Here is a 114,685-nt window from a genome sequence, read left to right on the forward strand (position 1 = left end):
CATGTCCGACCCCAAGGGGGGCAAGCTGCCCTTCATCATGGTCAAGGACGGGCATGCCCAGTTCTACGGCCCCGGTCCCGCCGACGGGCCCTTCCCCGAGCACTACGAACCTGCTGAAACGCCCCTGGCGAGCCATCCGTTCTCCAAGCAGCTCAGCAGTCCCGTGTACAAGTACCACAAGTCGCCTCTGGACCAGATCGCGCCTCCGGCCGATCCGCGCTTCCCCATTGTGCTGACTACCTATAGCCTCACCGAGCATTGGTGCGGCGGCGGCGAAACTCGCAATGTGCCCAACCTGCTTGAAGCCGAACCCCAGCTCTATGTGGAAATGAGCCACGAGCTGGCCAAGGAAAAGGGCATCAAGAACGGCGACGGCGTGTTGCTGGAAAGCGCGCGCGGCAAGTGCGAGGCCATCGCCATGGTGACCGTGCGCATACGGCCCTTCACGGTTATGGGCAAGACAGTCCACCTTGTGGGCATGCCCTTCGCCTTCGGCTGGACAACGCCAAAATGTGGCGACTCCACCAACAGGCTGACCGTGGGCGCGTATGACCCCAATACCACCATTCCTGAGTCCAAGGCCTGCTGCGTGAACCTGCGCAAGGCCGACAAGCTGACCGAAATAGGCTAACGAGCAAGGCGCGTCCCCCTCGCGGGGGCGCGCCCCACAAGGAGCATACTATGCCGAAAACATTCTTAGTTGACACCACGCGGTGCACGGCATGTCGTGGCTGCCAGTTGGCCTGTAAGGAATGGCACGATCTGCCCGCCAATCACACCAAGCAGCTCGGCACGCACCAGAATCCGCCGGACCTGAACCCGAACAACCTCAAAATTGTCCGGTTTCACGAATATGTGAACGATGAAGGCAACGTGGTCTGGAACTTTTTTCCCGACCAGTGCCGCCATTGCCAGACGCCCCCCTGCATGGACGTGGCCGATATGAGCGTGCCCGGGGCCATTATTCAGGACAAGAAAACCGGCGCCGTGCTGGCCACGGACAAATCCGCCAAGCTCAGTGAAGAAGACGCCCAGGCCGTGCAGGAAGCCTGCCCCTACAACATACCGAGGCGCGACCCCAAAAGCGGCCGCCTGACCAAGTGCGATATGTGCATTGACCGTGTTTCTGCGGGTATGCAGCCTATCTGCGTCAAAACCTGCCCCACGGGGGCCATGGTTTTCGGTGAGCGTGAAGAGATACTGCCTGTGGCCCAAAAGCGTCTTGAAACAGCCAAAAAGCGCTGGCCCAAGGCCTTTCTTGCCGACATGGAAGACGTGAGCGTCATCTATCTTCTGGCTGACACCAAGGACAAGTATTACGAGTTCGCAGCGTTTATGTAGAGTGCCTCAGTCAGGTTTCAGTTTGGCATTGCCATAATTGTAAACTGAAATTATGCTGACTTACAGCAATGTAGCCATGGCCGTATTGGCGTTCGGGGCGGACAGCCGCGAATGCCAGTACGGCCGGGTGAGGCGCTTGAATACGCCCGGTGAAAGCCATTTTCCCCGGAAGCTGGCCTGCCGCCCCGGTGGTGAGGCGCAGTTTTGTATCAAGTGTGGCGCGCGGGGTTTCCTGTGCGCCGCTGTCACCTTTCGATCGGAGGTCGCGGCCTCCGGGTTTTGGAGCATCAATGGCCTTATCCCGCCAAAGCGTGGCAAAAACCCTGGAGGACGTGGCGGCGCGCCGTCCCGTTCTGGAACCCGTATTGCGGGCTTTCGAGCCCTTGCTGACCGCCCAGGCCCAACTGACTGAAGACCTGGCCGAAAGCGTTCGCGCCACAGGGCTGCGTCTGCCCGAGCTTCAACCCGAAGCCATACAAGAAGGGCTTTCGTTGCTGGCTGGCATGCCCCTGAATGGCCTTGCCGCGCCCCTGCGCAGCAGCGCCGAAAAGCTGTTGCCCCTGCTGGCCGGGCTTGAGGCCATGGCCCCGCATATGGCCGCGCTGGAAGCCCTGCTGCTTGCGCCGGTGAAAAAGGCCTCCAAGAAGAAAACCACGGCCACGGCAGCGCCCGACCCGCGTGAATCACTGGCCGAGGCCGTGCTTTCGGGCAACAGTGAGCAAGAGACGCGCCTTGCGGAGCAGTATAACCTTGATCCTTCGGTGCTGCTGTTCGCCTTTGGCTTTGTGCTTGCGCCTGTGCTGCGCGCCCTTGTGGCGCAGAGCCTGCCTGAAGAGGGGGAGGCCCCCTGGGACGCGGGCAGCCAGTGGAAGCAGGGCTACTGCCCCGTGTGCGGCAGTTTTGCCAGCATAGGCTGGCTGGACAAGCCGCTTGTGGATGAGAAAAATGCGTATCTTGCGGGCGGCGGCGGTAAAAAGCATCTGCACTGCAGCCTGTGCGGCGCTAACTGGAAGTTTATGCGTCGCGTCTGTCCTTCATGCGGCAAGGATGGGTCGGGCGTGATGGAAATGTTGCGCGAAAGCGAGGCGGCTCAGGGAGAGCGGCTGGACTGGTGCACCCAGTGCAAGAGCTATTGTCCCACTGTGGATTTGCGTGAACGGGAGGGAAACCCTGACCTTGACGCGCTGGCCCTTGGCATGATGCATCTGGATATGGTGGCGGCCCGCAAAAAGCTGCGCCCGCTCAAACCTTCGTTCTGGAATACGTTTTAGGGAAACGCTGATGTATTCCGTTTGGCATCGTTGCTTCACTTTTTTTGAAACAGACGAGGACGGAAGAGTCCACTCCTGCTTCAAAAAAAGATCGCGCCTTCCAAGCGAAATACCAGCGCGTTTTCAGGAGGCTCTTTAATCAGTGCTTCCCTAAAAAGTCCTTCCTGGCCGGAGAACGAAATTTTCTTGCGTCATATGTTCTGAAAAGACCGAAAGCATGCCGAACCGGGTAACCGGGAGGGAACGCGTCCAACGCCATGGGGCTGCGGACGAGACCCGGCGGCCGCCCGGCAAGGGCGCTCCGCATGCGCCAAGACATGAAGGTCTACTACCTCAGGAGGAGCTTGTTCATGAAAACCTTGGTCATCACTCTTTTTGCCCTGACCCTTTTGTGTGCCGGCGGAGCGCAGGCCCGCAGCGTCAAGGAGATGGCGGACACCATCAAAAAACCCATTGAGATTGAAGCTTCCGGCTCCAAGCGCATGAATGTCATGTTCCCGCATACGGCGCACAAGGGCATCTCCTGTTTTCACTGTCACCACGAAGAAGGTGGTGACGGACGCTATGTTGCCTGCACCGAATGCCATGCCACGCCCGGCGCGCGCGAGCGTGACCCCATGAGCATGTTCATGGCCTTCCATTCCAAGAACGGCGACCGCTCCTGCCTTGGCTGCCACAAGAAGCTCGCGGCTGAAAATCCCGGCAAGTTCCCGCAGTTCAAGGGCTGCCGTCCCTGCCACATGAGCCCCGCCGCGCGTGAAGCCGCAGCGGCCGAAAAAACCGCCAAACCGTAATCTTCAATACCGCTCTGCGGTAGTTGCGCCAATGTTCGGATGCCGGGCAGCGAAAGCTGTCCGGCATCTGTGCGTTGGGGCCTGCGCATTGGTTCTGCACATGGTGACGCTACCTGTGGCCGTCGTGAAAACGTCTGTGCGGCGAGGAGCGAGCGGGTATTACCATGCTCACGCCAAGATGTCAGACACGCCATGCAACAGCCGCCAGCACATATGCGTCACGGTGACACACTATAAGAATTTTAGGGGGAGGGGGCGTGGGGGAGGAGACCCTTTTGCAAAAGGGTCCCTCCCCCACAAAGCGCTTTAATGCGCCTTCAGAGATGCGCGGCGATTCGCATTCGTCGTCCCTCCCCCACAAAATATTCCAACATGCATTCTCAAGCTCACCCATTGCTGCGCAGTTTTTCCACAAGGTTTTCCACTGTTTCTGCCTGCTGCGACAGGTGGATCACGGCCTGGGCGGCCTCGGCCATGGTTTGCGCGCTTTCTCTGGCCGCCAGGCTGACATTGCTGATGGTGCAGGTTACCTCCTGACTGGCGGCGGACTGCTCTTCGCTGGCGGCGGCAATGGCGCGCACCTGTCCCGCCGTGGCATCGGCCATGCTGACGATGGCTTCAAGGGCAGAGCCGGATTTGTCGGCGCTGGCTGTGGCCAGCTTGACCTGGGCCACGGCTTCGTCCAGGGAGGTCATACTGTGGGCCGTGCTTTTTTGCATGGCGGTGATGGCGGTTCCCACATCCTGAGTGGACGTCACCGTCTTTTCCGCCAGCTTGCGCACCTCGTCGGCCACCACGGCAAAGCCGCGTCCGGCGTCCCCGGCACGGGCCGCTTCTATGGCTGCGTTGAGGGCCAGCAAGTTTGTCTGGTCCGCAATATCGGAGATGAAGCCCATGATGCGGCTGATGTCGTGGGCGCGCGCGTTGAGATCATCCATGTTGGCCTTGAGCCGCTCTGAAACCTCGTTGACCCTGTTGATGCTGTCCAGGGCCTGCCGTACGACCCGCGCGCCTTCTTCGGCGCTGGCCCGCGTTCCGGCTGATGCCTGCGCGGCCTGTCCGGCATTGTCGGCCACCTCGCGTACCGTGGCGTTCATCTGCTCCATGGCGGTGGCGGCGCTGTCCAGATTTTCCGCCGTGGCCGTGGCCCCCTGGCTGGATTGCTCGATCTGCCGCGTCAATTGGCCGGATGCGGACGTCAGGTTATGTGCGACGCCCTCAAGTTGCGCGGCCGCGTGCAGGAGGGTTTCTGTTCTGCCCTGGGCCTGCGCCCGCGCGTCCTCGGCTTCACGCAGGGCAGCCTCGGCCCGTTGCGACTGGCTCAGGGCCATCTGCGACTGGGCGTCGGCATTGCTGATGTGCTCCTGTAACGAAGCCACCATGGACAGGATGGAGGCATAAACCCCGCGACGTTTTTTGGGGCCGCCGTCGGCGTCCGTCTGGTAGTCCCCCCTGGCCACCCGCTGGGCAAGGATGTTGAGCTGGCCGGGATCTATGCCCAGCTGGCGTTTGACGGAAAAAATCAGCAGGCAGGTAACGCAAACGCTGAACAGCAGCGCCGCCCCGGTCAGGCCCTCGGCTATGTTTCGTGACTGCTCGGCAATATGGCGCGCGGCTTCGGCGGCCTGACGGCTGCGGGCCGTGTCCCGTTCCAGCACCTGTTCGTAAAACCGCGCCAGCCGCAGGAAGTTGGCCCTGCTGCGGTCAAAGAGGGCCACGGCCTCATCTGTTTCGCCTTCCTTGGCGTGATCGATAATCTGCTGACGGTTCCGGGCGTCTTCCTGCGTGGCGGCGGCAATGTGCTCCAGCAGTTCCGGCAGGCTCGCGGCCTGCTTTTCGCCGTCCTGGCTGTCATGGCCGTCCTGGCCGGACGTGCCGGCGGCGTCTGGCGGGGCGCATTCTTCGGGCACGGGTCGGGCCGCCAGTTGCGCGTAGTTTTTCTCGTGTTCGGCCAGGGCGCGCAGGGCGCGATTGATGCGTGAGGTGTATTCGGTGATGCTCACCTTGTCTGTGCGGGTGCTTACGGCGGCCAGATCCGAGCGTATGGAATAGAGCAGGGCATTCATGGATTGAACCGCCACCACCGAAGGAATGACCGTTTCGGTGATGTGATCGACGGTGGCGGTGATTTTTTGGCTGTTGCGCATATAGACCGCAAAAAGGAGCAGCATAAATAGAATGATGCTGCAAAACGAAAGAACCAGTTTCGCGCTCAGCTTCATTGGCATCTTCAGTCCTTATGGTGGTTAACGCCCCTATCCGTCCATGACCCATCAATGGCGGCATTCTCCCGCCATCGGGCCTGCGTACGGTAGCGGCTGTTATTCCGTGCTGGTTTCGGCTGCGGGGGCATCTTCGCAGTCGTCAAACATGTAGTTGTTGCCCGGCATCTGCTTGCAGCGTTTTTTCAGGCTGGCCGCGGCCCGTGCCAGGTCAAAGCTGCTCTGAAAGCTGGTGGCGCTAACGCCCACAATGGTCAGGGACATGAGGGGAAAGCGCTCTTCCTGCTGGTTGCGGTTTTTGCCCTCAATGTAGCCGTTCTGGAAATCTTCGGCGTTATAGTAGGCGGACACGCCCTGGGCAAAGGCGCTGATGATGTCCTGGCAGACCTTTTCAGCTTTGAAGCGGTCAGTGACGGCTATGAAGTCGTCGCCGCCGATGTGCCCCACAAAGTCCCCCTTTGGCGTGCTTTCGGAGATAATGGACGCAAGGCGCTTGAGGACGCGGTCGCCGTTTTTGAAGCCGTATTTGTCGTTGTACGCCTTGAAGTTGTCGATATCGAAGTAGAGGACGCTCTTGTCCAGGCAGAGCCGCACGAGGCGTTCCAGCTCGATATCTATGAGGGCGTTGCCCGGCAGTTCGGAGAGGGGGTTGAGCTGGCGCGCGTTGGCCACCTCAAGCTCGATGCTTTTTTCAAGCAGTTCGCGCACGGTGACGATGCCCACGTATTTGTTGTCGCGGGTGACGGTGACAAAGTCATATATCTGGTTGTTCTCGCGGCGCATGGCATGGCGGGAGACGACGTCAATGGTGGTCTGGTGATCGACGCTCAAAAATCCCCTGTCCATGACAGAGGCGACGGTTTTTCCGGCAAAGAGCGAAAAGCCGAAGCGTCCGCTCAACTGGCGGTGCAGGCGGTGGCGCATGATGGTGCCCACAGGCTTGCCCTCATCCACCACGCACAGGCCTTGCAGATTGTCGTCATGCTCAAAGCGCTCGGCGGCCTCGATTACCGGCAGGGATGGGGGAATGGTGAAGCCGGGCCGGATGATGTGCCGCACGTGGAACTTGTGCACGCGCGCGCCGAAAAAGCGGTTCTTTATCTTGTTTTCGCGGTGGATGAAGCGCACCACATGTTCCATAATGGGCTGCGGATGCAGTGCGGGACGCTGGATGAAGTAGCCCTGACCATAGGGCACGTCGAAGCTGATCAGGGTCGCCATCTCTTCTTCGGTTTCAATGCCCTCGGCAATGATGCGCGTATTGGTCAGGGAGGCGAATTCCTGCATGCTCTTGATAAGCGCCTGACGGGTGAGGTCTTTGTCCACCCCGCGGATGAGGCGCATGTCCAGCTTGATGAAGTGCGGCTGCACGTCTGAAATGAGGTTGAGGCCGGAATATCCGGCCCCTGCGTCGTCAATGCTTATCTGATAGTTCTGGGCCTTGTAGTGCTCGATGATTTTTTTAAAGCCGCGCAGGTTGTCCACGGATTCGCGTTCCGTGATTTCAAAAACCATGTCTTCGGCGCTGAGGGCAAAGCGGGTGAGGTATTCCTTGGTGAATCCCACGCCGAAATGCGGGTCCTGTATAATGTTGGGGTTGACGTTGAGGAACAGGCGTATGCCCGTGGCGATCTGCCGTGCAGCCCTGAGGGCGCTGTAGCGGAACAAATGTTCCAGCTCAAGCATGCGTCCGTGGCGCAGGGCCGCGTTAATGAGGGCTTCGGGGCCTTCAAGGGGACTGCCCGCAGGGCCGCGCCCCAGCGCTTCAAAGCCAAAAATGGAGCCGTCCCGCAGGGAGATTATGGGTTGCAGCACACTGTGGATGCTTTTGTTGTGCAGGATATCCCACAGGGCCTGTCGTTCCTCCGCTGCCAGCGCGGTTGCGCGAGCGGCGGCGCGTGCGGCGGCCCGCATGGCGGCAAGAGGTTTTTCCAGAGGGCGCGGGCCCGGGCACAGGACCAGCGGTTCATTGCCGGAAGCAGGTGGGTTTGGCACTAACGGCGTTGGCATATAGGCAGTCTCCGGTAGGATAATGGATTGCCCAAAGAAGTAGCGCTCAAGTATGACAATTGGGTGACGGTATGACAGGTTTTTGCGCATAGTGGCGGTGAGGGCGTGTTGCGGGGTGCTATTCGTAATTATTTACAATATAAATGATTGTTGTACTGAGCGCAGCGTGCCGCGCTGGCAATTGTTACGTTCTGGCGCGGCGGGCAATGGGCGCGCGCAGTAATGACACAAAGCGCGGACTGCCACTGCGAGATACCATTGCGCGATTTCAGAAGAATTTTGTTTTATGAACAACGCAGTGGCGTTTCTGGGACAACACGCCCCAGCGGCGCACGCAGGGTTTGCCCCGAACGTTGCCGATCTGCCGCGCATGCAGGGCAGGCACGGCACACAGAAGAGGGTCGGTGGGCAAGGCAGGCATGCAGGGCGGCATGACGCACAGAAGAGGGCAGGCGGGCAGGGCAGGCGAGCAGGGCAGGCGTGCAAGCCCGCCACGGATGCGGACAAAGACAGCGCCGCCGCTAATTTGCGCTGCTAATTTGCGCCGATTATATGCGCTGGCAAGCGCTGAAGCGGGCGCGTCTTACCCTTTGAGAATGCATATTATCAAAGGCAATTGGAGCCAAAAGCGTGTGGGGCGCGGGGTGCCGGACGTCGCAATAAAAGTGCGCCCCTGAAAGACTTCGGGGGCGCACATGGTTGTCGCGTATTGAAGGGCACGCTGCCCAGCCAGAGGCATTGGGGGCCGGGCCCGTATTGTTGAAAGGATGCTATTGAAAGAATGCCTTGAAAAAATGCTCCTTGCGGGCACAAGCCCCCTTCCGGCTTGCCGGGGCATCCTTATTTCCGCTGTTTCGCTCTTGCCTTTCTGCGTTCGTCTTCTTCAAGCTGGGCACGCCGCTTGTCGAAGGGCACTCAGCCACAATTCATGCGGTCTATGGGCAGCCAGCCTTTTTTGAGGGCAAGCAGGTAAAAAACCGCAATGCCGCCAAAGACCAGCAATAAAATCAGTATGTCTGCCATCGTGTCTCCTGCTGGATCAAATCACCTTTGAAATGCTTTGCATTTCAATTTGTCATTCTGCTCAAAATCGCATTTTCAACTGAATCCACGCCACGTTGTGGCGCGCTGTACTCTCGCGCAACAACAGAACATGCGCCCTTTTCAGGGCAAAACGCTCTACCGCGCCGGAATGCACATTCTCGACATCGTCCTACTGTAAAATAGTGCAGAACAGTGGAAAGTACAGTGATTCAGGTTTGCGCGTGCAGGGGCGTTATCCATACCCCAGAACTATGGTTGAGGCAATGCAGGGTTGCGGCGCGTCGCAGGGATGAAGCCTTGGCAAATCCTGCCAGCCGGAGAGCCCTTGCGCCGGAGAGCCCTTGCGCCGGCGGGTCACAGGGCAGGTCGGTGGAAGGATGATGGCAAACAGCCAGCAGTATTCCGGGTTGTCGGGGGCAGGAGCCGCACGGCGAGGTACAGGCAGAAAGGTCTCAGCCCAGGGAGGATACTATGCCGCCCCGGTTGCGCAATAAAGGATCCGTTTCATCGGGCAGCGCGTTTTTTGCCGCGCGGGCAAGTATTTCGGCCTGCTCAATCATAAAGTTTTTTTCACTTGTATAGGACGTTGCCAGCGACGTGTAATTTGCATTGAGGCTGTCGGCGATATTGCCGTAGCCTGTCAGAGAATTCGTGAGCGCCGTCAAATCCGCAGGCGAGATGGTGCTCAAATCCACCGAGGTCAATCCCTTCAGTCCTGACAGACTATACAGGGAAAATGTTGAGGTTCCATAGCCCAGCTGGATCGGCACTGTGGCCATGGCGCCGTCGGCGCTGACGGTCAGGCGTTTGTCCGTGCCCCAGGCGTCGCTGTCCAAAAGGGATATGCCGTTGTATTGCGCGCCGGATACCGTGGCGGCAAGTGTTGTGGCCAGGGCTTTAAACGCGGGGCTTGCCGTGGCGCTCTGGCTGGGGTCTGCCTGCACTTTTTGCGCAAGGGCAAGCATTTCGCTCAATGTGGCGCTCAGGGAGGCGGCGGCGTTTGCGATGCTGCCCGACATGGAGGCAGCCTCGGAAGCATTATTTGCGCCTTGCCGGAGCATGGCGGCGTTGCTCCTGATTTTTCCTGTGAGCGCCTCGGCCATGATCTGCCTGCCCGACTTGCCGCGCGGCGCGGTTGTATGCTGGGGCATGTTGTTGAGCAAAAGCTCCAGGCTGCCGCTTTTCAGGAATGAATACGCCATGATCTGATCAAAAAAATCCATGCTACGCCCCTACTGCTTTTATGGGTCAAACGTCAGGCACTTACCCTGAGTATCGGCAATTTCCCATAAAATGTTAGCCATGCACGACAAAGGCGCATCTGGCGCGGGCGTGGACAAAGGCCGTTCATGCTCTTGCCGCTCTTCTTTCTGTTTCGCGCCTCCGCTTCATGCCGAAACGGAGGCGCGTGACGTGCTACTTGCTTTCGTCAGCCATCACAGGAATCCATATCTGCTTCATAAGCTCTTCGGTATCCTTGTCTTTTTTGATAAGTCCGAACGTCTTGTAGTCGTCTATGGTGCTGCGCAGCGTGGCTGCGGTAAGATCGTCGCTGATCATGAAGTTGTAGGTCTTGAAGATTTCCAGCACCAGCTTGGGGTCGCCGGAAGCCCACTTGTTTTCCTGAAGGATCTTCACCGCTTCTTCGGGGTTTTCCGTCATCCATTTGCTGGCGGCTTCATGAGCGCGCGTGAGTTTTTTCACGGTAATGGGATTGGCTTCGTAAAAGTCAGCCCCCACGGCATGGATGCAGCAGGCTTCTTTTTTGAAATCGTCGTCAAAGGTCAGGGAGCGCACAATGCGCAGCGTGCCGTCGTCCAGAAACTTTTTGGCGAACTGGTCGCCGAGGACGGCCCCCTGGAGTTCACCATTCTGCATGGCCAGAACGGCCACGCCAGCTTCCACGGGCTTGAACTTGACTGTGCGCGGGTCAATTTTGTCATGGTTGAAGAAGCGCATGGCGATATTGTGGTCAGAACCGCCTATGCCGTCGGGGATGGCCACCGTCTTGCCCACCAGATCCTTGGTGGACTTGATGTCGGATTTACCCAGCACATAGAGGGACTTGCAGCCGGTGTGGATGCCGGTGGTGAACTTGACCCGCACGCCGTTGACCGTGGGCACCAGCATGGTGGCGATATGGTCGCCGGAAACGTCCACCTTGCCTGTGCCGAGGGCGTTGGTCTGACCGCTGCTGTCGCCAGCCATGCGCACCACTTCCGTTTTCAACCCTTCGGCGGCATAGAAGCCCTTGAGCTGGGCAATGCCAAAGGTTCCCAGGCACAAGCCGCCATTATAGCCGATCTTCAAGGTTTTGCCGTAGGCGGGCTCCTTTTTCCACGCCGCGTCTTCAGCGGCTTTGGCGGCGGCCTCGTCAGCGTTCTTGTCGCCAGCCACGGCCGCTGCGCCAAGAGCAAGGCTGACAGCCATGCACAGAATCAACAGTTTTGCCTTCATTGCGTTCTCCAGAGGTTAAAGATGTTCTTTGCAGCTCAAAGCGTGCGTCTCACGCTTCGGCCCAGCCAAAATCGAGCATTTCCATAACGTGCGAGCGGTATTCCAGAAATTTTTTGCTGGTACGGTTGCGGGGATAGGGCATGTCTATGCTGATGTCCTCGCGGATGCGTCCGGGGCGGGGGGCCATGACCAGCACCCGCATGCCCATATAGATGGCCTCGTCAATGTCGTGCGTAACCATGAGCATCATGCGTTTGCGCTGTGCCCACATGTTCAGCAGTTCGTCCTGCATGTGCATTCGGGTAAAGGCGTCCAGCGCGCCCAGGGGTTCGTCCAGCAAAAACACTTCGGGATCGTTGATCATGGTGCGTATGAGCGCCACGCGCTGCGCCATGCCGCCGGAAAGCTGGTGCGGATAGGACTGACGGAACTCCTCCAGCCCCACCGTGCGTATGAGCGCGTCCACGTCCTCCGAGCGTCCCTGAAACTTGTGCTGCATGCGCAGGCTGAAGGACACATTGTCCGCCACCGAAAGCCAGGGAAACAGGGTGGGCTTCTGAAACACCATGCCCCTGTTGGGATCAGTCCCCTGAATGCCCGCGCCGCCCAGGGTTATGGAGCCGGTGGTGGGCGCAATGAGCCCGGCGATGAGCCGCAGGATGGTGGACTTGCCGCAGCCGCTGGGCCCCACGATGCTGACGAATTCGCCGGGGCTGAAGGTGATGTTGATGTCCTCAAGGGCGTTGGTCACTTCCGCCGTGTCCGCGCGGACGAAACTCTTGGATACATGCTGTAAGCGTAAATAGTTGTTTGTGCTCATGACTTACTCCTGCACCATGCCCACCTGCCAGCGCAGGACGCGTTTTTTGATAAGGGCCAGGGCCAGATTGACCAGAACGAAAATGATGCAGATCAGCACAATGGCCGCGTACAGCTTGCCGTAGAAGGCCCAGCTTTTTTGCCAGGTGATGTACCAGCCGAGGCCGGATTCCACGCCGATCATTTCCGCAACAAGCAGGGCCGTGCAGGCCGAACTCATGCCCTGCGTGAGTCCCTGAAAGATACTGGGCAGGGCAAAGGGCAAGGCCACACGGAATACCAGCTGGCGACCTCTGGCCCCCAGCGTGCGCGCGGCCTCAAAATAGGATTTGTCGATATTTGTGATGCCCGTGAGCGTGGCGATGGTCACCGAATACCAGACCCCCAGCGCGATGATGAACACGCTGCCCTTGAACAGCGACGCTGCCAGCACCATGACCACCGGAAGCCACGTGGCCGAGGGAATGGCTCCCAGCAATTTTATGAAGGGGGCAATCCAGTAATTGATGCGGCGGTTGTAGCCACAGGCAATGCCTGTGGCCAGTCCCAGCCCCGCGCCGGTGAAATAGCCCGTGCCGAGCAGGATGAGCGAGTTCAGCGAACACTCCAGCAAATACTGCCAGTCTTCCAGCATGGCGCACAGCACCTGATCCACCCATGGGAAAAAGGGCAGCATGAGCGAGCCTGTCTTGAGGGTGAGGTAGTCGTACCCGGCAAGCAGGATGAACACGAAACTGTAAAACGGCGCTTTATAGCGCAGAGCGTCAAAAACGCTCCGCCGGAAAAGGGCCGCGATAAAGGCCGCGCCCAGAGCCGTCATGAGCAGGCCGATGAAAACAACGTATGTCCCGGTGGACGTATTGCCTTTCAGGTTGGGGATATACAGATATTCGGCAAGGGCCAGCGCGCCCATGAGCAATGGACTGGCGCAGATGACGTAATCCAGAACCACTTGCCGGGGCGTGCGCGGGGCGCGCTCAAGTTCCAGCAGTTGTTCTCTGGTGAGCGGCATGGGCGCCTGGGCGCTTTCCTTTGGCGTGGAGATGCTCATTGAAAACTTCCTTAACAGTATTTTTCAGACATGTGGCGCGGGGTGGCCTCCCACGTCGTGCCCTGACCCCTGTGGCGCAGAGAGCGGGCAAAAGCAGTGCCAGATCGGCCGCCTGATGCCATTTCGCGACAAAAAGCGGCGGCAGCCGCCGGAAAACCGGCATATTGCGCAGTGGGGCATGTTTCGCATGCGCTGCTGGCGTGCCCCTCTTCTTGCCGCCACGACAAGCACGAAAAAACTCCCGATGCCGAAAGGCAAAGGGAGCGATGTGATACGGGTGCGCTGTATAAAAAGTGAAAGTACAGAGTCCTTCACGCCCATATGGGGCTTGAAGGGCTACTGTCGGGTATCTGTCAGCCGATGCGCGGGAAGGTCTCCAGCCTGGAGACCGTGGGGCAGTCATGCTCCCCCTCCCGCCAACAGATAGGGGACATGTTGGACGGACTGGTATGCAAACATGGAATTTCCGCTGTTAGTTTTCGCAGGGAATACATGGCAATGCACAATTATGGCTGCAAGTAATGGTATAACATTGCCACATGCCAACGTAATTGTCCACTGCCCGCCACATTGCATACGGGAGTACTTTGTTTTTACGGGAAAAACACGCCCGGCTGGCGCGCTTTAGTATGCAGATTGGATTTGAGCACGCTTCACTTGAGAAATTTTTCGGATTATTCGTGGGGTGCGACATAAAGGACATGGGGGCGTAATAGTGTAATGCCCCCTCATGGATCAAGCGGTCATTAAGGGAGAATTCTCCCGGTTGTTACCAGGCTGCTGCACGCATTGTGGGGGGCCAGTCAAGCGGCGAGTGCAGGTCCGTGGTGGTAATGAGTTCTATCCAGTCAGAAAGCGTGTGGGCCAGGGGCTCAAGGCTTACGGCCATTCGCGTAGCCAAAAGAGTTCTTCCTTCATGTCGTTTTTATGCCGGAGAGCAGCCCGCACGCGGCGTAGCCCCAAAACGGCTGCTCCATTTTAGAGCAATTTAACTTTTACATTGCGCTGACGGCTGCGTGAGCAGACGTTCGTTACGGAGGCGTAAGCGCAGTTTGTCTGCGCGGTTAACGCCAGAGTGAGCGTGCCTTAAACTTTGAGAATGTATATTTTCAAAGTTTATCTGCTCTAGAGCAATTTCAGAGTAAAACTGTCCTATTATGAAATCATTTTCTTGCTAATGTTGACCCTGATTACTGCCAATAGTCATTTGCCATGCAGCGGAGGTCTGCCACATAAAAATGCGGCTCAAATTTGAAACAGTCTTAAAAATGAAAAGACTTTTAAATAAAAAGATATGTTATTTAAGCGTGTTAACTATGGAATGGTTTTTGTACTTCGTGGGTAACCCTATTCACCTTTTATCAGAGGGAGAACCCATGAAAAAAACAACTCTGCTCAAGAAACTGCTCAAGGACAAAGAAATCTTGCTCGCTCCGGGCGCATACGATGTGCTCAGCGGAAAAATTATTGAAAAGTCCGGATTTAAGGCCGTGTACATGACAGGATACGGAACTTCGGCCAGCGTATTGGGGCAACCCGATGTGGGGTTGCTGACCATGAGCGAAATGGTGGAACGCGCCCGCAACCTGGCTGAAGCTGTGGACGTTCCAGTGTTGGCCGACGGCGATACCGGCTATGGCAATCCACTTAATGTCATCCGTACTGTGCGGGAATATGAGAAGGCTGGCGTCTGCGCCATTCAGCTTGAAGATCAGGTGTTCCCCAAGCGTTGCGGGCATATGCTCGGCCGCAAGGTTATTCCCAAGGACGAGATGGTGCAGAAAATCAAGGCGGCCGTTGATACTCGCCGGGATGATGACTTTGTAATAATTGCCCGTACAGACGCTCGCACCGATCACGGGCTTGAAGAAGCGCTGGAACGCGGCAAGGCTTACGAGGAGGCCGGAGCGGATCTGCTGTTCATTGAATCACCTGAAAGTATTGAAGAAATGCGTCTCATCAATAAGGCTTTTCCAAATACGCCCACGCTCGCAAACATGCTGGAAGGTGGACGCACCCCCATTCCTCCCGCCCACGAACTGGAGGCGATGGGGTTCGGCATCGCCATTTACTGCACTGGCCCGCTTTATGCGGCGGCCCTGGCCGTGCGGCAGTATATGGATCATCTCAAGAGCCAAAAGACCACATCCGATTTCATGGATCATCTGATTGCGTTCCCCGAGTTCAACTCATTCATCGGACTTGATGAATACAACGCTCGCGGCAAGAAATACGACGTTAAATAACGCCTGTAGCCAGAGGCTTCCGGGCGTTTGCGGGTCTGGAAGCCTCTGGCGCAGTTGGAGGATCTTCATATGAAAATTGAAGTAAAGCCGGGCATGAGCAGATATCGTTGGGTAGTCATGACGCTGATATTCGTCGTTTACACGGTGGCCCATGCGGACCGTGCCAACATTGGCTTTGCCCTGCCCTATATTCAGGAAGAATTCCATATCAATAACACAATGGCCGGGCTCCTGGTGAGCCTGTTTTTTGGCGGCTATGCTGTTGCTCAGATTCCAGCGGGCTATCTTACCGGAAAGATCGGCGTTCGCAGGGCCTATACTATGGGCATGCTTTTTACCTCGCTCTGCACCGGCCTGATGGGGGTAGTGGATTCCATAATCCACCTGAAAATCCTGCGTACGCTGGTGGGCGTGAGCGAAGCGCCCGTCGTCATCGGCTCCACGGTAACCATCAACAACTGGTTTCCCGCCAAGGAAAAGGGAACGGCCACAGGCCTGTTTTTGGCGGCTTCCAAGTGCGGGCCGCTTGTGGTGCCCCCCATTTGTGCCTGGATCATCCTGAATTACGATTGGCGGCACATTTTTTTGTTTTTTGCCCTTCCGGGAGCCGTACTGGCCATCCTCTGGTACATCATGGTTCCCAACCATCCGGAGCAGAGCAGCCATGTGCGGCAGGGGGAGCTGGACTACATCAACGAAACCTCCACGGCTGCTTCGGAGAAGAAGCAAGCCAGACGGCCTTTCCGCTATTGCTGGGCGGACAAGCTGCTACGCACAAAAAAAGTGGAGGAACTGCACTCATCCAAAGAGGTTTTTCGTTGCTGGGATATTTATGGAGCGGCTTTCGGGTATTTCTTTAATGTGGGCACGGTGGGCGTGCTTATGTCGTGGCTGCCCAAATATCTTTTGCAGGAACGCCACATGGCCATCATGAGCTCGGCCATTGTGGCCATGGCGCCGTTTGCCGGGACGGTGGCCGGAAATGTCATCGGCGGCTGGATTTCAGACAGATTTTTTGCGGAACGGCGCAAGCCCTTCATGATCATAAGCGCAGTGTGCACCATCATCACCATGTCTTTGCTGGTGCATGCGCCTGAAGACTTGACGCTGCTGTCTGCGCTGTTCTTTATCATGGGCCTGCTTCTTGCGCTGGGCTATTCATGCTATTCGGTCTATGCCATGGGTCGGGCGGACAAAGCCACCTACCCCATCGCCTACAGTGTCATCAACATGGGCGGACAGCTTGGCGGCATGGTCATGCCGCTTGTGGTAGGCATTATTCTGGATTTCGGAAGCTGGAATGCGGTGTTCGCCTCGCTGGCTGGCGGCGCGCTTCTCTGCCTGCTTTTTGTGCTCACCATCGTGGAGCCTCTGCCAAGAGGGGCCTCAATGGAATAGGGCCGCCTGACAAAAAAGCCCTTTGTACGGGGCCGCCCCGGCTACCAGGCCGGTTTGGGCGGCTCCGGACAGAACTGGCTGTCGTGTTTACTTTTTCTTGACGTTATTGAATGGGATGATGAATGTAAGCAGTATCTCCAACGCATATAACCCGCCCCAGGGTGCTGGAAACTCATGGCTTACTCAAAAGAAAAACATATCAGTCTTTGTGGCGACGACCCAAGGGAACCATACCGCATAGGTCTTGTGGCTCCCTATGGCAATCTCACCCCGATTTTCAAGCGCGTGTCCTCGACGCTGCCTGTACGGCTCAATATCCGTATGGGCGTCGCTCTGGAGGAAGCAGTAAGCGCGGCGGAAGAACTGTTTGCCACCACGCCAAAGGAAAATCAGCCGGAAGTTTTATGCAGTCGGGGCGGCACCGCCGACTATCTGCGCCTGCGCCTTGGGGTTCCCGTTGTTTCCATCGACACCACGGCCCTTGATCTCTTGCGCACACTGTTGCCCTTTGCGGGCAAGATACGCCGTGTGGCTTTTTTTCACTACCAATGCCCCATGCCTGAAGTGCAGACCGTTGCCACCGCGTTGGGGATGGAAATCCGCGAGTATTTCTTCACCACGCGCACGGAGCACGAGGCGCGCATGCTTGAAGCTACGGTGGCGGGAGCGGAACTGGCGGTGGGTGGCATTTTGGTGTCCGAGATGCGCAGCCGTCACAACGTGGACAGCATTGTGCTTGAAGCGGGTGAAGACGCCATATCCCGCAGCCTTGAAGCGGCCATGACGCTTGTACAGGTGCGCCGTGAAGAATTGCAGCGCCACGCGCGTTCAATGACCATCCTGAACACCATTACGGAAGGCATCATGGTGACGGATGGGGAAAACAGACTTGAAGTGATCAATCCCATGGCCGCCTCGCTGTTAAGGCTGAACCCCGAAAAAGTGATTGGTCGTGACTCCCGCGATGTGGTGCCCAATACCCGCACCTGGGAGGTGCTGCAAAGCGGGCAGCCCGAACTGAACGAAGTTCAGGACATCGGCGGGCTGAACATCGTGACCAGTCGCGTTCCCATTCGTGTGAATGGGCACACGGTGGGGGTGGTTTGCACCTTCGCCGCCGAAGACCGCATTCGGCAGGCCGAGCAGCGGCTGCGCAAACGTGGCGGAAAAGGGTTTTGCGCCCGGTATGCGCTGGATGACATCCTTACCGAAAACCAGAGTCTCCGGCTGCTCAAGCAACTGGCGGCTGAATATGCAGGAACGGACGCTTCGGTTCTCATTCAGGGGGAATCCGGCACGGGCAAGGAACTGTTCGCTCAGGGAATCCACAATGCCAGCGGCCGGGGCAACGGGCCTTTTGTGGCCATCAATTGCGCCGCCATAGCGCCGAGCCTGCTGGAAAGCGAACTGTTCGGCTACGCGGAAGGCGCGTTCACCAGCGCCCAGCGCAAAGGCAAACCTGGGGTTTTTGAACTGGCGCACAGGGGGACCCTGTTTCTGGACGAGATAAGCGAGATTCCGTTTTCGCTTCAGGCAAAGCTTCTGCGGGTGTTGCAGGAGCGCGAGGTCGTTCGGGTCGGAGGGATTTCTGTCATTCCCGTTGATGTGCGCGTGGTGTGCGCCACCAACAAACCCTTGTTGCAGCACGTGCGTTCCGGGCAGTTCAGGGCGGATCTTTACTACCGCTGCAATGTGCTGCCCCTGAGCGTTCCGCCGCTCCGGGAACGGGGAAGGGACGTGTATCTGCTGTTCTGCGCCATGCTCCGCAAGCACGGCGGCAGGTTTGGCGACCTTGCGCCAAAGGATTTGCAACAGATGGACGGCGGGCTTCTGGCCAGCTACCCCTGGCCCGGCAACGTGCGCGAGCTGATCAACATTGTGAACAGATTCATGCTTGCAGCGGGGCTTTTCCCTGACAGAACAGGGGAACAGCTTATCCAGGACGTTTTTGTTCGGGAGGAGTGGGCTGACATGGCCTGGGAAGAACGGCGGCATGGGCATGGCCTGCTCAAAGACAGGGTGCGCATGTTTGAGGCGGACACCATACGTCATGAAATGGCGCTTTGCGACAACGACCCCGCCAGGGTCATCAACCGGTTGGGCATTTCCAAGGCAAGTTTGTGGCGCAAATTGCGGTGCCGGGACGCCACATTGCCGGAGCAGGGAGAGTAGTTCGCCCGTCGCGCTGTTAGAGAGATGGCTCCGGGCATTTCACTGATATGCGGGGGCGAATTTCCTCCATGACCGGAGGAAAACAACCTTAACAAGGCCGTTTTGTTAATGGGGCAATATATGCTTGATGCAGGAGCTGACACCCTATTTCAGGCACGAGGCCATGAGCGTAATGCCAAACGCGCCAGTGCTCGCGCTGGGCGTTAGAGCATTTTACCTTTGAAAAAGTGTAAATGCTCTAACGCTGTACGAAAGTACAGCGCGCCACAACGTGGCGTGGATTCAGCCGAGCTTGAGCCGTTGCGACGAAGGAAGCCCCGGATGCTGAACCCCCGGATGCTGAATCCAGTGGTGCAAAAGCGCGCCGAAGCTTTGGATCGTTCAGGCGGCGGCTGGGTCAGACGGGCTGCGTTTATGCTGTCTGGCCGGGCAGCCGCAGCATGCCCTCGCGGATGATAAAGGCGATCACAGCCTCAATGCCGGCCCCGGAAAGCATTTCGGTCAGCACATAGGGGCGTTCGCCGCGCATGCGGCGGGTGTCCCGCTCCATCACGTCCAGCGAGGCATGCACCATGGGCGCGAGGTCTACCTTGTTGATAACGAGCAGGTCGGACTTGGTGATGCCGGGGCCCCCCTTGCGCGGGATTTTATCGCCGCCGCTTACGTCAATGACATAGATGGTAAGGTCGGCCAGTTCCGGGCTGAACGTCGCTGACAGGTTGTCCCCGCCGCTTTCCACCAGCACCAGTTCAAGGCCGGGATGACGCTCCTGAAGCTCCTCAATGGCCTGAATGTTCATTGAGGCGTCTTCGCGGATGGCGGTGTGCGGGCAGCCGCCCGTTTCAACGCCGATGATGCGGTCGGCTTCAAGGGCGTTGTGGCGCAGCAGAAATTCCGCATCTTCGCGGGTGTATATGTCATTGGTGACAACGGCCATATTGTAGTGCTTGCGAAGGCGCAGGCACAGGTGGCGCAAGAGGGCCGTTTTGCCGGAACCCACAGGGCCGCCAACGCCCACTCGCAGGCAGGGTCTATTGGTCATGACGTTCAACTCCTGAAAAGTCGGGTATATTGTCGTTCGTGTCCGGCGCTGCACAGGGCAAGGCCGGGGAGGCTGGAGCCGATGTCCGCATCGGGCAGGGCCGCTGCCTGAGCCACCAGTTGCGGCACGGCAGGCATGAACTCCAGCAACAGTTTTTGCGCGGTGGTCTGGCCCAGGGGCACGGTTTTGCAGGCCACTGCCACCTGATTTTGCAGCCAGCTCCACACATAGGCGCAGGCCGCGTCCAACCCGGCGCGCTGCTGCGCGGCAGCATCACAACACGGTTCCATGCGGCGCGCGTGCCGGTCGAGCATGACGGCGGCAACCGCAAAACAGGCCGTGTACCCCGCAGCGTCAGGCAGCGGCCAGGCAGGCAGCATGTTCTGATCGTGCAAAATACGGCGCAGGGCGCGCCCCATCTGGATTTCTTCCTGCCACAGTTCGCGGCTTTCGCGCCCGGCAAGCATAAGGGCGTTCCAGCGGGCCAGCGCATCGGCATCCGCACGGCACGCTGCCGCGTGCATACGCAGCAGAAGAGGCAGATCGTTGCGCGCAAAGCCCAGCTGCAGCACGCCCCAAAGCCAGCGGCGCACGCCTTCCGCAGTGCCTGCATGCCCTTGCTCCACGGCGGCGGCAAGGCCCTGCGACCAGGCAAAACCGCCAACAGGCAGGGACTGCCCCGCCAGATAGAGCAGGGCTGTCAGACCAAGGTGCGGCCCGTGCCCTGCCGTGGGGGTACAGCCCCGGCCATCATGCGGCCCGGCCTGGCCTGAGAAATCTTCCGCCTGCTCCTGTCCCTGCCCCTGCGTTGCGCACTGTTGCACAGGGCAGGTTCCGCTTGCCAACGCCCTTGCAGGAAGCGGCGGATCGGAGGCCAGATCCGTCACAAGTCCAGCCGCCAGTTCAGCCATGACTGTGCCCGTGCCCGCCATAGGCGCCGCCTTCGGGCACAAAGGGCAGATTTTCGCGGCGCAGACGCAGTCCCAGATTTTCCGCCAGTTCTTCAAGCACGTGGTCGGGCATAAAGCGCAGCCACTTGTGCCCAAGCTGCATGGCGGCGTGGCGGTTGCCAAGGTGATAGCAGGCGCGGGCCAGAGTTTCCCAGTTGGGGGCAATGCCGGTCACCACAGGTTCCGCGCGATTGCGCACAATTGCCAGCACATCCCCGGCGCGCAGAATATCGCCCTCGCGCAGAACCTGCCCGCGCGTGAGAAACAGGCCTGCGTCTTCGCCGCTGTCCAGCCGCAGCCGCTGACGGCATTTGCCGCGCTGCTCCCAGGTCAGTGTGAGCGTGGCCGTAGGCTCCAGATTAATGCGCTGCCCCATGTTTTCGGTAAATTCCAGCATGGCCGCTCCTTCAAATTGCATCTATTTACAAGAGTTGAACCAGCCCAGGGCTTCTTTGAACGTTATAGCTAGAGCATTTTAACTTTGAAAAAGTGTAAATGCTCTAACGCGGTACGAAAGTACAGCGCGCCACAACGTGGCGTGGATTCAGCCGCAAAGCGCATTTTTCGGCTGAATGAAAACTTTGAAATGTGAAACATTTCAAAGTTAATCTGCTCTAGAACAAAAAATACCGTTGCGCCAGCGGCAGCACTTCCGCCGGAGCGCAGGTGAGTATTTCGCCGTCAGCGCGGACTTCATACGTTTGCGGGTTCACGAAAATGGCCGGAGTGGCGCTGTTGAGCAAAAGGTCGCTCTTGCACAGGGTGCGCGTACCCCGGCATGAGGAAAGCCCGCGCAGCACCCCCAGTTCCCGCAGCCGCCCTTCGCCGCCGTTTTCCATAAAGGCGCGCGAAACAAAGCTCAGGCTGGAGGCAGCCGCAGCCTGACCCAATGCGCCGAACATGGGCCGGTAGTGCATGGGCTGCGGCGTGGGGATGGAGGCGTTGGCATCGCCCATGGGTGCGGCGGCAATCTGCCCGCCCTTGATGACCAGCGAGGGCTTGACCCCAAAGAAGGCGGGTTTCCACAACACGAGGTCGGCCAGAAGGCCGGGGGCCACAGCGCCGATGGCGTGGGAAAGGCCGTGGGTCACAGCGGGATTGCAGGTGTACTTGGCCAGATACCGGCGTACGCGGAAGTTGTCGTTGCCGCGCCCGTGGTCTTCGGGCAGGGGGCCGCGCTGCACCTTCATCTTGTGGGCGGTCTGCCATGCGCGGGTGATGACCTCGCCCACGCGGCCCATGGCCTGCGAGTCGGAAGAAATCATGGAAATCACGCCCATATCCTGCAGGATATCCTCTGCGGCAATGGTCTCGCGCCGGATGCGCGAATCGGCAAAGGCCGCGTCTTCCGGCAGGGAGGGGTTGAGATGGTGGCAAACCATGAGCATGTCCAGATGTTCGTCCACGGTATTCACCGTGTAGGGCCGGGTGGGATTGGTGGACGAAGGCAGCACGTTGGGCAGGGAGCAGGCACGCAGGATGTCGGGCGCGTGACCGCCACCCGCGCCTTCCGTGTGGTAGGTGTGGATGGTGCGGCCACAGAACGCGGCCAGCGTGTCTTCCACAAAGCCCGCCTCATTGAGCGTGTCGGTATGGATGGCGACCTGCACATCGTATTCGTCAGCCACGGTAAGGCAGGTGTCGATGGCGGCCGGGGTGGTGCCCCAGTCTTCGTGCAGTTTCAGGCCGCAAGCGCCCGCCTCGAGCTGCTCGCGCAGGGCTTCGGGCATGGCGGCATTGCCCTTGCCCAGAAAGCCAAAATTCATGGGCAGCGCGTCTGTGGCGGCCAGCATGCGCTCCAGATGCCAGGGGCCGGGAGTGCAGGTGGTGGCGTTGGTGCCCGTGGCCGGGCCTGTGCCTCCCCCAAGCATGGTGGTGATGCCGCTGGCAAGGGCTTCTTCCACCTGCTGCGGGCAGATAAAATGGATGTGCGAATCCATGCCGCCAGCGGTGAGCAGGCAGCCTTCACCAGCGATAACCTCCGTGCCGGGGCCGATGATCACGTCCACATGGGGCTGCACATCGGGGTTGCCCGCCTTGCCGATGGCGGCGATGCGGCCATGGCGTATGCCAAGATCGGCCTTGATGATGCCGAGAGCCGCATCCATGATGACGGCATTGGTGATGACGGTGTCCATAGCGCCGTCAGCATTGCTGATCTGGCTCTGGCCCATGCCGTCGCGAATGACCTTGCCGCCGCCAAAGCAGACTTCATCGCCATAAACGGTGTGGTCGCGCTCAATTTCGATCCACAGTTCCGTGTCCGCAAGGCGGATTCGGTCGCCCGTGGTGGGGCCGTACAGTTCGGCATACTGGCTTCTGGGGATGCGGATCATGCTTTTTCCTCCCTGGGGGCTTCGGCATCAAGCGCCCCCATGATCTGGGCGCGAAAGCCAAACACGCGGCGGGCTCCGGCGTAAGGCACAAGACGGACTTCGCGTTTCTGCCCCGGCTCAAAGCGCACGGCTGTTCCGGCGGGTATGTCGAGCCGCATGCCGCGCGCGGATTCGCGGGCAAAGGTCAGGGCCGGGTTTACTTCAAAGAAATGGTAGTGCGAACCCACCTGAATGGGCCTGTCGCCGGTATTGGAAACTTCCAGCACCACCTCGTGCCCTTTTGAAAGTGCGTTGAGGGTTATGTCGCCCTCTGCCATATGAATTTCACCGGGAATCATGCGCCCCCCTTGCGTGTTCATGCGGGTTGCCGTGGCAGCCCTGATTACAAAATGGGATCGTGCACGGTCACAAGCTTGGTGCCGTCAGGAAAGGTGGCCTCCACCTGCACTTCGTGGATCATCTCGGGCACGCCGTCCATGACGTCCTCACGCGTGAGCAGGTTGCGGCACGAACCCATGAGTTCGGCCACGCTTTGCCCGTCGCGCGCACCCTCAAGCACGGCCAGGCTGATGTAGGCCACGGCCTCGGGGTAATTGAGCCTGAGGCCGCGAGCCCTGCGCCTTTCCGCCAGCAGCCCGGCAGTGAAAAGCAGCAGCTTGTCTTTTTCTCTGGGCAAAAGTTCCATGATGCCTCCAGTGTACGCGGCACGCCGCACTAATTTCGTCAAACAGTAAAACAGTGTGCTCGCAGCTTGGCTGCAAAGTCCTCCAGACCGGATTACTTTTGAAATGCTTCACATTTCAATTTGTCATTCTGTCGAAAAATCGCATTTTCGGCAGAATCCAAGCCACGTTGTGGCGCGCTGCACGTGAGTGCAGCGTTAGGGCATTTTAACGTATTTCAAAAGCAAAATGCCCTAAAAAGCTCCGTGCCAGATGCGCGGCATGTGCGGCGGGCACCCGGTCAGCGCGGGCCGCAGCATATTCCAGGCCGTCAGCAGCAGGTTGCGCGCTTCTTCCATATCCGGCCCCAGATAACGCACCACAAGCGCCTCGCCGCGCACGGTGGCTCCGGCCCGTTCCCTCATGTGGGCGGACAGGGGAGCGGGCATGGCCTGAACGGAACTGTCGCCAACGGCATGGCTTTGCCCGCGAGGCGCAGCACCAGGAGTGCCATCTGGAGTGCCGCCAGGAGTGTCATCAGGCGCGGCATCAAAATCGCGGCAGGGCGAGATCCTGTCTTGCAGGGCGGCGCAGCATGCTTCCAGCGCGGCGAGGTCTTGCCCGTCATCCGCTCCGCGTCCCACGGCAAAGAGGGTGGCGGAAACCGCCTGACCTCGCAGACCGCAGGCACATTCTTGCAGGGCGCCGCCGCCTTCAAAGCGCAGCACCTCATGCAGCAGGGGCAGACCTTCGCGGGTGAGGATGAGGCTCTGGCGCACGCTGCCGTGGGTAAAACGTTCATTGGCGGCAGGGCGGCCAAGGCAGATCATTTCCCAGCCAATGCAGGCGCTGGCATTGTCCAGCTCCACCGATGTGCGCATTTCGGCCCGCGCGCCGTCATAGATGATGGTTTCACGCGGCAGCCATTCCAGCATGCCGCCGGTAACGGCAAGGTCTGAGGTCTGGCGTTGGGGCACGTTGTGCGTATCCGCCGCGTAGAATTTGGAGGCCGAGGGCGCGGTGATCAGTGCGTGCGCGCCTTGCTCCAGCCGCACGGCAAGGCTCAGGTCGTCGCCGCTCACAAGGCCGCCAGGCGGATGCAGCAGGCAGCAGTGGCAGGGTCGGGAAGCCTGCGCCCGGCCCGGCGCATTCGTGGGTGCCGCTTCGGGATAGAATGGCTGCTGCACACGCAAAGGCCCGCTGAACTGCATTTTTGCCAGCGTGGTACGCCCCTGCCGCACCGCAAAATCCAGCTCCATGCGTGCGCTCCAGCGCCGGTCAGGCGTAAAGCAGTGACCGTGGAGATTGTCGGCAGGGTTTGCGGTGGCGGCAGACATGCAGTTACTCCTGGATTCCCCAGTGAGAATCAGACGCTCAGAAAGGCTTTGACAGTGGCATCGTCCAGGCCGCGCATGTCGCCCTGGGAAACGATGTGGCCGCGATCCATAATCATGTAGGTATCCGCCATGCGGCGGGCAAAAGGCACTTTTTGTTCCACCAGCAGCACGGTGAGGCCCATTTCTTCGTTGAGTCTGCCAATGGTTGTGGCGATGTCGCGCACAATATTGGGCTGGATGCCCTCGGTTGGTTCGTCCAGAATGAGCAGGCGCGGCTCCAGCGCAAGTGCCCGTGCAATGGCAAGTTGCTGCTGCTGGCCGCCGGAAAGATCGCCGCCTCTCCTATGCATCATTTCGCCCAGCACGGGGAAAAAGTCAAAGATGAACGGAGGAATGGCCCTGGCCTTATCCTTGCGCATGGGCAACGAGAGCTCCATATTTTCGCGCACGGTCAGCAAGGGGAAGATTTGGCGGCCCTGCGGCACATAACCGATGCCCAGGGCTGCCCGTTGCTCCACAGGCAGAGGAAGCAAGTCCGTTCCTTCAAGGAAAATATGGCCGGAGCGTGCGGGCAGCACGCCCATGATGCACTGGAGCAGCGTGGTTTTGCCCACGCCGTTACGCCCCATGAGGCAGGCGCACGAACCGGCCTTCAACGTAAGGTTGACGTCGCGCAGGATGTGGCTTTCGCCATAAAACTGGTTAAGATCTGTGATATGCAGCATTACGCTCCTCCTGGAGCATGGGGCTCGAAAATTGGCTGTTTGCAGCGGCTGTCCACCCAGGATTGGCCGGCGGCTGACCAGGGGGCCAGACAGAGCAACCTGCTGGAAATCTGCATCTAGGCAGCACCCAGCGGTTCACCCAGATAGGCCTCCACCACGGCGGGGTGGTTCTGCATCTCGTCCATGGTGCCCTCGGCCAGCACGCTGCCCTGATGCAGCACCGTGACCCTGTGGGCAATGGCCCGCACAAATTCCATGTCGTGCTCCACCACCATGATGCTCTGTTCGCCTTCAAGGTCGTGCAGCAGATCGATGGTGCGGTCCATTTCTTCAGGCGTCATGCCCGCAACGGGTTCGTCCAGCAGCAGAAGCTGCGGTTTCTGCATGAGCAGCATGCCGATTTCAAGCCACTGCTTCTGCCCGTGCGAGAGCTTGCCTGCCTGCAAACGGGCCAGTTCCGTCAGACGGATGCGGTGCAGCACTTCTTCAATAAAGACTTTGTCGTCGGCAGAGAGCCGCGCGCGGAACGTGGGCCATACCCTTTTGTCGCCAGCCAGGGCCAGTTCCAGATTTTGCAGCACGCTCAGGGCCTCGAACACCGAGGGCTTCTGGAACTTGCGGCCAATGCCGGCCTGGGCGATGGCGACCTCATCCATCTGCAGCAGGTTGCAGGTGCGGCCAAACCATGCGGAGCCGGCGTCAGGCCGGGTTTTTCCGGTGATCACGTCCATCATGGTGGTCTTGCCCGCGCCGTTGGGGCCGATAACGCAGCGCAGCTCGCCCTTGTCCACATAGAAGGTCAGGTCATTGAGCGCCTTGAAGCCGTCAAAGCTCACGCTGATTTTTTCCATGTACAGCGCGATGTCCGGCTTGGACATCATGTGGCGCGGGGGCCGGGCGCGCAGCTTCAGGGGGCGCTTGTCAAAGGGGGGGTGCGTTTCTTCGTAGACGCGGGCAGCTTCGGCCACGTCATCGAGGCTGCGCCCGTGCAAAATATCCTGCTGGGTCTTCATGCTGCGGCTCCTTCTTTGGCGGAATCGGCGGGGGAACCTGGCGTTGCGCGGTTGCGCCACTGCTCGGGCAAACCCGCCAGACCCTGGGGCAGGAAGACAGTCACCAGCACAAACATGCCGCCAAGGGCAAACAGCCATGCTTCGGGCATGACCGCCGTAAACCACGTTTTGAAGGCATTGACGGCAAAAGCGCCAAGCACCGCGCCATAGAGTCGCCCACGGCCCCCCAGCGCCACCCAGACCACAATTTCAATGGAATTGAGGGGAGAAAATTCGCCGGGGTTGATGATGCCCACCTGCGGCACATACAGAGCGCCGCCAATGCCCGCCAAAACGGCGGAAAGCGTGAACACCGCCACCTGATACCGCTCCACCCTGTAGCCGATAAAACGCACGCGGCTTTCCGCATCACGCACGGCCACGCACACGCGCCCAAGGCGCGATGCCGTGACAGCCCTGCACAGGAAGTAGCCAGCCATGAGCGCCACGGCGGAGCAGGCGAACAGGGTTGTGCGCATGCCGTCTGTCTGCAATCCGAAGCCCAGCAAGGTCTTGAAGTCCGTAAGGCCGTTGTTGCCGCCAAAGCCCATTTCGTTGCGAAAAAAGGCCAGCAGAAGGGCATAGGTCATGGCCTGGCTCATGATGGAAAAATAGACGCCCGAAACCCGCGATCCAAAGGCCAGCCTGCCAAACACATAGGCCAGTATGCCGGGCAGCAGCACCACCAGCAGCAGCGCCACCACAAAGTATTCGCTGCCCTGCCAGAACCAGGGCAGCTCCTTCCAGTTCAGAAAAACCATGAAGTCCGGCAGATTGGCATTGCCGTATACGCCGCGCGCGCCTATCTGCCGCATGAGGTACATGCCGAAGCCGTAGCCCCCAAGAGCGAAAAACGCGCCGTGCCCGAGGCTGAGCACACCCATGAAACCCCAGACTAGATCGACGGAAAGGGCCAGCAGGGAGTAGGTCAGATATTTGCCCAGCAGGGTGACCATGTAGCCCGGCACGTGCAAGGCGCTGCCTGCGGGCAGCAGGCTGCCCACGACCACAGCCAGCGACAGCACGGCGGTGACAGCCAGAAAATTGCGGGTAGGCGTGTTGAGCAGCCTTTCGCGTTCAAAGATGTCTGTCGCCATTTACGCCTCCACCGCACGGCCCTTTTGCGGGAACAGTCCGCGCGGGCGCTTCTGGATGAACAGGATAAGGCAGACCAGAATGATGATCTTGGAGAGCATGGCCCCGCTGGCAGGCTCCAGAAACTTGTTGGCAATGCCCAGGGCCAGTCCGCCTGTCAGCGTGCCCCAAAGGTTGCCCACGCCGCCAAACACCACAACCATGAAGGAATCCACAATGTAGGTCTGACCCAGGTTGGGGCCAACGTTGGAAACCTGGCTCAAGGCCACGCCAGCCATGCCAGCCACGCCGGAGCCAAGGCCAAAGGTCAGCGCGTCCACGCGCGAGGCGCGTATGCCCATGCAGCGGGCAATGGCCCTGTTTTGCGATACCGCGCGCACCTCAAGCCCCAGCCGGGTGCGGTGCATGGCCATATGGATGAGGGCAAACACGCCAAGACAGAAAATGATGATGTACACGCGGTTGCATGTCAGGCTGAAATGCTGGGTTATCTGCCACACGCCGCTCATGAAATCCGGATTTTGCACGGCCCGGTTCAGGGGCGAAAAAACGGTGCGCACGGCTTGCTGCAGCACAAGGCTGATGCCGAATGTCGCCAGAAGCGTCTCCAGCGGGCGACCATAAAGAAAGCGGATAATGGTTTTTTCAAGAAGCACGCCCATGCCGCCGCTCACCAGAAAGGCGGCGGGAACAGCCAGAATGAGGGCAAGGCCGGGCTGGCCCGGCAGGATCTGCTGCATGCCCCAGGCTGTGTAGGCCCCGAGCATGATCAGCTCGCCGTGGGCCATGTTGATGACCCCCATGACGCCAAAGGTGATGGCAAGGCCAATGGCGGCCAGCACGAGAATGGACCCCAGACTCGTGCCAAAAAAGAGCATTTCAAAAAATTGCGCCCACTCGGCGGAAATACGCTGGAAATACAGGGCATCGGCCGCCGTTTTGGCCACAGCCGTGTCGGATGAAGCGGCAAGAGTGCGCAGGGCGTTAAGCGCGGCGGGGCTGCCGTTGCTGTCCAGAGCCTTGACGGCGGCAAGCTGATCGGAGCGCACGGAGCCCGGGTCAGCCGCCACGTATAGGGCAAGGGCCGCGCTGAGGTTGCCGCGCACGGCTTCGTCCTTCTCTCCAGCCAGCAGTTTGTGCAGGGCCTCCGCATCGAGGGGCGGGGTGGCGCTCTCCATAAGGGCCGCCGAGGCCTGACGGCGCTTGGCCGTGTCTGTGGAGGTAAGGGCCTGCGCGTTAAGGATATCCGTAATGCGCTGGCGCTGGCGGTTGCTTGTGCCCACCTTGCGCAGACTGTCGGCAGACTGGGCCGCGCCAAGTTCGCCCCTGGCGTCGAGGGGCCGCGCCTGACCTGCATCGTCGCTCACAAAAAGCGCTCCGGCATCGGCATCGGCCAACAGGGTGTTGCGCAGCAGCGCTTCCAGCAGTTTTTCGCGCAGTGGCGCGGCAAGTGTGTTGTCATCCTTTTCCAGCGCGGCAATGGCCGCATCCCTGTCCGCCACTTTGGGACTCACGAGAGTCTTGAGCAGATCGGCTGGAAGAATGGATGGCGAAGTTTGCACCGGGGACGCGGAAGGAGTCGAAACCGCGCCCCCGGCATTGCCGTCCGGTTCCGGTCCGGACGCCAGCACTGCGTGCGGCAGACTGAAAATTATGAGACAGCAGAGCAAGAGCGCCGTGCGCATGGGGATATCCTTTAGTCTGGTCCGTCGGGACAGCGCTGCGCTGGCCCCGGCCGACGTGCCGTGGGGGGATCGCGGGGGCCGCCGGGGCCCCCGCAGCAGGTTTCAGACGGTTGCTTTCTCTATTTTGAAGCGCCGCCGCATTTCTTGGTCTTGGTATTGTAGTTGCCGCAGTTGATGGGGTCGGTCCAGTCGCCGATCAGGTCCTTGGATTCGGGCAGATAGTGCGACCACGCTTCGCCGGGAACCACGGAAGGGGTTTCCCAGACAACCTGGAACTGGCCGTCGGCCTGAATTTCGCCGATCAGCACAGGCTTGGTGATGTGGTGGTTGGGCAGAACCTTGGCCACGCCGCCGGTGAGGTTGGGGGTCTCAAGGCCCACAATGGCTTTCAGAACCTTGTCCACATCGGTGCTCTGGGCCTTTTCAACAGCCTTCACCCACAGGTTGAAGCCGATGTAATGGGCTTCCATGGGGTCGTTGGTCACGCGCTTGGGGTTCTTGGTGAAGTCGTGCCACTTTTTGATGAAGGCCTTGTTGGCGGGATTATCCACGCTCATGAAATAGTTCCAGGCGGCCAGGTGGCCCACCAGAGGCTTGGTGTCTATGCCGGAGAGTTCTTCTTCACCCACGGAGAAAGCCATGACGGGAATGTCGGCGGCAGTGATGCCCTGGTTGGCGAGTTCCTTGTAGAAAGGCACGTTGGCGTCGCCGTTGAGGGTGGAAACCACGGCGGTCTTTTTGCCCGCGTTGCCGAACTTTTTGATTTCAGCAACGATGGACTGCCAGTCGGAATGGCCGAAGGGCGTGTAGTTGATGAGGATGTCTTCTTTTTTCACGCCCTTGGAGATCAGGTAGGCTTCGATGATCTTGTTGGCGGTGCGGGGGAACACGTAGTCCGTACCGGCCAGCACCCAGCGCTTAACGCCGAGGTCGTTCATCAGGTAGTCCACAGCGGGGATGGCCTGCTGATTCGGGGCTGCGCCGGTGTAGATGACGTTGCGCGAGGATTCTTCACCTTCGTACTGCACGGGGTAGAACAGGAGGCCGTTGAGTTCTTCAAACACGGGCAATACGGACTTGCGCGAAACCGAGGTCCAACAGCCGAAAACAGCGGCGACCTTGTCCTTGCTCAGCAGTTCGCGAGCCTTTTCTGCAAACAGGGGCCAGTTGGAGGCGGGATCGACCACCACGGCCTCCAGCTTTTTGCCCAGCAGGCCGCCTTTTTTGTTCTGCTCGTCAATGAGCATGAGCATAACGTCTTTCAGCGTTGTTTCGCTGATGGCCATGGTGCCGGAGAGCGAATGCAGAATGCCTACCTTGATGGTGTCGTCCGCGGCCTTCGCGTTCAGCGAACCGCACAGGGTGACGAGCATAAGAGCCAACGTCGCCAACGTTTTCTTGAACATGTGGAGCCTCCTTGGAACTGTCTGTATGGCTGTACGTGACGCGACGCACCCCCATGGTTGCCGCGCTGCTTGCTACTGCACATGGTTAAGCAAGAGGCGTTCCAGCGGCATTTTTCATGTAGTAGGGTGTAATTTATTGATATTTTTTTGAGATGGGTGTGGGTTTTAAGCCATTTTTGTAAAATCACCGGGATGTTAAAACAATTTTGTATATGCCATGGAGCGGTACGGCCTGCCGCTGCCAACTGCGAAGAATGACCGCGTAAAAAAAGACGCCCGGCCCGGCGGACGTGCAGTCTGCCGGGCGCGAAGCGTTGCATTGCCTGCGCCGCTTTGTGGCGTCATGAGTTTTTGGAGGGCGTTTTTTTGAGATTTGGGAAAGAAGAAGGCAAGCCAAAAGGAAGGCGGTAAAGTAAACCCGGAATACTGCTTGAGATGCCCCAGAAGATAAGTGTGTCGAGTTTTATGGGATACTTAAGGTAACCCATTCTCGAAGAGTCTTTTTATCCTTGATTCCCGATTCTTCACAACGTTGCCGATAGCCACATCCACCCTTAAGAAAAAGCTTTACGGCTTTTTCCTTGAACAAGAGTGAATATGTCGTCTTCTTACCGTCGGCCATAAAAGATTCCCATCATGTTTTCAAAGTTTAAGCCTGGCGGGGCTTTTTTGCTTTGTCTGCCTGATGGGGGTCATAGCAGGTGCAGACCAATGCCGGGGGATATTTATTATGTCAGTTTTAGTATCATTGCCCCGAACGCCACCAGAACCACGGCTATTCCCCGCCAGAAGGTAAACTTTTCGTGCAGCAGAACCACGGCCAGCAGCATGCCGAAAATAACCGAGGTTTCACGCAGGGCAGCCACCATGGCAATGGGGGCGATTGTCATGGCCCAGATGGCAATGCCGTATGAGCCCAGACCGGCCAGGCCGCCGAAAAATCCGATGGCGGCCCGCTTGCGCACATACCGGGCGTAGCTCAGGCCATGCCGCCAGAAAATAAAGGTGTTCAGAGGAATGATGTTGAGCACGAAAATCCAGCAGGCGTAGCTCACGGCGTTGCCACTGTGCCGTGCGCCCAGGCCGTCTGCCAGCGTATAGCCCATGATGACAAAGGATGTGCGCAGGGAAAGCAATATGGCGCTTCTGTCCGCGCCGCGCCGCGCGTTGTCCCCGGCAAGACAGAAAATGCCGCAGCACAGCAGCAGTATGCCACACCACGCGCCCAGGCTCAGCGACACATTGAAAAAGAGCATAGCCAGTGATGTCAGTAGCGGTGCGCACCCGCGCATGATGGTGTAGCTGAAAGAAAGATCTGATTTCTTGTAAGCTTCAGCAATACAAATATAGTATGTAAAATGGCAAATGCAGGACATGCCAAGATACGGCCATGCCTCAGGGGAAACTGGAGGCAGAAATGGCACAATACATGCCGCACCAAGCCCAGCGCCCAGCGCATTAAGGCCAGTTTCAAAGAGCTTGTTTTCGCCGCCCTTAACAATAATATTCCACAGGGCATGTAAAAGGGCGGCAAATAGTACTGTAAGCACTATATAAGATGGCATAAAAATTCCACTACGCGCATACCGCAGGTTTGGCAAACGGAAAGTGCGAACGATGGTTCTTTATGTCTTCAGTATGTATTGTCCACAGCGCTTGTTGAAGCCTTTGCGTTTTTCTTTCCTTTTGGATTTCGGGTTGCGCATGGGCGAAGGCCTGCGTTGCAAATCTGCGAGCAAACCAGTTTCGGTTTATTTTCAAAAAAAATCCGTAAAGTAATGCTGTAGTGCATCCCCTGCGGGTTCTGTTTTGGACGACGCCCTGATTTTTTTTTCATAACATTCTTAAATAAAATATAATATTATAAACAAAAGCTTTGGCATATGTCTTGCTTTTTATTCTGTAAACACGGCGCTTGCTTGCCGTTTGATGCCATTGTTTGTTGAACATCCGTAACCCCAAGGAGTCTCATAATGAAGTTTCAGGGTATGACTATCGGTGTGCCGACGGAAATTATGCACGGCGAACGCCGCGTGTCCGCAACTCCTGATACCGTCAAGAAGATGGTTGCCGAAGGCGCCACGGTTCTGGTCGAGAAGGGCGCGGGCGACGGCGCGTTCTTCGCCGACGCCGCCTATGTTGAAGCTGGCGGCAAGATCGTGGAAGACGTTCAGGAAATCTTTGCCAAGTCCGACGTGATCCTGAAGGTCAAGGAACCCCTGTTCAACAAAAAAGTGAACAAGCACGAAGCGGAAATGGTGCGTGACGGCCAGTATCTGATCACGTTCCTGCATCCCGCCGCGCCGGTGAACCATGAAATGATGAAGAAGCTGGCGGCCACGGGCGTGATCGGCATCACGCTTGACGGCATTCCGCGTATTTCGCGCGCCCAGGGCATGGACGCCCTGACCTCCATGAGCACCGTGGCCGGCTACAAGGGCGTGCTCATGGCCGCCAACCGTCTGTCCAAGTTCATGCCCATGGTGGGCACGGCCGTGGGCGTTATCAAACCCGCCAACGTGCTGGTCATCGGCACGGGCGTGGCCGGCCTTCAGGCCGTCGCCACCGCCAAGCGCCTTGGCGCTGTAGTCACCGCCGTGGACATCCGTCCCGACGCACGCGAGCAGTCCATGAGCCTTGGCGCCAAGAGCTTTGACGTGGGCGTGCCCGCCGAAGTGGCCATTGGCGAGGGCGGCTATGCCCAGCGCCTGAGCGACGAATGGCTGCACAAGGAACGTGAGGCCCTGAAGCCTCTGGTGAAGGATGCGGACATCATCATCCTGTGCGCCCTGATCCCCGGCAAGCTGGCCCCCATCCTGATCACCGCGGACATGGTCGCCTCTATGGCTCCCGGCTCCAGCATCGTTGACATCTCCATCGACCAGGGCGGCAACTGCGAGCTGACCGACGCCGGTGAAGTGGCGGTCAAGCACGGCGTGACCATTGACGGCACCAAGAACATCCCCGGCATGATGCCCACGAGCTCCACCTGGATGTTCGCCAACAACGTGTTCCAGCTGCTTTCCTTCCTGGCCAAGGACGGCAAGATTGTGCTGGACAGAACCGACCCCATCATTGAATCCACGCTGACCACCATTGACAAGCAGATTGTCCACCGTGGCGCGCGTGAGGCCATGGGCTTATAGAACCAAGCAGGATTCTGCCGGAAATCGCATTTCCGGCAGAATCCACGCCGCTAGCGGCGCGCTGCATTTTTGTGCAGCCACAGGGCATGCAAACTTTTTCAAAGCCGCATGCTCTGGGTTTGAGCGGAGTGTCCGGACGGCGCTTGCCGCCCGGACATCTCGCATGGGCCCCGGAAAAAAAATTCAAGGAAGAGCATATGACCCCAATTACCCTGCTGGCAGTGTTCGTTGCCGCGACGCTGCTTGGCTACAAGATCATCAGCCATGTGCCGAGCCTGCTGCACACCCCCCTGATGTCGGCCATGAATGCCCTTTCGGGCGTCATCATTCTTGGTGCGGTGACGGCGACCTATCTTGCGGGCTCCGTCTTTTTCACCATACTGGGCGCCATTTCCGTCGCCATGGCCATTGTGAACGTTTTCGGCGGGTTTGACATTACTCACAAAATGCTTCGAATGGTCGCCGGGAAAAAGAAGTAACCCTTCGTTCTGGCCTTTGCTACACCCATAAATCAGAAGAAAGGGTTGCAGTGACATGAATGCACTAACCTACAACATAATTGCCGGACTTCTTGTGGCGTCTGTACTCTTTGGTCTACGCCTCATGAACAAGGTTCCCACTGCGGTCAGGGGCAATCTTTTTTGCGCCTCGGCCATGGGCCTCGCCATTCTTGTGACCATGTTCAAGGACGGCTCCATGACGTCTCCCACGCTGTGGCTGGCCATTGCCGTGGGCATGACGCTGGGGCTTACCCTGTCCAATAAGGTCAAGATGATCCAGATGCCGCAGATGGTCGCCTTTCTGCACGGCATCGGCGGCGGCGCGGCTGCCATTGTGAGCTTTCTTGTCCTGACGGACACGGGCGCGCCCACGGCCTTTGAGCGCGGCAGCGCCTGCCTGGCCATGGCCATGGGCATGACCACCATCACAGGCTCCTTTGTGGCCGCAGGCAAACTGCACCAGATACTGCCGCAAAAACCCATTATCCTGCCCGAACACACCAGAATCATTCTGTCCATTCTGGGCGTTATGGGCTTTTCCGTGCTTATGGGCACGGTGTTTCCGCACTTTTTGTTCGGCTTTTTCATCTTCATGATGCTTTTGTCGGGCACGGCCTTCGGCATCGGGTTCACCATCCGCGTGGGCGGAGCCGACATGCCCATCACCATCTCGCTGCTGAACTCCATGGGCGGCGTCTGCGCCGCCATTGCGGGTTTTGCGGTGAGCGATCCCCTGCTGGTGGCCATCGGCGGCATCATCGGCTCTTCGGGCTTTTTGCTGACGCGCATCATGTGCAAGGCCATGAACAGAAAGCTGCTGTCCATCCTGCTTGGCGAGTCCTCTGTGGTCACGCCCGCTGGCAAGGCCGCGCCCAAGGCTGCCGCTGCCGCTGCTCCGGCCCCTGTCAAATCCACTGAGGCCGAAGTGGCCAAGCTGGTGCAAAACGCCAAAAACGTGATCATCGTGCCAGGCTACGGCATGGCCCTTGCCCAGGCCCAGTACAAGGTCAAGCAGCTTGCCGACCTTCTGGAAAGCAAGGGGGCCAAGGTGAGCTACGGCATCCATCCCGTGGCGGGGCGCATGCCCGGCCATATGAACGTGCTGCTGGCCGAAGCCAATGTGGATTACGAAAATCTGCTTGAAATGGACACGGTCAACCCGATGTTCGCCGATGCCGACCTTGTGGTCATCGTTGGGGCCAACGACGTGGTGAATCCTGCGGCCAACAGCGCGGAAGGCACGCCCATCTACGGCATGCCCATCCTTGATGCCGAAAAGGCCAAGAACATCATCATCTGCAACTATGACAGCAAGCCGGGCTACGCCGGCGTGCCCAACCCCCTGTATGAGCGCGCTGGCGTGCATCTCATGCTGGGCGACGCGGCCAAGACCTTTGATACCCTGCTGCACTACGCCCAGGGCAATGCCCCGGCCGATCAAAGCGCCGCCCCATCCGGTGGCGACAGCAAGGAAGCCGCAGCCGCCAAGCTGGTGCACAACGCCAAGAGCGTGATTATCGTGCCCGGCTACGGCATGGCCCTTGCCCAGGCCCAGCACAAGGTCAAACAGCTTGCGGACACGCTGGAAGCCAAGGGCGTCAAGGTGAGCTACGGCATCCATCCCGTGGCGGGGCGCATGCCCGGCCACATGAACGTGCTGCTGGCCGAAGCCAATGTGGATTACGAAGATCTGCTCGAAATGGATACCGTGAACCCGATGTTCGCGGAGACCGATCTTGTGGTGGTCATCGGAGCCAACGACGTGGTGAATCCGGCGGCCAACACGGCCGAAGGCACGCCCATCTATGGCATGCCCATCCTCAAGGCCGAAGAAGCCAAGGGCATCATCATCTGCAACTATGACGACAAACCTGGCTACGCTGGCGTGCCCAACCCCCTGTATACCCGCGAGGGCGTGATCCTCATGACGGGCGACGCGGCCAAGACCGTGGACCGTCTGGTGAGCTTCGCCCAGGGTGAAAGCCCCGCCGCCGCCCCATCCAGCGGCGACAGCAAGGAAGCCGCAGCCGCCAAACTGGTGCAGAACGCCAAAAACGTGGTCATCGTGCCCGGCTACGGCATGGCCCTTGCCCAGGCCCAGTACAAGGTCAAACAGCTTGCCGACCTTCTGGAAAGCAAGGGAGCCAAGGTGAGCTACGGCATCCATCCCGTGGCGGGGCGCATGCCCGGCCATATGAACGTGCTGCTGGCCGAAGCCAATGTGGATTACGAACACCTGCTTGAAATGGACACCGTCAACCCGATGTTTGCGGAATCCGATCTTGTGGTCATCGTTGGGGCCAACGACGTGGTGAACCCGGCGGCCAACAGCGCGGAAGGCACGCCCATCTACGGCATGCCCATCCTCAAGGCCGAAGAAGCCAGGAACATCATCATCTGTAACTACGACGACAAGCCTGGCTACGCCGGTGTGCCCAACCCCCTGTATACCCGCGATGGGGTAATCCTCATGACGGGCGACGCCTCCAAGAGCTTTGACAAGCTGCTGGCCTACGCGCAGGGCGAAAGCCCGGCGGGGTAAAGCGCGCAGAACAATAAAAAAGGTTTTGTTTCTGCCGGAATCCATCCGTGGGGAGACAGTGAACCGGGTGTGCCCTTTCTGTGTATGGGAGGACGCACCCGGTTTTTTATGTCTGACTGCAAAGAGCATCTATACGATTTAACACAGTAAAATGGCAAAAAATCGTGGTATTCCGTTCAGAAAGGGGAGGATCATTGGCGTGCTGCACAAGATACTCTTCGCAAAAAGGCCAAGTTTTTTTTGCATCAGATGAAGGATGTGCTGGAATAATATTTATTTAATTCATGGTGTTAGATGGTTAGCATGTTTGTTGCATATTTGGGGTGTGTGAACTTCAACATGTCGCATCAGGCTTGCAGCGCGGGCGGCAGGGGCCGGTCGGCAGTAAAGAGTATTCTGAAAGCGCCTGCATCTGTGAGCCGATCATCTGTATGGAGTGTGCTGACTGTCCATCCTGAGAGAGCCGAGTGCCTTTGAGGATAGACACTACTGTTTACGCCACGCCCGCTTTGGCGCCCGGCAGCGCCTGCGCCTTCAAGGTGGGTGTCAGCTCACCAGCCGTCAGAGGAGTTCAACGTGAATTTGTTCCGGCCCAAGAGATCCAGTGGAACAGTGTATTGTTCAAGATTGGTCCCATTGCTGCCAGCCCAAAACATTTAAGGGAGAGCATCCATGTCCGCAAAGAGTGCAAATGAATATGTCAGTGGCGATGTAAGTACTGTATGGCATCATCTTACGCTGCATCAGGGCAATGCGCCCATGATCGTTTCTGAAGGCAAGGGGTTGTACCTTAAGGATATTAATGGAAAAGAATACCTTGACGCGACTTCTGGCGGCGTGTGGTGCGTCAATGTGGGCTACGGACGGGACAGGATCGCCGACGCTGCCGCCAATCAGATGAAAAAGCTGCCTTTCTACGCGGCCAGTTGCGGTTCCCAGCCAGCGATCGAATTTTCTGAAAAGCTGCTTTCGCACATGCCCGGGCTTTCGCGCGTGTATATTTCAAGCAGCGGTTCCGAGGCCAACGAAAAAGCCTTTAAAATGGTGCGCCAGATTTCCCAGCTCAAGCACGGCGGTAAAAAGTATAAAATCATCTACCGCGACCGCGATTACCATGGCACCACCATCACCACCCTGAGCGCGTGCGGCCAGGAAGAGCGCCGTCTGCAGTATGGCCCCTTTACGCCCGGTTTTGTGGAATTTCCTGCGTGCCTGGCGTACCGTTCGCCCTATCCTGAAGGCACACAGAACCTGGGCGAAAAATTTGCCCGTGAACTGGAAGCCGTGGTGTTAAAGGAAGATCCTGATACCGTGGGCGCTGTTATTCTGGAACCCATCACTGCTGGCGGCGGCATTATCGTGCCCCCGGACGGCTATTTTGAGACCATTTCTGAAATATGCAAAAAGTATGGCTTGCTGCTTATCATTGATGAAGTGGTTTGCGGGCTTGGCAGAACAGGAACATGGTTCGGCTATCAGCATTTCAATGTCAAACCCGACATCGTGACCATGGCCAAGGGCGTCGCCAGTGCCTACATGCCCATTTCCTGCACAGTGACGACTGAAGAGGTCTTTGCCGCCCTGCAGGATAATACCGACAAACTCTCCTATTTCCGTGACATCAGCACCTTTGGGGGTTGCCTTGCCGCTCCGGCCGCAGCCCTGGAAAATATCAAGATTATCGAAGAAGAAGGCCTGCTTGATAACATTGTGGCTATGGGAGAATATTTGCAGCAGGGCTTGCAGGATCTCCTTTCCTACAGCAATGTGGGTGATGTGCGTGGTAGGGGCCTCTTGCAGGGTATTGAATTTGTTACCGACAAGGCTTCAAAAAAACCTCTGGAAGAAGAAAAGGTCATCGCCGTATGCGGAGCCATGGCCAAGCGCGGCGTGCTTGTGGGCAGAACCAACCGCAGCTTTGTGGGACGCAACAACGTGGTCAATTTGGCTCCGGCCTACATCGTGACCAAGGAGCAGATCGATACCATTCTCAAAGCGCTGCACGAATCCATAGTCGAAGTTCTGGGATAGGGCAGTCTGGCGCTGGGCGACCTGGCTGGCCGGAGCGGTTTCCAGGAACCTTAGAGCTGATTAACTTTGAGAATGCACATTTTCAAAGTTTGGGATACGCCCGTTTCGGCGCGTAACCACGCAGGTAAACTGCGCTTACGCCTCTGCGGCGAACGTCTGCTCGCGCAGCCGTTGGAGCAATTCAAAAGGTCGATTGTCCTAGTGCACCCGCCAGCGCACAGCACACCGGGCAGCACCGTTAACATGTTTGAGGTTGCATAGATTTAAGATACTTGGCTTCCGGCCTTACCTCCTGACCTGTGGCGCCGCAGCCTGGGTAAGGGGGTCAAAATTCGGCACAGCTTTTATGACGGCAAGTTTCGCCTTCCGTTTCTTGTGTGAAAGCATATGCCGTGGCCGGAAGCCAGATTCCAAAAACCGTAAACCCTGAAAACCCTTGGGGCCGCCTGTCAACCTTCCCAGGCGGCCCCTTTTGCGTTTCAGGCGCGGCCGCATCGGATGCGCCGCGTGCTGGCGCGGGCTGCCTGGGAACCACAACGGCGCATGTCTGAAAGCCTAGTGGTGTTTTTTCTTTTCCGTCACGGGAATGTGCAGCTGCTTGGCTTTGCGAACCACCGTGGACTGGCTGATTCCAAGCCTCGCTGCCGCCTTGTAGGTGCTGCCTGTGTCCGCCAGGGCTTCACGAATGAGGTTGCGCTCCAGATTCTCAACGGTCTCCTTGAAGGAAAGCGCTTCTTCCGGCTGTTCCGGCCCTGAGTCATCCCCTTCTTTTTTCAGTACGTCGCCCAGCAGGTAGGAGGGCAGATCGCGCATGGAAATGACGCTGCCTTCGGTCATGGCAGCCAGAAATTCCACAGCCGCCCGCAGTTCGCGCACGTTGCCCGGCCAGGAATGCTGGCAAAAACAGTCAATAACCCTTGGCGAAAATGTCTTTATGCTGTTGTAGCGGGCGCATGCCTGGTCGAGAAAAAACATCATGAGGGAGGGGATGTCTTCCGGGTGCTCCCGGAGCGGAGGCATGCAGATGCTGAGCACGCGAAGGCGGTAGTAAAGGTCGGCCCTGAATCTGCCGTTGCCCACAAGCTGTTCCAGGGGTCTGTTGGTGGCCGCGATTATGCGCACGTCCACGCGGAGTTCCTTTTCGCCGCCGATTTTCCGAAAACCTTGGCCATCCAGAACGTGTAGAATTTTGGCCTGCATGCTCAAGGGCAGTTCGCCTATTTCGTCCAGAAGCAGAGTGCCTTTGTCCGCCAGTTCAAAATAGCCCTTTTTCCCCGAGCGGTTGGCGCCGGTAAAGGCTCCTTTTTCATAGCCGAACAGTTCTGATTCGATGAGGGTCGCAGGGATGGCGGCGCAGTTGACGGAAATGAAGGGCCCCTTGGAACGGAGACTTTGCAGGTGAATGTAGGAAGCCGCATAGGTTTTGCCTGTACCAGTTTCGCCCAGAATAAGAATGCCCGATGGAGCCCTGGCGGCTTTTTCCAATTCAATCATGCAGCGTCGCATGACCTTGCTGGTGGCTATGAGCGTTTTTTCACAATTATGGGGCGGGCCATGCCCTTCTTCCTGCCGTAGAAAGGCGGCGCGCTCGGCATCGGCCAGTCGTTTTTGCAGATTCTCAAGCTCCGTAATATCCCGGATGCAGGCCACAACCCGCCAGATATTGCCCTTTTTGTCAAAAATCGGGGTGCTGGTGTTGAGACAGCGGGTTCCGTTGGGGTAGTCGTCAAACCTGGTGATAATTTTCCTTTGTTCCAGAGCCTCAAGCGTTACGGCTGCAGAAAACTTCCCCTCGAGCAAGGGGGTGGAAACAGGTTTGCCTATCATCTCTTCAGGCTCAATGTTGGCAATGCGCTTCAGAGCTTTGTTGACATGCAGGGTGGTGCCGTTGCCGTCAATGATCCACAGGCCATCATGCATGGAATCCATAATGGCGTGTAATTCCTGATTGATAAGGTGTAGGTCCGTTGTCCCTTCCGCTGGGTGAACTTCGTGCAACAGGACGAATCTTCGCCTGTCCGGGCCGTGCACTGCGTGGGCGTTGCCAAGCCATTTCCAGCCTAGCGTCCAGCTGCCTGAAGCCAGTATTATGCCCATGCGGGCATCTGGGGGGCTTGCACACACTCTGTCTACAAGGGCTTCACCACCATTTTGACGCAGCAGTTCAAGAAAGGAATGTTGTTGCCCTGGAGAGACATGATCGCTGCTTCCAAAAACGTTGGCTTTATTGCTGAATCGCTGTGTAAGAAAACGAAATGAGTGGTTACATGCCTCTATAATCCATTGGTCACCCTTGCAAATAGCTGCGCAGGTATTGGGAGGCATGAGGTTAAGGAGATCCATTAGGCATGATATAGATTTGTCCATATGGCATCCCTTCTGTCTTAACCGACAGATGATTCGAAGCTGCATCGGACTTCGGGAGAAATATGCTTTGTGAGGCAATACTGCATTAGCACTATAGAAGCCCCTGGTCAAGAAAGTTAATCTTTAAAATATGTTAACCATATTAAGCCTCTGGAACGTTTCTTGTAATACTATGGCACAAGACTCGGCGGCGAGCAGGCTGGCCCCTTCGCCGGGAAATTGAAAAAAACATGTGACCGACATTGCAAGCGGCGGGCCACGGCAACAATTCACGAACGGGCGCGACGCTTGCCTGGCAGCGACTGCGAACACCTATCATGCACTTGTATTGGAGGATAAAATGCCCAAGATGACGCCCAGTGAGGCCATGACGGAAGTTCTGGTTCAGGAAGGAGTAAACCATGTCAGCGGCATTCTCGGTTCCGCATTTATGGACATGCTGGACCTGTTTCCCGCAGCGGGGATCGACTTTATTTCAGTGCGCCATGAGCAGACTGCCGGGCATATGGAAGACGCCTACAGCCGTCTTACCGGCAGGGCCGGCGTGGTTATCGGCCAGAACGGCCCCGGCATCACCAACTATGTGACGGCTGTGGCCACGGCCAACATGGCCCATTCGCCCATGGTGGTTCTTTCGCCCAGTGCGGGCAGCATTTCCGTCGGCTGGGACGGCTTCCAAGAATGCGACACGTGGAATCTGTTTAAACCCATCACCAAGGCCTCCCTGCGCGTACCCCACCCCAAGCGCGCGGCCGACATCGTACGCACGGCCTTCCGCATTGCCTACGCCGAACGCGGCCCGGTGCTTGTGGACATCCCGCGCGACTATTTTTACGGCGAGCTGGATGAAGACATTCTGCATCCCTCGCAGTACCGCGTGGCCCCCGGCGGCATCGGCAATCCCGAACATTTCGCGGCCGCCGTGGAAGTGCTGAAGAACGCCAAAAACCCGGTGATCATCTCCGGGCGCGGCGTGGTGGATTCGGGCTGCGTTGCCACCATCAAGGCCATGGCCGAATACCTTGGCGCGCCTGTGGCGACCACCTATCTGCACAACGACGCCTTCCCCTGCGACCATCCGCTGTGGACCGGCCCCATAGGCTACATGGGCTCCAAGGCCGCCATGCGCATCCTGCAGAAGGCCGACGTCATCCTGGCCGTGGGCACCAGGCTGTCCTACTTCGGCACCCTGCCGCAGTACGACATCAACTACTTCCCCAAGACCGCCAAGATCGTGCAGATCGACATCAACCCGCGCCATATCGCCAAGACGCACCCCGTGGCAGTGGGCCTGTGCGCCGACGCCAAGGACGCCTCCGAAGAACTGTTCGCGCGGCTGCGTCAGGCCGTGCCCGCCAAGACCGACCTGACCTATGTGCATAATATGGTGACGGACGAGCTGAACGGCTGGTATCAGGAAATCGCCCTTATCGCCGACGAACCCGTGGAAGCCGGACGCATGCATCCGCGCAAGGCTCTCGAAGTGGTGGGCAAGTTCATCACTGACAACGACGCCATCGCCACCACGGACATCGGCAACACGTCCTCCACGGCCAACAGCTACCTGCGTTTCAAGAATCCCAAGCGCCATGTGGCCACGCTGACCTTCGGCAACACGGGCTTTGCCTATCAGGCCGCTCTGGGCGCGCAGCTTGCCTGCCCCGAAGATCTGACGGTAGCCATTGTGGGCGACGGCGCATGGGGCATGAGCCTTTTTGAAGTGCCCACCGCCTGCCAGTACAATCTGCCCGTCATCGCCACCGTGTATAACAACGGGGCCTGGTGCGCCGAAAAGAAAAACCAGGTGGACTTCTACAACAACCGCTTTGTGGGCGCGGACATCTGGTCCAAGTCCTATGCCAAGATAGCTGAGGCCATGGGCGCCGACGGTTACACGGTCAACACGCAGAAGGATCTGGCCGAAGCCCTTGAAGCGGCCAAGAAGAACCGACGCCCTGCGGTTATTGAAGTAATGACTGACGGTACGCGGCTTGCCCCCCCCTTCCGCAGAGACGCGCTGGCCCTACCGACCAGATATCTGCCGAAGTACGAGCATCTCGACAAGTCGAACTTCAAATAGAGCGAAAAAGGGCGCGTCCGGGTAACACCGGGCGCGCCCTTTCGGTCATGGAGGCATCTGTAGCGCGTTGCGCCCCGGCAGCCCGAAATGGTCGGCCCGTTGATGAAACACATCAAAGTTCAGGCAAGGCCGTGCGTCGGGTTCCGCCAAAGAACTCGGACAATGGAACCGCAAGATCGGCGCGTTTTCAGACAGGCGGGGCAGCCGCGTATTCTCAATCCAAAGGAGTTCGTTAGTGTCAGTCAAAACTCCACAGAAAATTCAGGTTCGTAATCTGACGAAGCGATTCGGAAACCTGACGGTTCTCGACAGGATCAATTTCAGCGTGGCAAAGGGAGAACTGGTCGCCATTGTCGGCCCTACCGGGTGCGGCAAGACCACGTTTCTCAATATGTTGTCAAAACTGATGCCCGCCACTGAGGGCAATATTCTCATTGACGGTGAAGAGGCCAACCCGCGTACGCATAATATTTCCTACGTTTTTCAGGAGCCGACCTGTCTGCCCTGGCGCACCGTGCGGGAAAATGTGGCCTATGGCATGGAAATTAAAGGGGTTCCCCACAACGAGCGCATGAAGCGCAGCGACGCCATCATGGAACTGGTGGGGCTTTCAAGCTGCGCGAACCTGTATCCCAATCAGGTTTCGGCCAGCATGATCCAGCGTATCGCCGTCTCCAGAGCCTTTGCCGTTCAGCCGGACCTGCTGCTCATGGATGAACCCTACGGGCAGCTTGACGTCAAGCTGCGCTACTACCTTGAGGACGAGCTGGTCAACCTGTGGCGCACGCTCCAAAGCACCATCCTTTTTGTTACGCACAATATCGAAGAGGCCGTTTACGTGGCAGACCGCATTCTTGTGCTCTCCAATAAGCCCACGACCATAAAGTCTGAAATACATGTGGATATTGAGCGACCGCGCAAGCTGACGGATCCGCGCTTTGTGGAACTGCGCAGACAGGTGACCGAACTGATCCGCTGGTGGTAGCCATCAAGGCTTCGGAACCATCGAAGGAGACTACCGCATGGCTTATCAAGAAGTAAAAGTAAGACAGCCCCTGCTACTGACCATGTTACCCGTTCTGAGCCTGGCCTCGTTCTTTTTCGGCTGGCAGGCTGTGGTTTCGTTCGGGATCATTCCTAATGAACTTCTGGCCTCGCCTATGCAGGTTTTTCATGCGTTTCTGGATAAACTGCACGATCCCATGCCGGACGGTGCAATACTTTCGGCGCATATCTGGACCAGCATCAAGGAGGCCTTTATCGGCTACAGCCTTTCCCTGCTGGTGGGCATCCCCCTGGGGCTGGCAATGGGCTGGTTTCGTGTTGTGGAGGGCCTTGTGCGGCCCATATTTGAACTGATCCGGCCAATCCCCCCCATCGCCTGGATACCCCTGACCGTCTTCTGGTTCGGCATCGACCTGACCGGCAAAGTTTTCATCATCTGGATCGCGGGCATAGTGCCTTGCGTCATCAACTCTTATGTGGGCGTGCGGATGACCAATCCCGCCTTGATCCAGATGGCGCGCACTTACGGAGCCAATGACTGGCAGATATTCAAGGGCCTGTGCATTCCCTCGGCCCTGCCTATGGTTTTCGGCGCGTTGCAGATCGCTCTGGCCTACTGCTGGACCAACCTTGTGGGCGCTGAACTTCTGGCGGCAGATTCGGGCCTTGGCTACCTCATCACCATGGGCGGGCGCCTCATCCGCCCGGACATAGTACTGCTTGGCATGATCTGCGTTGGGCTGTCCGGCGCCTTCATCGGCGTCATTATCGACTATATCGAAAAGACGCTGCTGGCCGGCATCAGGAGGTAGGCATGAGTTCGCACATTGCCAATGAAACCGTTGGGACAATCAAGGAATCGCGGCCTTTGAGCGCCATGCTCATTCTTACCAACATCTATTTTTTGTACGGCGTTTCTTTGCTGACGTTCTTTGTGGTCTGGGATCGGGTGGCGGCCCTGAAGGTTTTTGACGATTCGCTGGCCCGGCCCTCTGAAGTGGTCATGCAGATCAAGATGCTGATGTCCATGAAGTTTGGCGGCACCAACCTTTGGGGGCATATCTGGGCCAGTACTCTGCGCGTGCTCATGGGGTTCAGCCTGGCCGCCGTCGTGGCCGTACCCCTGGGCCTGTTCATGGCGCTGAACAAATACGTCAACGCTATTGTCAAACCCCTTTTCGACCTCTTGAAGCCCATGCCGCCCATTGCCTGGGTGTCGCTGGCCATCCTGTGGTTCGGCGTGGGCGAATTTGCCAAGGTATTTATCATTATCATCGGCACGTTCGTGCCGTGTCTGCTCAATTCCTACAACGGCATCCGCCTGGTGGAGCCGGAACTTTACGATGTGGTTCGCGTGCTTGGTGGCAACAGAAAGGACGAGATATTTCAGGTGTCCTTTCCTGCCTCCTTTCCTTCGGTGTTCGCCGGTTTGCAGATATCGATGAGCATCGCCTGGACGTGCGTGCTGGCGGCGGAACTGATGAATGCCCGCGACGGCATTGGCTTTCTCATCAAGCGTGGCATGGATACCCACCAGCCAGCCCTGGTGTTGAGCGGCATGATTCTTATCGCCGCTGCGGCCTGGTGCACTTCTCAGGTTCTGACCCTGATTGAACGCAAGTTCTGCCCCTGGCAGCGCAGTATCGATAACCTGTGATGCCTCTTAGCAGCGCAATTGAGGGAAACGGCATGGAAAAACTCATCAAGATTGAATGCAACGATATCAGCAAGACTTTTATCCAGAAGGGCACGGTTGAAGTTCCCGTCATAAAGGACGTGAGCCTGGCCGTGCACGAAAACGAGTTTCTGGTCATCCTTGGCCCCGGTCAGTGCGGCAAGTCCACGCTTTTGCGTATCATTGCCGGGCTTGAGGTGCCGGACAAGGGCTTTGTGACCATGCCCGACGGCCCCATTGTGGGGCCTGGCCCGGACAGGGGACTGGTTTTTCAGGGCTATATGCTCTTTGCCTGGGAAACCGTGTTCGGCAATGTGGAAATGGGCCTCAAGCTGCGCAAGGTGCCCAAGGCGGAGCGGCGCGAAATTACCATGCACTACATCAACATGGTCGGCCTTGCCGGTTTTGAAAATCACTACCCCCATCAGCTTTCCGGGGGCATGAAGCAGCGGGTGGGCATTGCCCGCGCGTATGCCAACAGCCCTGAGGTCATGCTGATGGACGAGCCCTTCGGGCAGCTGGACGCCCAGACCCGCATGTTCATGCAGCAGGAGATAACGAGCATATGGGAAAGGGAAAAACGCACCATCATTTTCGTGACCAACAACATTGATGAAGCCCTTTTTCTGGGGGACCGCATAGTCCTTATGGAAGGCAAGCTGCCGGGAACCATCAAGGAAGAGTTCATGGTGGATCTGCCTCGGCCCAGAGAACATACGGATATGGAGCTTCTTCATATGCGTGAGGTCATCACTGAGCGCACGGAACTGGTTTTGTAGGCCGTAAAGGCCGCCCGGGCGCAGTGCGCGGCAATACCGCGCAAGCAAAGACCTAACCGGGCCTTACCGGCACTCCCGGTGTGGCTGGTATCATGGGGGAACTATGGATACAGCGACATCACACGCTCTTATTCTTACCGCTGCGGCCGTGCTCGTATGGTACTTGGGCAGGGCGCTGCTTTTACGGACTAGAGCGCGCGGGACTGAAAGCGGAATCCAACAGAAAGACAAACCTTTATCCGCCGGAGATCTGGAAGCCACATTGAAGGATCTCTATGCCCGCAGGGCGCGGTACCGCCTGGGAGTCATCGCGTGCTGCGCGCTGGCTCTGGTGGCGTACTTTTACGGCGGACACAGGCTGTTGCTGTTGGCACCGCTGCTGGTGGCCTGTTGGTGCCAGTACGGCATTTATAAACACAGAACCACGGGCCGCCTGACTGAACTCATGCAGCAGCGGCTGGGGAGGGCAAGTCTCGAAGGGGCCGCTCAAAACAAGCACCCCTAGTGTTTCAGCTTCCTGTAATCCGAAAGACAGTACCTTTCTTACACGCGGAGGTTTTTATGAAAAAGTTTTTTCTTTTGGCTGCCGTTCTGACTGCGACCATGCTGTTGGGGGTCACCCTCTGTATGGCGGCAGAAAACCCGGTCAAACTCCGTTCTGCCTGGATGGACGAGCATGAAACCTTTCTTGTCTGGTATGCGCATGAAAAAGGGTGGGACAAGGAAGAAGGCATTGATCTTGACCTGCTCTACTTTGACTCGGGTATGGCCCAGCTCAACGCCCTGCCCGCTGGCGAGTGGGTGCTTTGCGGCACAGGCGCCGTGCCTGCCATGATGGGCAACCTGCGCTACAATACCTACGTCATAGGCATAGGCAATGACGAATCCATGACCAATGCCGTCATGGTGCGGCCTGACAGCCCCATTCTCAAGACCAAGGGCTACAACCCCAAGTATCCTGAAGTGTACGGCCATCCTGACGACGTGCGCGGCAAGACCGTTCTTGCCACTACCGTGTCTTCTTCGCACTTTGCTCTCAGCCACTGGCTGCGCGTGCTGGGCCTCAAGGACAGCGACGTGACCATCAAAAACATGGACCAGGCGCAGGCGCTGGGTGCGTTCAGCACCGGCATCGGCGATATGGTTTCCCTGTGGGCTCCCCATATGTATGTGGGCGAAGAAAAGGGCTGGAAGGTCGCGGGTACTCCCCAGACATGCGGCGTGGGTCTGCCCATCTGCCTCATAGCCGACCAGAAGTGGGCTGACGCAAATCCCGATCTGGTGGCCAAGTTCCTGCGTGTGTATCTGCGGGCCGTCAACATGATCCAGAGCCAGATGAAAAAAGATCCCAAGGCGCTTGTGCCCGAATACAAGCGTTTCTTCCTTGAGTGGGCCGGCAAGAACTATTCTGACGATATGGCCCTCAAGGACCTGCAGACGCACCCCGTGTTCAACTACGAAGAGCAGATAGCGCTTTTTGACGCCAGCAAGGGGCAGAGCACTGCACAGAAGTGGCAAGCCGACGTGGCTGCCTTCTTTGCCGAGGTTGGCCGCATCACCAAGGATGACCTCAAAAAGGTCGGTGACGGCAAGTACGCCACGGACAAGTTCCTGAAAAAAGTAAAGACGCCCATTCCCGCCAACTGATCCGGCTGCCGCCCGCCCCGCGCATGGCGGGGCGGGCGGCCTACGCAACACGTCGGACAGAACGCAAAAGCAATTCACTTACGCTCGGGAGGGCGACATGACGCAGATAACCATCAAAAACTATATTAACGGCCAGTGGCAGGAGGAAACGGGAGCGCCCACAGTGCCCCTGTACAATCCTTCCACCGGCGAGCAGATTTCGCAGGTTCCCCAGTCCGGCCCGGAAACGTCCAAAATGGCTGTGGACTCGGCGGCTGCGGCCTATCCGGGCTGGCGCATGCTCTCCATCGGCAGGCGCGTGACCTATATTTATAAAATGCGCGAAGCCATGCTGCAGCGCAAGGAGCAACTGGCCCAGGCCATAGCGCTGGACCAGGCCAAGCATATTTCCGAGGCAAGAGGCGAAGTGCAGCGCGTGGTGGAAATACTGGAAGCAGCCGCGTGCGCTCCGGCCATGATGCAGGGGCAGACCCTGGACTACATTGCGACAAATATCAGCGGCAAGGTTGTCCGCGAGCCTTTGGGCGTCTTTGGCGGTGTGGCTCCCTTCAATTTTCCCGCCCTGGTTTTCGGCTGGTTTGTGCCGTATGCCATCGTGGCGGGCAACACCTTTGTGTTCAAGCCATCAACGCAGTCGCCCTATTTCATGCAGATCATGGGTGAAATTTTTACGGAAATCGAGCTCCCGCCCGGCGTGGTCAACATCATTCACGGCAACAGGGACATCCCCGGCTCCTGGTATGACGACGCGCGCATTTCCGGCATTTGCCTGGTAGGCTCAACGCCTACGGCCCAGAAAATGGCCGAGGGCTGCGCCCGCATGTGCAAGCGCTCCATGCTGCTCGGCGGGGCCAAGAACATGCTGGTGGTGATGGAAGATGCAGACCTCACGGTCTTTCGCGACAACTACCTGAACTCCTGCTACGGCTCTGCCGGCCAGCGTTGTCTTGCCGGATCTCTGGTGGCGGCCGTGCCTGAAATTTATGACAAGGTTGTCGAGGTGATGGTTGAAGCCGCTTCCACCATCAAGGTGGGCGACGCTTTTGATCCTGATGTGTATATGGGGCCGCTCATTTCACGCAAGGCCGTGGACTTTGTGCACACGTCGCTGGCAGCCGCCCTCGCGCACGGCCAGGGCTGCGCGCTGGCGTTGGACCGCCGCGAGCTGGACCTGCCGGAAAAAAACAAAAAGGGCTTTTTTGTCGGCCCCATCATCGTCAAGGATCTCACGCCCTGCAATCCGCTGTTTACCACCGAAGTGTTCGGCCCCATTGTGGGAACCATCAAGATAGCGGACATGGACGATGCCCTGGACCTGATTCGCAGGTCTGAGTTTGGCAACGGAGCCTGCATCTTTACCCAAAGCCAGTTCTATGCCGAAAAATTCAGCCGCGAGGCCGATGTGGGCATGGTGGGCGTCAATGTGGGCATCTGCGCCCCACATCCGTACATTCCCTTCGGCGGCATCAAGGGGTCGCTCCTTGGCGTCAACAAGGTGCAAGGGCGCGAAGGCTTCGATTTCTTCACCCAGAACAAGGTTACAACCATTCGTACCATTGATCCCCATGCGCATGCGCATGGCGGAGCACCCGCCAGCAAGTTCGTGAGATCTTGTGTAGCGTCGTAAGCTACAGGCGTTGTTCCTCCTCCAGAAGGCCAGCCCCTTTTTCACGCGGGGGGGCTGGCCAACTTCGTGCTGCACCTTGTGTCTTAGATGTAATGTTCCATCAGGTTGTTCACCCTCCCAAATCGGTAAAGCTGGAGTTGCCAGACAACAGCAAACCGAGTGGGGGAAAGGGTGAACAGCCATAAGAATGCCAAACTACGGTGCGTAGTCGAGAAGAAGCGGACGCAGTCTTCGGCAACGGGCAGGCATCTGAGATGAGGATGTCGGGAAATGCTGACCATCGTTTCTGGGCGTAGTTCTGCTGGTGGGCAAGAATGTTTAGAGATGGCTCGCAGATGCAGGAGCATTCGGCAGGTCTCGGACGAATTGTTTCCCTGAGGGGCACAGGGGGCACCGTCCATCATGCGTTTTTATGGCACAGCGGTGGCACAAAAATAAAAGAAAACAAAAATGCCCTTACGGTTTTTAACCATAAGGGCTTGATTTCTCTGGAGCGGGAAACGGGATTTGAACCCGCAACCTTCAGCTTGGGAAGCTGACACTCTACCGTTGAGTTATTCCCGCAAAAGTGGAGCGGGAGACGGGATTTGAACCCGCGACTTCAACCTTGGCAAGGTTGCACTCTACCACTGAGTTACTCCCGCATGGTCTGCAAACGGCGAAGCGTGAAAGTACTTTTTGGAGGCGGCATCCAGATTTGAACTGGAGATGGAGGTTTTGCAGACCTCTGCCTTACCACTTGGCTATGCCGCCAGCAAAAAATTTGGAGCGGGAGACGGGATTTGAACCCGCGACTTCAACCTTGGCAAGGTTGCACTCTACCACTGAGTTACTCCCGCTCAGCGAGGTATGCTTTTACGTGGATCGACCCTGAGTGTCAAGCATTGTTCCACAAATTTTACAGAGTTTTATTGTCGCCGCTGCTGGCGGCGCTAAAAAGCGCTGATAAACCGCATGAAAAGCCGTGACGGAAAATGCGGTGAATCGTCTGTGGGGGAAGGACCCTTTTGCAAAAGGGTCCTTCCCCCACAGAGCACTTCAACCAACCAATCCACATCTCTAACATCTAATCCTTGCCGCGCTGGTCCACGATGCGCTGGGCCTTGCCCTCGGAGCGCTGGATGGAGCGCGGCTCCATCAGGCGCACCTTGGCCGTGACGCCCAGGAATTCCTTGATGTTCTTTTGCAGGCGGTTTTCCAGCATCTGGAGTTTGCGAATTTCGTCGGCAAAAAGGCTGTCGCTGACTTCCACGCGTACTTCCAGGGTGTCCAGATTGTTAACCGAGCCCACAATGATCTGGTAGTTGGGGGTGAGGCCGTCACTTTCCATAAGCAGGCCTTCGATCTGCTGCGGAAAGACATTGACCCCGCGTATGATGAGCATGTCGTCGCTGCGGCCCTGCAGGCGCGAGATGCGTACATGGGTACGGCCGCAGCAGCAGGGCGTGTAGTTCAGGCTGGTGAGGTCGCGGGTGCGGTAGCGCAGCATGGGGATGCCCTCCTTGGTGAGGGTCGTCAGCACAAGTTCGCCCACCTGGCCGGGGGGGAGCTGTTCGCCGGTCACGGGATCTATGATTTCCGGCAGGATGTGATCTTCCCAAAGGTGCATGCCGCACTTGGCTTCCACGCATTCCATAGCGACGCCCGGCCCCATAATTTCAGAAAGGCCGTAAATGTTCATGGCATCGATGTGCATTTTTTCTTCGATGTCACGGCGCATGGCTTCGGACCAGGGTTCGGCTCCGAAGATGCCTATGCGCAGCGCAAGTTCGCGAAAGTCCACTCCTGCTTCCTGCGCGGCTTCCCACAAATGCAGGGAGTAGGAGGGCGTGGCGCACAATACGGTAGCGCCAAAATCGCGCATGAGGTGCGCCTGGCGGCGCGTGGCCCCGCCGGAAGCCGGAACCACCGTGGCCCCGATGCGTTCCGCACCGTAGTGCGCCCCAAGCCCGCCCGTAAAGAGGCCGTAGCCATAGGCCACGTGCACCACGTCCGAGCGGGTGACCCCTGCGGCGGACATGCTGCGGGCCATAAGCTCGGCCCAGTTTTCAAGGTCGCGGGCCGTATAGCCCACAACCACGGCCTTGCCCGTGGTGCCGCTGGAGGCGTGCAGCCGCACGATATGGTCGCGCGGCACGGCAAACAGGCCGAAGGGGTAGTAGTTGCGCAGGTCCTGCTTTTCGGTAAAGGGCAGAAGTTTCAGGTCGGCCAGGGATTTGATGTCGGCGGGGGTGACGCCCGCCTCGTCAAAGCGTTTGCGATAGAAGGGCACGTTGGCGTAAACGCGGTCGCACAAGTCGCGCAGGCGGCGCAGTTGCAACGCTTCCAGTTCTTCGCGGGGCAGGGTTTCCTGTTTGATATTGAAAAGCACGACCCACTCCTTGTAGAAGAGATAGCTGGCAGTTGACGGCTTGAGCCATCAATGGAAAAGGAAAAACGGTTTCGTAGCGTGGAAACCCCTTTGGGTATGCCGCAATGTCCGCATCGGGTCAACAAAAACGGGGCATGGGCGAGGTGGCGTTTTGCGGATGGTCTGACACCAAAGGGCCCTGACAGAGCGCTGCACTCGTGCTATTAGAATATTTAAGGAAGCACTGATTAAAGAGCCTCCTGGAAACGCGGGGCGGCAACTGCGGCAAACCATTGCCCTTGACCCGGCTTTGCGATATGTGCTTGCTATGGAAAATAATCACCCCAATACTCCCTCCGGGGGCCGCGCCCCCAAGCAGTTTTCAGACGTCCCCGCAAGCCGTAAGGCGGCGGATCTGGTCCAATGGCTTGAAGAGCACAAGGCCTTGCGTGTGGTGTGCATTGATTTTGAAGGGCAGGGCGGTTTTGCCGATGCCCTGATCATTGCCAGCGCCGGTTCGGTGCGTCACGCCCAGAGCCTTGCTGACGGCGTAAGCCTGATGTGCCGCGAGAAAAACTACGAATTTTTGCGCACAGAAGGGTACGCCGCCGGGCAGTGGATCCTGGTGGATATGAATGACGTTATCGTCAACATCTTTCAGGAACCCGTGCGCGAGCTTTACGCCCTTGAAGCCCTGTGGGGACACGGATCCGCTGCCGCCAAAACCGCTGGGCGCGAAGACCGCGGAGAATAATATATGACGCCGACGCTGTTGCTGATACTGGATGGCTGGGGCATTGCCCCGCCAGGGCCTGGCAATGCCCCGTACCTGGCGAAAACCCCCAATCTGGACGCCCTGACGGCCCGCTGCCCGCACGGACAGCTCATCGCCTCCGGCCGTGATGTGGGTCTGCCCAAAGGGTATATGGGCAATTCGGAAGTCGGGCACCTGAACATAGGGGCCGGGCGCGTGGTCTATCAAGACATGACGCGTATCGACGTGGCTGTGGAGGACGGCTCCTTCGCGGCCAACCCCGTCATCAACGACGTGCTGGCTGCGGCCAGGCGCGGCGGCGGCAAGCTGCACCTTGTGGGCCTGCTTTCCGGCGGCGGCGTCCACAGTCATATCCGTCATCTGGAGGCCTTGTGCGGCATGGCGGCCGGGCAGGGCATTCCCGTGCGCGTGCACGCCCTCATGGATGGCCGTGATTGCGATCCGCACAGCGGCATGGACTTTATCCGCGAGCTTGAAGCCAGCATCAAGGATCAGCCCCAGACGCGCATAGCCAGCCTTGTGGGCCGCTTTTACGCCATGGACCGCGACAAGCACTGGGAACGGGTCAGTCAGGCCTGGAATGTCATAGTGCATGGTCAGGCGCCCACGGCGGCCAATCCCGAGGCAGCGGTGCAGGCTTCCTACGAGGCGGGCGTTACCGATGAGTTCATGAAGCCCGTGCGCTTTGACACGGGCGACGCTGCCCCCGGCATGGCCGACGGCGACGCGGTCTTTTTCTTCAACTTCCGGGCTGACCGCATGCGCGAACTGACTGCGGCCTTCATCACTCCCGGCTTTGAGGGCTTTGACAGGGGCAAGATGCCCGCGCTGTCGGCTCTGGCGTCCATGACGAGCTATGAGGCCAGCTTTACCTTGCCGGTGGCCTTTCCCAAGGAGGCGGTCAGCCATGGCCTTGGCCAGATCGTGTCCGAGCGGGGCATGCGGCAGCTGCGCCTGGCGGAAACGGAAAAGTACGCCCACGTGACCTACTTTTTCAATGGCGGCGTTGAAGAGCCGTTTACGGGCGAGGATCGCGTCCTTGTGCCGTCGCCGCGCGATGTGACGACCTATGATCAGAAGCCTGCCATGAGCGCGCCTCTGGTGACGGATGAATTCGTCAAGGCCTGGAACTCCGGGCAGTATGATCTTGTGGTCTGCAACCTTGCCAATGGCGATATGGTGGGGCATACCGGCGTGGTTAAAGCCGCCGTTGCGGCCTGCGAAGTGGTGGACCAGTGCGTGGGCCGCATGGTGGAAGCCGTGGAAGCCCGCAAGGGGCGCATGCTCATCATTGCCGACCACGGCAACTGCGAAGTCATGCTCACGCCCGAAGGCCATCCGCAGACGGCCCATACCACCAATCCCGTGCCCTGCATCCTGCTGGAACCTGACGGCGCGGTGAAGGCGCTGGCCGACGGCAGGCTGTGCGACGTTGCCCCCACGCTTCTGGCCCTGTGGGGACTCGAACCCTCATCGCCCATGAACGGGCGAAATCTGGCCCTGAACGGCGCTGATGCGGATATGGCACCCAAGGAGGCCGCCCGTGGCTGAGCGTAAAAGGCCCATTGAGCCCGTGGCCCCTGACGGCATGGAAATCCTCTTTTTCTACCAGTGCCCAGGCTGCGGCAAACACGTGCCGCAGGCCAGCCCCACCGAACCGCGCATGGTGCGCTGCCCAGGCTGCGGGCAGGGCTTTCCCATCATTCCGGTGGACGAACACAGCCTGCACTATGTGCGCATCATGCTGGCTGAGGGCAAGGCCGCCGCTGATCCAGATTTTCTATAGAGCATGTAACACTTGAAATGCTCGCGTACGGCAGGCAAAAGCCCGCCTACTCGCATTTCGTGGCAAGGATTTTTAGAAAAATCCTTGCAGAGCATTTAACTCATTTCATTCGTAAACTGCTCTAGTACAAGAAACTGTCCCGCCCGCATTTCGTGCAGGCCGTTTCCGAGGTGAAAACGATTTTGAAAATCCGGCTGTCGCCTACGCGGCAGCCGGATTTTTGAGCATGTGTCAGCCACATGACGAAATGCCGACAGCTCACGACAATTCGGGTTAAAATTTTTTTACGAAAAACCTTGCGTATATATATAAAGCCGTGTAAAAGAAGTCTCAACCTGATCGTAGGTTGTTTAGTGTTACCTGTGGGACGATTAAAACGAGAGGAAGGGCTATGAAACGCATCTGTACACTTCTTTTGGCCGCTGGCCTGCTGTTCGGCGCTGCCACCGGCGCGAGCGCCATTGACTTTAATGCCAAGGGCCAGTGGCTCATGGGCTTCAGCGAGGGCCAAGGCAGCCCCGTTGACACTTACCGCAAAGATGGCGTGAAGACCAAGGGCAGCCACGAGGATGACTTCCAGGCCGCCCAGCGTCTGCGTCTGCAATTGGACGCCGTGGCTTCCGAATCCCTGTCCGGCACCGTGTACTTCGAAATTGGCACCACCCAGTGGGGCCAGCAGAGCAGCGGCGGCGCTCTGGGCGCTGACGCCAACAACGCCATCCGTCTGAAGCGCGCCTATATTGACTGGGCCGTGCCGCAGACCGACGCCAAGGTGCGCATGGGCATCCAGGGCGTGGCCCTGCCCAACGTGGCCGGTGGCTCCGCCATTATGGACACCGACGTTGCCGGCATCACCGCCAACTACAAGTTCAACGACAACGTTGGCCTGACCGCTCTGTGGGCGCGCCCCCTGAACGACAACTACACCGATGTCAATAATAACAATCGGCAGCAAAACTATCTGGACAACCTGGATCTCTTCAGCCTGATGGTGCCCCTGACCTTTGACGGCGTGAAAGTGACCCCCTGGGCCATGTACGGCATGGTGGGCAAGAACGCGCTGAAGGGCGACTGGAATAAGAACATCAACGACTACGATGCCATCGGAACCCGTGACGGCAATCCCAAATTTACTTTGCGCCCCTACCCGGGCTTGACTAACGCTGACTCGATCGGCAACACCAACAATGATTACGGTTCCGCCTTCTGGGCTGGTCTGCCTGTTGCCATCACCCTGTGGGATCCGCTGAACATTGAAGTGGATCTGAACTACGGGTACATGCAGGGCATGGGCCGCTTTGACGCCAAGAAGAGCGACGGCACCCTCAAGCGCTCCAGCACCGAGCGTCAGGGCTGGCTTGCCAAGGCCCTGGTGGAATACAAGCTTGATTGGGGCGTGCCCGGCATCTTGGGCTGGTACGCTTCCGGTGATGACGGCAACCCGAGGAACGGTTCGCAGCGCATGCCTTCCGTTGTGCCCATGGGCAACTTCACCTCTTTCCTGGGTGACGGCAACATGGGTTGGGCCCGCCAGGATTACGCTATTGACTACGCAGGAACCTGGGGCGTCGGCGCCCAGATCCGCGACATGTCCTTCCTTGAAGACCTGAAGCACACCTTCCGCGTGGCCTACTGGGGCGGCACCAACAGCACCGGCATGGTCAAGTACATGGATAGCGCCCACGCCTGGGGTGATGGCTACAACCAGAACACCAGCCCTTACCTGACCACCAACGATGCTCTGGTGGAATTCAACCTGGTGAACAGCTACAAGATTTACGAAAACCTCGAAATGAATCTTGAACTGGACTACGTTATCAACTGCATGGATAACAGCACCTGGAAGAAAGCTAAGGGCGGCAACGACGGCAGCTTCAGCAAGCAGGATATGTGGAAGGCCCAGGTGGTCTTCGCGTACAGCTTCTAAGCTACGCGCCTTTGCCGAAAGGCAAGGATTACGACTTCAAGGGGAGGCTTCGGCCTCCCTTTTTTTGTGTCTTCCGGAGCAAGACTGTTTTGCGATGTGTTGGCTTTTAGGGCTGGTATGTCCTGGGGCCGCAGTTCACAGTGGCGGCCAGGCTGCTTGCCTGTGAGAAGTGCCTGTTTTCCATATGTCGATTTGCACTTCTGTTTTTATAATGGCAAGGCATGATGCATGGCTTTGCTGATGAGAAAGAACGCCTGTTGCAAATGTCAAAGGCCAGTAAGCGTGACGCATGGTATAACGCCGTTGCGCGCGGCCGTTTCATTTGGCGGAAATGAATGCCGTGCATGCAATGGCCTGGACGGACACTATGCCACCTGTGACTGCGATTTCAATTTTTCAAACAGCTGCCATTGCGCCATAAAGGCGCTTCGCAGGGGGCGAGACTCTGCCCAGGCCCGGGCAGCGCGCTTCATGGCCTGCATGCGTTCCGGATGGCGGGCAAGGGAGAGCATTGCCGCAGCATAGGCCTCCGCATTTTCCTGCTCGACCACAAGCCCGCTCTTGCCAGGAATGATGTTTTCCTTGGGGCCGCCTACCCCGCTCACGATGGTGGCAAGCCCGGCGGCCTGAGCTTCCAGCACGACCCTGCTGTAGGTGTCTGTGGCAGAGGGAAAAACAAAGATATCCGCATCTTCATATGCCTGAATGAGCGATTGCCCCTCAAGGTAGCCTGTAAATTTCACAGGCAGATCCTTGGCCATTTTTTGCAACTCCGCAAACTGGGGGCCATCCCCAACCAGAGTCAGCACCGCATTGGGCACTTGCGGATAAACACGTCGGAAGGCTTCCATCAACAGATGGAGGCTTTTTTCTTTGGACAATCTGCCCACATAAAGAAATTTGATCTGCTGTTCTTTTGCAGAATCGCCGCGCTGCCACGAAGGGGTAAAAACCGAGGCGTCAATGCCCCTCGGATAAACGTGAATTTTTTGCGGTTGCAGCCCGCGCGCTATGAGATCCTGCCGGGTCGCCTCTGACGGAGCAAAAACGACGTCCATCTGGTTATAGTACCAGAATATGTAGCGCCATGCCGTTTCCTCCAGCGAGGGGTCGTCCGTCAGCCTGTATACGTATTGCGGAAAGGACGTGTGGTAGGTCGCGTGGATGGGCAGGTTCAGCATCTTTGCCGCCAACAGGGCAATAAGCCCCATTGGGCCGGGCGTTACGGAGTGTAAAAGCGTGTAGCCACGGTCATAGCAGTGCTGGATGATTTTTAAGGCTGGCGGGTGGTGCAGCGAGAGTTCAGGATACTCAGGCATGGAAAAACTGCCCGTCGGGGTGAAATTTATGGGGGCAAGTTTGGGATCGTGCAGAAAGGTATTGGCGTTTTGGGGCATGCACGTCAGCATGTCCAGTTTCTTGCCGTGTGTTGCGGCAAGGGAAAGTGTTATCTGCAAGGATTTTGCGACCCCGTTCACCTCGCAGTACGTATCGGTAAAATATGCAATGGCTGTTTTTTCGGTGGGCTGGGGCCGCATGTGGTTTTGGATCCCATAGTGCTGCAAGCAGTTTTCAGCGAATTTTCTGTCTTTGGAAAACAGGCTGTAACCAATGCCGTAGGGAGCAAGCAGGGCATAGAGGGATCCTATGGAGCCGATCAGTTTGAACACATTGAAAAAGTTACCTTTAAGAATATCCTCAAGCACCGCATCCACACAAATGTGCTGTACCTTTTCTGTTACTTCCGAGATAAAATGGGTCAGCATTTCTTCGCGTTGCGGCAGATCCTTGAGCGCCTGAATTGTATTGGTTTCACTGGCGGCAAACTTTAGTTGCGGGGACTGCGCAATCACCTGCTCCGCCGCTTCAAGCAGATTTGCCTGCATGCTTTTTTCACCGGTCCGCCTTCCCCGGCCAAAGCGGAGCAAAACTCCGGCCAAGGTCAACATGCGCGTTTTGACAGACAGGGGCTTGAGTTCCGGCGCGCCTGTCAGCATGTTTTCCGCAAACCGGAGCGCGCTGCTGTAGTGCATGTCCTGAGCCAGATCCGTGGAGTTTTTATAAAACTGGTACCCGATGGCGTACAGATTGTGGGCAAAACAGAGCGGTGTGGCCGGAACCGTATTCACGGTGGTATTGCCCTGCATCACGGCCTGCAAAAGATGCGCGGCAGCGGGAAGCGTGTCGCCCTTGCCGCTGTGGCGGACGGGGCTTACGCGTGTAAAGCTTCTGGCTATATTGCAGGAGGAGTGATCGTCCGACCCTGCCATGAAATGCTTGTTCCAGGGCTGCGCGACCAGAGAGGCACGTTTGTATTTTTCTTCAAATCGCGAGGTCATTTCCGGGGTGAGCTCGGCCACGATAGAGCGCAAAACCTCATTCTGCACATCATTGCGCGCCCCGTTCAGTTCAAACACGGAAAACAGCAGGATAAGCTTTTCAACGTGCTGTATGGTCAGTTTGTCGTTGGCTGGGCACAATGGATGGGCGCAGGCATGTGGAATATCCTGCTGGATGAGGTAGGGGATGAGGTCATAGATGTTACTTCTGAGGCGCTGCACGTCTTCGTGCTGTTTTTCAGTGATATTCCAGGCTAGTACGTGGATTTCGCAGCGGTCACCGGGAAAAAACGCGGAAATTTCTTCGCTGATGAATACCTGCGGCAAATGAGCTATTTCCAATGCCCCCGCAATGGTATCGTGGTCAGTAATCGTCACATAGTCCATTCCTCTGGACTTGGCGATGTCATATATTTTTGAGGGAAGCGTATAGCTTTCGCTGCAACCGATTTTTTGTAACGCCCATTGTGACGGATTTGTGGAGTGCCGCGAGTGGACATGCAAGTCCACATTGAATGAAGGTTGTGTTGCCTTGTGCTGCAAAACATCAAATTGGGGCGTCTGTGGCATTTGATACTCCCTTGTGGGTATGTTTGCCTGCAGTGCTGCTTGAGCATTTAGCTCTTGAAACGCTCAAGTGCGCGGCTGGCAAAGCCTGCCGCACGCATTTCGCGGCAAGGATTCCCAGAAAATCCTTGCAGGCTGTGAACGCATTTCATTGGCAAGCTGCGTTAAAATATATCTCTGAACTTTTTCTAAACTGTACATATGGAAATAGTATGAAGGTTTTCATACTTTTTGACTTTGTAGCCATCATAACGATTGTCGGGATTGCAAGTGTTTTCTGCCATGAGTTTTGTTAACGTAATCGGCGTAGGCGGGAATGATGATCCATCGCTGGACGAGCGCGGCCATAAGGCGCTGCTTGTTCTTCAGGACAGATTGACTTTGAATCATGAAGTGTTTCAACGTTAATCTGTTCTTGATGCATTTTGTTCAGTGCCGTCATGCTTTTCGCAAAAGAACATCCGCCCGTCATTGTTCTGTGACGGGCGGATGTATTGTGAAGGAAGCGTGAAAGAAGCGTGTACGGGGCGAAGTAGAAGAAACTGCTTCAGGTGGGTTAGCGTTTGCGTTGCAGATGGTCGCGCAAAAGTATGGCCAGCAGGTTCATGCTCAAAACCAGCAGCAGGAGCACAAGGCCGGTTCCGTATTGCAGGGGCCGGGTTTTGGCTATTTCAGTTCCGGCTGTGGCCAGCACGTACATGTGGTAGGGCAGGGCCATGACAGAGCTGAAAATGGAGTCCGGGCTTTTGGGCGTGTAAAAAACCGCTGCGGTAAACATGATGGCTGCGGTTTCACCCGCCGCGCGGGCCACGCCCAGGATGGCTCCCGTGAGCATGCCGGGCAGCGCGCAGGGCAGCACCACACGGCTTATGGTCTGCCATTTGGTTGCGCCAAGGGCCAGAGATGCCTCGCGGTAGGTGTCCGGCACGTTGCGCAGGGCTTCTTCAGCTGTGCCGATGATGACGGGCAGGGTCAGCACGGCAAGCGTCAGTATGCCCGAGAGTATGCTGACCCCGAAGCCGCAAAAGGTCACAAAAAAGGACAGGCCAAAAAGGCCGAAGACCACGGAAGGCACGCCGGCAAGATTGTTGACCCCAAGGCGCACGTAGCGGGCAAAGGCGTTGCGTTTGGCGTATTCGTGCAGGTAGATCGCCGAGGCCACGCCCAGGGGAAAGGCCAGCAGCAGCGCGCCCAGCGAGAGAATGGCCGTGCCGATGATGCAGGGCAGTATGCCGCCCTCTGTCATCATGTTGCGGGGGGACTGACTGATGAATTCCCAGCTCAGCGCGGGCAGGCCGTTGTAGAACAAAAAACCGCATACGCCCATCAGGGCCAAAACGTTGCAGGCGGCCACGCCGCGCAGAAAGCAGAACATGACGTTCTGCGAGCGTCCCCTGGCTCTGCCGCTGGAAGGCAGCACCACGCGGGTGGATGCGCCGTGCTGCGAATCGTGCTGTGAAGATGATGCCTGTGACATGTTTTTCCGTCCTGTTCCCTATAAGCTGGAGGATCCGGCCTGACGATGTTTTTCGGCAATATGCCCGGCGAACATATTGAAGGCCAGTGTCAGCAGAAAGAGCACAATGCCTATGGCGAAAAGCGCGTGGTAATGTTCGCCTCTGAAGGGGGCCTCGGCCATTTCGGCGGCGATGGACGCGGGCATGGGCCGCACCGGGTCCAGCAGGGATGTGGGAATAATGGCCGCGCCGCCAGCCACCATAAGAACCACCATTGTTTCGCCGATGGCTCGCGACATGCCCAGCATGACGGCAGTGCCGATGCCGGAGAGCGCGGCGGGTATGACCACCCGAACCGTGGTCTGCCAGCGGGTAGCGCCCAGCGCCAGCGATGCCTCGCGCAGATCGCGCGGCACGCTGTACAGGGCGTCCTCGGAGACGGAACAGATGGTGGGCACGCTCATGAAGGCCAACACCAGGGAGGCGTTCAGCAGGTTAAGGCCCGTGGCCGCGTTCAGGTAGTCCTGCAGGAAGGGAGCCAGCACCACCATGCCCAGAAAGCCCAGCACCACCGAGGGCAGCGCGGCCAGAAGTTCCACAAAGGGCTTGATGATGCGACGAACGCCCGGATGGGCGATTTCCGTCAGGTATACGGCCGTAAGAACCCCAAGGGGCACTGCCAGCAGCGAGGAAAAAAACGTTACCGCCAGTGAGGCGACCAGCAGGGGAAAGATGCCGAAAAGTCCTGGGTCCTCTGTGGGATACCACAGATCGCCAAAAAGAAAATCAATGGGCGAGTAGTGCGCAAAGAGCGGCAGGCCTTCCATAAACAGAAATATGACAATGCCGGCCAGGGCCAGCAGGGAGCTGGCCGCCATGCCGGTGAGAATATAGTGAACCAGCTTTTCCTTCAGATCTCTGGAGCGCATGGGCCGTTCTCCTGACGCGCTAGCCGCGTCTTTGGCACTTGTGGCGCATGTGCCGGGCAAGGGGGGATGTGGTTTCCGCTCACCCCGCACCATGCGGGAATTGTTTGCAGGGCGTACTGCGCCCTTGTCCATCCGGTATCTCCCGTCATTGCGGGAAATTTTGTCACCATCCCGAAATGGTTGCAAGGCGGAGTCACTGCACCGCCAGGCAACCATTTCGCAGAAGTGGTCTTATTTGCTCAGGGGCACGTAGCCCACTTCACGCACGTCCTTCTGGCCCTTGTCGGGGGCAAGGAGGTAGTCCACAAATTCTTTCGCCACGCCCTTGGGGGCGCCGTTGGTGAAGATGTAGAGTTCGCGGGCAATGGGCCACTGCTTGGAAACGGCGGTTTCAGCATTGGCGCTCACGTTGTTCACCTTGAGGCCCTTGGTGGACTTGTCCACATAGCCGAGGCCCACGTAGCCAATGGCGTTCTTGTTCTTGGACACGGTCTGCACCACAGCGCCGTTGGAAGCCTGCATGAGGGCCTTGGGGCTGACGCGTTCCTTTTTCATGACCAGTTCTTCCCAGGACTCGAAGGTGCCGGAAGAGGTGTCGCGCGAAACGGCCACGATCTGGGCGTCTTCGCCGCCAAGGTCCTTCCAGTTGGTGATCTTGCCAGCGAAAATGTCGCGCAGCTGTTCAACGGTAAGCGCAGCCACCTTGTTGGCGGGGTTGACCACAGGCACGATGGCGTCAATGGCGATGGGCGTGCGCAGAGGGGTCACGCCGTTTTTGGCGGCGGCTTCCACTTCCTTGTCCTTGATGTCGCGCGAGCTCATGGCAATGTCGCACTGCTTTTCGAGCAGGGCCTTGAGGCCGTTGCCGGAACCGCCGCCGGAAATGCTGAGTTCCGTGCCGGGATGGGAAGCCATGAACGCTTCACCGGCTTTCTGCACCACGGGCAACACCGTGGTGGAGCCGTTGATGACGACCTGCTGGGCGGCCATGGCCGGAGCGCCCAGGCAAAGGACGGTAAGGGCGGCGGCAAGCAGTTTGCCGCTGGAACGGGTCATGCGGGACTTGAAGTCGAAAGACATGGGTCTTCTCCTGTTGTTGGTACTTTGTGACATTGGTCTACATTGGCGGTTTTCGCCCGCCGCGACTCTTTTCTGGCCTTGTTCTGTTACAGAATGATGACAGAACCACGAAGACTGCGTGAAGCCCGCAATTGCTTTTCAAACCCGCGTGGGGCATGGTTTTTTCAGTTTTAAGCAGCGTCACGCAATTGTAACAAATCCACCATCACAATGGCGCAATGAGGCGGTGTACTCTGTCTGCGTCAGAGAGGTGTGAACTATGAGTCAACAAATACTGATAGTTGAAGATGAAGCCGACATCCGTGAACTTTTACGTTTCAATCTTGAGCGTGAAGGCTTCAGCGTGCTGGAGGCAGCCGACGGCAATGAAGGTCTCAAGCTGGCCCGGCAACATATGCCCGACCTTATGCTGCTGGACGTCATGCTGCCGGGTTTTGACGGGTTTGAGGTCTGCCGCCGTCTGGGCGCGCAGTCAGAAACCGCCAATATTCCGGTTCTCATGCTGACAGCCAGGGGCGAAGAAATGGACAGGGTCGTGGGATTGAGCCTTGGGGCGGACGACTACGTGGTCAAGCCCTTCAGCGTGCGCGAACTCATGCTGCGCATTCGGGCGGTGCTGCGGCGCGGTACGCGCAGCAGTGAAAGCCCAGTGCTTGAACGTCACGGCATTCGCCTGCGGCCCGAAGCCCATACGGCCGAGGTGCAGGGCGAAGAGATGCCGCTTACCGCCACGGAGTTTCGTCTGCTTGAAGACCTGCTCCGCCACGCGGGAGCGGTGCGTACGCGCGAGCAGCTGTTGAACAAGGTGTGGGGCTATTCCTTTGAAGGGTATGCCCGCACCGTGGATACCCATGTGCGCCGTTTGCGCGCCAAGCTCGGCGGCGCGGCCGCCATGCTGGAAACTGTACGCGGCGTCGGCTACAGAATCAAGGAGTAGAAAGGTCCCGCACGGGCTGCGCCTGTGAGGGCCAATAGCAAAGCTGGCGGCAAGGCCGCACTGGCAGGGAACTATGTTTTCATTCAGAACCCGAATTTTTTACGGCATGCTGGCCGTGGCCCTGGTTTCCATAGCCGTGGCCGTGTTCTACGGCAAGGCCTGGTTTGAAAAGGCCCAGCTTGAATCCGCGCGCGAACGCCTTGTGCGTGAAACAGTGCTGGCCGGGGCCATATTGGACAGGCTCGGCGACCATACGTCCGGGCTTCCGCAACTGGCGGCCATTCTTGATATGCCTGAAGAGCGCCTGTCTCTGCTGAACAGCAAGGGCAGCGTGCTGGGCGATACAGCCCCCGGAGCGCAGCCCGTCACCCGTCTGGACAATCATGCCGACAGGCCCGAAGTACGCGAGGCCATGGCCGGAAAGCCGGGCTTTACCATCCGGCCCAGCGGCACTCTGGGCACTGATCTGGCCTATGCCGCAGTGGCCCTGCAGAACGGCGACATCTTGCGCGTTTCCGTGCCGCTGGTCAGCCTCAGGCAGATTATAGACAGCCAGCTTGCCGTCTTCACGCGCATAGGCCTTATCACCGTGGCGCTTTCACTGGTGCTGGCCGGGCTGCTGTCCGGCGCGCTGCGGCGCTCGTTGAGCCAGATGGTGTCTGTGGTGGAGGCCATATCGCTTGGCAACTTTCAGCGTCGCCTGCGCCGCATACCAGGGCGCGAATTCGCGCCCCTGGCGGACGCCGTGAACCGCATGGCCGAAAATATCGAGGAGCACATCCGTGCGGCGGCCGAACAGACAGCCCAGCTTGAAAGCATCCTCGACACCATGAGCGACGGGGTGCTGGTGCTTGGCCCGCGCGGGCGCATACGCCGCTGCAACAGGGCGCTGGCCAGGGAATTTCCCGATGCCGCGTCAGCCCTGGGCGCTCAGGTGGTTGAAGTCATCCCTTCGCCGCCCTTGCAAAATGCCGTTGACGACCTCATGGCAGAGGCGGAAGCCCGTAACCATGCGCGTCAGCGGGCGCTGGCCCTCGCCGCCTCCGTGGCGCAGGACTACCCGGAACTTGCGGGGACCAAAGACGCCGCTGGTGATGGCGCGATCAAGTCCCAGACAGCCGTGCCCCAGACAGCCGATGACGATTCTGTCGCGCCGGACCTTGAAGGCTTTGAGGATGGCGAGGACGGCAGCGATGAAGGGTTCTCCGCAGAAAGCGGCCGTATGCAGCGCTATCTGCATCTTGAACTGCCTTCAGGTCAGGTCATGTCGGTCTGCATTTCGCTGCCCACATCCGCTGACACGGAAAAGGGCGGACAGTTGGGCGCTGTGGCCGTGTTCCACGACATCACGGAGCTCATGCGGCTCGAGAGGGTGCGCAGGGACTTCGTGGCCAACGTGTCGCACGAATTGCGCACGCCGCTTACGGCCATACAGGGATATGCCGAAACCCTCGTCAGTCTGGACGGCCCGCCTGAATGCCGCCGCTTTGGCGAGATCATTCTCAAGCACGGGGCCTACCTTTCACGCATGGTGGAAGACCTGCTCACACTGGCGCGCCTTGAAGGCAAGAGCGGCAGCCTTGAGCTTGGCCCGGTGGATCCCCGCGAATCTCTGGCCCAGGCCACGGGCATGTGCCGTGAAGTGCTGGAGCGCAGGCGCTGCAAGGTGGAGTCACAGATTCCGGCCGACTGCCGCGTCATGGCCAGCCCGCCGCATCTGACCCAGGTTTTTCGCAATCTGCTGGAAAACGCGGGCCGATACGCGCCTGAGGGCGGTAGCATCCGCGTGAGCGCGCGGCAGGTCGGCGACAGCGTCGTCTTTCGCGTAACCGACGATGGTCCGGGCATCCCCAAGCAGGACCTCGAGCGCATATTTGAGCGCTTCTATCAGGTCGAGCGGCACAGGGGACAGGCCAGCACCGGCCTTGGCCTTGCCATCTGCAAACATATCATTGAAAGGCACGGCGGCAGCATCCGGGCGGAGAGCCCGGCTTCTGACGGCAATACGGCCCTTGTTTTCACTCTTACTTCCGTTCACGGAGCAGCATAGTCATGAAGGAACATCTGCTGGCACGCAACGTCAGTGTCTATTATGGGCAGCATAAGGCCCTGCACGAAGTGTCTCTGGCCTTTGAGCCCTGCAAGGTGACGGCTCTTATCGGCCCGTCGGGCTGCGGCAAATCCACCTTTTTGCGTTGTCTGAACCGCATGAACGACCTCGTGCCCGGCGCACGGGTGGAAGGAGAAATTCTGCTGGACGGCAAGGACGTGAACCGCCCGGATACGGATGTGGTTTCGCTGCGCTGTCGGGTGGGCATGGTTTTTCAGAAGCCCAACCCCTTTCCCAAAACCATTTATGAAAACGTAGCCTATGGCTTGCGGGTCAATGGCCTCAGGGATGAAAGCCTTATAGCTGAAAAAGTTGAGCTTTCTCTGCGCAGGGCCGCCATTTTCGACGAAGTGAAAGACCGCCTGCAAGCCCCGGCTATCGGCCTTTCCGGCGGGCAGCAGCAGCGTCTGTGCATTGCCCGCGCCCTGGCCGTGGAGCCCGAGGTGCTGCTTATGGACGAACCCGCAAGCGCCCTGGACCCCATAGCCACGCAAAAGATTGAAGAAAGCATCCGTGAGCTGCGCGAGTCCCTGTCCATTATCATCGTCACCCACAACATGCAGCAGGCCGCCCGCGTGTCCGACACGACGGCTTTTTTCTATATGGGTGAACTCATTGAGTATAATGCCACGGATATCATGTTTACGCGGCCTGCCAAAAAACAGACCGAAGACTATATCACCGGGCGTTTCGGCTAGGCGGCACTGGTTTTGTCTTTTGGCCCAGGGCCTTTGTTCGCATTCAAAACCAAAACAGATGTGGCCGCGATCCGGCCAGAACATACAGCGCGATTTTCAGGAGACTGTCATGCAACAGGCCAATTATCTGCAACAACTGCTTGTGACCCTGCGTACCCGGCTTCTGGTCATGTGCGCCAGCGTGGGCATTGCGCTGGAAGAGGCGGGCAAGGCCCTTGTGGCCAACGATCCGGGCAGGGCCGCTGCCGTTATCGAAAGCGACGTGGCCATAGACGCCCTGGAAAATGAAATAGACGAAATGGCCCTGCGGCTGCTGGCCCGGTCGCAGCCTGTGGCCAGCGACCTGCGTTTTGTGGTCACATCCCTGCGCATGGTGGTGGATCTGGAGCGCATTGGCGACGAGGCCGTGAGCATGGCTGAACAGGCCACCCTCATGCAGGACATGCCGGGCTTCAGCGTGATACCCCACGTGCGCGAGCTTTACGTGAGCGCGCGCGAAGCTTTTGAAAACGCGGTACGGGTCTTTCGCGAGAACGACGCCCAGGGCGCGCTGATCATGAGCCGGGGCGATGACGAAGCTGTGCAGACGGAAGTCCGCATCATTCAGGGGCTTATGGAAGGGCTTTCTGATCCGCAGAATACCCTCGAACCCCACCAGGCCATGCACATAATTTTGGTGACGCGCTCGCTGACGCGCATCTGGCGGCGTTCCGTCAACATTGCCGAGCATGTGTACTTTATCAGCCGGGGTGAAAGCCTCAAGCACAAGGGCGAAAGCAGGGATGTCATGTTTTCCGCCCCTGCGACGCCACCCGCCGCTGGCGGGTTTACGCCCGCCGCCGTTGCCGGGTTCACTCCTGCCAATGAGGGAGGCGCGCCTGCCGCCGCTTCGGGCGAAGCCGCCAAGCCCCATGAGGCGGACGCCAATGAAAAAAATCCCTCGCGCCGCAACCGTGCCGAGAAAGCCACAAATTCTGAGGAAAAAGGCGCTGAAAAAAACGACACTGCGGAAAAAGGCACGGACAATGCGTGATCCCAAGCGCCGGGAGCGCTGGTCATGCCGTTAGCGTGGCCTGTGGCGGCGCGGGCGTTCAGGTATGCTGACCCGTCCCTTGAACGCCGCCACCCTGACCTTGGCCTTCTGCTTGACGCCTATGCCGTGGTGGATCTGGGCGTGAAGGTGGCCATAGGCCGGGACGGACGCGTGCCTGCCTGTCACACGGGGTGTGCGCAATGCTGCAGGCAGCCCATCCCCGTAACGCCGCTGGAAGTGCTGGCGCTGCACTGTTACGCGCGCCACAGGCTGCCGCAGGACAGCCTTGCCGGTCTGGTGCAAAGGCTGTCGGGCTATGAGGGGCAAAAGCGGAACATTGCCTCGCCCTGTCCCTTTCTTCATGAAGGCGCTTGTCTGGTTTACCCAGTGCGACCGGTGGCCTGCCGACAGTACATGGTTTTCGGCGCCCCCTGCGCGCAGGGAGAAGACGCCAGCCGCAGCCGCCCGCTGGAGGTGCTTGCGCCGTCCTATGATCATATGCTGGCCGCGCTGATGCGCACGCTGCCCTGGTACGCAGGGCACGAACCCGCCCCGCCGGAACATCCCACCGAAGAAAGCGCCAGAGAGTTTTTTCAATCCATCACTTCGGTTGTTCAGGCCGTGGCCTGGAATCGTTTTTTCCGCGCCTGACTCTGAGCACGGCATTGCATCTTTGTGCCTGGCACCCCCAAGGACTTTGGAACAGCTTAAACGTTGAGAGTGTACATTCTCAACGTTTAAGCTGCTCTGGCTATGGCGTGTAATCGTGCAGATAGCCTGCGTTGACGCCTGCGCGGCGGGCATCTGCTCATGTAGTCCCCCGAGCTTTTCAACACTGAAATGCTCTACGCGCCATACCAGAACACATTAAGCGTTTTAGGGGGTGGGGGTGTGGGGGAGGAGACCCTTTTGCAAAAGGGTCCCTCCCCCACAAAGCATTCTACAGCGCGCAACACAGAAGGCCCGCACGGTTTTTCGCCGTGCGGGCCTTGTTGTATGAACTTTATGTCTGTTTTCAGGTATTACGCTGCGGTGAAGACGAGTTGTTCGTCCTTCGCGTCCACGGTCACGGTCTGACCGTCGCGGATCTTACCGCCCACCAGCAGGCGGGCCAGCGGGGTTTCAACCGCCTGCTGCACGTAGCGCTTGAGGGGCCGTGCGCCGTAGATGGGGTCGTACCCGGCCTCGCTGATGAAGCTCTTGGCCGCGTCGGTCATGTTCAGCTTGATCTTGCGGTCTTCAAGGCGCTTGCGCAGGCGGGCCATCTGCAATTCGACAATGCGGCTGATCTGGTCGCGCCGCAGCGGCAGAAAGACCACGGTTTCATCGACGCGGTTGAGGAACTCCGGCCTGAAGTGCGTGCGCAGGTCTTCCATAACCCTTTCGCGCGCGCCTTCTTTCAGGGTTCCGTCAGCCTCGATACCGTCCAGCAAGTGCATGGAGCCGATGTTGGACGTCATGATGACGATGCAGTTGCGAAAATCCACCGTGCGTCCCTGACTGTCGGTAAGGCGGCCGTCGTCCAGCAGTTGCAGCAGGGTATTGAAGACGTCCGGGTGGGCTTTTTCTATTTCGTCAAAAAGAATGACGGAATAGGGTTTGCGCCGCACGGCCTCGGTAAGCTGGCCGCCTTCGTCATAGCCCACATATCCTGGAGGCGCGCCGATGAGGCGGGATACGGAATGCTTTTCCATATACTCGCTCATGTCGAGACGCACCATGTTGTCTTCAGTGTCAAAGAGCGCTTCGGCCAATGCCTTGGAAAGTTCGGTCTTGCCCACGCCTGTGGGGCCGAGGAAGATGAACGAGCCTGTGGGCCTGTCGGGGTCGGAAAGACCGGCCCTGGCGCGCAGCACGGCGTCGGACACGGCAGTGACGGCTTCGTCCTGACCCACGACGCGCTCATGCAGCTGGTCGGGCAGGCGCAGCAGTTTTTCGCGTTCCGATTCCAGCAACCTGGTAACGGGTATGCCCGTCCATTTGCCGACAATTTCGGCCACGTCGTCCGGGCGCACTTCTTCCTTGAGCAGGCGCGCGCCATTGGCGTCGGCGCTTCCCGCCACTTCCGCGTCAGCCAGTTTTTTCTCAAGTTCAAGCAGCTTCGAATACTTGAGCTCAGCGGCCTTGTTGAGGTCATAGGCGCGTTCGGCCTGCTCGATGGCCAGCTTGGTCTGTTCGATCTGTTCCTTGATCTCGCGCACCTGGTTGATGGAGCCTTTCTCGCTTTCCCACTGCTTGCGCAGTTTGGCCTGCTCGGCGCGCAGATCGACCAGTTCGTTTTCAAGTTTTTCAAGGCGGTCGCGTGAAGCCGCATCGGTTTCACGGCGCAGGGCCTCGCGCTCGATTTCAAGCTGCATGACCTTACGGTTCACTTCGTCCAGATCCGCGGGCAGGGAGTCTATTTCCGTGCGGATGAGGGCCGCGGCCTCGTCAATGAGGTCAATGGCCTTGTCGGGCAACTGGCGGTCCGTGATGTAGCGGTGCGAGAGCACCACGGCTTCCACAATGGCCGAGTCGCTTATGCGCACGCCATGGTGCACCTCAAAGCGTTCCTTGAGCCCGCGCAGGATGGAAATGGTGTCTTCCACCGTGGGTTCGTCCACCATGACCGGCTGAAAGCGCCGTTCCAGGGCCGGGTCTTTTTCAATGTACTTGCGGTACTCGTCCACGGTGGTGGCGCCGATGCAGTGCAGCTCGCCGCGCGCCAGCATGGGCTTGAGCAGGTTGCCCGCATCCATGGCGCCTTCGGTTTTGCCAGCGCCCACAATGGTGTGCAGTTCGTCAATGAAAAGGATGGTATGGCCTTCGCTTTTTTCCACTTCATTAAGAACGGCCTTGAGGCGCTCTTCAAATTCACCGCGATATTTCGCGCCGGCGATGAGCGCGCCCATATCCAGGGCGAAGAGCTTGCGGCCCTTGAGGCCCTCGGGCACGTCGCCCTTGACGATACGGAAGGCAAGGCCTTCAACGATGGCGGTTTTGCCGACGCCCGCCTCACCAATAAGAACAGGGTTGTTCTTGGTGCGGCGCGAAAGAATGCGGATAACCCGGCGTATCTCGGCATCGCGGCCGATGACCGGATCCATCTTGCCCTGACGGGCGGCTTCCACAAGATCTCGGGCGTACTTGTTCAGGGCTTCAAACGTGTCTTCCGGGTTGGCGCTGGTCACGCGTGCGCCGCCGCGCAGTTCTTCCATGGCGGCCACAAAGGCGCTGCGGGTGATCTTGTACTCTTTGAACACCTCGCCAAGAGACGTGGAAGCGGGCACTTCGGTCAGGGCCGCGAACAGGTGGTCAACGCTGACGTACTCGTCCTTCATGCGCTTGGCTTCATTCTGGGCGTCGCCCAGAACCTTGGCCAGGCGCTGTGTGATCATGATCTTTGTGGGGTCCATGCCGCCGCCAGACACGGAAGGGCGCTTGCGCAGCGCGCCTTCAACGGCCACGGCAAAGGCACGGGGCTGCACGCCCATCTGATCCAGAATGCGCGGCACTATGCCGTTTTCCTGCTGGGTGAGGGCCAGGGCCAAGTGCTCGACGTCCGTTTCCTGATGGCCCATGCCTGCGGCGAGGCTTTGGGCTTCGCTGACGGCTTCACGCGCTTTTTCAGTGAATTTGTTAATATCCATATGGATTCCTCCGACAATGCCGCGCCGTTACGGGCGGCAAAATATATTTTTTGGTTCTGCTACAGCAAAACTCTGCATCGGTTCCTGAGGAAGCACTGATTAAAGAGCCTCCTGAAAATGCGCAGGTATTTCGTTTGGCGGCGTTGCTTCACTTTTTTTGAAACAGTCGAGGACGGAAGAGTCCACTCCTGCTTCAAAAAAGATCGCGCCTTGCCAAACGGAATACATCAGCGGTTCCCTAATCTTCAAAATTCTTGAGGCTGCGCACTGCGCGTTCCAGAACATCAATGCGCTCAAGTAGATCCACGATAATGGTGCCGCCAAGGACAGGCAGCTCAAAATCGCAGCAGATACGCTCAAGCTTGCGCACACGGTAAATGTCCGCATCGCGGAAAAGATGCTGCCGCTCGGCCGCGCCGCGCGTTTCAAGCCAGCCCAGAGCGAGCAGTTCGTGAAGACGCTCGGGGTCTATGCCAGTAACCTGAACAAATTCTTCCCATACCATGACCGTGGACGGCGCGGGCAGGGTGGGATTTTTGGGTGTCATGCTCATGCTAAAACCCTCCACCAGGCGTTATGCGCGGGCCTTGAAGGCCGACGTATCCGCCAGTTTCTGCCAGAGTTCGCGTTCGGCGTCAGACAGTTGCGCTGGCGTTTTTATCATGACTCTGGCCAGCAGGTCGCCACGTTTGTCGGCCGCGCCCAGCCCCTTGCCGCGCAGACGGAACTTGCGGCCGGAACTGGAGCCAGCGGGAATCTGCATTTCCACATGCCCCTCCAGCGTGGGCACTTCAACCCTGGCGCCGAGGGCGGCCTCCCAGGGGGCCAGGGCCAGGTCGCACTGCAGATTTTCGCCGTCCACCTTGAAGGTGTTGTGCGGCAGATAGCGCACCCGTAAAAAAAGATCGCCGGGGGAGCCGCCAGGCGCGGGATCGCCCTGTCCGGCCAGCCGTAGCTTGGCCCCTTCGCGTATGCCCGAGGGCACGTTGATCTCCAGCGTCTTGGGGCCCTGCGGGCCCTGGATCGACACGGTACGGCTGCCGCCTTTCTGTACTTCTTCAAGCGTCAGGGGCAACTCGGCCTCCACATCCCGGCCACGCCGGGGGCGGGCGGAAAAGCCGCCAAAGGGGTCGGGGCCGAATTGCGCGCCACGGCCGCCGGGCTGGCCGCCCGACTGTCCGCCGAAAGAGCCGCCAAAAGGGTTGCCGGACTGGCCGCCACCAGCCGCTCCGCCGAAAAGGGTTTCAAAAAAGTCTGAAAACCCTGATCCGTCAAAGCTTTTGCCGCCAAAGGTAAAGTGCACGTTTTCAAAACCCGGTTCGCCCTGGAACTGCTGTCCATGCTGCCAGTTGGGGCCAAGCTGGTCGTACAGCTTGCGTTTTTCCGGGTCTTTAAGAACCTCATACGCCTCGTTGATTTCTTTAAATTTGTCCTCAGCCTGCTTGTCGCCGGGATTCAGGTCGGGGTGGTATTTACGCGCCAGCTTTTTATAGGCCTTGGAAATGTCCTCGGTCTTGGCTGTGCGCTCTACTCCCAGCAGTTTGTAATAATCCTTGTAAGATACTGACATTCTGTGCTCCCCCGTGCGAATCGTGCTCCCGCTCGCGCCGCCCTTTTGGGGCTGGTGGTTCGGGCTGTGCCGGCCGTCTTGTGCGTGACCGTGTCTCAATATGCAAGAATAAGGCCGTGATACCTGAGGTCAATGCCTGCCTGAGAAAAACAATAAACATTTTTACGCAAAAACCAAAATCCTTATGGGATTTTCAGAATTTTTGTTTTGGGGCGTTTTAATCGTGCCCGGAACTGGCGCAAGGTGTGATTTTCAGGCGGCTGCGAGCGGGAGCAGGGGGCTGCGGGAGTAGGGGGCGGGAGCAGAGGGCTGCGGGACTGTTACACATGGCCAAGGCCGGAAAGTTTTTGCAGCAGCAGCGCGGCCTTGGCGGGACCGATGCCGGGCAGGCCGCAGAGATCTTCCTGTGTGGCCGCGCACATGGCTTCCACACTGCCGAAGCGGTCCCACAAAAGGCGCGCCGTGGCTGGCCCTATGCCGGGCAGGCGCATGAGCTCGCCAGAAAGGGCCGCGCCGCGTTTGGCCTTGCGGTGGCGTCCAATGGCAAAGCGGTGGGTGCTGTCGCGCACATTTTGCAGAAAAAGCAGTTCAGGGCCGCCTTCACGCAGGGGCAGGGCATTGACCCTGTCAGGCACAAAAATACGGTCGGCCACATTGCCGGCGCGGCGATCCGCGTGGCCTTGCTCGTCCCTGGCCTTGGCAATGGCGGCCAGGGCGAAAAGGTTTGGCTGCCCCGCCTCCTGTAACGCGCGCTGAATGGTGCGCAGTTGCCCGCGCCCGCCGTCAATGAGCAGCAGGTCTGGCCAGGGGGGGCCACTTTCAAGCCTGCGCGCCACCCAGGCGTACAGTGTGGCATAGTCGTCGCCGCTGTCGGGCATGGCATAGGCGCGGTACTGTGAACGTGCGGGCTGCCCTTCTTCAAAAACCACCAGGCCCACGCGCGTCTGCTGCCCCCCTGTATGGGAAACGTCCACGCATTCGATGCGGTGCGGCGGCCCCGCAAGATGCAGGGAGCGGGCCAGTCGGTCAAGAATGCCCAGTTCGGTTTTCTGTTCCTGACGGCGCGCCTCTTCACGGGCATTGGACTGGGCCATGTCCACAAGCTGGTTATCTCCGGCGTGCTGGGGCGGTACGATGCGCACAGCGCCATTTCTGCGGTCGGACAGGGCCTGCTCCAGCAGTTCGCGGGCAGTAAAAGAGGCAGGAGGGGAGGACGGCGCGGTGCCGCCTTTCGGGGCGTCATGACTGGCATGGGCGCGCGCGTCCGTACCGGAAGCATCTTTAGCAGATGTGTTCAGCCCCGAAGGTTCTGGGCCGGAAGGTATCGGCCCCGCAGTTACTGGTTCGGAGGTTTCTGGCCCAGAGGTTTCTGGACTTGATGTTTCTGGCCCGGAAGGCATGGGGGCCGCATCCGGGCCCGCGCAAGAAGGCGCGGGCAAAGCGGAAGCCAGGTCTTCGGCGCATGGGATGACGGCACCATCCTCGTGCTCAAGATCCTCGGCATCAGGCGGCAGCCAGGGCAAAAGGATGCGGGGGGGCGGGGTGACCTGGCTGTAGTATTGGCTCACAAAGCTCCAGAGCAGCTCCGGGGCGTCCTCGAAGCCCAGGCCCGGCCAGTAGAAGGCGCGTCCATCCGTCACAGCGCCGCTCCGTACAAAGACAATGCCCAGGGCAAGGCCCCTGTCTGCCGGAAAGAGCCCCACGGCATCCATGTCGCCGCCGCCGGGCAGTACGGCGGCCTGGCGCTCCACCGTGCGTTCCACGGCGCGAATCTGGTCACGCAAAATGGCGGCTTTTTCAAATTCCAGATCTTCCGAGGCCCTGTCCATAGCCTCGCGCAGGCTGTCCATCAGAGGCGCGGCGCGTCCCTGTAAAAGATCGCAGACCTTACGGACGTTTTCATTGTATTCCTGAGGCGTCACCATGTTCATGCAGGGCGCGGGGCACTGCCCCATAAAATGGTACAAGCACGCGCGCACGCGGTTTTTCATGGCCTTGTCGGAACAGCGGCGCAGGGCGAAGGCACGGTGGATGATCTTCCACGTTTCACGCGCTGCCAACGCCGAAGTGAATGGCCCGAAATAGCGTGCGCCGTCGCGCCTGGCCTGACGAACAACTTCAAGCCGGGGAAAATCGTGTTTGGTATTCAGCCGAAAGAGCACATACTGCTTGTCGTCGCGCAGCACGATGTTATAGCGCGGCCTGTGCTTTTTGATGAGACTGGCCTCAAGGAGCAGCGCTTCTTTTTCCGTGGTGGTGGTGAGGTATTCTATGCTTGCGGCATGGGAAAGCATGGCCTTGGTCTTGGCGGGCAGCCCGTCAGGCCTGAAATAGGAAAGCACGCGCCGCCGCAGCACGCGCGCCTTGCCAACGTAGATGATGCGGCCCCGTTCATCCTTGTAGAGGTAAACGCCGGGAGACAGGGGGATGGTTGAGGATTCCGGTTTCTGCATGGCAACCATATAACCACCCTTGGGCAACTTGCCAACAGAAAGAAGCAAAGGAAACGCTGATGTATTCCGTTTGGCGGACTTGCTTGACTTTTTTTGAAACAGTCGAGGACGAAAGAGTCCACTCCTGCTTCAAAAAAAGATCGCGCCTTGCCAAACGAAACAACGGCACGTGTTCAAGAGGCTTTTTAATCAGTGCTTTCAAAGTGCAAGTGGGATGCCTCATGTGAGGAATTTTGCGCAGTGAGTGGACGTCTGCCCCTGCCGCGCGGGAACGTTCCATTGGCTAAAGCCAACAGAAAAGGGGAGCCTTGCGGCTCCCCTTTATAGCGAAACTTGAGTCCTGTTCTCTTAGAAAGAGTACACGAAGCTCACGTTGACGTTCCAGGGATCACGCACTTCGTCGGACTTGCCGTTCATCTTGCTGTTGCCCCACACGGACTTGGACTGGTCAAGCCAGGTAGCCAGGTAGGCGGCGTCGAGCATGATGGTGAAGTTGTCATACATCTTGTAGGTGTTGGTCAGGCCAACTTCCATGGCGTAGTCCTGCGTGGTCATGTACAGGGGGTCCATGCCGATCGAATTGCTGTTGGCAGCGATGTTGCCGCCGCCCCAGCTGTTGGACATTCTTTTGGCCATGGTCGGGTTGTTGGTGCCGCCGATGAGGTTCACGCGAAGGGTGTGCTTCAGGTTTTCCAGGAAGCTCATGTCCTTCAAGCGGGCGCCCACGCCCCAGGTGCCAGCCATGCTGTAGCCAAGGATGGCTTCACGAGCGATGTAGGGGTTGCCGTTGAAGGCGAAGTTGGAGAAGCCGTTGTTGCTGTTGTTCACGCTCAGGCTGGGCATACGTCCGGAGCCGTTGGAAGGATTGCTGTCGTCGCCGGAACCGTACCAGCCGTAGATGCCGGGAATGGCCCAGTCAAGCTTGTATTCGGCGAGCAGAGAAGCCAGCCAACCGGAACGGTTGAGGCGGCTCTGGTCATAGGTGGCGGAACCGTAGTTGAAATCCCACGCGATGCGGATGGGGTCAAACATGGTCACTTCGCCGGTCAGGCCAGCCCAGAAAATGTTGCCGTATTCGTTCAGCTTGTAGCCGGTAACAGCGCTGCCGTCCTTGTGACGGGCACCGCCAGCGGGGAACAAGCCAGCAGTGGGGAACTTTTTGGAGGTGCCAGAGACGTTGCCGAAGTAGCCAGTGTCATCACGGAAAGCATTGGGGCCGATGGCAGCGTACATGACCCAGGGGGTCACTTTCACGCCGTCAAAGGTCAAGGGCACGAGCAGGGCGCCAACGTCAACGTTGTCCATGTAGTTGTTGGCCTGGGCGTTGGTGCCCGTGCCATTGGAGTAGTTGTCGTTGAAGGGACGGGCCCACAGGGCGGTCACGGCAACGTTTTCGTTGATCTGGTAGGAGGCGGTGATGCCGGCCACGTCGTCGTTGAAGACCTGGCTTTCAGTGGTGAAGCTGGGCAGGGCCATGCCCTGGATGCCCATGCGCACCTTCAGGTCGGTCTGGGGAACGAGCCAGTCGATGTAAGCGTTCTTCAGCTTGATATTCTGGTTGTCGTCAGCACCCAGAGCGCCACCGGTTTTGCTCTGGCCCCAGGTATTGGCGCCGATTTCAAAGAACACGGTACCGGACAGAGCTTCGGAGGCAACGGCGTCCAACTGCAAGCGCACGCGCTGGCTGGCTTCGAATTCGTCAGCATTGCGATAAGAGGAGTTGCCGGCTTTGCCGCCGTTGAAACCGGTCTGACCATTGCCGCCGGTGAAACCGCCGTTCTGGCCGTAGTCAAAGCTCATGATCCACTGGCCCTTGGCCTTGAAGTCAATGGCGCTGGCGCCTGTGGCAGCGCCGAACACCAGACCGGCCGCCAACAGAAGAGTCGCGATCTTTTTCATGGTTAACCTTCCTTTATTTTGCCCAGACAGGGCACGTTTTTTCTGTACACGCCTGTGGAGCGGATGTCCGCTTCGGGCCAACTATAGAAAAGGCTCGAACACATTGCAAGCATTATCGTGCAAAAATTTTAACCCTCTTGGGCTTTAAAAAAAGAAAAAATTAAAAAAATGTATAAAATGTGAGTGTTAGAGTTTTTTTAGGTAATAAATTTTTTCAGGGCGGAAGAATTTTTTTGTCCACACACAGATAAAAAGCCCAAGGGCGCTATAAATTCAGTATGTTACATTCATGTTACCGGCGGTATAATTTTTTTGCACTGGCCGAAAAACCGGAGGATGGATCGAGTGTGCCGATTTTTCGGGCCACTGAGGGTATTTGCGGGTAGTTGCGGGCATCTGGCTCATGACTGTGGATTGTGCGTGGCCCGAACCTCTGTCAGTTCAGATCCGTTGCGTATTCCACGCAGGCGAGCGCCAGCCCTTCAGGAGGGGCCGTCACCGAGGGCAGCGCCCGACGGTCATGAGCCGCCAGCAGCGCCGGTATCTGCTCCGCCAGCATCTTGCCCTGGCCGCAGGCGGCCAGAAGACCGGCCATGTTGCGCACCATCTGCTTCAAAAAGCCGTCAGCCGTGACGGCAAGACGCAGCATGGGAGCGTGGGGCGGATAAAATTCGCAGGGGGGCAGCTGTTCCAGACGGGCGTCCAGCAGGGTGCGTTCGGTATTTTCCACATCAGTGCCCGCATTGCGCAGTCCGGCAAAGTCGTGCGTGCCCAGCAGAGAGGGAATGGCGCTGCGCATGGCGTCCAGATCCAGCGGGCCGCAGTTCCACACAAAGGGGCGGAGATGGGGCGGCATAAAGCGCCGATCCTGCCAGAACTGATAGACATAGGTTTTGCGCAGGGCGTCCTTGCGGGCGTGAAAATCCGGTGCCGCCCGCACAGCTTCCAGAACGCGGATATCGCGCGGAAGCACCGCATTGAGGCTGTGCCGCCAGTCCATCCCCGCTCGGGCGTCAGGCACGTCGCAATGCGCCACCTGCCCATGCGCGTGCACGCCGGAATCGGTGCGGCCCGAGCCATGCACGCGTACGTGCTGCCCCGCGATCTGGAGCAGGGCGGCTTCAAGCGCGCCCTGAACCGTCGGCGGGGGGTTGGGCTTTTCCTGTATCTGCCAGCCGCTGTAGCCCGTGCCCACGTAGGAAATGAGTAGTCTGAGGCGCATTATTCCGGCAGCTTCATGCGGGTGATGATTTCCGTCAGTTTGGCTGTCTTGGCCGGATTGACGTAGGTGAGAATGTCCCCCGACTGCTTGGGCGACATGCCTGTGAGAATGCGTACCGCTACACGTTCGTCCATACTTTCCAGCGCCTTGGCGGCGGCCTTGGGCTTCATCTGAGTATAGGTGAGCACGAGTCGGCGGATTTTTTCATCCTCAATGCCGCGCGCTTCGCGGATCATGCCCTTCATCTTTTCTTCGGCGCTCTGCATGTCCTTGAGGCGCTGATCCATCTGCTGGCGCAGCATGAGAATGTCCTGTTGCTGGCGGGCCAGTTCCTGCGCCTTGATATTGGGATCAGTGGGCGTTTGCGGCGGGCGCACGGTTGGCGTCGGAGGCGCGGGCACGCCTGTCTGGCTGCTCATGGGCAGGGAGGGGACGCTGCCCGCGTTTGAATCGCCGAAGCCGGAAGCGCCGCGCGGCGGCAGGGGCGCGCCGTCCGTACCCTGGCCGCGCGGGATGTTGGACGGAATATCCGGGACTCCGGGCAGGGAATAGGGCGCGGTCTGCGCGGCGGGCGCAAAGGGCGTCGTCTGGCCCAGGGGCGGCGTCTGCGGCACGGGCATATCCTGGGCGGCCGCGTGGGCGGCCTGCACGCTGCCAAGGGCCGGGATGGGCAAACGGCCAAGGGCGTCAAGCCAACTGTGCTCGCCGGAAGTTTTTGACGCGGCAGTGGTGGTGGCGTCAGGGCTGGCCTGCGCTGGCGCGCTGACGCCCGGCTGGGCCAGGGGCGCGGCCAGAGGTGCGGGCTGGCTGATGTCGGGCGGGGTGAAAAGTTTCTGCTCGGCGGCATGGCTTATGGGGGAGACTCCCGCTGGCATCATGGGCGAGGGCAGGGCCTCCGCATCCAGTACCCGTCCCCCTGCGGCAGCGCCACGCGGTTGGGCGGCGGCCGCCATTTTGGCTGCGGCAGAGCCCTGCGGCGCATGGGCCTGGTCTTTGGCAAGCCGGTCAGCGGGCGAATTTTGGGATGCACGACCTGCGTCAGGAGCCCCGCCCTGTTCCGCGGAAGGGGCCACGTGCGCAGGGGATGCGCCTGCGGCGCGCTGCGGCGTTGCGGGCAGATCCACAGGTTCGGCGCTTTTGGCGTTTTCCTGACGGCTGGCCGCCACAAGCGCGGTCAGCTTGTCCATAACAGCGGCCTCGGAAAGCGGGTCCGCCGGAGGCACAAAGGCCGTTTGCGAGGGCGCGCCGCCAAGCCATGTGGGCAGGGGCACGTCAAGAAGCAGCATGCACAGCATGGAGAGCTTGATAAAGCAAAGCACCGCCAGCCAGCGGAACAGCTTAGAGAGTCGGAGCTTTGTAGCGGAGGGTGGCTGTTTCGTCATTGGTGCGTTGCTCCTTCAATTGTTCCTCACGGGCATAGTGCTGCTTTTGCCTTTCCTTGAGCTTTTCCAGCAGCTTTTTGTCGATGGCGCGTTCGGCCAGCAGTTGGCGGGCTTCTTCAGCCAGTTGTTCCAGCATGCGTACCTGCAGGGCTTCGTGCGCGGCGTCGGCCCGCAGGCCTTTGACGTATTGCTCAAGCACCCAGCGTTCGGCGGCATCCATAAGAACAGCGCCCACAAGGCGGTCTTCGGCCTGGCGCAGCTCGGCCTTGATTTTGTCCAGGCGATCCTGAGCTTCGGCCAGCCGGGCGCGCTGGACGGCCAGGTTGACCTTGGCCTCTTCTTCCAGTTGTTCCCGGTAATCCAGCACTTTTTGCATCTTGAAACGGAAGGGCACGCGCATACCGCCTTTTTTTTGACACCTGCGGGGCATCCGTTCTCGTTATTTGCAAACAGCGGGCCAAACAGCGGGCCAAGCCGAGAACCGATTTTATGCGTGCGGCGTCTGCGCGAGTAATCTGCGCGGGCAGCCTGCGCGGGCAAACCTGCGCGGGAATCTGTTCGCGCGGCCTGTTCCCCCGCTTTTCACTGTGCGGCCGAAAGACCATCAGCCTCGGGGATGCGGGCCGTGGCAAAAAGCCTTTACGTCACGGCGGCCATGAGGGCAACCGTGACGGGCTTTTGCCAGACCTTGCCGCTCCGTCATCGCGCTGCCTACTATCTATAATGATAGGGAAAGCGAGCGATAGGAAATGCAAAGAAATGCCTGGCACGCCTGTATGCCGACAATCCTGCAGGGTTTGCAGATGTTGGCCAGCCAGGGACTGTTTCCAAATAATTCTTTTGTCCAAATTGGCTGCGTCAAAAGGCCATTTTTTACTCTCGTCATGTACCGAAAAGTACACTCCTTTCGAAAAAAAGCCGTTTTCCTTGCCCTTGGCGCAAAATCATTTATTTAGAAACAGCCCCTGGAGCAGGTTACCAATGAAATGCGTTACCAGCTCTAGACGTTGAGGGCCGCCGCATGGTTGACCGGCCCGACTCCATTGCCGGGGGTGTAGCTGCGGCGCAGGGCGAGATTAAGGTACTCCTGCGCCCGCGTCACGGCCACCTGCAGGGGCAGCCCCTTGCCAAGACCCACAGCTATGGCCGCAGAAAGCGTGCAGCCCGTGCCGTGGTTGTTTATGGTGTCCACCTTGGCCTGCGGCAAGGCCTTGGGGGCCTGGCCCTCGATGCACAGGCAGTCCGTGACCACAACGCTGCTTTCCATATGGCCGCCCTTGATGAGCACGGCCCTTGCGCCCATTTGCAGCAGTTTTTCGCCAGCGGCCGCGGCGTCTTCAAACGTGTCTATGGTGGTGTTGGTCAGCATTTCGGCTTCGGGCCTGTTGGGCGTCAGCAGGTCGCAGCCGGGAATGATGTCATTGATGAGGGCGCTGACGGCGTCTTTGTGCAAAAGATTGCTGCCGCTCTGACTTACGGAAACCGGGTCCACCACAAGCGGAAAGCTGCGTTGGCGCAGTATGGGGGCTACGGCCCTGATGATGGGAGCGGAAAAAAGCATGCCTGTCTTGGCGGCAGCGATGGAAAAGCCGTCAAGCACAGTGTGCAGTTGCAGCGCCACAAAGTCGGGATCAGGGGCGTGTATGCCCGTGACGCCCAGGCCGTTTTGGGCGGTAAGGGCCGTAATGACGCTCATGCCGTAGCCGCCCATGGCCATAATGGTTTTCAGGTCTGCCTGTATGCCCGCACCGCCGCCGGAGTCGGAGCCGGCAATGGTGAGAATGTTAGGGGGATTCAACATGCGCGCCTCTTGGGTAGTAGGTAGATGACAGTAAGAGCGAACAGAGCCGCACTATAGCCCGCCCTGTTGCCGGGTGCAATGTGCTGCTGTTCGCCACCGTTCCGCCACCGTTTCGGCCCCGGAGAGTCTAGAAAATATCTTCACAGCCCGGAAAAGCAATGCTAGCATCAGCAAAGCGGTAAGAGCCCGCAGATGGGTGTCCTGCGGGGCCGAAAGCGTCCTGCGCGGGGTTTTGCGTCTCTGTGTTATCAGATGTTTTCGCACGCCGCTGTTGAAGGAGTTGCGCATGAAACTGGATAAAAAGGAACCCGGAGTGCCGGGTATTGTCAATCTTCCCGATCCTGCTCCGGGCAGGGGCGGGCGCAAGGTGGTGGTTCTGGCCCTGCTGGCGGTGCTGCTGGTGGGCGGAGCCGCCTATTGGCTCACGCGCGATAAAGACACGCGCGATCACTGGCGCGATCAGGCTGCCGCTGTCATCGACAATGCCACCAGCGGCACGCCCCTGGCTGGCGTGGGCGACGTCCTGCGTGACGCGCCTCCGCCGCCTCCGCCTTCGGTGGTGAGTCCCTATACGGCGCCGGGCACCCTGGCCGGTCAGAATGTGCAGGGGACGGTGAACAGCCCCACGGATGCGACCATGCCCGGAAACGGGACTGCCGCCGGACCGGACGGCAGCGCGGCCCCCACAGGTCTGACCCCGCGCGTTACGGAAGACAGCCGCGTGCGCCCGCAATTTGTGGAAAATCTGGCGGCATATCTGGTTTCGCGCTTCAAGCCCGGCCCGCGAGTCGGCACGCTCAATACCTCGGTACAGAGCGTCAATCAGCGTTTCGGTTCCAAGCTCACCGGCCTTGGCGACGGCGACGCCGGGGGCAGGGTCGCCCTTTTGCGCTATGCTTTTCATCCGACCATGCTGCAAGGGCTGTACAGCCTGTATGTGGACCGCTTCATGGAAGATATCGCCCGTGAAGCCAGGGCCAGGGATCTCAACGCCGAGCAGACGCAGCAGTTGTATATGGCGTTGGCTGGCAAGTTTGTAATGCTTGCCGGAGCGCTTGAAGGCGTTGCCGCCACGCCTGACCTTGACGCGCGCCTGCGCCAGATGGACGCGGCGGCGCAAAACACGGTGGGCATCAACAGCCAGATGGCCGAGGCGACATTTGAATACGACCAGTTGCGCGAAGCCAAGGCTTCGCAGGCCCAGATCAACACGGCCCAATTGCGTGTGGACGGCCTCGGGGCACGGTTTCGCCGTTCCCTTGAAGAGCAGGCCGTGGCGCAACGGGCGCTGGTGAACGCCGTCCGGCGCGGGGCCGGACAGACTATGGACGATGACGAGCTTATTTTTGTGGCCCGCTGGGCTGACCGCCGCCTCAAGCAGGACCCGCAGGCCATGGCCTCGGTGCAGACATCGGCGGGCATCCTGCGTGATCTTTCCCGGCGTTGCGCACAGGCCGCCACAGGCGCGCCAGTGCAACGCAATGGATCTTCCGCTTCTCACAACGGTTCGCCCGCGCCGCATAACGGCGCGCCCGCTTCCTACCCAGGGGCAGCGCAGCAACCCGTGTACTCCGGCTCAATGACCGGGCAGGGAGCAGCACCGGGCGCGACGCAGGGGCTGACGCCGCCCGCAGGCAATGGCGCGTTGTCAGCGCCTGCTCCTGCTTCAGTACTGACTCCGACCCCGGCGCAGGTTCCGTCTCAGGGAATGGCCCCGGCTGTTCCCGCCGCGCCAACCGCGCCGCATGCAAGCCCGGCCCTCACGTTGCCAGCAGCGCGCCCGGAGGCCGTTGGTTCTCCGGCTCAGGTGGGCGGGCAGGGACGTTGAGCGCACGTTGCGTCTTTTTTGTGGGTGGCACGCGCAGCGGCAAAAGCGGCATGGCCCAGCGCTGGGCCGAAGCCGTGGCCCCGCAACGGCTGTATCTGGCGACCTGTTGGGCCGAGGACGAGGAAATGGCGCGCCGTGTGGCGCGGCATCAGGATATGCGCGGCGCTGGCTGGCAATGCCTTGAGGAACCTCTGAATCCCGCCGCCGCCCTTGACCGTCTTTTTGCAGCGGCGACACAAACTGGCGGTGTGCGCGCTTCACAGACGCCATCGGCAGTGGACGGCCCGACAGCGCCGGAAGGACCAGACGGGCCAGACGGGTTGGCAGGGCCGGAAAGGCCAGAAATGTCGGAATGTCCAGGCGGGACGGAAAGCGCCGCGCCGGGCGTCATTTTGCTGGACTGCGTAAGCCTGTGGATTGCCAATCTTCTTGCCCGCGATCAGGGCGAGGAGGCAATTTTGCGTAAGGTATCGGCCCTTGGGGAGCGCCTGGCCGCGCCCCCTGTGCCCGTGGCCGTGGTCAGCGCCGAAACGGGCTTGGGCCTTGTGCCCATGTCGCCCCTGGGGCGAGCTTTTAATGACGTGCTGGGCCTGGCCAATCAGGAACTGGCCCGGGTCTGTCACCATGTGGTTTTTGTCAGTTGCGGCCTGCCCCTGGCTCTCAAGGGGGCGCTGCCGGAGGAACTATGTTGAACTGCTCGCGCAAATACAGCGGCACAGCCCATAGAAGGGCCATGCCGCTGGTATTGTTGTGTCTTTTTTTAATGACCCTGTGTTTGGGTTTTGCCGCGCCGTCACTGGCGGCAGGCACGGCCGCCGCCGCGCGGCAGTGCGTCGTGCAGGCTGGCAAAGCCGTGGAAAGCGCCGATACGGCGGCTTTTGAAAAGCTTGTGGATATGGACGGCATCCTTGCTGCCGCTCTGGATATCTTTGTGCGGCGGGCCAGGCAGCCGCAGGCAGCGGCCGATCTGCCGCCCATGCTGGCCATACTGTTTTCTCAGGCCGCATCCGGCGAGCAGGGCAGCGCCACGGTGCGCGCCCTTCTGCTCAATGAATCACGCGCCTTTATCGTCAACGGCATCAGTTCCGGCGCGTTTGCCGGACGCAAGGTGGAAGGGCGCGCCGCTCAGGGCGTGCTGGCCCCCCTGTTCGCGGACGCCTCCATTGGCCGCAAGGAAATTCGGCAGGTGGGCGAGGCTCGCGCCAAAAATGGCGACTGGCTGGTGCCCTTTACTGTCTACGATCACGGCAATGGCGAAAGCTACCGGGTGAACGGAAAAGTGAATTTTGACGGCGGCAGCACCGGGCGGCTGGTTGCTGTTGAAAACCTTGAAGCCCTTATGGGGCAGGTTGCCGAAGAAAGCCGCAGCGTGCAGTGAGGCGTGAGCAGTTCAGCGGAGATGGCTTTAACGATTTTCTGCAAAAACAGACCAGCCCGAGGCTTGGATGCGTATATCTGTTGATAATCGCCACAGAATAGTACTGTTGCTCTTTGTTATCCTTGACCATCTGGTATGGCTGTATGCCGGGCATTGGGAACAGGCATCTTTTGCTTATGTGGTCATGACGGAATGTATACGCATTTTTGTGGGTATGGCCCTTGTGGCAAGTTTTTTTGATAAAAAGATTCTGGAGCCTAGTGTCAATATCGTACTGGCATATTGTGTGATCATGATGCTGCTCAATATTTTTGGAAGTACGGATAAAGTGAGACCTTCCGATGTGCCCGGTACTATGGACAATATTTTTTGGTTCAAAAAAGACCGCCTTGTTTCTATTGATCACGGATTTTTGGCTGTAGTTTTTTATTTATATTTTATATTGAGTACATATTTTTTCTCTGGAAAATATATTGACCCAGAAATTATTGTAAAAAATAAATAAATCCTGTAAAAATGTTATTTATTCTTTCTATAGGTATATGTTAAAGATGTAGTTATTGTTATTGGGATGCTCATGGGCGGTGCATCTGTGGTAGAATGTGCATTTGTTGAGTTCTAATGCGTTCCGCCAAATGGTTTTGACGATTTTTTGTAAAGACAGGCCGCCTGAGGTTATTGACTATGCGTATATCTGTTGATAATCGCCACAGAATCGTACTACTTGCCTTTATTATTGTTGACCACTTTATATGGCTGTACGGCGGGCATTGGGAACAGGCATCTTTTGCTTATGTGGTCATGACGGAATGTATACGAATTTTTGTGGGCATTGCCCTTGTGGTAAGCTTTTTTTACAAGAAAATTTTGGAGATAGCTGTTAACTTTATATTGTCATATTGCGCAATTATGATGTTGCTCAATTTTATTGGTGGTACGGATAAAACGAATTTTTCCGAAGTGCCCGGCTCGGTGGACAATGTTTTTTGGTTCAAAAAAGACCGCCTTGTTCCTATTGATCACGGATTTCTTGCGGCAGTAGTTTATTTATACTTTATATTAAGTGCATATTTCTTTTCTGGAAAGTATTTTAATAAAAACACTATGATAAAAACCAAGCCATAGCTGGGTTACCGCTATGGCTTGGTTTTTATGTTCAATCATATTATCTTATTTATCTACTCTTTTTGCCATTGGTGGTTGCTTCTTTGAGTAATTCAACACCGTATTTTATTGTGGCTAGCTGCGGATCAAAAAGATTTCTAAAGCCACTTGATAATGGCTCCGCTCCAGATTTCACAAGTCCCTGTAGCAGCTTAATGTTTTTTGTTTTTTCTGGATGTCCATACGGGTAAGACCACCACGGGCGCAAAGCATCAAGTATCCCGCCGGAGCCGCCGCCAGCGTCCGTAGCCGTGTTCCGGGCGGCCTCAGCAACCAGCGTTCCCCTGGCAAAAGCCTCTGACGCGCGCCAGCCGTCTGTTCCTGCAAAAAATCCACCACCACGTCCACCACCCATTACGCGGCCTCCTTGCGAGCAGAAAATGCGTAGTATGGTATTTCAATCAATTCTGGCCCGTTATTACGGTAAGGCCCAAAAATATCGTCCGGCATCCGGCTGTAGTTGACGATGGTTTGCGGCTGGAGCCTTTCAATCATAAGGGCCAGACCCAGTTTGAAATATTCTCTGTCCAGTTTGTTGCGCAGCAGGCCATTGGTGCTGACGGCCACGGTTCCCCCTTTTCAAGAGCCGTAAAACCCGAACAAAAATTTTAGGGGGTGGGGGCGTGGGGGAGGAGACCCTTTTTCAAAAGGGTCCCTCCCCCACAAAAGCATTTCCTCCCCCCCCACGTGCTCAGGGCAACAGCGGACCGCGCGTGCCAAGGGTGTAGAAGTTGCGGCCCATGCGGGAAGCGCCGTTGAGCAGGGTGGTGGTCAGGCCCAGATAGTCGGTCTGCGCGTGATTGCCGAAATTTTCGGCGTTCAGGGCGGCCCCTGTGGACTGGTTGCGCAGGTTCCAGGCGCGCACCTGCTGGTTATACGCGGCGGCATTGCCTTGCTGCTCCTGGGCCAGGGCGTCCAGTTCGCCTTTTTCCGTGGCATCAAGGTTCAGATCCAGCTGGCTTCCCGCGTCAACCTGCGCGCCGGACGTTGACGCCTCCGCTCTTTGCCCGCCGATGATGCGGGCGGCCTCCTGCCGTTTTTTTACCGCAGCTTCATACCCGGCCTGTTTTTCCTGCCGGGCGGCATCATCCGCCAGAGTGGCGCTCTGTTCCGCCTGCTGCGCGCTGCGTTCAGCCAGCTTGGACTGGTATTCAGCCTGCTGGCGGCGGCTTTCAGCCTGCTGGATGGAACTGACCGTGCCCACGGCGGCTCCGGCCAGAGCCACGGCTGCGCTTATGGCAGCGGCTGTACTGGTTGCAATGGCCATCAGCAAAGCTCCTTGTGCCAGATGGTTTCGGTGTGGTGCGCGCCCAGGCGGCGGTAGAGGGCGTCACAGGGGCGCGAGGCGGGGGAACTGTACTGCACAAGACCCGCGCCGCGTTGCCGGAGTTCCGCCTCGGCATGGCGCAGCAGGCCAAGGGCCGTGAAGCCGCCACGCGCCAGCGGGGCCAGATACAGACCGTCCAGAGCCGCCAGCAGCATGCCCTGACGGTGCGGGCAGGGCACAAGGGTAAAGGCCGCATAGCCTGCCAGAGCGCCATCGGGCGCGCGGGCCGCGCTGACGTGCAGCATGCCCAGGTCTTCAAGGCGGGCGTAGCGTGCCGCGTCCAGGCCATAGGCCGCGTTTCCGTGCAGTGGGGCCTCCACTTCGCTCCAGTGCGCGGCGGTGAGGGGCCGGGCCTCGGCCTCCAGTTGGGTGAAGGGTTCGGTGGCAAATGCCAGCATGGTGTTCTCCTTTGTTGATTCAGGGAGATGCCGTAAACAGGCGGATATGGGCAGATTGATTGTGTGGTTTTTCGATGGCGGAAGGCGTGGTTTCTGACAACCGCGCAAGTCAGGGGAGGCGTGACGGCTGCTTCAGGAAAAGCTCACTTCCAGCACCAGTGAAAGCAGCCGGAGGGGCAGGGGCCTGTCCTGGATCAGCCAGAGGTTGTCTGAGGCGGCCCAGGCGCCGCCGGGGGCAAAGGACACGTCTCCGGAATAGGGCAATACCGCCAGTCCCCAGTATTCCGGCAAAAAGGGCAGGTCGTAGAGTTCCTCTCTGCTGGGGCCGTATTTGCCGCCAACGCTGCGATACAGGCGGGCGGTGCACGTGCCGTGGGCGCGCTGGCGGCCGAGCGTTGTGCCGGATGGGGCCTCCAGTTCTATGGGCAGGGTGGCGAGGGTTGAAACATAGGGCAGGCCCGCCTGCACCACGCTGGCCGCATAGGGCAGTTTTATGCGGCCCTGGCGCACCACGCAGCCTTCCACCGGGCTGCCGTCCGCCAGAATGGCCAGCTCGCACCCTTCAAGATGATTGAGGCCGTCCAGACTGGCTTCGGGCTGCTGCGGGCGCAGGGTCAGGCCGCAGTCCACAAAAAAGGCTTCCTCAATGGCTTCGTGATCCTGCCACTGCGGGGCGAGGCGTTCGAGAAAGATGCGCTTTTGTCCGTTTATCCGGCGTTCCACCACCAGCATGATGGTATCGCCCTTTTCGCCGGAGATGGCGGCCACCGAAAGCACCCGTCCGGCGGTGACCTGCCGCGACCAGCCCCAGATGTCGTGCTCCTTCATATAGGTGAAGGCCAGCAGCAGGCCGTCGTCGCGCAGGCACCAGATGGTGGAGCCGGGCGTCTGCTGATAGGCCCATTGCAAAATGGTGTGTCCTTCAAAAAGGTGCGGGGCCATGATGGATAGGTCGTTGCCCGCGTAGCCGTCTTTTTCCAGCGAATAGAAGAGGTCGCGCACGCGTGCGCCGTGGCGCTGCACATGCAGGATGGAGTTGCCGATGATTATGGGCGCGAGGCCCGCGCTGCCCCAGTAACTTTGGGCCGTAATGCTGATGTTGCCCGGCGTGATGGCCGTGCCGTCGCCCCCGGTGGCCTTGTATTCGCTGCCCGAGGTGCCCAGCAGCAGATCGCCGAAGCTGGCGGCCCAGGTGACGGCGTCAATGGCCCCGGAGGCAATGAGGTATTCCACGGGGTCATCGTTCTGCAAGGGGCGGGATTTGCGAAAGTTCTCAAAATCGCCCACGCGCGACATATAGAAGGCCTGCGGATTTTTGGGCGTGGCCGCCAGCACCATGCGCTGCTGGTGAAAGGTCACCACGCCGGGATAATTGCCGTCGGCAAAGGGGTTCCAGTCTTCTTTCGGGGTGTCGGAGGTATTGGCCTCATAGTTCTGATCGCTGAAGCTGAGGCCAGCGGAAACGCCGATAAAGCCAAAATAGCCCGCCTCTTCCCTGTAGATATTGTATTCCACCGCGTCCGCAACGGCGGGCCAGGATATGGACGCGCTGTTGCCCTGCACCCAGTCGGACGGATGGCGGCCCGTGGCGCATTGCCCGGCGGGCGAGGCAAGGGATTCGCGCCCCTTGGCGTCCACGGCCGCCACCTTGTAGCGCAGGGTATAGCTGCCCGCCGTGCCGGAAAATGTCACCGAGGGCGTGGACGGCGGCTTGAGGGACGTGTTGAGCGCCACTGCCTCCAGATGCCAGGCGTACGCGGCATGCCCGCCAGTGGAACCTGAACTCCCGGAGCCAGAGCCCGAGCCAGAGCCGCTGTCCGCATCCCGGCGCACCACCTTGTGCAGGGGGTGATTGCTGTGGGCGAGGTACACGATGTCCCCCACCTGTGCGTAGGAGATGTCCAGCAGTTCACCGGGGCTGTAGGGCGTAGCGATGGAGGTAATGTCCTCAAGCCCCCGCTCGCTGGCGATGCGCAGGCTGTGGTCGCCCAGAACCAGCACGAAATTCTGGCTGGCCTGGGCGCTGAAGCTGAAGGGGATAAGCACGGAATACCCGCCAAGGTCAGCCAAAAAGCGGGTGCCGGGCCGGCGGGCCGCGTCGCCGTGCAGGCCGGGGAGCATGTTTTCCATGCAGGATACGCAGTTGCGGTACCGCGCCAGATCGTAACGCGCTGAAAGGGTGGGCGCTATTTCGCCCCCCGTGAAGTTTTGCAGGGCTGTGCGCATGGCGTGCTCCGGTTATAGTTGCGGAATGGCGGGCCACGGCGTTTCATGCCCGCCTCCGTCAAAAGGCGCGCCTTCCTGCGCGGGCAGGTCACGCAGCGCCTGACGGTAGGCTTTGACCTTTGCCAGGTTTTCCGAGCTGATGGGATAGTCTGCCAGCAGATACTTGTCTGTGTCGGCAAGGCGGGCGTCACGCTTTGTGCGCAGCCGCGAGATTCTGGCGGCGGCGCTGTTATATTCTGCAAGGCGCGCCGCTTCGGCTTCGGCTGCTTCGGCTGCGCGGGCGGCTTCCCATTCTTCGACAGTGATATAGCTAGCAGGCTTCTCGTCCCATATTTCGGGGTTGCCATCTGGCGAGTAAAAAGTAGTCATAGTATCCCCCTATACGGGCACGATTTTGATTTTTATGCAGCCCTGACGACCTGCGGAACCGCCGCTACCCGGGTAACTGCCTGCCGCCCAGCCTGCTGTCCCCCCGGCCCCGCCAGAGCCGCCATTGCCGTAGTAGCCGTCATAGGAGGTCGCTCCACTGCCGCCACTGCCGCCGCCCCAGTAAGTATAGGCAGACCCAGCGCCAGCCGCACTGCCGTAGGATGTTCCGCCCGCACCGCCATAACCACCCCTAAGCTCCTCACCAGACCAACCGGTGGCGGGTTCACCATTTCCACCGCCGCCACCGCCACGCGCAGTAAGCAGTCCTCCAAAAGAGGATGCACCACTTACTCCGCCAACAGTAAGTACATACGATGCGTTTTTTGTCAGGGTTTGCGTAATTTGTGTACGCTCGCCAGCACCTCCGCCACCGCCACCGCCGCCGTGCAATTCCCATGTACGGTCTTCATTGTAGCCGCTTACCCCCTTTCCCCCGGCACCCCCGTTGCCGCCTCCACCAACAGCCGTTATTTGATAACGGCCCGTTTCTGGTACAACCCATGTACGAGAGGAAGTAATAACCTGTTCACCTATAATGCCAACCAGTCTGTCGAATGCCGTTTTTACTCCCTTGGGGGAAATGGAGATGCCGCTTGTAGCATCGGCGTTCTGCTCAAAGTCATCGACCAGCTTGACGTGCCCGAAAAACTGACTGTCGCCCTTGCCGTATTTTTCTCCGCTTTCATTCAAGTGGGCAGCAAGCGAAAGCGTACCGGGGGCGGGTAAGCCTTGTCCCTCTTCAGTAGGGCCTGAGACATCAAGACCAGCTCCAACAATGACCGTTCCAGCACCATATTTTGTCGCTAGCTTAATCTCCGGCGGCGGGGGAACAGAAATTATTCCCCCTTCCGTCACGGCAATACCTTCGCCGATTTTAACAAAGCCAAGTTTATCAGATGTGGCGGGGCCGACATTGGCCAAATTTTGCGCATGGTTGGCTTCCATTTGGGCGCGGTCGGCCTCTGATTGCGCTCTGTCCGCCTCGCTTGAGGCCCTGTTGAGTTCTGCGGCAACGGCCTGCCGCGCATCGTCTGCCGCCGCCCCGGCCGCCGCTTGTGCGACGTTGGCCGCGCCCTGCGCCCTGTCAGCCTGCGCCGTTGCGGCAATAACCGCTGTTGCCGCCGCTGCCGCAACGGCAGCCGAGGCCCCCGCCGCGCTGGCCGCTGCCTGCGCGGCGCTTTGTCCTGCCGCTGTCTTGGCTGCATGGGCGGCGCTGCTGGCGCTTTGCGCGTCGTCACGGGCGGCGTACACTTCAAGCACCATATCCTGCGGCGATTTGTCGCTGGTGGCGGGCAGGATGACGGCCCGGCGCATCATCTCCAGCGTCTGCTGACGTTCCGCCGTGGCCTGATCCAGAGCGTCTTCAATGACCTGCGGGTCAAAGCGGGAGGCGCTGACAAGGTTCACCTCCTGCGTAAAGGGCATATTGCGGGTGACGGCCAGCTTCCAGCCAGCGGGAAGGGGCGCGGCCTCATGCAGGTAGACAATTTCGCCGCCGGACGCGCCGATATCAGCTGTCCATCCAGAGGCTTCAGTGGTCGCGCCGTCAGGGGAAGTGAGCGTGACCACAAGCTGTGACGCATCCCACACCTTGAAGCTGAAGGGAAAGCGCGTGGCCGCGTCATTACCTTCATAGACGGCCCGGCTGGGACTATAGGGCATGGTCATAAATATATCCTCGCTGTTATGTGTGCGGCCCGCTGGAGCAGCTTACAAATGAAATGGGTTGGCTGCTCTAGCGGGTGGCAAGCCAGGAATCCTCCGCCGGTTTTTCGCTGCGCTCCGAGGCCGCCGCCTCGCGCGCCGGAGGAAGGCTGGCTGTGTAAAGCTGTTCCAGTTCGGCGGCTTTTTGCCCATTGCCCTTGAGCAGGGGCACGGCCACAAGGGCCGCCAGTTTGCGGGCCAGCATATGAGCGAAAAGATCGTCAAACAGACGGCTGTTGCGCACGTCTTCAGTGTACAGAAGCAGGGCGCGCGAGGCGTTTGTCAAAAGCAGGGAGGCGTCGCCCGCCGTATTCAGGGCAAGGCAGAAGGGCCTGTCCGAGATGCCCTCGTGCCGCACCGCGTGCACCTTGAGGCAGTTTTCAGGCAGGGCGTAGGCAAAGCGGTATTCCGGCCCGTAGCCCTGCGGCAGGGCCTGCAAGGCCAGCCATGCCCTGCGCTGGGCAAAGCTCCAGGGAAAATCGCGCAATACCTGACGCCGGGCAGAATCCCAATACAAACGGCACTGCAGAACTTCGGGCGTGCTTTCACGCTCGGAAGCCACGCTGCGCGCGCCCAGAAAACCAAGAGCGCGGTTCCAGATGTCAATCTGGCTGATGGTCATGTCGCCTCCTGTGGGTGAAGAATGAAAAAAGCCTCCGGCGGCCAGGCCAGCCGGAGGCGTGGGATGTTGTTGTCACTATGGGATGTTTTTGTGGGGGAGGGACCCTTTTGAAAAAGGGTCTCCTCCCCCACGCCCCCACCCCCTAAAACTTTTATTGTATTTTAGTATGGCATGAGAGCATTTCAATGCTGATGGGGCAGAGGCAGCGTCTTTACAACATTACACCACCGTGGAGGAGGCCAGCCCCTAGCCAGCCATAAGCGCCTTTTCATATGGCAGATCTTCCTCGCGCAGCAGAGCGGCGAAGATGCTGCCCTGAGTGACGCTCTTGCCGCTCACGGGCGTGAGCGTGAACGTCAGGCGCAGCCAGCCCTTGCGCACCCCCTGCGGCAAAAAGCGGTGATAGGGACGGGCTCCGGCGGCCAGGGCCGGGTTTTCCGACGAATGGGACACGCTAACCGTGGCTCCGGCCACGCTTGTCCAGGGGCCGCTGGCGGTATCGGCCTCTTCAAGCCCGATGGTCAGGGACTGCACCTCTTCGGGTTTGAAACCCTGCGTAACGGACAGTCGTAAGGGCATGGGCTCCATACGGCCCGGCAGCTTGAGGGCGTTGAGGGCCACGGCGGGCCCGGTGGCGCTGGCGGTGAGGGGGCCTTCAAACAGAATGGAATTGCGGTCAATAATAGCCATGGTGGCTCCTTGTTTGCTTATGGCGTGGCGGTTGAAGTGTGGTGATTGTCCGTGGTGATGGCAGCGCGGCGATTGCCCGTGCTGATTGTCCGTGCTGATTCCCCGTGCCAATTGATGCGTGGTGATTGTCGCGTGCGGATGCGCAGGAGCTTCAGCGGCCCTGTCCGCAATCATATGCCATACGGGATACTTCGTTAGTGCGGGGTTTTCTTCACCGTCATAAATCTGGTTACACAACGCTTTCGCTGGCCAGCACGGCGTCGCACTGGCGCACGGGGCGGCCATGCAGCACGGGAACAGCCTTGGAGTCAAAGAATTCGCCGTACTGCAACTGGACGTTGCCAGCGTCGGAATTTTGTAGTTCCAGCGCCGTGAGCACATCGGAATTGGCGTACCACACGGCTTTCTGGCGCAGGTGCTGGGGCATGCGGTTTTTGGCCTCGATGGTCAGCTTTTGCAGGTCCACAAAACCGCTCTGTCCCTTGCGTTTGCCAAGGGTGGACAGGGGCAGGTTGGCCACGCGCACCACGGCGCGCCAGTCGCGCACGGCCAGGCCGCAGCGCCAGTTGTACTTGTCGCCCACCACCTGATACTTGCGGCCGTCGGGGTCCTGGGCCATGTAAGTGTTGAGGTCTTCGTGCGAAAGACCGCCGGTGCTGCCCTTGGGGTAGATGCCATGCACGGCCTGCGCGCCCCAGGAAATGAGCCAGAGCGAGGTGCAGCCGCCCTCGTCACGGCCGCCCGCGTCCAGCACGTTTTTGGCGTCCTGCGCGGGATAGCGCATGGACAGGCCGTTGAATTCGTCGGGGTTGAGGTTGCTGTTGCCGTAAAAAAGCGTGGCGGCCACTTTCTGGCGCATGGCCTCGGCAAAGGACACGCCCTCGCTCATGCGAAATGCCTTGTCGCGGCTGCCGTAGAGGCGCAGCTCTTCCACGTCCAGCTCCATGATGGCCTCAAGAATGCCGCAGCCCTCCTTGACCTGCCCCCATTGGGACTTGGAGGGCGGCGTGCCCTGATAGAGCCTGCGCCAGTAGACTTCGGGCAGACCCGTGCGGATGCGGGTGAGGTGCCCGTCGCTCTGGTTGGATTCCATCCAGAGCACGTCGTCCATAATGTCATTGGTCTTGTTCATCAGTTCGATGATCTGACCGGCCTTGTCGCCACGGTAAAACTGTTCCATTTCCGCCAGAGAAACCACAAGACCCGCAGAGTTGGACATGATTGCCTCGAATGTAGAAAGGTGAATGGACATTTACGGAAACGCTGATTTATTCCGTTTGGCGGCGTTGCTTCGCTTTTTTTGAAACAGTCGAGGACGGAAGAGTCCACTCCTGCTTCAAAAAAAGATCGCGCCTTGCCAAACGCAATAACTGCGCGTTTCCAGGAGTCTCTTTAATCAGTGCTCCCTTAAGAAGGGAGGCAGCCCCACTGGAAACCGTGGTGGAGCGTCTGCTGAAGCCGCGAGCGTGCAGTAAAAAGATTTCTGCCCGGAGCAGGATTTGGATGTTGTTTGCCCGTCCAGTGACCGAACCGCCCATGGCGGGCTGATGACAGGCGGGAAAAACCTGTGCAACAGCAGTAAGTTCCGGAGGGGGCGGGCTACTTGCGCGAGCTCCAGCCCGCATACATGCGCTCTTCAAGCGGGGGCATGCCGCCGCCCGGCTCGCCGCGCACCAGGCTGTCTTCCATAAGCGCGTCAGCCACCCTGTTGAAAAAGCGCAATACCTCCGGGTGGTTGCCATAGCCGCTTTCTTCAAGCAGCTTGCCTATGTGCCTGCCCTGATCAAAGCGGTCCAGAGCCAGCTGGGCGCGGGCCACATTGGCGGCCATATGAACGCCGCCAAGCTGCGGGTCCTGCGCCACCTCCTCGCGCCACTGGCTGACCTGCTTTTGCCATTGCTCATGCCGGGCGGCCTCCTGCTGGCGCATGTGCTGCTCTATCTGGCGGTTAAGCAGTTCCTGCCCTGTGGCGTCATTGCCATTCTGGGCCGAATTCTGATCCGGGTTCTGGCCCTCTTTTGGGGCGGAACCATGCACCGTATTGGGGCCGGAATTGGGGCCGGAATTCTGGCCAACGGCAGAGCCTGACGCGCCGCCGGGCATCCTGCCATGGCCGCCTTGACCGCGCTGGCCGCCATACCCGCCAGAGTTTGCCGTCCCGTCAAAACCGCCCGATGCGCCGAGCCAGGTATTTGCGCCTGTCGGGCTGTTTGCCGGCGCCGCGCCGGGGGCGCTGTCCTGTGCCGATGCCGATGCGGTGGTAAAAGCGTCATACGTCATGTTCGTCCTCTCTGTTCTCAAGCAGTTTCGGCAAGTTGCCGGGGTCGGAGCGTTGCACAAGGTGCAGCAGGGTCATGCCCACATAGCGGCGGCCCTCGGCAAAGGCCAGGCGCGCGGCCTCGTGCGCGCCCGCTGCGCCGCTGTCGCCGTTGGCGAGGTTCAGGGCGCAGAAGCACTGGCACTGGTGGACAAGCCAGCGAAGGAACAGCCGCCCCTGCCGCTGGGCCATGAGGCTGTTGACGGCGTCGCGCAGTTGGCGCTCGGCCTCCTCCATCCGTTGGCGGGCTTCCCCTTCCTGCCTGTGCGCCTGTTCGTACGGGGCGAATATGTCCATCAGGGCGTCTCCTGCGGCCTGTCACGCCGAGTTTCTTCCATGCTGCGCGCGGCCGGGGCAGGGTTTGCTGCCGCCTGACCGCCAATTGCGCCAGTTTCGCCAGTTCCGCCGGTGCCGCCAATTGGGCCAGTTTCGGCAGCCCCGCAAGGCCCGCCAATGCCGTCAACTTGCGCCCGGGCCGCCCGCCCCAGCAGGGCCACAAGACCGTCAAGTACCGTGCCCTGCCTGCCTTGCGGGTCTGTGAGCGGGCTTTGGGCAAGCTGCTTCACAAGGTCCGCCCCCTGTTTCAGGGAGTCGGTCAGGGCAGCGGCGCGCAGGGCATCGGCTCTGGCGGCGCGCAGCTGCTCACGTTCCTCAAGGGAGCGGGTGAGGCTCACGGGCAGGCCGAGGCTGTCGGCGTAATTGTCGAGCAGATGATCCACGTTGAGGGTGTCCAGAGCTTCGGGCCAGGCCGAGGATGCCCTGAGGGTCAGGGCCAGATACTGATCCGCCGCGCTGACGCCCACCAGCTTTTGCGCCTGCGCCAGCAGGGAGACGAATTCCACCTTGAGGCGTCGTCCGGCCAGTTCGGGCGGGCAGGGCGGCAGCATGTCCATCTCGCGCATGCATTCAAACGTTCTGTCCATAAGCGGGATAAAGAGTTCGTCGTGCAGGCGTTCCAGCACCGGGCCGATGAGAACCAGTTTTTCTTCTTCGCGGGCGGCGATTTCGCTGGCGGTCACGCCGCTGCGGCCCTCCAGAATGAGTTTGAAAAGGTCGTTGTAGAGCCCTGATCTGATCTGGTTCTGCACGGATTCCATGGCCCGGCGGGCTGTGGACAGATCGGGGTTGACCTGCAGCAGCGGCGTCGCCGCCTGCGGGCTCTGGCCGGGGGCGCTGTCCACATAGTTGATGCCGCCGGGGGTCAGATCCAGCCCCACGGAGCGCAAGCCCGCCGACACGCTCATGGGCGGGTCCACAGCCTTGTGGATGGCCTTGAGCGTGGTGATGCCCATCTGTTGCAGCATGCGGCAGTCGGGCAGGGCGTCCATGGCGGGCGAGCGCCCGTAGACGTCATTGCCCGCCACATCCCAGCGCGGGCCGAAACCGGGAAAATGCCTGAACCCCGATTCACGCAAGGGATGTTCGCCGCCGTCGCGTCCCTCAAGCCAGTAGACCGAGGCCACGGGCATGTGCATGGCCGCGAGCATGCCGGGCTGGCAGTCCACACGCGGATACACGGCCTGGATGACGCTGCGCCTTTCGTCCGCGTTGCGGCTGGCCGCCTCGCGCAGGGATTCGGGCAGGGCGGAAAGGCCGAAGGTCTGCACGATCTGGCGCAGGGTCATGCTTGAACGGCGAAAAACCGTGTCCACCTTGCGGGCGGCGTCGCAGTCCAGCACGTATTCTCCGGCGCAGAGCGGCATAAAGCGGAAGCCCTGCGTGGGATCGGCCAGTTCAAAGGTAAAGGCCGTGCCAAAGGTCGCCAGTTCCGCATACAGCGTGTGCATGGCGTTGTAGAAGTTGCTGCGGTGAAAGACGGCGCGCATGCGCGTGGCCACTTCGTCCAGCCACGCCTGACCGGGGCGGCTGCGGGCCAGATCCGCATCGTCCAGCCCAAGGCGGAACCAGGGCCGGGCCGGGCTGGTCAGGCCGCCCTGAAGTCCGGCGGCCAGGGTGCGCATGGCCAGAATGCCCGTGGCGTCCACAAGGCCGCTGTTGAGCATGGGGCTTTCCTGATCTTCCTGCCCCTGCTGCCGCAGACGGCAGCGCGTGGGCAAAAAGTGGTCGGCCAGACTTTGCCATGCCGTGTCCCAGGGGGAACGGCGGCGCAAAAGGGCCTGATACCTGCGGGCCAGGGCAGGCACGTCCGCGCGCACCGGCGGATGATCCCGCTCGCCGTCCGCGTGTTCAGCGACGGCCCCGGACGGTGGGGGCAGTGTCGTACTGTGGGATAGCCGCAACACGACTATTGCCCCAACAGTGTTTTTTGAGCGGCGTCCGCCCGGTTGAGCGGGCTTGTGTACACCGAGGCGTTGATGCCCGCGGCCTTGCTGGCCTTGTCTTTCTGCGCCTGACGGGCGGCGGTGGCAGCCTCTGTAACAGGTTTTTGCACCTCCGGTTTGGGCGCGGGGGTAACTTCAGGAATACTGGGGGAACTGTAACCTCCACCAAAACCCATAACGGCCTCCCTGGCTGTATGTTTTGCAAGATCTCGCGGCGTGCAGAGCACCAGCACGCCGTCCACATGACATTGTTTGCGGGCGTGCCAGCAGGCTTGCGGCAGGCGGCCCATGACGCGAAAACCGCAGGCTTCGGCCAGCCGCCACGCGTGGCGGTTGGGCGCGGGGCACAGGCCCGCAATGGCGGCGCAGTCCAGATGGGCGAATGCCCAGGCCAGGCAGCCGTGCGCCATGCGTACGGCCAGCCGCGCGGCAGTGCGAAATGTGGTAAAGTCAAATTCCCACACCTTGCCCCGGCGGGGCGCGAGCAGGGCGCAGCCCAGCATGGACGCCGTGCCGGGGTCGGGACTGGCCGTCGGGCCGTCGCCGGGTTGCGCCGCAGGCCCGCTCTGTTTTTCGCCAGAATGATGCGTTGAAACAGGGACTGTTTCAAAAGCAAAATGCCCCAGGGAATCGCCGCTTTCAGCAGCGTGGCAGCAGAGCAGCAGTCCACGCCGGGGCGAGGTGATGCGCCGCCAGTCCGCCAGAGTGGGCGCGGCGAGCGCGCTCATGGCGCAGCCAAGCAGCCCCTCGGTCTGCATGCGTAAAAAGATGGCGTCCCGCTGGGCCTGGCTGACGCTTGGCGCGTAGGTAAAAAGCATCAGGAGCCTCCAAAGACATCGTAATGGGTTTTGGCGCGGCGCTGGCCGCCATGCGCGTCCTGTGGCGGACGGAATCCCGTGGCCGCGTAGCGCAGGGCGTCCGCCGCGTGGCTTGTCCAGTCGTGCAGGGGGCCGGACCCCGCCGCCTGTTGCCCTGGCCGCCATTGCCGCCTGTAGGCCCTGAGGGCCTTGACGCCTCCCGCGCAAAAAACGGCGTCAAACCAGCAGCGCGGCAGGCGGCGGCGCACGGCGTCAATACCGTCGGCCAGGCTCAGGGACGGAGCCAGGGTAAAGCGGATGCCAAGCTGGGCCGCGCTTTCCCACCGGCTTTGCCCTGTGCCCAGCTCGCGCACGCGGATATCGTGCGGGGCCAGATGCGTGCCGTAGATAAAGCCCCGCCCCGCCATGCCAGGTTGGCCGTCCAGCGGCGTTTGCCCGGCCGGGCGCGCCTTTTGGGCCAGCACGCCCGCGTAGTGGGCAAGGCCCTCGCCCGATGCTTCGTAGTAGTCTACAAAGCGCCACTGGCCCGAAGGTTCCACCTGAAAAAACCAGATGGCCGTGGCGTCGTCCATGCCGAGATCCCAGGCCGTGTGCACGGGCAGTTCCGGGGCGAAGGGCAGCGGGATGATGCGGCCCTCGCGGTCGGCGGCGTCCATCAGGGGCGCGTAATAGGCCCCGCGCACGGCGGCGGCAAAGGAACATTCAAATTCCTGCATGTATTCGGCTTCGTCCATGCTGCGCCGCGCGGCCGCCAGTTCTGTCTGGGGCAGGTAGCCTGTCAGCGAGGCCGGGAACCGGAAGCGCGACCACAGCCCTTCCGTATCGGCCCCGGCCTGCTGCCAGACATCGTAAAGCAGGTTGTCCGTGCCCTGCGGCGTGCCGCAGAACAGCGCCCGGCCCAGACGGTCTGCCAGCATGGGCCGGAAAACCTGCGTCCAGACCTGACGCGGCATGTCGGCGGGTTCGTCCAGCACAAGATCGTCCAGATACAGACCGCGCAGGGCCGGAGCGTTCTCGGTGCCGAGCAGCCGTATGCGGCCCCCGGTGGGCAAAACGCAGACAAGCTCGCTTTCCAGAAAGCGCGAACCGGGTATGGCTCCGGCAAAGCGCTTGCAGTAATCCCAGGCCACGGCCTTGGCCTGCCCCTGAAAGGGCGCGGCATAGGCCGCCCGCCAGTCTTCACGGCCAGAGACAAGCGCCTGCCGGATGAGATCATTGACCGCCGCCACTGTTTTGCCGAAGCGCCTGTGGCAGAGCAGCACGCAGAAGCGCTTGCGCTCCTCGTGAAACTGCCATTGCAGGGGGCGCGGACTGTAGGGAATGACATGCGGCATGAGCGTTGAAGCCTCCTGTGTGGTCTGGATCAGACGGGCTTTCAAAGGGTTCACATTTCAGTCAGGGCCAGCCTGCCAGAGAGGGCCGTCAGCCTGGCGTCGCCTGCGAGAGCCGCCTGTCTGGTGTCGCCTGCCAGAGAAGACGCCAGCAGTGTCGCCGGTCAGGGGGCCGCATTGTCTTCTGACAAGGAGCCTTTGCCGGACGATGAACTGGGCGGGCCGCCCCACACCACCACGATCTTGGGAGGTGCATCGGGCGCGTCCACTTCGCGCAATGAGCGCAAAATGGCGTGCAGTTCCTTTATTTCCTTGACGATATCGATGCTTTTTCCGGCAATTTCAGCCTCGCCCAGTGTGCGCGTCAGCAGATCAAGGCGTTGCTCCAGACTGTCCAGCAGGCGCGAGCTTTTCCGCGTTTTTCTGGCGCGAGGGCTTGCGGCGGGCATCAGTGGTTTTCTCCGTCCGCGCCGACGCCGGACGTGCGTAAAAAAGCGCCTTGCCGGACGGGCGGCATGAGGTGCAGGCGATCCTCCTGCCGTTCCAGACTGTGTTCCAGCCGTTCCAGAAGCCGATCCAGGCCGGAAATGCGAACATTCAGGGCCTGTATCTCGCCGCGCAGGGTTGAAAGCTCGTTGTGCAGGCCCGCCAGATCGGTATTGTCCGGCGTGAGGCGCAGGGTTTCTTCCAGGGCGCTGATGCGGCGGCAGGCGGCGGCCTCGCGCCTGGCGTCACGCTGCAGGTGCAGCAGGTACTCGTCCTGTCGCACAAAGGCGCGGCGCAGGCTCCAGAGCGCCCAGGCAAAAAGCCCCTGAACGCCAAGCACCAGAAGGGATGCGCCGGATGAGGAAAAAATGTCCATGCTCATGATGATCTCCATTGTGCTGCGTATGGGCGTGCGGCGGCCTCATGGGCCGCGCCGCCCTTTGTCAGAATCCCATCCCCAGCATGCCCAGAAGCAGGGCCATGACCTGATCCAGGGCCGAGGGCGGCAGCTTGTCGGCCCATTTGGCGAAAAACAGCGGCACGATGACCAGCCGCCCCACGACCTCCCAGCAGAACAGCAGGGCCAGCACCCAGCCGAGAAAGGAGCGCCACAGGCGCATGCGGCTGGCGGGAGCGCCAGAAACCTCAGCCTCGTTGATACGGCTCTGGGCCTCGTTCTGCCGGTTGCGGTCGGGCACAATCCTGTCCGCCAGGCCCGTGAGGCCGCCAAGAAGTTTGCCAAGCAACATCCACATCAGCCGTCCTCCCTTTCCAGTTCAGCCAGATACTGGTTCAAGGCTTTGACCCGGTTGCGCCAGCCCGCCAGAAACACCTGCATGGAGGGCCGCCGCGCGGCGAGGTCACGGTAGAACGTGTCGCGCAGGCGCAGGACCTGACGGGCCGCGAACCAGTGTTTGCCGCCCTGTTCCAGCGCCTCGGCCAGTTGGCCCGTGGCTGGCCCCATGACGCCGTCCTCGGCAATGGGAACGTAGTGATCCAGTTCAGCTTCCCCCACGGTGTTCATGGCCCGCTGCATCTGGCGCACGGCCCGCGCCGGGCCCATGTTCACGGCCCCGTCATACAGGGTCACGGCCAGGGGCAGGGGAAGGCCGCCGCAGCCGAGCTTGTCCCAGAAGTGTTTCTTGAACAGGGCGGCGGCCTGCGCCCTGGTGCAGGCGCGGATGTCGTCGCCGTCCACGTCGCCGTCCATGTCCATGTCAAGGCTGGCATAGCCGCACCTTGGGGTGCGCGCGTCGGAGCAGCCGTCACAACTGTGGGCCTGGCGCAGGCAGTCCTCGCGGGCTTGCCGGGCAAGGTCCTGAACCCAGCGCAGCGAAACGCCGTAATTGGTCAGGCCGCCGGGATCAGCGGGATGGTCGGAAAGGCCGCCTTCCCATCGGGCGGTGAAGTCGTGGGCTTTTTGAAAAAATGCGGTCATGGCATGTCTCCCGGTCATGATGGCTGTGAGCGTTGCGCCTCCAGCATCGGCGGCGTGGGTACAACATGCCAAAAAGGCGGCTCAGCGTAAGACTGAACGGGTTCAGCACCGCTATTTCACCGATTGGCGCGGGTCAGAACTGTTCAGACCCCCCTTTCAGGTCAAAAATGGAATTAAAAAAGCCCGCAATTTCGCGGGCTTATAAATATTTTTACCTGTGTAGTTTGTCTTTTTTGCTATTTATTGCAGGTGGTTATCCTGATTTTCCTTTTGCGGACCCATCTCCTTGAACTCGTGGAGCAAATAGCCCTGCGCCGGAGCGGAGGCCACTTTTTTGAGGATTTTCCAGACCTGACGGTCGGACAACCCGTGCCGCCGGGCCAGGCAGGACACGGCAGCGGTGCTGCTTTTGCCCTGCGCGGTATGGCGGGAAAAGGTCTCAATGATCTCCTGCTGGCGCAGTTTTGTGAGCACGGAAGAACAGCGCGGCACATACAGCGGGGTTCCGCCAAAGGCTGTCACCAGTTTGGCCGCGCAGCGTTTTCCCAAACGACGACACAGGGGGTGGTGGCGATCGGCGGGCAGGACGGCGGGCACACGGATGGTCTGCCCGCCATAGGTATCGAGCAGCCGCCAGAGGTCGTCTAGCCGCCCGTTTTTCTGCCCGCCCAGAGCGTGCCATATTTGCCGCATGTTTTCGGGCAGATGCTCCAGCAGTTGCTGCCAGCGTTTTTTCTGATCCGCCTTTTGCAATGCCTGTCCCCAGGCCCGACGCCCGCCCGAGGCCGTTGGCCGCTGCGTTTTGCCAGGGGGCGGGGACGCGGCGTTGGCAGTGCTGGCTGCGGGATGCACGCGGGCAGGGGCCGTGCCGCATGCACTACTGGCGTACATGACGAGCCTCTTGAACCCGCCGCGCGGTTCCGTCAGCGGCCGCCCTGTGCGGACTGTCCACGCTGAGCGAAGTATCCACGCTGTACGAAGCATCCGGCCAGAGCGGATTATCCGGCCTGTACGAAGCATCCGGCCTGCACGAAGTCTCCGTGGCGGGCGGGTATGCGGCCAGCCGCGACGTGTCGGGCGTGGGCGTGCCTGAGGGCAAGCGCAACGGGCAGAGCGCCGCATCGTCCATGCAGCGGACAAGCAGGCGCAGGTGGTCGCCCAACAGGCGCAGCACAGGCTTTTGGGAGGGGAGGGCGTTGTTTTGCAAAATGTCCAGCACAGCGCTTATGGTTTCGATGTTGTTATTAAGTTCTGACATGCTATGCTCCCTGAAGTGAAAATGGAGTGTCGTGCGTATGGGAAGATTTATAATTTTTTGTTTTAACGGGCAAGGGAAAAGTTTTTAATTAAAAGAAAAGATTTATCATGCCGTTATTCAAGTATGTTATGATATAACGAACCAGAATTCTGGGCAAAAATCCTAGCGCTTCGCTGTAGTTTTGCGCAGTTTTAAAAGAAAAGATTGTAAATTTGAGAAAAAGTGATTATGGTCAGGGCGGGAGAATAAAACCTTTCAAGACTTTTTAAAGAAAAGTTTTAAACCGGTATCCTTTGCCGATGGAATCGCCATGAAAACAGCAGCAGGAGTGAGTTTGTCCAGAATTTTCGCGCAGCGTTTGCGCCAGCGGCGCGAGGCCCTTGGCCTGCACAAGCAGGATATGGCCAACAAGGTGGGGGTAAGCCTGACCACCATTCAGCAATACGAAAAGGGGCAGATGCCCAAGGGCGAGTTTGCGGTGCGCCTGGCCGAGGCGCTGGACTGTTCCCTTGACTGGCTGCTGGCTGGCAAGGAGGCCGTTGACGACGGCGGCACAGGCGAGGCCAGGCTGGTCATGGTTCCCATGGTGGAGGCCAGGCTTTCTGCTGGCAGGGGCAGCTTTGAAACGGGCGGCGAAGTGCTGCGGCACTATGCCTTTCGCTGGGATTTTCTCCGCCGCAAGGGCAACCCTTCGCAGATGGTTCTTCTGCGCGTTTCAGGCGACAGCATGCAGCCGCAGATCATGCATAATGACGTTGTGCTCATAGATCAGGGACAGCGTGACCCCGTGCCGGGCCGCATCTACGCGGTGGGCGTGGAAGACATGGTGTACCTCAAGGTGGTCAACGCCATGCCGGGCAGGCTCATTCTGACCAGCTTCAATCCCGACTACGCGCCCATAGAGGCGGACACCGGCGAGCAGTTGGCGGATCTTGTGCGCGTTATAGGGCGCGCCGTGTGGGTGGGGCGGGAACTGGACTGAGCGGCTCTGGTCGGAACGGTACTGGACGGTACGGGGCAGGAGCAGCCGGGCGGGCCTTTTGGCCGCATCTTTTCGGCCATGTCTTTTGCGGCCATGTCTTTTGCGGTCTGACCATTTATGGCAAGCCCATACGCAAAAAGCCGCATGGCGGCCTTGGTACAGTGTGCTGCGTAGTGGTGGCGCGCTGGCTTGATGCCGTCCCGGCCTTTGGGCCAGAGCATTTTTCTTTCGAAATTGCCCTGGCCACTGCGCGGGCAGGTGTCAGCAGTGAAGCCTGTGCGCAGCTGCGGGCAAAGGCTGCGCGAAGACGGCACCGTTAGTTATGTGCGCGGTTACGTGCCGGAGCAAGCGTCCCGTAAACTTTGAGAATATGTATTCACAAAGGTAATCTGCTCTAGGGCTTGAGGGGCGGGCGCGGGTTCGCCACTGGCGCGGGGGTGGCGTCCACTTCATTGGCGCTGGCCAGGTTGCGGTTCCACGCCCGGATGGCTGCCCCCTGCGAGACGGACCATTGCTGTGAGGTCTGTCCACATGAGCAAACCACCCGCCAGACTTCCTGCCGCCGTCCTGGCGGCAACATGGATTCCAGAAAAACATTAGTGCCGCCGCAAACCAGACAAGGGCGAATCGTGTGTGGGTCAAGCTCTTTCATGCCCGGCAGCATAGCAGCTTTGGAACGTGTCCACAAGAAGTACGTGACGGCAGTTCGCCGAAAGCCCTTGACGGGCGCACGTCTTCCCAAGGAAGTACTGATTACAAAGCCTCCTGGAAACGCGCAGGTATTTCGTTTGGCAAGGCGCGATCTTTTTTTGAAGCAGGAGTGGACTCTTCCGTCCTTGACTGTTTCAAAAAAAGTGAAGCAAGTCCGCCAAACGAAATAAATCAGCGTTTCCCTAACGCTTTGCTGACGCCCCGTGGCGCAGGTTGTATCCGCGTGGCGCATCATGCGCCCCTGCAGCATGATAAACAAAATTTCTGGAGGACTTATGCGTTATCTTCTCGTTCTGATTGTGGCTGCCGCCATTGCCCTGCCTGTTCAGGCGGCCAATGCCGCTGGAAACACCGCCTCTGTGGGCGACTCCCAGGGCGTTGCGGCCCCGACGCCCCGCAAGGCCCCGCACGGACAAAAGCAGTCCGTGGCAAAGCTGCAGGAAGTGGATACCATTGCCAAGGCCTTGACGGCTCCCAATAAAAGCCCGGCCACCATCGTGGGCAACATTGTGGAGAAGGTTGCGGGCAAAAAGAACCACTATATTGTGGACGACGGCACCGGTCGCATGACGGTGGCCATCGGCCCCAAGGCCCTCAAGGGTATGAATCTGACCCCCGACATGAAGGTCAGCCTCAAGGGCAGAATCAGGGCTGCCGCTGGCAAGGCCCCTGTCATGGGCGTCAGGGCCGTCACCATTATCAAGTAAATTTTTTTCTGTCCCGTGGCGGACGGGAAGCCTCATGCCCTGCGGTCCGCTTTATGCCGCAGGGCCTGCAAATTTCGGCTTGGCATCGCGTGGTCTGTTTTTGATGGCTTTTGAGCTGTCCCACATGAAAAGCCGCGCAATTGTCTTGCGCTAAACCGTAAAAAAATCCACGCTGAAAAATGATGCTGGCCATTTGCCGCAAGCAGGCATGCGGGCCACGATCCGGTTACAAGGGCCATATACAGGCCATGTACAGGCCAGGCACACGGCCCAAGGGGCAAGCGCCAGCGGTACCGCCCGCGAGGCGGCCCTGGGTTCTGCTGCGACGCCCCTGCGGCCTGACCTGCGGCCTGGCCTCGCAAGCGGCCCTGCAATCGGTTTGCCAATGGCTCCGTGCTCGGCACTGCCGGACAAACCCGGACAAACCCGGACAGGCCCGGATAAGCCCGAACGGGCTGGACAGGCCCGGATAAGCCAGCCAGGCCGCGCACCTTCACAGCTCCCAAAATCAAGGATAACAGCTACCGCATGAAGGACTTCAGAACAGCGAGCCGAAAAGCGGAAGCACAACATATAGGATTACTGCCATGCGTATAGCACTGTTATTGATGTTGCTCCTTCTGTCCGTACCGGCCCACGCGGCCTTTCAGGGCTCTGGCGGCTTCAAGGGTCCCACTGTGGGCGTTGAAATCACCTCCGTCAAACAGGCGCTGGAAGGCGCGGACGAGGCCCCGGTGCTGCTTACCGGCGCCATTATCGGCCGCAAGGCAGGCAGTGATGACAACTACATCTTCAGGGACGCCACGGGTGAAATAACCGTGGATATAGATCATACTGTCTTTGGCGGCCGCACCGTCACCCCTGAAAATACCGTGAAGCTCTCCGGAAAAGTGGACAAGGACCTGCTGGAACCTGCCAAGGTTGACGTCAAGGTTCTGAAAATTCTGAACTGATTGTGCTGCGCGGCCGTGTGTGCATCTGGCCGCGCGCTCTATGGAGACTGCGTATGCGAGTGTTGGCAGTGCTGCTGGCCCTGGCCATAGGTTTCGCCGGGGAGGCCTTTTCTGGCGGAACCGTGTGTGCTGCGGGCTTTGAAGGCCCCGGCGTGGCGGCCACCGTTACCCGCGCCGCTGATGTGCTGGGCGCGCAGGACGATGCGCCCTGCGTGCTGGAAGGGCATATTGTTGAAAAGCTGCCCCGCCGCAAAAACCGCTACCTTTTTGAGGATCACAGCGGCAAGGTTACTGTGGAAATCAAGAATGACGTGTTCGGGCATCTTACGGTGACGCCGCGCGACAAGGTGCGCCTGCTCGGTCATATAGACTGGAACCGCAAGCGCACCAATGAGGTTCAGGTGGAAGCCCTGGCAATCACCGGCACCGTGGACGCGCACGACTCGCCGGGGCGGTGATCCATGTCGCGCTCTCTCCTGCTTGTGGAAGATAACGAGGACATCCTCGCCAATCTTTACGCTTTTTTTGAGCCCATGGGCTATGTTCTGGATTGTGCCCGCAACGGCAAGGCCGGACTTCAGATGGCCCTTGAGCACGATTTTGACTGCATCGTGCTGGACGTCATGCTGCCTGGGCTGGACGGCGTGAGCCTGTGCCGTTGTCTGCGGCAGGAGCACAAATGCGCCACGCCCGTCATCATGCTCACGGCGCGGGATGCCGTGGCCGACAGGGTGACGGGGCTTGAGGCCGGGGCTGACGACTATCTGGTCAAGCCTTTTGCCTTCAGGGAACTGGAGGCGCGCATCCGGGCCTTGCTGCGGCGGGGCCGCATGCAGAGCGCCACGGGAAGGGACAAGGGCGGACTGTGGACCTGCGCCGACCTCACGCTGAACGATGAAGAGCATTGGGCCGCGCGTCAGGGGCGGCGGCTGCGTCTGAGTCCTACGGGATTCCGTATTTTGAAGGAACTGCTGCGCGTGGCGCCGGGGCTTGTGCGCCGTCAGCATCTGGAACAGGTGCTGTGGGGCGACGAACCGCCGGAAGGCAGCGCGCTGCGCACCCATATTCATGAGTTGCGGCGCGAGCTGGACAAGCCTTTTGGCCTGCCCCTGCTGCACACGGTGCCGCACGTGGGCTACCGCTTGAGTCCCGACCCCGCCGAGGGCGGCGCGCCCGACGTTGCGCCCGATGTTGCGCCCGATGTTGCGCCCAACTCTGCGGTAAATGAGGCTTCATCAGGCCCGGCCAGCCCGTCTCGCCCGGCCAGCCCGGCCAACCCGGCCAGCGCCTGTACTGACAAGGATGTGGCCTGATGGCTCCCGCTTTTACGCCGCCGCCTACCTCTTCACACGTCAGGCCGCCAGCCCGGAGCGGCACCGTTTTTGCGCGCCGTATCCTGGTGGCTTTTGTTTTTCTGGCCTTGGGCATGGGAACGGCCCTGAGCATTGTGGGGCACCTTTCCTTTGATTATCTGGGCACCTATCTGGTGGGCTGGCATGCCCGTCCGGTGATGGAAACCCTCATTGAGGCCGAAAAGCGCGCCTGGGAGGCTGAAGACAGCGGGCGCGACCAGTTGTATTATGGCGAAGATCTGGCGACGGCCATGCACTGGACGTTTCTGGTGGGCAAGCAGGTATCGCCGCAGTGGCGCGACCTGCCCGACGGCCTGCACTTTGTGGAGAACGATGCCGAGTTTGTTCTCATAGAGCGCCGTGACGGCGTGGAGTATATGCTCCGTGGCGGCACTGGCGGCTTTCAGGCGCTCAAGGATCGCCTCAACGGCATCCTGCTGCTCTGCGCGCTGGCCGGGCTGGCCGTGGCGGTGCTTCTGGCCGTGGTTTTGAGCCGCCGTCTTACCGATCCCCTGCGGCGGCTTACTCTGGCGGTGGAGGGGCGTCCCGCTGCGGGAATGAACCGCATGGCCGCTGGCTCTGAGGCCGCGCGCGACCCGAACTCCGCAATGCGGGCCGATCCGCAGGCCGATCGGGCCATGACCGTGCTCGTCACGCCCGCCGACATCCCCATGACGGACATGGATGACGAAGTCGGCGTGCTGGCCCGCGCCATTGCCGCCCGCGAGGAGGCGCTTTGGCGTTTTGTGCAGCGTGAAAGCCATTTTACGGGCGATGTGAGCCACGAACTGCGCACGCCGCTCACGGTCATGCAGGGCGGGCTTGAGGTGCTGGAACTGCGCCTGGAACGCCTGCAGCAGGGTGAAGATCTGGCCCCTGTGGTCAGCAGGCTTTTGCGCACCACGGGCCGCATGAGCGATACGGTGCGCACGCTTCTGCTGCTGGCCCGCCGCCCTGAAGAAATACAGTTTCAGGTTCTGGACTGCGCCGCCTTGTTGCGGGAAGTCATAGGCGAGATGGAGCGCGAAGGGCTGGCGCACGCGAAAGAAGTGGCTGGCGAATCCGGCAATGCTTCTGCAGCAAGCTGTTTGCCCCACTTGGTGGAGCTGATGCTGCGCAGCGAGCCTTCGCCTGAGCAGCGAAGCGGCGATTCGTCTGCGCCTGAGCCGCACGGTGATTTGTCTGCGCCTGAGCCGCGAGACGGCGATTCGTCCGAGCCTGAACCGCAGGGAGGCGATTCGTCCGAGCCTGAAGCGCAGGGCGGCGATTCGTCCGGGCCTGTACTGTCCCATAACGTTTTTGCCGGGCCGCCCCGCGCGGCGTCCACAGGCCCGTCCGCACGAGCCTCGGCAGGAGCCTCCGCCCGCCCGCGTTCCTTCGCGCCCCCCGCAGTGGCCCTGTCCACGGCCATGCCCGCGCACGCGCCAGCGCGCGCCCAAAGGGAACTTGCGATAATCATTTTCAAGAATTTGCTGGACAATGCCTGCAAGTACACCGAAAATGGCCGCGCCTTTGTGCTCCTTGAATCCGGCAGGATGCTGGTGGGCAACAAAGGCCGAACACCGTGCGATGTCGATATTTTTGCGCGCGGCGTGCGCCGACGCACCACCACTGACCACAACGCCTACGGGGACGGCGCAGGGTATGGGCTGGGACTTTCTTTGGCCCAGCGCGCCTGTGAGCGCCTCGGCTGGTTGCTTGAACTGCTGCCCTCCGCCTATATCGGAGCGGAAGAGATAACGGTGTTTCGCCTTATTTTTCCTCCGGCAGCCCAAGGAGAAGACGTGTAATGTCAGGTTCTCAGATCAGACCTGTTCGCGGTATATTTTCGGGCCGACGCAAGCTGGTGGCGGTGGTTCTGGTTCTGCTGGCTGTGGTGGCGGGCTGGAAGCTGCTGGGCAGGGGAGGCGGCCGCCCCGGCATGAACATGGACGCTCCGCCAGTGCGCGTGGCCACGTCCCTGGCCCAGAACGTGCCGCATTTTCTTAACGGTCTTGGCACGGTGCTGCCGTCTGGCGACGTGCTTGTGACCAGCCGGGTTGACGGCCAGTTGCAGCATCTGCACTTTGCCGAGGGCCAGCGCGTGAAAGCCGGTGACCTGCTGGCGGAGATAGACCCGCGCCCCTTCCAGGCCAGCCTGGATCAGGCCCTGGGCAATCTTGCCAAAGACAGGGCCCAGCTTGAAAACGCCCGCAACGACCTTGCCCGCTACGCCAAACTTGCCCAGGGCAACTACATAGCGGCGCAGCAGTATGAAACGCAGCGCGCTCTGGTGCGGCAATTTGAGGGCGTTGTGCGGGCTGATCAGGCCGCCGTGGATTCCGCCCGCCTGCAACTGGAATACAGTCGCGTTACCGCCCCCATCAGCGGGCGGCTCGGCCTGCGCAATGTGGATGAAGGCAACATGATCAAGGCTTCGGACGCCAACGGTCTTGTGCGCATCACTGAAATCAGCCCCTGTGACGTCATTTTCACCCTGCCGGAAAGCCAGGTGCCTCTGGTGGTGCAGGCCCTGCGCCACAGCGAGAGCCTGCCCGGCTCCCCGCCGCTGCTTGTTCAGGCCTGGGACAGGGAGCAGAAGCGCCTTCTGGCCGTGGGGCAGCTTCTTTCGCTGGACAACCAGATAGACAGCGCCACCGGCACGGTGCGCCTCAAGGCCAGCTTTGCCAACAAGGACGGCGCTCTCTACCCCAACCAGTTCGTCAACGCGCGTCTGCTTGTGCGCATCCTGCCGGGAGCCGTCACCGTACCCGCCTCCGCAGTGCAGTTGGGCACGCGCGGGGCCTACGTGTATGTGGTTCGCCAGAATGAAAAGGGGCCGGGTGAAAAGGGGCAGGATGAAGCGCAGATATGTCTGGTGACGCCCGGCGTCAGTTCCGGCGGCCTGACGGTCATCGACAAGGGGTTGGAACCTGGCGAGAGGGTGGTGGTGGACGGTCTGGACCGCCTGCGGGACGGCACTGCCGTGCGCGTGGCGGCCACAGTGGAAACGCCCAGGGCGGAGTCCGTGGACGGAACCGTCGCCGCAGACCCCGGCGCAGCCCAAAATGCTGGCCAAAACGCCGGCCAGGACGCAGGCCAAGGCGCTGCAGAAAACACTTCCCCAAAAGCCTCGCAGACGCAGGGGAGCGCGCCCACCGGCAGCGCGGCCGCGCCCAAATCCAGGCAGGCCCCGTAAACGCGGCGCTCCGCTTTTGCCGAACAGGACAATGCCGCCATGAATCTTTCGCGTATTTTCATTCTCCGGCCCATAGCCACATCCCTGCTCATGGTGGCCCTGCTGCTGTCTGGTCTTCTGGGCTACCGTTACCTGCCGGTGGCGGCGCTGCCGCAGATAGACTATCCCACCATCCAGGTGCAGACGCTGTACCCCGGCGCTTCGCCCGACGTCATAGCCTCTGTGGTGACGGCCCCGCTGGAGCGCCAGTTCGGCACCATGCCGGGCCTTGTGCAGATGAGTTCGCTCTCGTCCGCCGGGGCTTCGGTCGTGACCCTGCAATTCGACCTTTCAATGGCTCTGGACGTGGCGGAGCAGGAGGTGCAGGCCGCCATCAACGCGGCGGGCAACCTGCTGCCTTCCGACCTGCCCACGCCGCCCATATACAACAAGGTCAACCCGGCGGACCCGCCCGTCATCACCCTCGCCGTCACCAGCGACGCCATGCCCCTGACCCGGCTGGAAGATCTGGTGGATACGCGCATGGCCCAGAAGATTTCGCAGTTGCCGGGCGTGGGGCTGGTAACGCTTTCGGGCGGGCAGCGCCCCGCCGTGCGCGTGCAGATGAACCCCAGGGCGCTGGCCAACGCTGGCCTTACGCTCGCTGACGTGCGCACGGCCATAGCCAAAACCAACGTCAATGACGCCAAGGGCAGCTTTGACGGGCAGGAGCGCGCCAGCACCATCGACGCCAACGACCAGCTCGCCTCGGCGGAGGAATATGCCAATGCCATCATAGGTTACAAGGACGGCGCTCCTCTGCGCCTCAAGGATGTGGCCGATGTGGTGGAAGGGGCCGAGAACGCGCGTCTGGCGGCCTACGTCGCCGGTGACGCCATGAGCTTTCGTCCGGCCATCGTGCTTTCGGTGCAGCGGCAGCCGGGGGCCAACGTCATCGGCGTGGCCAACAGCGTGACGAAGCTTTTGCCCGTATTGCAGCAGACCCTGCCGGGCAATGTGGAAGTGCGCGTTGTAACGGACCGCACCACCACCATCCGCGCCACGGTGCACGACGTGCAGCTTGAACTGTTGCTGTCCGTGGCCCTGGTTATCTGGGTCATCTGGCTTTTTTTGCGCAACGCGCAGGCCACCATCATCCCCGCGCTGGCCGTGCCCCTCTCTCTGGTGGGGTCGCTGGGCGTCATGCACCTTGCGGGCTATTCGCTCAACAACCTCACGCTCATGGCCCTTGTCATCGCCACAGGCTTTGTGGTGGACGACGCCATTGTGGTCATTGAAAACATTTCCCGCTATCTGGAGCAGGGCATGCGCGCCCGGGAGGCCGCGCTCACGGGCGCGGGGCAGATAGGCTTTACCATCATATCCCTGACCATTTCGCTGGTGGCCGTGCTTATTCCCCTGCTCTTCATGGGCGACGTGGTGGGCAGGCTGTTTCGCGAATTCGCCGTCACGCTGGCCGTGACCATTCTTATTTCCGCAGCCATATCACTGACGCTCACGCCCATGCTCTGCGCCGTCATGCTGCGGCCCGAGCGTCACGTGAGCCAGAAAAGCGAAGGCCGTTTTTTCACGCGCCTGCTCCAGTGGTACGAGGGCAGGCTGGACTGGGTGCTGGCCCATCAAAAGTTCACCCTGACCGTGGCCGTGGGCACTCTGGTGCTGACCGTGCTGCTGTACATGTTGGTGCCCAAGGGATTTTTTCCCGTGCAGGACACAGGCGTCATACAGGGTGTGGCCGAAGCCCCGCAGGACACGTCCTTCAAGGCCATGGCCACACGACAGCGTGAGCTTGCCCAGGTCATTCTTGAAGACCCGGCTGTGGAAAGCGTGGTGTTTTTTGTGGGGGTGGACGGCATCAACCAGACCATGGCCACGTCGCGCCTGAGCATAGAACTGCGCCCGCTGGACGACCGTGACGCCCGCGCGCCCGCCATAGCCCGGCGCATCATGCAAAAGGCCGCCGCCTTGCCCGGCATGACGCTGTATCTGCAACCCGTGCAGGATTTGACCATTGAGGACCGCGTGTCCCGCAGCCAGTACCAGCTCACGGTGGAAGCTCTGGACAAGGCGCAGCTTGACTCCTGGGTGCGCCGCATGGTGGACGCCCTGCGTCAGCAGCCCCAGCTTGAACTTGTGACCAGCGACTACCAGAGCCCAGGCCGCATGGCCTGGCTCAATATCAACCGTGACGCGGCCGGAAGGCTCGGCATCAGCATGTCTGATATCGACAACGCCCTGTACGACGCCCTGGGCCAGCGCCTCGTTTCCACCATCTTTACCCAGACCAACCAGTACAAGGTCGTGCTTGAGGTGGCCCCGCGCTTCCGTCAGGGGCCGCAGGACATTGAAAATATCTACGTCAAGGGCGGCGACGGCAAGCCCGTGCCCCTCACCAGCATCGCCACTGTGGAGGAACTCCCCACCCAGCTTTCCATCGCGCGTCAGGGGCAGTTTCCCGTGGCGACCATATCCTTCAACGTGGCCCAGAACTCTTCACTGGGCGCGGCTGTAAAGGCTGTCAACGCCACCTTTAAGAGCCTGCAACTGCCGGATTCGTTGCGCATACGCTTTCAGGGGGCCAGTCAGGCCTTTGTGTCGTCCACCGACAATCAGGTGTGGCTTATTCTGGCGGCCATCGTGACCATGTA

Annotated in this window: 100 protein-coding genes and 4 tRNA genes (2 of these 104 running past the window's edge); 42 read left to right on the top strand and 62 right to left on the bottom strand. The window is 59.5% G+C overall.

The window, feature by feature from the left end; all coding sequences use genetic code 11:
• The 4 genes from fdnG to DESU86_RS09805 all read left to right on the top strand — a co-directional run.
• On the top strand, positions 1-631 hold the final stretch of the coding sequence (gene fdnG / locus DESU86_RS09790; RefSeq protein ID WP_179980877.1) for a formate dehydrogenase-N subunit alpha. Its footprint begins 2,411 nt before the window's first position; 631 of the gene's 3,042 nt are visible here — the last part of the coding sequence; its start codon lies off the left edge, out of view; it ends in the stop codon at positions 629-631.
• A 50-nt stretch (positions 632-681) separates the two neighbouring features.
• Positions 682-1,341 carry a 4Fe-4S dicluster domain-containing protein gene (locus tag DESU86_RS09795; RefSeq protein WP_179980878.1) on the top strand — a complete coding sequence of 220 codons (660 nt, stop codon included), beginning with the start codon at positions 682-684 and terminating at the stop codon, positions 1,339-1,341.
• A gap of 290 nt (positions 1,342-1,631) precedes the next feature.
• Positions 1,632-2,612 carry a formate dehydrogenase accessory protein FdhE gene (locus DESU86_RS09800; RefSeq protein WP_179980879.1) on the top strand — a complete coding sequence of 327 codons (981 nt, stop codon included), beginning with the start codon at positions 1,632-1,634 and terminating at the stop codon, positions 2,610-2,612.
• A gap of 350 nt (positions 2,613-2,962) precedes the next feature.
• Complete coding sequence (locus DESU86_RS09805; protein WP_179980880.1) at positions 2,963-3,406, top strand: cytochrome c3 family protein; 444 nt, start codon at positions 2,963-2,965, stop codon at positions 3,404-3,406.
• A 386-nt stretch (positions 3,407-3,792) separates the two neighbouring features.
• Here DESU86_RS09805 and DESU86_RS09810 read toward each other — a convergent pair whose 3' ends face one another.
• The 7 genes from DESU86_RS09810 to DESU86_RS14630 form a co-directional block, all read right to left on the bottom strand.
• Complete coding sequence (locus DESU86_RS09810; protein WP_179980881.1) at positions 3,793-5,634, bottom strand: HAMP domain-containing methyl-accepting chemotaxis protein; 1,842 nt, start codon at positions 5,632-5,634, stop codon at positions 3,793-3,795.
• A gap of 93 nt (positions 5,635-5,727) precedes the next feature.
• On the bottom strand, positions 5,728-7,638 hold the full coding sequence (locus DESU86_RS09815) for a GGDEF domain-containing protein (protein WP_179980882.1): 1,911 nt from the start codon (positions 7,636-7,638) through the stop codon (positions 5,728-5,730).
• Positions 7,639-9,134: 1,496 nt separating this feature from the next.
• On the bottom strand, positions 9,135-9,905 hold the full coding sequence (locus DESU86_RS09820; RefSeq protein ID WP_179980883.1) for a hypothetical protein: 771 nt from the start codon (positions 9,903-9,905) through the stop codon (positions 9,135-9,137).
• 193 nt (positions 9,906-10,098) lie between these two features.
• Positions 10,099-11,139 (bottom strand): ABC transporter substrate-binding protein, encoded by a 1,041-nt coding sequence (locus tag DESU86_RS09825; protein WP_179980884.1) that lies wholly within the window; start codon positions 11,137-11,139, stop codon positions 10,099-10,101.
• A gap of 49 nt (positions 11,140-11,188) precedes the next feature.
• Positions 11,189-11,959, bottom strand: coding sequence for an ABC transporter ATP-binding protein (locus DESU86_RS09830; RefSeq protein ID WP_179980885.1), 771 nt, complete (start codon positions 11,957-11,959; stop codon positions 11,189-11,191).
• 3 nt (positions 11,960-11,962) lie between these two features.
• Complete coding sequence (locus DESU86_RS09835) at positions 11,963-13,009, bottom strand: ABC transporter permease (RefSeq protein WP_197957556.1); 1,047 nt, start codon at positions 13,007-13,009, stop codon at positions 11,963-11,965.
• 769 nt (positions 13,010-13,778) lie between these two features.
• Positions 13,779-13,910 carry a hypothetical protein gene (locus DESU86_RS14630; protein ID WP_269474312.1) on the bottom strand — a complete coding sequence of 44 codons (132 nt, stop codon included), beginning with the start codon at positions 13,908-13,910 and terminating at the stop codon, positions 13,779-13,781.
• 475 nt (positions 13,911-14,385) lie between these two features.
• On the opposite strand from DESU86_RS14630, the gene DESU86_RS09840 reads away from it, so the two are divergent.
• The 3 genes from DESU86_RS09840 (at position 14,386) to DESU86_RS09850 (ending at position 18,825) form a co-directional block, all read left to right on the top strand.
• The gene (locus tag DESU86_RS09840; RefSeq protein ID WP_179980886.1) at positions 14,386-15,255 is read left to right on the top strand and encodes an isocitrate lyase/PEP mutase family protein; all 870 of its coding nucleotides are present in this window, start codon (positions 14,386-14,388) and stop codon (positions 15,253-15,255) included.
• Positions 15,256-15,324: 69 nt separating this feature from the next.
• The gene (locus DESU86_RS09845; protein ID WP_197957557.1) at positions 15,325-16,653 is read left to right on the top strand and encodes an MFS transporter; all 1,329 of its coding nucleotides are present in this window, start codon (positions 15,325-15,327) and stop codon (positions 16,651-16,653) included.
• Positions 16,654-16,827: 174 nt separating this feature from the next.
• Positions 16,828-18,825 (top strand): sigma 54-interacting transcriptional regulator, encoded by a 1,998-nt coding sequence (locus DESU86_RS09850; protein ID WP_179980887.1) that lies wholly within the window; start codon positions 16,828-16,830, stop codon positions 18,823-18,825.
• Between the two features lie 412 nt (positions 18,826-19,237).
• On the opposite strand, the gene ureG is transcribed toward DESU86_RS09850, so the two are convergent.
• The 13 genes from ureG to DESU86_RS09915 all read right to left on the bottom strand — a co-directional run bounded on the left by ureG (position 19,238) and on the right by DESU86_RS09915 (position 32,680).
• Positions 19,238-19,867 (bottom strand): urease accessory protein UreG, encoded by a 630-nt coding sequence (gene ureG, locus DESU86_RS09855; protein ID WP_179980888.1) that lies wholly within the window; start codon positions 19,865-19,867, stop codon positions 19,238-19,240.
• Between the two features lie 5 nt (positions 19,868-19,872).
• A complete protein-coding gene (locus DESU86_RS09860; RefSeq protein ID WP_179980889.1) occupies positions 19,873-20,799 on the bottom strand; it encodes an urease accessory protein UreF in 927 nt (308 codons plus the stop codon).
• The gene (gene ureE / locus DESU86_RS09865) at positions 20,771-21,214 is read right to left on the bottom strand and encodes an urease accessory protein UreE (protein WP_179980890.1); all 444 of its coding nucleotides are present in this window, start codon (positions 21,212-21,214) and stop codon (positions 20,771-20,773) included. Before ureE ends, DESU86_RS09860 begins: the two co-directional genes overlap by 29 nt.
• A 217-nt stretch (positions 21,215-21,431) precedes the next feature.
• A complete protein-coding gene (gene ureC, locus DESU86_RS09870) occupies positions 21,432-23,153 on the bottom strand; it encodes an urease subunit alpha (RefSeq protein ID WP_179980891.1) in 1,722 nt (573 codons plus the stop codon).
• Positions 23,150-23,491, bottom strand: a complete 342-nt coding sequence (locus DESU86_RS09875; protein ID WP_179980892.1) for an urease subunit beta — start codon at positions 23,489-23,491, stop codon at positions 23,150-23,152. The genes ureC and DESU86_RS09875 overlap by 4 nt, the downstream gene beginning before the upstream one ends.
• A 44-nt stretch (positions 23,492-23,535) precedes the next feature.
• Positions 23,536-23,838, bottom strand: coding sequence for an urease subunit gamma (locus DESU86_RS09880; protein ID WP_179980893.1), 303 nt, complete (start codon positions 23,836-23,838; stop codon positions 23,536-23,538).
• A 231-nt stretch (positions 23,839-24,069) separates the two neighbouring features.
• Entirely contained in the window at positions 24,070-25,152 is a 1,083-nt protein-coding gene (locus DESU86_RS09885) for an urease accessory protein UreD (RefSeq protein WP_179980894.1), read from the bottom strand.
• 29 nt (positions 25,153-25,181) lie between these two features.
• The gene (urtE, locus tag DESU86_RS09890; RefSeq protein WP_179980895.1) at positions 25,182-25,877 is read right to left on the bottom strand and encodes an urea ABC transporter ATP-binding subunit UrtE; all 696 of its coding nucleotides are present in this window, start codon (positions 25,875-25,877) and stop codon (positions 25,182-25,184) included.
• Positions 25,878-25,993: 116 nt separating this feature from the next.
• The gene (gene urtD / locus DESU86_RS09895) at positions 25,994-26,890 is read right to left on the bottom strand and encodes an urea ABC transporter ATP-binding protein UrtD (RefSeq protein WP_179980896.1); all 897 of its coding nucleotides are present in this window, start codon (positions 26,888-26,890) and stop codon (positions 25,994-25,996) included.
• Complete coding sequence (urtC, locus tag DESU86_RS09900; protein ID WP_179980897.1) at positions 26,887-28,026, bottom strand: urea ABC transporter permease subunit UrtC; 1,140 nt, start codon at positions 28,024-28,026, stop codon at positions 26,887-26,889. The genes urtD and urtC overlap by 4 nt, the downstream gene beginning before the upstream one ends.
• Positions 28,027-29,709 (bottom strand): urea ABC transporter permease subunit UrtB, encoded by a 1,683-nt coding sequence (gene urtB / locus DESU86_RS09905; RefSeq protein WP_179980898.1) that lies wholly within the window; start codon positions 29,707-29,709, stop codon positions 28,027-28,029.
• Between the two features lie 119 nt (positions 29,710-29,828).
• On the bottom strand, positions 29,829-31,115 hold the full coding sequence (gene urtA / locus DESU86_RS09910) for an urea ABC transporter substrate-binding protein (RefSeq protein WP_179980899.1): 1,287 nt from the start codon (positions 31,113-31,115) through the stop codon (positions 29,829-29,831).
• Between the two features lie 728 nt (positions 31,116-31,843).
• Positions 31,844-32,680, bottom strand: coding sequence for a DMT family transporter (locus DESU86_RS09915; RefSeq protein ID WP_179980900.1), 837 nt, complete (start codon positions 32,678-32,680; stop codon positions 31,844-31,846).
• 408 nt (positions 32,681-33,088) lie between these two features.
• On the opposite strand from DESU86_RS09915, the gene DESU86_RS09920 reads away from it, so the two are divergent.
• The 4 genes from DESU86_RS09920 (at position 33,089) to DESU86_RS09935 (ending at position 39,334) form a co-directional block, all read left to right on the top strand.
• The gene (locus tag DESU86_RS09920; protein ID WP_197957558.1) at positions 33,089-34,261 is read left to right on the top strand and encodes an NAD(P) transhydrogenase subunit alpha; all 1,173 of its coding nucleotides are present in this window, start codon (positions 33,089-33,091) and stop codon (positions 34,259-34,261) included.
• Positions 34,262-34,458: 197 nt separating this feature from the next.
• A complete protein-coding gene (locus DESU86_RS09925; RefSeq protein WP_179980264.1) occupies positions 34,459-34,740 on the top strand; it encodes an NAD(P) transhydrogenase subunit alpha in 282 nt (93 codons plus the stop codon).
• 55 nt (positions 34,741-34,795) lie between these two features.
• On the top strand, positions 34,796-37,303 hold the full coding sequence (locus DESU86_RS09930) for an NAD(P)(+) transhydrogenase (Re/Si-specific) subunit beta (RefSeq protein WP_179980901.1): 2,508 nt from the start codon (positions 34,796-34,798) through the stop codon (positions 37,301-37,303).
• A 672-nt stretch (positions 37,304-37,975) separates the two neighbouring features.
• The gene (locus DESU86_RS09935) at positions 37,976-39,334 is read left to right on the top strand and encodes an aminotransferase family protein (RefSeq protein WP_179980902.1); all 1,359 of its coding nucleotides are present in this window, start codon (positions 37,976-37,978) and stop codon (positions 39,332-39,334) included.
• Between the two features lie 555 nt (positions 39,335-39,889).
• On the opposite strand, the gene DESU86_RS09940 is transcribed toward DESU86_RS09935, so the two are convergent.
• A complete protein-coding gene (locus tag DESU86_RS09940; protein WP_332068189.1) occupies positions 39,890-41,746 on the bottom strand; it encodes a sigma-54 interaction domain-containing protein in 1,857 nt (618 codons plus the stop codon).
• Between the two features lie 295 nt (positions 41,747-42,041).
• Between DESU86_RS09940 and xsc the strand changes: the two genes are divergently transcribed.
• The 8 genes from xsc to DESU86_RS09980 all read left to right on the top strand — a co-directional run bounded on the left by xsc (position 42,042) and on the right by DESU86_RS09980 (position 50,514).
• Positions 42,042-43,781, top strand: a complete 1,740-nt coding sequence (xsc, locus tag DESU86_RS09945) for a sulfoacetaldehyde acetyltransferase (protein WP_179980904.1) — start codon at positions 42,042-42,044, stop codon at positions 43,779-43,781.
• A gap of 235 nt (positions 43,782-44,016) precedes the next feature.
• Complete coding sequence (locus DESU86_RS09950) at positions 44,017-44,766, top strand: ABC transporter ATP-binding protein (RefSeq protein WP_179980905.1); 750 nt, start codon at positions 44,017-44,019, stop codon at positions 44,764-44,766.
• Between the two features lie 37 nt (positions 44,767-44,803).
• Entirely contained in the window at positions 44,804-45,598 is a 795-nt protein-coding gene (locus DESU86_RS09955; RefSeq protein WP_179980906.1) for an ABC transporter permease, read from the top strand.
• A 2-nt stretch (positions 45,599-45,600) separates the two neighbouring features.
• On the top strand, positions 45,601-46,443 hold the full coding sequence (locus DESU86_RS09960; protein WP_179980907.1) for an ABC transporter permease: 843 nt from the start codon (positions 45,601-45,603) through the stop codon (positions 46,441-46,443).
• Between the two features lie 32 nt (positions 46,444-46,475).
• Positions 46,476-47,240 carry an ABC transporter ATP-binding protein gene (locus DESU86_RS09965; protein WP_179980908.1) on the top strand — a complete coding sequence of 255 codons (765 nt, stop codon included), beginning with the start codon at positions 46,476-46,478 and terminating at the stop codon, positions 47,238-47,240.
• A gap of 103 nt (positions 47,241-47,343) precedes the next feature.
• Positions 47,344-47,745 carry a hypothetical protein gene (locus tag DESU86_RS09970; RefSeq protein ID WP_179980909.1) on the top strand — a complete coding sequence of 134 codons (402 nt, stop codon included), beginning with the start codon at positions 47,344-47,346 and terminating at the stop codon, positions 47,743-47,745.
• 56 nt (positions 47,746-47,801) lie between these two features.
• Entirely contained in the window at positions 47,802-48,887 is a 1,086-nt protein-coding gene (locus DESU86_RS09975) for an ABC transporter substrate-binding protein (RefSeq protein ID WP_179980910.1), read from the top strand.
• Between the two features lie 97 nt (positions 48,888-48,984).
• Positions 48,985-50,514 carry an aldehyde dehydrogenase family protein gene (locus DESU86_RS09980; protein WP_179980911.1) on the top strand — a complete coding sequence of 510 codons (1,530 nt, stop codon included), beginning with the start codon at positions 48,985-48,987 and terminating at the stop codon, positions 50,512-50,514.
• A gap of 489 nt (positions 50,515-51,003) precedes the next feature.
• Here the strand turns inward: DESU86_RS09980 and DESU86_RS09985 are convergent.
• The 5 genes from DESU86_RS09985 to DESU86_RS10005 form a co-directional block, all read right to left on the bottom strand.
• Positions 51,004-51,078 (bottom strand) — tRNA-Gly (locus tag DESU86_RS09985).
• 5 nt (positions 51,079-51,083) lie between these two features.
• Positions 51,084-51,158: transfer RNA gene (locus DESU86_RS09990), tRNA-Gly, on the bottom strand.
• Between the two features lie 35 nt (positions 51,159-51,193).
• Positions 51,194-51,267 (bottom strand) — tRNA-Cys (locus DESU86_RS09995).
• A gap of 11 nt (positions 51,268-51,278) precedes the next feature.
• Positions 51,279-51,353 (bottom strand) — tRNA-Gly (locus DESU86_RS10000).
• A 227-nt stretch (positions 51,354-51,580) separates the two neighbouring features.
• The gene (locus tag DESU86_RS10005; RefSeq protein WP_179980912.1) at positions 51,581-52,885 is read right to left on the bottom strand and encodes a phenylacetate--CoA ligase family protein; all 1,305 of its coding nucleotides are present in this window, start codon (positions 52,883-52,885) and stop codon (positions 51,581-51,583) included.
• Between the two features lie 307 nt (positions 52,886-53,192).
• Between DESU86_RS10005 and rsfS the strand changes: the two genes are divergently transcribed.
• The 4 genes from rsfS to DESU86_RS10025 all read left to right on the top strand — a co-directional run bounded on the left by rsfS (position 53,193) and on the right by DESU86_RS10025 (position 57,352).
• The gene (gene rsfS, locus DESU86_RS10010; protein WP_179980913.1) at positions 53,193-53,618 is read left to right on the top strand and encodes a ribosome silencing factor; all 426 of its coding nucleotides are present in this window, start codon (positions 53,193-53,195) and stop codon (positions 53,616-53,618) included.
• 3 nt (positions 53,619-53,621) lie between these two features.
• Complete coding sequence (gene gpmI / locus DESU86_RS10015; RefSeq protein ID WP_179980914.1) at positions 53,622-55,190, top strand: 2,3-bisphosphoglycerate-independent phosphoglycerate mutase; 1,569 nt, start codon at positions 53,622-53,624, stop codon at positions 55,188-55,190.
• Positions 55,183-55,425, top strand: a complete 243-nt coding sequence (locus tag DESU86_RS10020; protein WP_012624199.1) for a hypothetical protein — start codon at positions 55,183-55,185, stop codon at positions 55,423-55,425. The genes gpmI and DESU86_RS10020 overlap by 8 nt, the downstream gene beginning before the upstream one ends.
• 391 nt (positions 55,426-55,816) lie before the next feature.
• Positions 55,817-57,352, top strand: a complete 1,536-nt coding sequence (locus tag DESU86_RS10025) for an outer membrane homotrimeric porin (protein ID WP_179980915.1) — start codon at positions 55,817-55,819, stop codon at positions 57,350-57,352.
• A gap of 365 nt (positions 57,353-57,717) precedes the next feature.
• Here DESU86_RS10025 and DESU86_RS10030 read toward each other — a convergent pair whose 3' ends face one another.
• On the bottom strand, positions 57,718-60,261 hold the full coding sequence (locus tag DESU86_RS10030) for a glycosyltransferase (protein ID WP_179980916.1): 2,544 nt from the start codon (positions 60,259-60,261) through the stop codon (positions 57,718-57,720).
• On the opposite strand from DESU86_RS10030, the gene DESU86_RS10035 reads away from it, so the two are divergent.
• A complete protein-coding gene (locus tag DESU86_RS10035; protein ID WP_179980917.1) occupies positions 60,255-60,554 on the top strand; it encodes a hypothetical protein in 300 nt (99 codons plus the stop codon). The genes DESU86_RS10030 and DESU86_RS10035 overlap by 7 nt on opposite strands.
• 260 nt (positions 60,555-60,814) lie before the next feature.
• Here the strand turns inward: DESU86_RS10035 and pstA are convergent, their stop codons facing one another.
• The 3 genes from pstA to DESU86_RS10050 all read right to left on the bottom strand — a co-directional run bounded on the left by pstA (position 60,815) and on the right by DESU86_RS10050 (position 63,724).
• A complete protein-coding gene (gene pstA, locus DESU86_RS10040) occupies positions 60,815-61,633 on the bottom strand; it encodes a phosphate ABC transporter permease PstA (protein WP_179981793.1) in 819 nt (272 codons plus the stop codon).
• Between the two features lie 120 nt (positions 61,634-61,753).
• Positions 61,754-62,644, bottom strand: a complete 891-nt coding sequence (pstC, locus tag DESU86_RS10045) for a phosphate ABC transporter permease subunit PstC (protein ID WP_179980918.1) — start codon at positions 62,642-62,644, stop codon at positions 61,754-61,756.
• A gap of 231 nt (positions 62,645-62,875) precedes the next feature.
• Complete coding sequence (locus DESU86_RS10050; RefSeq protein WP_179980919.1) at positions 62,876-63,724, bottom strand: PstS family phosphate ABC transporter substrate-binding protein; 849 nt, start codon at positions 63,722-63,724, stop codon at positions 62,876-62,878.
• A gap of 259 nt (positions 63,725-63,983) precedes the next feature.
• On the opposite strand from DESU86_RS10050, the gene DESU86_RS10055 reads away from it, so the two are divergent.
• From DESU86_RS10055 to DESU86_RS10075, 5 genes are all read left to right on the top strand, one after another.
• Complete coding sequence (locus DESU86_RS10055) at positions 63,984-64,661, top strand: response regulator (protein ID WP_179980920.1); 678 nt, start codon at positions 63,984-63,986, stop codon at positions 64,659-64,661.
• A gap of 73 nt (positions 64,662-64,734) precedes the next feature.
• Positions 64,735-66,711 carry an ATP-binding protein gene (locus DESU86_RS10060; protein WP_179980921.1) on the top strand — a complete coding sequence of 659 codons (1,977 nt, stop codon included), beginning with the start codon at positions 64,735-64,737 and terminating at the stop codon, positions 66,709-66,711.
• A gap of 2 nt (positions 66,712-66,713) precedes the next feature.
• Complete coding sequence (pstB, locus tag DESU86_RS10065) at positions 66,714-67,469, top strand: phosphate ABC transporter ATP-binding protein PstB (protein WP_179980922.1); 756 nt, start codon at positions 66,714-66,716, stop codon at positions 67,467-67,469.
• 109 nt (positions 67,470-67,578) lie between these two features.
• Entirely contained in the window at positions 67,579-68,502 is a 924-nt protein-coding gene (gene phoU, locus DESU86_RS10070; RefSeq protein WP_232088323.1) for a phosphate signaling complex protein PhoU, read from the top strand.
• Between the two features lie 24 nt (positions 68,503-68,526).
• Positions 68,527-69,153 carry a YkgJ family cysteine cluster protein gene (locus DESU86_RS10075; protein WP_179980923.1) on the top strand — a complete coding sequence of 209 codons (627 nt, stop codon included), beginning with the start codon at positions 68,527-68,529 and terminating at the stop codon, positions 69,151-69,153.
• 371 nt (positions 69,154-69,524) lie between these two features.
• Here DESU86_RS10075 and clpB read toward each other — a convergent pair whose 3' ends face one another.
• From clpB to thiD, 9 genes are all read right to left on the bottom strand, one after another.
• Entirely contained in the window at positions 69,525-72,131 is a 2,607-nt protein-coding gene (clpB, locus tag DESU86_RS10080) for an ATP-dependent chaperone ClpB (protein ID WP_179980924.1), read from the bottom strand.
• 238 nt (positions 72,132-72,369) lie between these two features.
• Positions 72,370-72,684 (bottom strand): chaperone modulator CbpM, encoded by a 315-nt coding sequence (locus DESU86_RS10085; RefSeq protein ID WP_179980925.1) that lies wholly within the window; start codon positions 72,682-72,684, stop codon positions 72,370-72,372.
• 21 nt (positions 72,685-72,705) lie between these two features.
• Positions 72,706-73,701, bottom strand: a complete 996-nt coding sequence (locus DESU86_RS10090; RefSeq protein ID WP_179980926.1) for a DnaJ C-terminal domain-containing protein — start codon at positions 73,699-73,701, stop codon at positions 72,706-72,708.
• A gap of 320 nt (positions 73,702-74,021) precedes the next feature.
• Positions 74,022-76,154 (bottom strand): excinuclease ABC subunit UvrC, encoded by a 2,133-nt coding sequence (gene uvrC, locus DESU86_RS10095; RefSeq protein ID WP_179981794.1) that lies wholly within the window; start codon positions 76,152-76,154, stop codon positions 74,022-74,024.
• A gap of 348 nt (positions 76,155-76,502) precedes the next feature.
• Positions 76,503-78,053 carry an outer membrane homotrimeric porin gene (locus tag DESU86_RS10100; protein ID WP_179980927.1) on the bottom strand — a complete coding sequence of 517 codons (1,551 nt, stop codon included), beginning with the start codon at positions 78,051-78,053 and terminating at the stop codon, positions 76,503-76,505.
• 436 nt (positions 78,054-78,489) lie between these two features.
• On the bottom strand, positions 78,490-79,275 hold the full coding sequence (gene truA, locus DESU86_RS10105; protein ID WP_179980928.1) for a tRNA pseudouridine(38-40) synthase TruA: 786 nt from the start codon (positions 79,273-79,275) through the stop codon (positions 78,490-78,492).
• Positions 79,275-80,657, bottom strand: coding sequence for a MotE family protein (locus tag DESU86_RS10110; RefSeq protein WP_232088324.1), 1,383 nt, complete (start codon positions 80,655-80,657; stop codon positions 79,275-79,277). The genes truA and DESU86_RS10110 overlap by 1 nt, the downstream gene beginning before the upstream one ends.
• Positions 80,614-81,087: a flagellar export protein FliJ gene (gene fliJ, locus DESU86_RS10115; protein WP_232088325.1), complete on the bottom strand. Its 474-nt coding sequence runs from the start codon at positions 81,085-81,087 to the stop codon at positions 80,614-80,616. The genes DESU86_RS10110 and fliJ overlap by 44 nt, the downstream gene beginning before the upstream one ends.
• A gap of 570 nt (positions 81,088-81,657) precedes the next feature.
• The gene (gene thiD / locus DESU86_RS10120; RefSeq protein ID WP_179980929.1) at positions 81,658-82,458 is read right to left on the bottom strand and encodes a bifunctional hydroxymethylpyrimidine kinase/phosphomethylpyrimidine kinase; all 801 of its coding nucleotides are present in this window, start codon (positions 82,456-82,458) and stop codon (positions 81,658-81,660) included.
• Positions 82,459-82,744: 286 nt separating this feature from the next.
• Here thiD and DESU86_RS10125 point away from each other — a divergent pair, with 286 nt between their 5' ends.
• The 5 genes from DESU86_RS10125 to DESU86_RS10145 all read left to right on the top strand — a co-directional run bounded on the left by DESU86_RS10125 (position 82,745) and on the right by DESU86_RS10145 (position 86,789).
• The gene (locus DESU86_RS10125; protein WP_232088326.1) at positions 82,745-84,286 is read left to right on the top strand and encodes a hypothetical protein; all 1,542 of its coding nucleotides are present in this window, start codon (positions 82,745-82,747) and stop codon (positions 84,284-84,286) included.
• Positions 84,283-84,978, top strand: coding sequence for a bifunctional adenosylcobinamide kinase/adenosylcobinamide-phosphate guanylyltransferase (locus DESU86_RS14400; RefSeq protein ID WP_232088327.1), 696 nt, complete (start codon positions 84,283-84,285; stop codon positions 84,976-84,978). The genes DESU86_RS10125 and DESU86_RS14400 overlap by 4 nt, the downstream gene beginning before the upstream one ends.
• Entirely contained in the window at positions 84,972-85,664 is a 693-nt protein-coding gene (locus tag DESU86_RS10135; protein WP_179980930.1) for a hypothetical protein, read from the top strand. The genes DESU86_RS14400 and DESU86_RS10135 overlap by 7 nt, the downstream gene beginning before the upstream one ends.
• Positions 85,665-85,731: 67 nt before the next feature.
• Positions 85,732-86,169, top strand: coding sequence for a hypothetical protein (locus DESU86_RS10140; protein ID WP_179980931.1), 438 nt, complete (start codon positions 85,732-85,734; stop codon positions 86,167-86,169).
• A gap of 179 nt (positions 86,170-86,348) precedes the next feature.
• Complete coding sequence (locus tag DESU86_RS10145) at positions 86,349-86,789, top strand: hypothetical protein (RefSeq protein WP_179980932.1); 441 nt, start codon at positions 86,349-86,351, stop codon at positions 86,787-86,789.
• 49 nt (positions 86,790-86,838) lie between these two features.
• On the opposite strand, the gene DESU86_RS10150 is transcribed toward DESU86_RS10145, so the two are convergent.
• The 22 genes from DESU86_RS10150 to DESU86_RS10255 all read right to left on the bottom strand — a co-directional run bounded on the left by DESU86_RS10150 (position 86,839) and on the right by DESU86_RS10255 (position 104,154).
• Positions 86,839-87,183: a hypothetical protein gene (locus tag DESU86_RS10150; protein ID WP_179980933.1), complete on the bottom strand. Its 345-nt coding sequence runs from the start codon at positions 87,181-87,183 to the stop codon at positions 86,839-86,841.
• Positions 87,183-87,395 (bottom strand): DUF4417 domain-containing protein, encoded by a 213-nt coding sequence (locus tag DESU86_RS10155; protein WP_179980934.1) that lies wholly within the window; start codon positions 87,393-87,395, stop codon positions 87,183-87,185. The genes DESU86_RS10150 and DESU86_RS10155 overlap by 1 nt, the downstream gene beginning before the upstream one ends.
• A gap of 124 nt (positions 87,396-87,519) precedes the next feature.
• The gene (locus DESU86_RS10160) at positions 87,520-88,095 is read right to left on the bottom strand and encodes a hypothetical protein (protein ID WP_179980935.1); all 576 of its coding nucleotides are present in this window, start codon (positions 88,093-88,095) and stop codon (positions 87,520-87,522) included.
• Entirely contained in the window at positions 88,095-88,553 is a 459-nt protein-coding gene (locus DESU86_RS10165; protein ID WP_179980936.1) for a GNAT family N-acetyltransferase, read from the bottom strand. Before DESU86_RS10165 ends, DESU86_RS10160 begins: the two co-directional genes overlap by 1 nt.
• Before the next feature lie 132 nt (positions 88,554-88,685).
• Positions 88,686-90,779: a hypothetical protein gene (locus DESU86_RS10170; protein WP_179980937.1), complete on the bottom strand. Its 2,094-nt coding sequence runs from the start codon at positions 90,777-90,779 to the stop codon at positions 88,686-88,688.
• A 12-nt stretch (positions 90,780-90,791) separates the two neighbouring features.
• Positions 90,792-91,148 (bottom strand): tail fiber assembly protein, encoded by a 357-nt coding sequence (locus DESU86_RS10175; RefSeq protein ID WP_179980938.1) that lies wholly within the window; start codon positions 91,146-91,148, stop codon positions 90,792-90,794.
• A gap of 9 nt (positions 91,149-91,157) precedes the next feature.
• Complete coding sequence (locus DESU86_RS10180) at positions 91,158-92,876, bottom strand: hypothetical protein (protein ID WP_179980939.1); 1,719 nt, start codon at positions 92,874-92,876, stop codon at positions 91,158-91,160.
• 67 nt (positions 92,877-92,943) lie between these two features.
• Positions 92,944-93,534 (bottom strand): hypothetical protein, encoded by a 591-nt coding sequence (locus DESU86_RS10185; protein ID WP_179980940.1) that lies wholly within the window; start codon positions 93,532-93,534, stop codon positions 92,944-92,946.
• A 246-nt stretch (positions 93,535-93,780) separates the two neighbouring features.
• On the bottom strand, positions 93,781-94,224 hold the full coding sequence (locus tag DESU86_RS10190; RefSeq protein WP_179980941.1) for a hypothetical protein: 444 nt from the start codon (positions 94,222-94,224) through the stop codon (positions 93,781-93,783).
• A 229-nt stretch (positions 94,225-94,453) separates the two neighbouring features.
• Positions 94,454-95,443 (bottom strand): major capsid protein, encoded by a 990-nt coding sequence (locus DESU86_RS10195; RefSeq protein ID WP_179980942.1) that lies wholly within the window; start codon positions 95,441-95,443, stop codon positions 94,454-94,456.
• Between the two features lie 49 nt (positions 95,444-95,492).
• The gene (locus tag DESU86_RS10200) at positions 95,493-95,762 is read right to left on the bottom strand and encodes a hypothetical protein (RefSeq protein ID WP_179980943.1); all 270 of its coding nucleotides are present in this window, start codon (positions 95,760-95,762) and stop codon (positions 95,493-95,495) included.
• 61 nt (positions 95,763-95,823) lie between these two features.
• Complete coding sequence (locus tag DESU86_RS10205; protein ID WP_179980944.1) at positions 95,824-96,504, bottom strand: hypothetical protein; 681 nt, start codon at positions 96,502-96,504, stop codon at positions 95,824-95,826.
• On the bottom strand, positions 96,494-96,838 hold the full coding sequence (locus DESU86_RS10210; RefSeq protein WP_179980945.1) for a Bbp19 family protein: 345 nt from the start codon (positions 96,836-96,838) through the stop codon (positions 96,494-96,496). Before DESU86_RS10210 ends, DESU86_RS10205 begins: the two co-directional genes overlap by 11 nt.
• Positions 96,838-98,784: a portal protein gene (locus DESU86_RS10215; protein WP_232088328.1), complete on the bottom strand. Its 1,947-nt coding sequence runs from the start codon at positions 98,782-98,784 to the stop codon at positions 96,838-96,840. Before DESU86_RS10215 ends, DESU86_RS10210 begins: the two co-directional genes overlap by 1 nt.
• Before the next feature lie 2 nt (positions 98,785-98,786).
• Positions 98,787-99,641, bottom strand: coding sequence for a GNAT family N-acetyltransferase (locus tag DESU86_RS10220; RefSeq protein ID WP_179980946.1), 855 nt, complete (start codon positions 99,639-99,641; stop codon positions 98,787-98,789).
• Positions 99,641-101,020 (bottom strand): hypothetical protein, encoded by a 1,380-nt coding sequence (locus tag DESU86_RS10225; protein WP_232088329.1) that lies wholly within the window; start codon positions 101,018-101,020, stop codon positions 99,641-99,643. The genes DESU86_RS10220 and DESU86_RS10225 overlap by 1 nt, the downstream gene beginning before the upstream one ends.
• Positions 101,021-101,136: 116 nt before the next feature.
• Positions 101,137-101,421 (bottom strand): hypothetical protein, encoded by a 285-nt coding sequence (locus DESU86_RS10230; protein ID WP_179980947.1) that lies wholly within the window; start codon positions 101,419-101,421, stop codon positions 101,137-101,139.
• On the bottom strand, positions 101,421-101,840 hold the full coding sequence (locus DESU86_RS10235; RefSeq protein WP_179980948.1) for a hypothetical protein: 420 nt from the start codon (positions 101,838-101,840) through the stop codon (positions 101,421-101,423). Before DESU86_RS10235 ends, DESU86_RS10230 begins: the two co-directional genes overlap by 1 nt.
• Before the next feature lie 61 nt (positions 101,841-101,901).
• Entirely contained in the window at positions 101,902-102,213 is a 312-nt protein-coding gene (locus DESU86_RS10240) for a hypothetical protein (protein ID WP_179980949.1), read from the bottom strand.
• Complete coding sequence (locus DESU86_RS10245) at positions 102,213-102,896, bottom strand: glycoside hydrolase family 108 protein (protein WP_179980950.1); 684 nt, start codon at positions 102,894-102,896, stop codon at positions 102,213-102,215. The genes DESU86_RS10240 and DESU86_RS10245 overlap by 1 nt, the downstream gene beginning before the upstream one ends.
• 240 nt (positions 102,897-103,136) lie before the next feature.
• Positions 103,137-103,787, bottom strand: a complete 651-nt coding sequence (locus tag DESU86_RS10250; RefSeq protein WP_179980951.1) for a Mor transcription activator family protein — start codon at positions 103,785-103,787, stop codon at positions 103,137-103,139.
• Complete coding sequence (locus tag DESU86_RS10255; protein WP_179980952.1) at positions 103,774-104,154, bottom strand: hypothetical protein; 381 nt, start codon at positions 104,152-104,154, stop codon at positions 103,774-103,776. The genes DESU86_RS10250 and DESU86_RS10255 overlap by 14 nt, the downstream gene beginning before the upstream one ends.
• 334 nt (positions 104,155-104,488) lie before the next feature.
• Here DESU86_RS10255 and DESU86_RS10260 point away from each other — a divergent pair, with 334 nt between their 5' ends.
• Complete coding sequence (locus DESU86_RS10260; RefSeq protein WP_442873485.1) at positions 104,489-105,136, top strand: XRE family transcriptional regulator; 648 nt, start codon at positions 104,489-104,491, stop codon at positions 105,134-105,136.
• A gap of 394 nt (positions 105,137-105,530) precedes the next feature.
• Here the strand turns inward: DESU86_RS10260 and DESU86_RS10265 are convergent, their stop codons facing one another.
• On the bottom strand, positions 105,531-105,788 hold the full coding sequence (locus tag DESU86_RS10265; protein WP_179980954.1) for a hypothetical protein: 258 nt from the start codon (positions 105,786-105,788) through the stop codon (positions 105,531-105,533).
• 334 nt (positions 105,789-106,122) lie between these two features.
• On the opposite strand from DESU86_RS10265, the gene DESU86_RS10270 reads away from it, so the two are divergent.
• The 7 genes from DESU86_RS10270 to DESU86_RS10300 all read left to right on the top strand — a co-directional run.
• On the top strand, positions 106,123-106,554 hold the full coding sequence (locus tag DESU86_RS10270) for a NirD/YgiW/YdeI family stress tolerance protein (protein WP_179980955.1): 432 nt from the start codon (positions 106,123-106,125) through the stop codon (positions 106,552-106,554).
• A 587-nt stretch (positions 106,555-107,141) separates the two neighbouring features.
• Complete coding sequence (locus DESU86_RS10275; RefSeq protein ID WP_179980956.1) at positions 107,142-107,507, top strand: YgiW/YdeI family stress tolerance OB fold protein; 366 nt, start codon at positions 107,142-107,144, stop codon at positions 107,505-107,507.
• Positions 107,508-107,560: 53 nt separating this feature from the next.
• Entirely contained in the window at positions 107,561-107,965 is a 405-nt protein-coding gene (locus tag DESU86_RS10280) for a NirD/YgiW/YdeI family stress tolerance protein (protein ID WP_179980957.1), read from the top strand.
• Between the two features lie 3 nt (positions 107,966-107,968).
• Entirely contained in the window at positions 107,969-108,820 is an 852-nt protein-coding gene (locus DESU86_RS10285; protein ID WP_179980958.1) for a response regulator transcription factor, read from the top strand.
• Positions 108,820-110,649, top strand: a complete 1,830-nt coding sequence (locus tag DESU86_RS10290) for a histidine kinase dimerization/phospho-acceptor domain-containing protein (RefSeq protein WP_232088330.1) — start codon at positions 108,820-108,822, stop codon at positions 110,647-110,649. Before DESU86_RS10285 ends, DESU86_RS10290 begins: the two co-directional genes overlap by 1 nt.
• Positions 110,649-112,037: an MdtA/MuxA family multidrug efflux RND transporter periplasmic adaptor subunit gene (locus tag DESU86_RS10295; protein WP_179980959.1), complete on the top strand. Its 1,389-nt coding sequence runs from the start codon at positions 110,649-110,651 to the stop codon at positions 112,035-112,037. Before DESU86_RS10290 ends, DESU86_RS10295 begins: the two co-directional genes overlap by 1 nt.
• A 39-nt stretch (positions 112,038-112,076) precedes the next feature.
• On the top strand, positions 112,077-114,685 hold the 5' portion of the coding sequence (locus DESU86_RS10300; RefSeq protein WP_232088331.1) for an MdtB/MuxB family multidrug efflux RND transporter permease subunit. 547 nt of this gene lie beyond the right edge of the window; the window shows 2,609 of its 3,156 coding nt (coding positions 1-2,609); the start codon lies at positions 112,077-112,079; the stop codon falls past the right edge of the window.

This window comes from Desulfovibrio sp. 86, from assembly GCF_902702915.1.
Taxonomy (GTDB): Bacteria; Desulfobacterota; Desulfovibrionia; order Desulfovibrionales; family Desulfovibrionaceae; genus Desulfovibrio.

What these genes read in the sequence shown, in the direction of transcription:
- DESU86_RS09795 (WP_179980878.1), top strand. Translation starts at nt 682, where the DNA reads ATGCCGAAAACATTCTTAGTTGACACCACGCGGTGCACGGCATGTCGT.
- DESU86_RS09800 (WP_179980879.1), top strand. Translation starts at nt 1,632, where the DNA reads ATGGCCTTATCCCGCCAAAGCGTGGCAAAAACCCTGGAGGACGTGGCG.
- DESU86_RS09805 (WP_179980880.1), top strand. Translation starts at nt 2,963, where the DNA reads ATGAAAACCTTGGTCATCACTCTTTTTGCCCTGACCCTTTTGTGTGCC.
- DESU86_RS09810 (WP_179980881.1), bottom strand. Translation starts at nt 5,634, where the DNA reads ATGCCAATGAAGCTGAGCGCGAAACTGGTTCTTTCGTTTTGCAGCATC.
- DESU86_RS09815 (WP_179980882.1), bottom strand. Translation starts at nt 7,638, where the DNA reads ATGCCAACGCCGTTAGTGCCAAACCCACCTGCTTCCGGCAATGAACCG.
- DESU86_RS09820 (WP_179980883.1), bottom strand. Translation starts at nt 9,905, where the DNA reads ATGGATTTTTTTGATCAGATCATGGCGTATTCATTCCTGAAAAGCGGC.
- DESU86_RS09825 (WP_179980884.1), bottom strand. Translation starts at nt 11,139, where the DNA reads ATGAAGGCAAAACTGTTGATTCTGTGCATGGCTGTCAGCCTTGCTCTT.
- DESU86_RS09830 (WP_179980885.1), bottom strand. Translation starts at nt 11,959, where the DNA reads ATGAGCACAAACAACTATTTACGCTTACAGCATGTATCCAAGAGTTTC.
- DESU86_RS09835 (WP_197957556.1), bottom strand. Translation starts at nt 13,009, where the DNA reads ATGAGCATCTCCACGCCAAAGGAAAGCGCCCAGGCGCCCATGCCGCTC.
- DESU86_RS09840 (WP_179980886.1), top strand. Translation starts at nt 14,386, where the DNA reads ATGAAAAAAACAACTCTGCTCAAGAAACTGCTCAAGGACAAAGAAATC.
- DESU86_RS09845 (WP_197957557.1), top strand. Translation starts at nt 15,325, where the DNA reads ATGAAAATTGAAGTAAAGCCGGGCATGAGCAGATATCGTTGGGTAGTC.
- DESU86_RS09850 (WP_179980887.1), top strand. Translation starts at nt 16,828, where the DNA reads ATGGCTTACTCAAAAGAAAAACATATCAGTCTTTGTGGCGACGACCCA.
- ureG (WP_179980888.1), bottom strand. Translation starts at nt 19,867, where the DNA reads ATGACCAATAGACCCTGCCTGCGAGTGGGCGTTGGCGGCCCTGTGGGT.
- DESU86_RS09860 (WP_179980889.1), bottom strand. Translation starts at nt 20,799, where the DNA reads ATGGCGGGCACGGGCACAGTCATGGCTGAACTGGCGGCTGGACTTGTG.
- ureE (WP_179980890.1), bottom strand. Translation starts at nt 21,214, where the DNA reads ATGCTGGAATTTACCGAAAACATGGGGCAGCGCATTAATCTGGAGCCT.
- ureC (WP_179980891.1), bottom strand. Translation starts at nt 23,153, where the DNA reads ATGATCCGCATCCCCAGAAGCCAGTATGCCGAACTGTACGGCCCCACC.
- DESU86_RS09875 (WP_179980892.1), bottom strand. Translation starts at nt 23,491, where the DNA reads ATGATTCCCGGTGAAATTCATATGGCAGAGGGCGACATAACCCTCAAC.
- DESU86_RS09880 (WP_179980893.1), bottom strand. Translation starts at nt 23,838, where the DNA reads ATGGAACTTTTGCCCAGAGAAAAAGACAAGCTGCTGCTTTTCACTGCC.
- DESU86_RS09885 (WP_179980894.1), bottom strand. Translation starts at nt 25,152, where the DNA reads ATGTCTGCCGCCACCGCAAACCCTGCCGACAATCTCCACGGTCACTGC.
- urtE (WP_179980895.1), bottom strand. Translation starts at nt 25,877, where the DNA reads ATGCTGCATATCACAGATCTTAACCAGTTTTATGGCGAAAGCCACATC.
- urtD (WP_179980896.1), bottom strand. Translation starts at nt 26,890, where the DNA reads ATGAAGACCCAGCAGGATATTTTGCACGGGCGCAGCCTCGATGACGTG.
- urtC (WP_179980897.1), bottom strand. Translation starts at nt 28,026, where the DNA reads ATGGCGACAGACATCTTTGAACGCGAAAGGCTGCTCAACACGCCTACC.
- urtB (WP_179980898.1), bottom strand. Translation starts at nt 29,709, where the DNA reads ATGCGCACGGCGCTCTTGCTCTGCTGTCTCATAATTTTCAGTCTGCCG.
- urtA (WP_179980899.1), bottom strand. Translation starts at nt 31,115, where the DNA reads ATGTTCAAGAAAACGTTGGCGACGTTGGCTCTTATGCTCGTCACCCTG.
- DESU86_RS09915 (WP_179980900.1), bottom strand. Translation starts at nt 32,680, where the DNA reads ATGCCATCTTATATAGTGCTTACAGTACTATTTGCCGCCCTTTTACAT.
- DESU86_RS09920 (WP_197957558.1), top strand. Translation starts at nt 33,089, where the DNA reads ATGAAGTTTCAGGGTATGACTATCGGTGTGCCGACGGAAATTATGCAC.
- DESU86_RS09925 (WP_179980264.1), top strand. Translation starts at nt 34,459, where the DNA reads ATGACCCCAATTACCCTGCTGGCAGTGTTCGTTGCCGCGACGCTGCTT.
- DESU86_RS09930 (WP_179980901.1), top strand. Translation starts at nt 34,796, where the DNA reads ATGAATGCACTAACCTACAACATAATTGCCGGACTTCTTGTGGCGTCT.
- DESU86_RS09935 (WP_179980902.1), top strand. Translation starts at nt 37,976, where the DNA reads ATGTCCGCAAAGAGTGCAAATGAATATGTCAGTGGCGATGTAAGTACT.
- DESU86_RS09940 (WP_332068189.1), bottom strand. Translation starts at nt 41,746, where the DNA reads ATGCAGCTTCGAATCATCTGTCGGTTAAGACAGAAGGGATGCCATATG.
- xsc (WP_179980904.1), top strand. Translation starts at nt 42,042, where the DNA reads ATGCCCAAGATGACGCCCAGTGAGGCCATGACGGAAGTTCTGGTTCAG.
- DESU86_RS09955 (WP_179980906.1), top strand. Translation starts at nt 44,804, where the DNA reads ATGGCTTATCAAGAAGTAAAAGTAAGACAGCCCCTGCTACTGACCATG.
- DESU86_RS09960 (WP_179980907.1), top strand. Translation starts at nt 45,601, where the DNA reads ATGAGTTCGCACATTGCCAATGAAACCGTTGGGACAATCAAGGAATCG.
- DESU86_RS09965 (WP_179980908.1), top strand. Translation starts at nt 46,476, where the DNA reads ATGGAAAAACTCATCAAGATTGAATGCAACGATATCAGCAAGACTTTT.
- DESU86_RS09970 (WP_179980909.1), top strand. Translation starts at nt 47,344, where the DNA reads ATGGATACAGCGACATCACACGCTCTTATTCTTACCGCTGCGGCCGTG.
- DESU86_RS09975 (WP_179980910.1), top strand. Translation starts at nt 47,802, where the DNA reads ATGAAAAAGTTTTTTCTTTTGGCTGCCGTTCTGACTGCGACCATGCTG.
- DESU86_RS09980 (WP_179980911.1), top strand. Translation starts at nt 48,985, where the DNA reads ATGACGCAGATAACCATCAAAAACTATATTAACGGCCAGTGGCAGGAG.
- rsfS (WP_179980913.1), top strand. Translation starts at nt 53,193, where the DNA reads ATGGAAAATAATCACCCCAATACTCCCTCCGGGGGCCGCGCCCCCAAG.
- gpmI (WP_179980914.1), top strand. Translation starts at nt 53,622, where the DNA reads ATGACGCCGACGCTGTTGCTGATACTGGATGGCTGGGGCATTGCCCCG.
- DESU86_RS10025 (WP_179980915.1), top strand. Translation starts at nt 55,817, where the DNA reads ATGAAACGCATCTGTACACTTCTTTTGGCCGCTGGCCTGCTGTTCGGC.
- DESU86_RS10030 (WP_179980916.1), bottom strand. Translation starts at nt 60,261, where the DNA reads ATGCCACAGACGCCCCAATTTGATGTTTTGCAGCACAAGGCAACACAA.
- pstA (WP_179981793.1), bottom strand. Translation starts at nt 61,633, where the DNA reads ATGTTCTGCTTTCTGCGCGGCGTGGCCGCCTGCAACGTTTTGGCCCTG.
- pstC (WP_179980918.1), bottom strand. Translation starts at nt 62,644, where the DNA reads ATGCGCTCCAGAGATCTGAAGGAAAAGCTGGTTCACTATATTCTCACC.
- DESU86_RS10050 (WP_179980919.1), bottom strand. Translation starts at nt 63,724, where the DNA reads ATGTCTTTCGACTTCAAGTCCCGCATGACCCGTTCCAGCGGCAAACTG.
- DESU86_RS10055 (WP_179980920.1), top strand. Translation starts at nt 63,984, where the DNA reads ATGAGTCAACAAATACTGATAGTTGAAGATGAAGCCGACATCCGTGAA.
- DESU86_RS10060 (WP_179980921.1), top strand. Translation starts at nt 64,735, where the DNA reads ATGTTTTCATTCAGAACCCGAATTTTTTACGGCATGCTGGCCGTGGCC.
- pstB (WP_179980922.1), top strand. Translation starts at nt 66,714, where the DNA reads ATGAAGGAACATCTGCTGGCACGCAACGTCAGTGTCTATTATGGGCAG.
- phoU (WP_232088323.1), top strand. Translation starts at nt 67,579, where the DNA reads ATGCAACAGGCCAATTATCTGCAACAACTGCTTGTGACCCTGCGTACC.
- DESU86_RS10075 (WP_179980923.1), top strand. Translation starts at nt 68,527, where the DNA reads ATGCCGTTAGCGTGGCCTGTGGCGGCGCGGGCGTTCAGGTATGCTGAC.
- clpB (WP_179980924.1), bottom strand. Translation starts at nt 72,131, where the DNA reads ATGGATATTAACAAATTCACTGAAAAAGCGCGTGAAGCCGTCAGCGAA.
- DESU86_RS10085 (WP_179980925.1), bottom strand. Translation starts at nt 72,684, where the DNA reads ATGAGCATGACACCCAAAAATCCCACCCTGCCCGCGCCGTCCACGGTC.
- DESU86_RS10090 (WP_179980926.1), bottom strand. Translation starts at nt 73,701, where the DNA reads ATGTCAGTATCTTACAAGGATTATTACAAACTGCTGGGAGTAGAGCGC.
- uvrC (WP_179981794.1), bottom strand. Translation starts at nt 76,154, where the DNA reads ATGCAGAAACCGGAATCCTCAACCATCCCCCTGTCTCCCGGCGTTTAC.
- DESU86_RS10100 (WP_179980927.1), bottom strand. Translation starts at nt 78,053, where the DNA reads ATGAAAAAGATCGCGACTCTTCTGTTGGCGGCCGGTCTGGTGTTCGGC.
- truA (WP_179980928.1), bottom strand. Translation starts at nt 79,275, where the DNA reads ATGCGCCTCAGACTACTCATTTCCTACGTGGGCACGGGCTACAGCGGC.
- DESU86_RS10110 (WP_232088324.1), bottom strand. Translation starts at nt 80,657, where the DNA reads ATGACGAAACAGCCACCCTCCGCTACAAAGCTCCGACTCTCTAAGCTG.
- fliJ (WP_232088325.1), bottom strand. Translation starts at nt 81,087, where the DNA reads ATGCCCCGCAGGTGTCAAAAAAAAGGCGGTATGCGCGTGCCCTTCCGT.
- thiD (WP_179980929.1), bottom strand. Translation starts at nt 82,458, where the DNA reads ATGTTGAATCCCCCTAACATTCTCACCATTGCCGGCTCCGACTCCGGC.
- DESU86_RS10125 (WP_232088326.1), top strand. Translation starts at nt 82,745, where the DNA reads ATGAAACTGGATAAAAAGGAACCCGGAGTGCCGGGTATTGTCAATCTT.
- DESU86_RS10135 (WP_179980930.1), top strand. Translation starts at nt 84,972, where the DNA reads ATGTTGAACTGCTCGCGCAAATACAGCGGCACAGCCCATAGAAGGGCC.
- DESU86_RS10140 (WP_179980931.1), top strand. Translation starts at nt 85,732, where the DNA reads ATGCGTATATCTGTTGATAATCGCCACAGAATAGTACTGTTGCTCTTT.
- DESU86_RS10145 (WP_179980932.1), top strand. Translation starts at nt 86,349, where the DNA reads ATGCGTATATCTGTTGATAATCGCCACAGAATCGTACTACTTGCCTTT.
- DESU86_RS10150 (WP_179980933.1), bottom strand. Translation starts at nt 87,183, where the DNA reads ATGGGTGGTGGACGTGGTGGTGGATTTTTTGCAGGAACAGACGGCTGG.
- DESU86_RS10160 (WP_179980935.1), bottom strand. Translation starts at nt 88,095, where the DNA reads ATGGCCATTGCAACCAGTACAGCCGCTGCCATAAGCGCAGCCGTGGCT.
- DESU86_RS10165 (WP_179980936.1), bottom strand. Translation starts at nt 88,553, where the DNA reads ATGCTGGCATTTGCCACCGAACCCTTCACCCAACTGGAGGCCGAGGCC.
- DESU86_RS10170 (WP_179980937.1), bottom strand. Translation starts at nt 90,779, where the DNA reads ATGCGCACAGCCCTGCAAAACTTCACGGGGGGCGAAATAGCGCCCACC.
- DESU86_RS10175 (WP_179980938.1), bottom strand. Translation starts at nt 91,148, where the DNA reads ATGACTACTTTTTACTCGCCAGATGGCAACCCCGAAATATGGGACGAG.
- DESU86_RS10180 (WP_179980939.1), bottom strand. Translation starts at nt 92,876, where the DNA reads ATGACCATGCCCTATAGTCCCAGCCGGGCCGTCTATGAAGGTAATGAC.
- DESU86_RS10185 (WP_179980940.1), bottom strand. Translation starts at nt 93,534, where the DNA reads ATGACCATCAGCCAGATTGACATCTGGAACCGCGCTCTTGGTTTTCTG.
- DESU86_RS10190 (WP_179980941.1), bottom strand. Translation starts at nt 94,224, where the DNA reads ATGGCTATTATTGACCGCAATTCCATTCTGTTTGAAGGCCCCCTCACC.
- DESU86_RS10195 (WP_179980942.1), bottom strand. Translation starts at nt 95,443, where the DNA reads ATGTCCAACTCTGCGGGTCTTGTGGTTTCTCTGGCGGAAATGGAACAG.
- DESU86_RS10200 (WP_179980943.1), bottom strand. Translation starts at nt 95,762, where the DNA reads ATGGGCGGTTCGGTCACTGGACGGGCAAACAACATCCAAATCCTGCTC.
- DESU86_RS10205 (WP_179980944.1), bottom strand. Translation starts at nt 96,504, where the DNA reads ATGACGTATGACGCTTTTACCACCGCATCGGCATCGGCACAGGACAGC.
- DESU86_RS10210 (WP_179980945.1), bottom strand. Translation starts at nt 96,838, where the DNA reads ATGGACATATTCGCCCCGTACGAACAGGCGCACAGGCAGGAAGGGGAA.
- DESU86_RS10220 (WP_179980946.1), bottom strand. Translation starts at nt 99,641, where the DNA reads ATGCTTTTTACCTACGCGCCAAGCGTCAGCCAGGCCCAGCGGGACGCC.
- DESU86_RS10230 (WP_179980947.1), bottom strand. Translation starts at nt 101,421, where the DNA reads ATGCCCGCCGCAAGCCCTCGCGCCAGAAAAACGCGGAAAAGCTCGCGC.
- DESU86_RS10235 (WP_179980948.1), bottom strand. Translation starts at nt 101,840, where the DNA reads ATGAGCATGGACATTTTTTCCTCATCCGGCGCATCCCTTCTGGTGCTT.
- DESU86_RS10240 (WP_179980949.1), bottom strand. Translation starts at nt 102,213, where the DNA reads ATGTGGATGTTGCTTGGCAAACTTCTTGGCGGCCTCACGGGCCTGGCG.
- DESU86_RS10245 (WP_179980950.1), bottom strand. Translation starts at nt 102,896, where the DNA reads ATGACCGCATTTTTTCAAAAAGCCCACGACTTCACCGCCCGATGGGAA.
- DESU86_RS10250 (WP_179980951.1), bottom strand. Translation starts at nt 103,787, where the DNA reads ATGTACGCCAGTAGTGCATGCGGCACGGCCCCTGCCCGCGTGCATCCC.
- DESU86_RS10255 (WP_179980952.1), bottom strand. Translation starts at nt 104,154, where the DNA reads ATGTCAGAACTTAATAACAACATCGAAACCATAAGCGCTGTGCTGGAC.
- DESU86_RS10265 (WP_179980954.1), bottom strand. Translation starts at nt 105,788, where the DNA reads ATGAAAGAGCTTGACCCACACACGATTCGCCCTTGTCTGGTTTGCGGC.
- DESU86_RS10270 (WP_179980955.1), top strand. Translation starts at nt 106,123, where the DNA reads ATGCGTTATCTTCTCGTTCTGATTGTGGCTGCCGCCATTGCCCTGCCT.
- DESU86_RS10275 (WP_179980956.1), top strand. Translation starts at nt 107,142, where the DNA reads ATGCGTATAGCACTGTTATTGATGTTGCTCCTTCTGTCCGTACCGGCC.
- DESU86_RS10280 (WP_179980957.1), top strand. Translation starts at nt 107,561, where the DNA reads ATGCGAGTGTTGGCAGTGCTGCTGGCCCTGGCCATAGGTTTCGCCGGG.
- DESU86_RS10285 (WP_179980958.1), top strand. Translation starts at nt 107,969, where the DNA reads ATGTCGCGCTCTCTCCTGCTTGTGGAAGATAACGAGGACATCCTCGCC.
- DESU86_RS10290 (WP_232088330.1), top strand. Translation starts at nt 108,820, where the DNA reads ATGGCTCCCGCTTTTACGCCGCCGCCTACCTCTTCACACGTCAGGCCG.
- DESU86_RS10295 (WP_179980959.1), top strand. Translation starts at nt 110,649, where the DNA reads ATGTCAGGTTCTCAGATCAGACCTGTTCGCGGTATATTTTCGGGCCGA.